The sequence below is a fragment of the Methanoculleus taiwanensis genome (genome assembly GCF_004102725.1).
Taxonomy (GTDB): domain Archaea; phylum Halobacteriota; class Methanomicrobia; order Methanomicrobiales; family Methanoculleaceae; genus Methanoculleus_A; species Methanoculleus_A taiwanensis.
The window spans coordinates 57,672-165,205 of the sequence record NZ_LHQS01000004.1; the positions used below are offsets into that span (position 1 = coordinate 57,672).

The 107,534-nt window shown below is 58.7% G+C and carries 118 protein-coding genes, 8 tRNA genes and 1 rRNA gene (1 of these 127 only partly in view); 75 read left to right on the forward strand and 52 right to left on the reverse strand.

Annotated features, from left to right (window positions below; genetic code table 11):
• Both ABH15_RS12860 and ABH15_RS12865 read right to left on the reverse strand, forming a co-directional pair.
• Nucleotides 1–70: the 5' end (the start) of a hypothetical protein gene (locus ABH15_RS12860; RefSeq protein WP_128694958.1), read on the reverse strand. 251 nt of this gene lie to the left of the window's left edge; only the first 70 of its 321 coding nucleotides appear in the window; the start codon lies at nucleotides 68–70; its stop codon lies off the left edge, out of view.
• Nucleotides 71–143: 73 nt separating this feature from the next.
• A complete protein-coding gene (locus ABH15_RS12865) occupies nucleotides 144–1,313 on the reverse strand; it encodes a redox-regulated ATPase YchF (protein WP_128695116.1) in 1,170 nt (389 codons plus the stop codon).
• Nucleotides 1,314–1,633: 320 nt separating this feature from the next.
• Between ABH15_RS12865 and ABH15_RS12870 the strand changes: the two genes are divergently transcribed.
• On the forward strand, nucleotides 1,634–2,224 hold the full coding sequence (locus tag ABH15_RS12870) for a pyruvate kinase alpha/beta domain-containing protein (RefSeq protein WP_128694962.1): 591 nt from the start codon (nucleotides 1,634–1,636) through the stop codon (nucleotides 2,222–2,224).
• A gap of 6 nt (nucleotides 2,225–2,230) precedes the next feature.
• Nucleotides 2,231–3,064 (forward strand): DUF7847 domain-containing protein, encoded by an 834-nt coding sequence (locus ABH15_RS12875; RefSeq protein ID WP_128694965.1) that lies wholly within the window; start codon nucleotides 2,231–2,233, stop codon nucleotides 3,062–3,064.
• A 21-nt stretch (nucleotides 3,065–3,085) separates the two neighbouring features.
• Here ABH15_RS12875 and ABH15_RS12880 read toward each other — a convergent pair whose 3' ends face one another.
• Nucleotides 3,086–4,282: a TIGR00297 family protein gene (locus tag ABH15_RS12880; RefSeq protein ID WP_128694968.1), complete on the reverse strand. Its 1,197-nt coding sequence runs from the start codon at nucleotides 4,280–4,282 to the stop codon at nucleotides 3,086–3,088.
• A gap of 188 nt (nucleotides 4,283–4,470) precedes the next feature.
• Between ABH15_RS12880 and ABH15_RS12885 the strand changes: the two genes are divergently transcribed.
• Nucleotides 4,471–7,062, forward strand: a complete 2,592-nt coding sequence (locus ABH15_RS12885) for a valine--tRNA ligase (RefSeq protein WP_128694970.1) — start codon at nucleotides 4,471–4,473, stop codon at nucleotides 7,060–7,062.
• On the opposite strand, the gene tmk is transcribed toward ABH15_RS12885, so the two are convergent.
• Both tmk and ABH15_RS12895 read right to left on the reverse strand, forming a co-directional pair.
• Nucleotides 7,022–7,636, reverse strand: coding sequence for a dTMP kinase (tmk, locus tag ABH15_RS12890; RefSeq protein ID WP_128694972.1), 615 nt, complete (start codon nucleotides 7,634–7,636; stop codon nucleotides 7,022–7,024). The two genes, ABH15_RS12885 and tmk, sit on opposite strands and share 41 nt — an antisense overlap.
• A complete protein-coding gene (locus ABH15_RS12895; RefSeq protein ID WP_128694975.1) occupies nucleotides 7,630–8,310 on the reverse strand; it encodes a HisA/HisF-related TIM barrel protein in 681 nt (226 codons plus the stop codon). The genes tmk and ABH15_RS12895 overlap by 7 nt, the downstream gene beginning before the upstream one ends.
• A 44-nt stretch (nucleotides 8,311–8,354) precedes the next feature.
• On the opposite strand from ABH15_RS12895, the gene ABH15_RS12900 reads away from it, so the two are divergent.
• The 6 genes from ABH15_RS12900 (at nucleotide 8,355) to ABH15_RS12925 (ending at nucleotide 13,650) form a co-directional block, all read left to right on the forward strand.
• Nucleotides 8,355–9,044 (forward strand): (5-formylfuran-3-yl)methyl phosphate synthase, encoded by a 690-nt coding sequence (locus ABH15_RS12900; RefSeq protein WP_128694977.1) that lies wholly within the window; start codon nucleotides 8,355–8,357, stop codon nucleotides 9,042–9,044.
• Nucleotides 9,045–9,047: 3 nt separating this feature from the next.
• Entirely contained in the window at nucleotides 9,048–10,514 is a 1,467-nt protein-coding gene (gene guaB / locus ABH15_RS12905; RefSeq protein ID WP_128694980.1) for an IMP dehydrogenase, read from the forward strand.
• Between the two features lie 133 nt (nucleotides 10,515–10,647).
• Entirely contained in the window at nucleotides 10,648–11,175 is a 528-nt protein-coding gene (locus ABH15_RS12910; RefSeq protein WP_241648122.1) for a MarR family transcriptional regulator, read from the forward strand.
• On the forward strand, nucleotides 11,165–11,578 hold the full coding sequence (locus tag ABH15_RS12915; protein ID WP_164913763.1) for a hypothetical protein: 414 nt from the start codon (nucleotides 11,165–11,167) through the stop codon (nucleotides 11,576–11,578). The genes ABH15_RS12910 and ABH15_RS12915 overlap by 11 nt, the downstream gene beginning before the upstream one ends.
• A gap of 222 nt (nucleotides 11,579–11,800) precedes the next feature.
• The gene (locus ABH15_RS12920; protein ID WP_164913764.1) at nucleotides 11,801–12,730 is read left to right on the forward strand and encodes a radical SAM protein; all 930 of its coding nucleotides are present in this window, start codon (nucleotides 11,801–11,803) and stop codon (nucleotides 12,728–12,730) included.
• Between the two features lie 200 nt (nucleotides 12,731–12,930).
• Complete coding sequence (locus tag ABH15_RS12925) at nucleotides 12,931–13,650, forward strand: PP2C family protein-serine/threonine phosphatase (protein WP_128694989.1); 720 nt, start codon at nucleotides 12,931–12,933, stop codon at nucleotides 13,648–13,650.
• Nucleotides 13,651–13,659: 9 nt separating this feature from the next.
• On the opposite strand, the gene ABH15_RS12930 is transcribed toward ABH15_RS12925, so the two are convergent.
• From ABH15_RS12930 to ABH15_RS12945, 5 genes are all read right to left on the reverse strand, one after another.
• Nucleotides 13,660–14,283, reverse strand: coding sequence for a HEAT repeat domain-containing protein (locus tag ABH15_RS12930; protein ID WP_128694991.1), 624 nt, complete (start codon nucleotides 14,281–14,283; stop codon nucleotides 13,660–13,662).
• Nucleotides 14,284–14,482: 199 nt separating this feature from the next.
• On the reverse strand, nucleotides 14,483–14,617 hold the full coding sequence (locus tag ABH15_RS14095; protein ID WP_277749836.1) for a hypothetical protein: 135 nt from the start codon (nucleotides 14,615–14,617) through the stop codon (nucleotides 14,483–14,485).
• Nucleotides 14,618–14,905: 288 nt separating this feature from the next.
• A tRNA-Asp gene (locus tag ABH15_RS12935) sits at nucleotides 14,906–14,978 on the reverse strand.
• Between the two features lie 100 nt (nucleotides 14,979–15,078).
• Nucleotides 15,079–15,151: transfer RNA gene (locus tag ABH15_RS12940), tRNA-Asp, on the reverse strand.
• Nucleotides 15,152–15,165: 14 nt separating this feature from the next.
• Nucleotides 15,166–15,272: transfer RNA gene (locus ABH15_RS12945), tRNA-Tyr, on the reverse strand.
• Nucleotides 15,273–15,423: 151 nt separating this feature from the next.
• On the opposite strand from ABH15_RS12945, the gene ABH15_RS12950 reads away from it, so the two are divergent.
• On the forward strand, nucleotides 15,424–16,953 hold the full coding sequence (locus tag ABH15_RS12950) for a 2-isopropylmalate synthase (RefSeq protein WP_128694994.1): 1,530 nt from the start codon (nucleotides 15,424–15,426) through the stop codon (nucleotides 16,951–16,953).
• 69 nt (nucleotides 16,954–17,022) lie between these two features.
• Here the strand turns inward: ABH15_RS12950 and ABH15_RS12955 are convergent, their stop codons facing one another.
• From ABH15_RS12955 to ABH15_RS13015, 13 genes are all read right to left on the reverse strand, one after another.
• Entirely contained in the window at nucleotides 17,023–17,382 is a 360-nt protein-coding gene (locus ABH15_RS12955; RefSeq protein WP_128694997.1) for a prefoldin subunit beta, read from the reverse strand.
• A gap of 150 nt (nucleotides 17,383–17,532) precedes the next feature.
• Nucleotides 17,533–18,306 (reverse strand): hypothetical protein, encoded by a 774-nt coding sequence (locus ABH15_RS12960; protein WP_128695000.1) that lies wholly within the window; start codon nucleotides 18,304–18,306, stop codon nucleotides 17,533–17,535.
• Nucleotides 18,307–18,390: 84 nt separating this feature from the next.
• Nucleotides 18,391–18,639: a KEOPS complex subunit Pcc1 gene (locus ABH15_RS12965; protein ID WP_128695002.1), complete on the reverse strand. Its 249-nt coding sequence runs from the start codon at nucleotides 18,637–18,639 to the stop codon at nucleotides 18,391–18,393.
• Nucleotides 18,636–19,040 carry a hypothetical protein gene (locus ABH15_RS12970; RefSeq protein ID WP_128695004.1) on the reverse strand — a complete coding sequence of 135 codons (405 nt, stop codon included), beginning with the start codon at nucleotides 19,038–19,040 and terminating at the stop codon, nucleotides 18,636–18,638. The genes ABH15_RS12965 and ABH15_RS12970 overlap by 4 nt, the downstream gene beginning before the upstream one ends.
• Nucleotides 19,037–19,168, reverse strand: a complete 132-nt coding sequence (locus ABH15_RS12975) for a DNA-directed RNA polymerase subunit P (RefSeq protein ID WP_128695006.1) — start codon at nucleotides 19,166–19,168, stop codon at nucleotides 19,037–19,039. The genes ABH15_RS12970 and ABH15_RS12975 overlap by 4 nt, the downstream gene beginning before the upstream one ends.
• A gap of 5 nt (nucleotides 19,169–19,173) precedes the next feature.
• The gene (locus tag ABH15_RS12980) at nucleotides 19,174–19,464 is read right to left on the reverse strand and encodes a 50S ribosomal protein L37ae (protein WP_128695007.1); all 291 of its coding nucleotides are present in this window, start codon (nucleotides 19,462–19,464) and stop codon (nucleotides 19,174–19,176) included.
• A 62-nt stretch (nucleotides 19,465–19,526) separates the two neighbouring features.
• The gene (locus tag ABH15_RS12985) at nucleotides 19,527–20,225 is read right to left on the reverse strand and encodes a ribosome assembly factor SBDS (protein ID WP_128695009.1); all 699 of its coding nucleotides are present in this window, start codon (nucleotides 20,223–20,225) and stop codon (nucleotides 19,527–19,529) included.
• Between the two features lie 11 nt (nucleotides 20,226–20,236).
• Nucleotides 20,237–20,959, reverse strand: coding sequence for an archaeal proteasome endopeptidase complex subunit alpha (gene psmA, locus ABH15_RS12990; protein WP_128695011.1), 723 nt, complete (start codon nucleotides 20,957–20,959; stop codon nucleotides 20,237–20,239).
• Complete coding sequence (locus ABH15_RS12995) at nucleotides 20,959–21,441, reverse strand: Rpp14/Pop5 family protein (protein WP_128695013.1); 483 nt, start codon at nucleotides 21,439–21,441, stop codon at nucleotides 20,959–20,961. The genes psmA and ABH15_RS12995 overlap by 1 nt, the downstream gene beginning before the upstream one ends.
• Nucleotides 21,438–22,019 carry an RNase P subunit p30 family protein gene (locus ABH15_RS13000; RefSeq protein ID WP_241648124.1) on the reverse strand — a complete coding sequence of 194 codons (582 nt, stop codon included), beginning with the start codon at nucleotides 22,017–22,019 and terminating at the stop codon, nucleotides 21,438–21,440. Before ABH15_RS13000 ends, ABH15_RS12995 begins: the two co-directional genes overlap by 4 nt.
• 85 nt (nucleotides 22,020–22,104) lie before the next feature.
• Nucleotides 22,105–22,695: a 50S ribosomal protein L15e gene (locus ABH15_RS13005; RefSeq protein WP_128695017.1), complete on the reverse strand. Its 591-nt coding sequence runs from the start codon at nucleotides 22,693–22,695 to the stop codon at nucleotides 22,105–22,107.
• A 129-nt stretch (nucleotides 22,696–22,824) separates the two neighbouring features.
• Nucleotides 22,825–23,292 (reverse strand): cyclic pyranopterin monophosphate synthase MoaC, encoded by a 468-nt coding sequence (moaC, locus tag ABH15_RS13010; RefSeq protein WP_128695018.1) that lies wholly within the window; start codon nucleotides 23,290–23,292, stop codon nucleotides 22,825–22,827.
• Nucleotides 23,285–24,688 (reverse strand): NAD(P)H-hydrate dehydratase, encoded by a 1,404-nt coding sequence (locus tag ABH15_RS13015; RefSeq protein ID WP_241648125.1) that lies wholly within the window; start codon nucleotides 24,686–24,688, stop codon nucleotides 23,285–23,287. Before ABH15_RS13015 ends, moaC begins: the two co-directional genes overlap by 8 nt.
• Before the next feature lie 141 nt (nucleotides 24,689–24,829).
• Here ABH15_RS13015 and ABH15_RS13020 point away from each other — a divergent pair, with 141 nt between their 5' ends.
• The 4 genes from ABH15_RS13020 to ABH15_RS13035 are packed head-to-tail and all read left to right on the forward strand — an operon-like array spanning nucleotide 24,830 to nucleotide 27,711.
• A complete protein-coding gene (locus tag ABH15_RS13020; RefSeq protein WP_128695020.1) occupies nucleotides 24,830–26,227 on the forward strand; it encodes a single-stranded-DNA-specific exonuclease RecJ in 1,398 nt (465 codons plus the stop codon).
• On the forward strand, nucleotides 26,172–26,666 hold the full coding sequence (locus ABH15_RS13025; RefSeq protein ID WP_128695022.1) for a PUA domain-containing protein: 495 nt from the start codon (nucleotides 26,172–26,174) through the stop codon (nucleotides 26,664–26,666). The genes ABH15_RS13020 and ABH15_RS13025 overlap by 56 nt, the downstream gene beginning before the upstream one ends.
• The gene (locus ABH15_RS13030; protein WP_128695024.1) at nucleotides 26,651–26,989 is read left to right on the forward strand and encodes a nascent polypeptide-associated complex protein; all 339 of its coding nucleotides are present in this window, start codon (nucleotides 26,651–26,653) and stop codon (nucleotides 26,987–26,989) included. Before ABH15_RS13025 ends, ABH15_RS13030 begins: the two co-directional genes overlap by 16 nt.
• A complete protein-coding gene (locus ABH15_RS13035) occupies nucleotides 26,986–27,711 on the forward strand; it encodes a tRNA (adenine-N1)-methyltransferase (protein ID WP_128695026.1) in 726 nt (241 codons plus the stop codon). Before ABH15_RS13030 ends, ABH15_RS13035 begins: the two co-directional genes overlap by 4 nt.
• A 2-nt stretch (nucleotides 27,712–27,713) precedes the next feature.
• Here the strand turns inward: ABH15_RS13035 and ABH15_RS13040 are convergent, their stop codons facing one another.
• On the reverse strand, nucleotides 27,714–27,917 hold the full coding sequence (locus tag ABH15_RS13040; RefSeq protein ID WP_128695027.1) for a hypothetical protein: 204 nt from the start codon (nucleotides 27,915–27,917) through the stop codon (nucleotides 27,714–27,716).
• 186 nt (nucleotides 27,918–28,103) lie between these two features.
• Between ABH15_RS13040 and pyrB the strand changes: the two genes are divergently transcribed.
• Together pyrB and pyrI are read left to right on the forward strand one after the other, a co-directional pair.
• On the forward strand, nucleotides 28,104–29,003 hold the full coding sequence (gene pyrB / locus ABH15_RS13045; RefSeq protein WP_128695029.1) for an aspartate carbamoyltransferase: 900 nt from the start codon (nucleotides 28,104–28,106) through the stop codon (nucleotides 29,001–29,003).
• Entirely contained in the window at nucleotides 29,000–29,470 is a 471-nt protein-coding gene (gene pyrI, locus ABH15_RS13050; RefSeq protein ID WP_128695031.1) for an aspartate carbamoyltransferase regulatory subunit, read from the forward strand. The genes pyrB and pyrI overlap by 4 nt, the downstream gene beginning before the upstream one ends.
• Here the strand turns inward: pyrI and ABH15_RS13055 are convergent.
• Nucleotides 29,463–29,921: a phosphopantetheine adenylyltransferase gene (locus ABH15_RS13055; protein WP_128695033.1), complete on the reverse strand. Its 459-nt coding sequence runs from the start codon at nucleotides 29,919–29,921 to the stop codon at nucleotides 29,463–29,465. The two genes, pyrI and ABH15_RS13055, sit on opposite strands and share 8 nt — an antisense overlap.
• A gap of 157 nt (nucleotides 29,922–30,078) precedes the next feature.
• On the opposite strand from ABH15_RS13055, the gene ABH15_RS13060 reads away from it, so the two are divergent.
• Genes ABH15_RS13060 through ABH15_RS13075 form a run of 4 tightly spaced genes read left to right on the forward strand, consistent with a single transcriptional unit; the run spans nucleotide 30,079 to nucleotide 33,596 of the window.
• Nucleotides 30,079–30,570, forward strand: a complete 492-nt coding sequence (locus tag ABH15_RS13060; protein WP_128695035.1) for a gamma carbonic anhydrase family protein — start codon at nucleotides 30,079–30,081, stop codon at nucleotides 30,568–30,570.
• Complete coding sequence (locus tag ABH15_RS13065) at nucleotides 30,563–31,837, forward strand: CoB--CoM heterodisulfide reductase iron-sulfur subunit A family protein (protein ID WP_128695037.1); 1,275 nt, start codon at nucleotides 30,563–30,565, stop codon at nucleotides 31,835–31,837. Before ABH15_RS13060 ends, ABH15_RS13065 begins: the two co-directional genes overlap by 8 nt.
• Before the next feature lie 4 nt (nucleotides 31,838–31,841).
• Complete coding sequence (gene mtnA, locus ABH15_RS13070) at nucleotides 31,842–32,888, forward strand: S-methyl-5-thioribose-1-phosphate isomerase (protein ID WP_128695039.1); 1,047 nt, start codon at nucleotides 31,842–31,844, stop codon at nucleotides 32,886–32,888.
• Between the two features lie 6 nt (nucleotides 32,889–32,894).
• Nucleotides 32,895–33,596, forward strand: coding sequence for a DUF116 domain-containing protein (locus ABH15_RS13075; protein WP_128695041.1), 702 nt, complete (start codon nucleotides 32,895–32,897; stop codon nucleotides 33,594–33,596).
• Here the strand turns inward: ABH15_RS13075 and ABH15_RS13080 are convergent.
• The 3 genes from ABH15_RS13080 to ABH15_RS13090 all read right to left on the reverse strand — a co-directional run bounded on the left by ABH15_RS13080 (nucleotide 33,561) and on the right by ABH15_RS13090 (nucleotide 35,145).
• On the reverse strand, nucleotides 33,561–33,971 hold the full coding sequence (locus tag ABH15_RS13080) for a polymer-forming cytoskeletal protein (RefSeq protein ID WP_128695043.1): 411 nt from the start codon (nucleotides 33,969–33,971) through the stop codon (nucleotides 33,561–33,563). The two genes, ABH15_RS13075 and ABH15_RS13080, sit on opposite strands and share 36 nt — an antisense overlap.
• Before the next feature lie 120 nt (nucleotides 33,972–34,091).
• Nucleotides 34,092–34,931 (reverse strand): geranylgeranylglycerol-phosphate geranylgeranyltransferase, encoded by an 840-nt coding sequence (locus ABH15_RS13085; protein WP_128695044.1) that lies wholly within the window; start codon nucleotides 34,929–34,931, stop codon nucleotides 34,092–34,094.
• A gap of 139 nt (nucleotides 34,932–35,070) precedes the next feature.
• Nucleotides 35,071–35,145 (reverse strand) — tRNA-Arg (locus ABH15_RS13090).
• Nucleotides 35,146–35,214: 69 nt separating this feature from the next.
• Here ABH15_RS13090 and ABH15_RS13095 point away from each other — a divergent pair.
• Nucleotides 35,215–36,330, forward strand: a complete 1,116-nt coding sequence (locus tag ABH15_RS13095) for a tRNA (guanine(10)-N(2))-dimethyltransferase (RefSeq protein ID WP_128695046.1) — start codon at nucleotides 35,215–35,217, stop codon at nucleotides 36,328–36,330.
• On the opposite strand, the gene ABH15_RS13100 is transcribed toward ABH15_RS13095, so the two are convergent.
• A complete protein-coding gene (locus ABH15_RS13100; protein WP_128695048.1) occupies nucleotides 36,317–37,429 on the reverse strand; it encodes an OBG GTPase family GTP-binding protein in 1,113 nt (370 codons plus the stop codon). The two genes, ABH15_RS13095 and ABH15_RS13100, sit on opposite strands and share 14 nt — an antisense overlap.
• A gap of 184 nt (nucleotides 37,430–37,613) precedes the next feature.
• Here ABH15_RS13100 and ABH15_RS13105 point away from each other — a divergent pair.
• Nucleotides 37,614–37,688: transfer RNA gene (locus tag ABH15_RS13105), tRNA-Glu, on the forward strand.
• 235 nt (nucleotides 37,689–37,923) lie between these two features.
• On the opposite strand, the gene ABH15_RS13110 is transcribed toward ABH15_RS13105, so the two are convergent.
• Nucleotides 37,924–41,091, reverse strand: a complete 3,168-nt coding sequence (locus ABH15_RS13110; RefSeq protein WP_164913765.1) for an MEMAR_RS02690 family S-layer glycoprotein — start codon at nucleotides 41,089–41,091, stop codon at nucleotides 37,924–37,926.
• 318 nt (nucleotides 41,092–41,409) lie between these two features.
• Between ABH15_RS13110 and ABH15_RS13115 the strand changes: the two genes are divergently transcribed.
• The 5 genes from ABH15_RS13115 to ABH15_RS13135 all read left to right on the forward strand — a co-directional run bounded on the left by ABH15_RS13115 (nucleotide 41,410) and on the right by ABH15_RS13135 (nucleotide 48,549).
• Entirely contained in the window at nucleotides 41,410–42,036 is a 627-nt protein-coding gene (locus tag ABH15_RS13115) for a superoxide dismutase (protein WP_206633458.1), read from the forward strand.
• Between the two features lie 221 nt (nucleotides 42,037–42,257).
• Nucleotides 42,258–44,300: an acetate--CoA ligase family protein gene (locus tag ABH15_RS13120; protein ID WP_128695052.1), complete on the forward strand. Its 2,043-nt coding sequence runs from the start codon at nucleotides 42,258–42,260 to the stop codon at nucleotides 44,298–44,300.
• Between the two features lie 555 nt (nucleotides 44,301–44,855).
• Entirely contained in the window at nucleotides 44,856–45,305 is a 450-nt protein-coding gene (locus ABH15_RS13125) for an FKBP-type peptidyl-prolyl cis-trans isomerase (protein WP_128695120.1), read from the forward strand.
• A 227-nt stretch (nucleotides 45,306–45,532) separates the two neighbouring features.
• A complete protein-coding gene (locus ABH15_RS13130; protein ID WP_164913766.1) occupies nucleotides 45,533–47,899 on the forward strand; it encodes an outer membrane protein assembly factor BamB family protein in 2,367 nt (788 codons plus the stop codon).
• Nucleotides 47,900–47,982: 83 nt separating this feature from the next.
• Nucleotides 47,983–48,549: a hypothetical protein gene (locus ABH15_RS13135; protein ID WP_174719431.1), complete on the forward strand. Its 567-nt coding sequence runs from the start codon at nucleotides 47,983–47,985 to the stop codon at nucleotides 48,547–48,549.
• Between the two features lie 12 nt (nucleotides 48,550–48,561).
• On the opposite strand, the gene ABH15_RS13140 is transcribed toward ABH15_RS13135, so the two are convergent.
• On the reverse strand, nucleotides 48,562–48,837 hold the full coding sequence (locus ABH15_RS13140; RefSeq protein WP_128695055.1) for a hypothetical protein: 276 nt from the start codon (nucleotides 48,835–48,837) through the stop codon (nucleotides 48,562–48,564).
• A gap of 151 nt (nucleotides 48,838–48,988) precedes the next feature.
• Nucleotides 48,989–49,249: a hypothetical protein gene (locus ABH15_RS13145; protein ID WP_128695057.1), complete on the reverse strand. Its 261-nt coding sequence runs from the start codon at nucleotides 49,247–49,249 to the stop codon at nucleotides 48,989–48,991.
• Between the two features lie 190 nt (nucleotides 49,250–49,439).
• Here ABH15_RS13145 and ABH15_RS13150 point away from each other — a divergent pair, with 190 nt between their 5' ends.
• From ABH15_RS13150 to ABH15_RS13170, 5 genes are all read left to right on the forward strand, one after another.
• Nucleotides 49,440–50,261 (forward strand): FHA domain-containing protein, encoded by an 822-nt coding sequence (locus tag ABH15_RS13150; RefSeq protein WP_128695059.1) that lies wholly within the window; start codon nucleotides 49,440–49,442, stop codon nucleotides 50,259–50,261.
• Nucleotides 50,183–51,592 carry a serine/threonine-protein kinase gene (locus ABH15_RS13155; RefSeq protein ID WP_241648127.1) on the forward strand — a complete coding sequence of 470 codons (1,410 nt, stop codon included), beginning with the start codon at nucleotides 50,183–50,185 and terminating at the stop codon, nucleotides 51,590–51,592. The genes ABH15_RS13150 and ABH15_RS13155 overlap by 79 nt, the downstream gene beginning before the upstream one ends.
• A 223-nt stretch (nucleotides 51,593–51,815) precedes the next feature.
• Complete coding sequence (locus tag ABH15_RS13160) at nucleotides 51,816–52,385, forward strand: potassium channel family protein (protein ID WP_241648128.1); 570 nt, start codon at nucleotides 51,816–51,818, stop codon at nucleotides 52,383–52,385.
• Between the two features lie 101 nt (nucleotides 52,386–52,486).
• Nucleotides 52,487–53,230: an SIMPL domain-containing protein gene (locus ABH15_RS13165; RefSeq protein ID WP_128695061.1), complete on the forward strand. Its 744-nt coding sequence runs from the start codon at nucleotides 52,487–52,489 to the stop codon at nucleotides 53,228–53,230.
• Between the two features lie 80 nt (nucleotides 53,231–53,310).
• Nucleotides 53,311–53,976 (forward strand): MBL fold metallo-hydrolase, encoded by a 666-nt coding sequence (locus ABH15_RS13170; RefSeq protein WP_128695062.1) that lies wholly within the window; start codon nucleotides 53,311–53,313, stop codon nucleotides 53,974–53,976.
• A gap of 12 nt (nucleotides 53,977–53,988) precedes the next feature.
• Here ABH15_RS13170 and ABH15_RS13175 read toward each other — a convergent pair whose 3' ends face one another.
• Together ABH15_RS13175 and ABH15_RS13180 are read right to left on the reverse strand one after the other, a co-directional pair.
• Nucleotides 53,989–54,834 (reverse strand): mechanosensitive ion channel family protein, encoded by an 846-nt coding sequence (locus ABH15_RS13175; RefSeq protein WP_338323540.1) that lies wholly within the window; start codon nucleotides 54,832–54,834, stop codon nucleotides 53,989–53,991.
• On the reverse strand, nucleotides 54,831–55,535 hold the full coding sequence (locus ABH15_RS13180) for a DUF432 domain-containing protein (protein WP_128695063.1): 705 nt from the start codon (nucleotides 55,533–55,535) through the stop codon (nucleotides 54,831–54,833). Before ABH15_RS13180 ends, ABH15_RS13175 begins: the two co-directional genes overlap by 4 nt.
• Nucleotides 55,536–56,235: 700 nt before the next feature.
• Between ABH15_RS13180 and ABH15_RS13185 the strand changes: the two genes are divergently transcribed.
• From ABH15_RS13185 to hisE, 3 genes are all read left to right on the forward strand, one after another.
• Nucleotides 56,236–57,711, forward strand: coding sequence for a PAS domain-containing sensor histidine kinase (locus ABH15_RS13185; RefSeq protein WP_241648129.1), 1,476 nt, complete (start codon nucleotides 56,236–56,238; stop codon nucleotides 57,709–57,711).
• A gap of 97 nt (nucleotides 57,712–57,808) precedes the next feature.
• On the forward strand, nucleotides 57,809–58,255 hold the full coding sequence (locus ABH15_RS13190; protein ID WP_128695064.1) for a NusA-like transcription termination signal-binding factor: 447 nt from the start codon (nucleotides 57,809–57,811) through the stop codon (nucleotides 58,253–58,255).
• Entirely contained in the window at nucleotides 58,242–58,535 is a 294-nt protein-coding gene (gene hisE / locus ABH15_RS13195) for a phosphoribosyl-ATP diphosphatase (RefSeq protein ID WP_128695065.1), read from the forward strand. Before ABH15_RS13190 ends, hisE begins: the two co-directional genes overlap by 14 nt.
• A 48-nt stretch (nucleotides 58,536–58,583) precedes the next feature.
• On the opposite strand, the gene ABH15_RS13200 is transcribed toward hisE, so the two are convergent.
• The 7 genes from ABH15_RS13200 to ABH15_RS13235 all read right to left on the reverse strand — a co-directional run bounded on the left by ABH15_RS13200 (nucleotide 58,584) and on the right by ABH15_RS13235 (nucleotide 64,856).
• Nucleotides 58,584–58,994, reverse strand: a complete 411-nt coding sequence (locus ABH15_RS13200) for a bifunctional nuclease family protein (protein WP_241648131.1) — start codon at nucleotides 58,992–58,994, stop codon at nucleotides 58,584–58,586.
• Between the two features lie 82 nt (nucleotides 58,995–59,076).
• On the reverse strand, nucleotides 59,077–60,108 hold the full coding sequence (locus ABH15_RS13205) for a lysylphosphatidylglycerol synthase transmembrane domain-containing protein (RefSeq protein WP_128695067.1): 1,032 nt from the start codon (nucleotides 60,106–60,108) through the stop codon (nucleotides 59,077–59,079).
• A 178-nt stretch (nucleotides 60,109–60,286) separates the two neighbouring features.
• Nucleotides 60,287–60,862 carry a DUF357 domain-containing protein gene (locus tag ABH15_RS13905; RefSeq protein ID WP_206633459.1) on the reverse strand — a complete coding sequence of 192 codons (576 nt, stop codon included), beginning with the start codon at nucleotides 60,860–60,862 and terminating at the stop codon, nucleotides 60,287–60,289.
• Nucleotides 60,859–61,611 (reverse strand): diphthine synthase, encoded by a 753-nt coding sequence (dph5, locus tag ABH15_RS13220; protein ID WP_128695068.1) that lies wholly within the window; start codon nucleotides 61,609–61,611, stop codon nucleotides 60,859–60,861. Before dph5 ends, ABH15_RS13905 begins: the two co-directional genes overlap by 4 nt.
• A 32-nt stretch (nucleotides 61,612–61,643) precedes the next feature.
• Nucleotides 61,644–62,360, reverse strand: a complete 717-nt coding sequence (locus tag ABH15_RS13225) for an RAD55 family ATPase (protein WP_128695069.1) — start codon at nucleotides 62,358–62,360, stop codon at nucleotides 61,644–61,646.
• A 16-nt stretch (nucleotides 62,361–62,376) separates the two neighbouring features.
• Nucleotides 62,377–64,230 (reverse strand): ferrous iron transport protein B, encoded by a 1,854-nt coding sequence (feoB, locus tag ABH15_RS13230; protein WP_128695070.1) that lies wholly within the window; start codon nucleotides 64,228–64,230, stop codon nucleotides 62,377–62,379.
• Nucleotides 64,227–64,856, reverse strand: a complete 630-nt coding sequence (locus ABH15_RS13235; protein ID WP_128695071.1) for a metal-dependent transcriptional regulator — start codon at nucleotides 64,854–64,856, stop codon at nucleotides 64,227–64,229. The genes feoB and ABH15_RS13235 overlap by 4 nt, the downstream gene beginning before the upstream one ends.
• A gap of 114 nt (nucleotides 64,857–64,970) precedes the next feature.
• Between ABH15_RS13235 and polX the strand changes: the two genes are divergently transcribed.
• Both polX and ABH15_RS13245 read left to right on the forward strand, forming a co-directional pair.
• Nucleotides 64,971–66,671 carry a DNA polymerase/3'-5' exonuclease PolX gene (gene polX, locus ABH15_RS13240; RefSeq protein ID WP_128695072.1) on the forward strand — a complete coding sequence of 567 codons (1,701 nt, stop codon included), beginning with the start codon at nucleotides 64,971–64,973 and terminating at the stop codon, nucleotides 66,669–66,671.
• 3 nt (nucleotides 66,672–66,674) lie between these two features.
• Nucleotides 66,675–67,265: an undecaprenyl diphosphate synthase family protein gene (locus ABH15_RS13245; RefSeq protein ID WP_128695073.1), complete on the forward strand. Its 591-nt coding sequence runs from the start codon at nucleotides 66,675–66,677 to the stop codon at nucleotides 67,263–67,265.
• Between the two features lie 18 nt (nucleotides 67,266–67,283).
• On the opposite strand, the gene uppS is transcribed toward ABH15_RS13245, so the two are convergent.
• On the reverse strand, nucleotides 67,284–68,054 hold the full coding sequence (gene uppS / locus ABH15_RS13250) for a polyprenyl diphosphate synthase (RefSeq protein ID WP_128695074.1): 771 nt from the start codon (nucleotides 68,052–68,054) through the stop codon (nucleotides 67,284–67,286).
• Nucleotides 68,055–68,068: 14 nt separating this feature from the next.
• A complete protein-coding gene (locus tag ABH15_RS13255) occupies nucleotides 68,069–69,091 on the reverse strand; it encodes a radical SAM protein (RefSeq protein ID WP_241648132.1) in 1,023 nt (340 codons plus the stop codon).
• A 171-nt stretch (nucleotides 69,092–69,262) separates the two neighbouring features.
• Here ABH15_RS13255 and ABH15_RS13260 point away from each other — a divergent pair, with 171 nt between their 5' ends.
• The 7 genes from ABH15_RS13260 (at nucleotide 69,263) to ABH15_RS13285 (ending at nucleotide 76,324) form a co-directional block, all read left to right on the forward strand.
• Complete coding sequence (locus ABH15_RS13260; RefSeq protein ID WP_128695075.1) at nucleotides 69,263–70,189, forward strand: DUF7289 family protein; 927 nt, start codon at nucleotides 69,263–69,265, stop codon at nucleotides 70,187–70,189.
• 42 nt (nucleotides 70,190–70,231) lie between these two features.
• Entirely contained in the window at nucleotides 70,232–71,281 is a 1,050-nt protein-coding gene (locus ABH15_RS13265) for a type IV pilin N-terminal domain-containing protein (protein ID WP_164913767.1), read from the forward strand.
• A gap of 51 nt (nucleotides 71,282–71,332) precedes the next feature.
• Nucleotides 71,333–72,427, forward strand: a complete 1,095-nt coding sequence (locus ABH15_RS13270; RefSeq protein ID WP_128695077.1) for a type IV pilin — start codon at nucleotides 71,333–71,335, stop codon at nucleotides 72,425–72,427.
• A gap of 31 nt (nucleotides 72,428–72,458) precedes the next feature.
• Nucleotides 72,459–72,947, forward strand: coding sequence for a type IV pilin (locus ABH15_RS13275; RefSeq protein ID WP_128695078.1), 489 nt, complete (start codon nucleotides 72,459–72,461; stop codon nucleotides 72,945–72,947).
• Nucleotides 72,948–72,956: 9 nt separating this feature from the next.
• Nucleotides 72,957–74,237, forward strand: coding sequence for a PKD domain-containing protein (locus ABH15_RS13280; protein ID WP_128695079.1), 1,281 nt, complete (start codon nucleotides 72,957–72,959; stop codon nucleotides 74,235–74,237).
• A 964-nt stretch (nucleotides 74,238–75,201) separates the two neighbouring features.
• A complete protein-coding gene (locus tag ABH15_RS14165; protein ID WP_394342504.1) occupies nucleotides 75,202–75,378 on the forward strand; it encodes a hypothetical protein in 177 nt (58 codons plus the stop codon).
• Nucleotides 75,368–76,324, forward strand: a complete 957-nt coding sequence (locus tag ABH15_RS13285; RefSeq protein WP_128695080.1) for a hypothetical protein — start codon at nucleotides 75,368–75,370, stop codon at nucleotides 76,322–76,324. Before ABH15_RS14165 ends, ABH15_RS13285 begins: the two co-directional genes overlap by 11 nt.
• Before the next feature lie 152 nt (nucleotides 76,325–76,476).
• On the opposite strand, the gene ABH15_RS13290 is transcribed toward ABH15_RS13285, so the two are convergent.
• The 4 genes from ABH15_RS13290 to ABH15_RS13305 all read right to left on the reverse strand — a co-directional run bounded on the left by ABH15_RS13290 (nucleotide 76,477) and on the right by ABH15_RS13305 (nucleotide 79,252).
• On the reverse strand, nucleotides 76,477–77,580 hold the full coding sequence (locus ABH15_RS13290) for a KamA family radical SAM protein (protein ID WP_128695081.1): 1,104 nt from the start codon (nucleotides 77,578–77,580) through the stop codon (nucleotides 76,477–76,479).
• 277 nt (nucleotides 77,581–77,857) lie between these two features.
• The gene (locus tag ABH15_RS13295; RefSeq protein ID WP_128695082.1) at nucleotides 77,858–78,235 is read right to left on the reverse strand and encodes a Zn-ribbon domain-containing protein; all 378 of its coding nucleotides are present in this window, start codon (nucleotides 78,233–78,235) and stop codon (nucleotides 77,858–77,860) included.
• Nucleotides 78,236–78,242: 7 nt separating this feature from the next.
• Entirely contained in the window at nucleotides 78,243–78,605 is a 363-nt protein-coding gene (locus ABH15_RS13300) for a DUF2073 domain-containing protein (RefSeq protein WP_128695126.1), read from the reverse strand.
• 5 nt (nucleotides 78,606–78,610) lie between these two features.
• Nucleotides 78,611–79,252, reverse strand: coding sequence for an Era-like GTP-binding protein (locus tag ABH15_RS13305; protein ID WP_128695083.1), 642 nt, complete (start codon nucleotides 79,250–79,252; stop codon nucleotides 78,611–78,613).
• 211 nt (nucleotides 79,253–79,463) lie between these two features.
• Between ABH15_RS13305 and ABH15_RS13310 the strand changes: the two genes are divergently transcribed.
• From ABH15_RS13310 to ABH15_RS13435, 26 genes are all read left to right on the forward strand, one after another.
• Nucleotides 79,464–80,027 carry a CBS domain-containing protein gene (locus ABH15_RS13310; RefSeq protein ID WP_128695084.1) on the forward strand — a complete coding sequence of 188 codons (564 nt, stop codon included), beginning with the start codon at nucleotides 79,464–79,466 and terminating at the stop codon, nucleotides 80,025–80,027.
• Nucleotides 80,024–80,776 (forward strand): CBS domain-containing protein, encoded by a 753-nt coding sequence (locus ABH15_RS13315; protein ID WP_128695085.1) that lies wholly within the window; start codon nucleotides 80,024–80,026, stop codon nucleotides 80,774–80,776. Before ABH15_RS13310 ends, ABH15_RS13315 begins: the two co-directional genes overlap by 4 nt.
• Before the next feature lie 17 nt (nucleotides 80,777–80,793).
• Nucleotides 80,794–81,735: a CBS domain-containing protein gene (locus ABH15_RS13320; RefSeq protein WP_128695086.1), complete on the forward strand. Its 942-nt coding sequence runs from the start codon at nucleotides 80,794–80,796 to the stop codon at nucleotides 81,733–81,735.
• A 5-nt stretch (nucleotides 81,736–81,740) separates the two neighbouring features.
• Nucleotides 81,741–82,580, forward strand: a complete 840-nt coding sequence (locus ABH15_RS13325; RefSeq protein ID WP_128695087.1) for a CBS domain-containing protein — start codon at nucleotides 81,741–81,743, stop codon at nucleotides 82,578–82,580.
• Complete coding sequence (locus tag ABH15_RS13330; protein WP_128695088.1) at nucleotides 82,577–83,359, forward strand: CBS domain-containing protein; 783 nt, start codon at nucleotides 82,577–82,579, stop codon at nucleotides 83,357–83,359. Before ABH15_RS13325 ends, ABH15_RS13330 begins: the two co-directional genes overlap by 4 nt.
• Before the next feature lie 153 nt (nucleotides 83,360–83,512).
• Nucleotides 83,513–84,478, forward strand: coding sequence for a deoxyhypusine synthase (locus ABH15_RS13335; RefSeq protein ID WP_128695089.1), 966 nt, complete (start codon nucleotides 83,513–83,515; stop codon nucleotides 84,476–84,478).
• A 114-nt stretch (nucleotides 84,479–84,592) separates the two neighbouring features.
• Nucleotides 84,593–84,677 (forward strand) — tRNA-Ser (locus ABH15_RS13340).
• Between the two features lie 48 nt (nucleotides 84,678–84,725).
• Complete coding sequence (locus ABH15_RS13345) at nucleotides 84,726–85,175, forward strand: 30S ribosomal protein S13 (RefSeq protein ID WP_128695090.1); 450 nt, start codon at nucleotides 84,726–84,728, stop codon at nucleotides 85,173–85,175.
• Between the two features lie 14 nt (nucleotides 85,176–85,189).
• Nucleotides 85,190–85,741: a 30S ribosomal protein S4 gene (locus ABH15_RS13350; protein ID WP_128695091.1), complete on the forward strand. Its 552-nt coding sequence runs from the start codon at nucleotides 85,190–85,192 to the stop codon at nucleotides 85,739–85,741.
• 2 nt (nucleotides 85,742–85,743) lie between these two features.
• A complete protein-coding gene (locus tag ABH15_RS13355) occupies nucleotides 85,744–86,139 on the forward strand; it encodes a 30S ribosomal protein S11 (RefSeq protein ID WP_128695092.1) in 396 nt (131 codons plus the stop codon).
• Complete coding sequence (locus ABH15_RS13360; RefSeq protein ID WP_128695093.1) at nucleotides 86,139–86,981, forward strand: DNA-directed RNA polymerase subunit D; 843 nt, start codon at nucleotides 86,139–86,141, stop codon at nucleotides 86,979–86,981. The genes ABH15_RS13355 and ABH15_RS13360 overlap by 1 nt, the downstream gene beginning before the upstream one ends.
• Nucleotides 86,965–87,330, forward strand: coding sequence for a 50S ribosomal protein L18e (locus ABH15_RS13365; protein ID WP_128695094.1), 366 nt, complete (start codon nucleotides 86,965–86,967; stop codon nucleotides 87,328–87,330). Before ABH15_RS13360 ends, ABH15_RS13365 begins: the two co-directional genes overlap by 17 nt.
• Nucleotides 87,331–87,335: 5 nt before the next feature.
• On the forward strand, nucleotides 87,336–87,758 hold the full coding sequence (locus tag ABH15_RS13370; RefSeq protein ID WP_128695095.1) for a 50S ribosomal protein L13: 423 nt from the start codon (nucleotides 87,336–87,338) through the stop codon (nucleotides 87,756–87,758).
• Nucleotides 87,759–87,775: 17 nt separating this feature from the next.
• Nucleotides 87,776–88,177: a 30S ribosomal protein S9 gene (locus ABH15_RS13375; protein WP_128695096.1), complete on the forward strand. Its 402-nt coding sequence runs from the start codon at nucleotides 87,776–87,778 to the stop codon at nucleotides 88,175–88,177.
• 35 nt (nucleotides 88,178–88,212) lie between these two features.
• Nucleotides 88,213–88,401: a DNA-directed RNA polymerase subunit N gene (locus tag ABH15_RS13380; RefSeq protein WP_128695097.1), complete on the forward strand. Its 189-nt coding sequence runs from the start codon at nucleotides 88,213–88,215 to the stop codon at nucleotides 88,399–88,401.
• Nucleotides 88,402–88,475: transfer RNA gene (locus tag ABH15_RS13385), tRNA-Pro, on the forward strand. It abuts the gene before it with no gap.
• 32 nt (nucleotides 88,476–88,507) lie between these two features.
• Nucleotides 88,508–88,675, forward strand: a complete 168-nt coding sequence (locus ABH15_RS13390; protein ID WP_128695127.1) for a DNA-directed RNA polymerase subunit K — start codon at nucleotides 88,508–88,510, stop codon at nucleotides 88,673–88,675.
• A 7-nt stretch (nucleotides 88,676–88,682) separates the two neighbouring features.
• Complete coding sequence (eno, locus tag ABH15_RS13395) at nucleotides 88,683–89,870, forward strand: phosphopyruvate hydratase (protein WP_128695098.1); 1,188 nt, start codon at nucleotides 88,683–88,685, stop codon at nucleotides 89,868–89,870.
• The gene (gene rpsB / locus ABH15_RS13400) at nucleotides 89,870–90,478 is read left to right on the forward strand and encodes a 30S ribosomal protein S2 (protein ID WP_128695099.1); all 609 of its coding nucleotides are present in this window, start codon (nucleotides 89,870–89,872) and stop codon (nucleotides 90,476–90,478) included. Before eno ends, rpsB begins: the two co-directional genes overlap by 1 nt.
• A 27-nt stretch (nucleotides 90,479–90,505) precedes the next feature.
• Nucleotides 90,506–91,294, forward strand: a complete 789-nt coding sequence (amrB, locus tag ABH15_RS13405; RefSeq protein ID WP_128695128.1) for an AmmeMemoRadiSam system protein B — start codon at nucleotides 90,506–90,508, stop codon at nucleotides 91,292–91,294.
• A 1-nt stretch (nucleotide 91,295) separates the two neighbouring features.
• Entirely contained in the window at nucleotides 91,296–92,165 is an 870-nt protein-coding gene (mvk, locus tag ABH15_RS13410; protein ID WP_128695100.1) for a mevalonate kinase, read from the forward strand.
• A complete protein-coding gene (locus ABH15_RS13415; protein ID WP_128695101.1) occupies nucleotides 92,158–92,916 on the forward strand; it encodes an isopentenyl phosphate kinase in 759 nt (252 codons plus the stop codon). Before mvk ends, ABH15_RS13415 begins: the two co-directional genes overlap by 8 nt.
• Nucleotide 92,917: 1 nt before the next feature.
• Nucleotides 92,918–93,970, forward strand: a complete 1,053-nt coding sequence (gene fni, locus ABH15_RS13420) for a type 2 isopentenyl-diphosphate Delta-isomerase (RefSeq protein ID WP_128695102.1) — start codon at nucleotides 92,918–92,920, stop codon at nucleotides 93,968–93,970.
• An 18-nt stretch (nucleotides 93,971–93,988) separates the two neighbouring features.
• A complete protein-coding gene (locus tag ABH15_RS13425; RefSeq protein WP_128695103.1) occupies nucleotides 93,989–95,326 on the forward strand; it encodes an RNase J family beta-CASP ribonuclease in 1,338 nt (445 codons plus the stop codon).
• 11 nt (nucleotides 95,327–95,337) lie between these two features.
• A complete protein-coding gene (locus ABH15_RS13430) occupies nucleotides 95,338–96,300 on the forward strand; it encodes a polyprenyl synthetase family protein (protein WP_128695104.1) in 963 nt (320 codons plus the stop codon).
• A gap of 1 nt (nucleotide 96,301) precedes the next feature.
• Nucleotides 96,302–97,987: a glutamate--tRNA ligase gene (locus ABH15_RS13435; RefSeq protein ID WP_128695105.1), complete on the forward strand. Its 1,686-nt coding sequence runs from the start codon at nucleotides 96,302–96,304 to the stop codon at nucleotides 97,985–97,987.
• Nucleotides 97,988–98,131: 144 nt separating this feature from the next.
• Here the strand turns inward: ABH15_RS13435 and ABH15_RS13440 are convergent, their stop codons facing one another.
• Nucleotides 98,132–98,776: a tetratricopeptide repeat protein gene (locus ABH15_RS13440; RefSeq protein WP_164913768.1), complete on the reverse strand. Its 645-nt coding sequence runs from the start codon at nucleotides 98,774–98,776 to the stop codon at nucleotides 98,132–98,134.
• Between the two features lie 137 nt (nucleotides 98,777–98,913).
• Between ABH15_RS13440 and ABH15_RS13445 the strand changes: the two genes are divergently transcribed.
• Nucleotides 98,914–99,414, forward strand: coding sequence for a flavodoxin domain-containing protein (locus ABH15_RS13445; protein ID WP_128695107.1), 501 nt, complete (start codon nucleotides 98,914–98,916; stop codon nucleotides 99,412–99,414).
• A gap of 630 nt (nucleotides 99,415–100,044) precedes the next feature.
• On the forward strand, nucleotides 100,045–101,550 hold the full coding sequence (locus ABH15_RS13450) for an MBL fold metallo-hydrolase (RefSeq protein ID WP_241648133.1): 1,506 nt from the start codon (nucleotides 100,045–100,047) through the stop codon (nucleotides 101,548–101,550).
• Between the two features lie 182 nt (nucleotides 101,551–101,732).
• On the opposite strand, the gene ABH15_RS13455 is transcribed toward ABH15_RS13450, so the two are convergent.
• Nucleotides 101,733–102,605 (reverse strand): phosphate ABC transporter substrate-binding protein, encoded by an 873-nt coding sequence (locus ABH15_RS13455; protein ID WP_241648134.1) that lies wholly within the window; start codon nucleotides 102,603–102,605, stop codon nucleotides 101,733–101,735.
• A 103-nt stretch (nucleotides 102,606–102,708) separates the two neighbouring features.
• Nucleotides 102,709–104,013 carry an APC family permease gene (locus ABH15_RS13460; protein WP_128695109.1) on the reverse strand — a complete coding sequence of 435 codons (1,305 nt, stop codon included), beginning with the start codon at nucleotides 104,011–104,013 and terminating at the stop codon, nucleotides 102,709–102,711.
• A gap of 239 nt (nucleotides 104,014–104,252) precedes the next feature.
• Between ABH15_RS13460 and ABH15_RS13465 the strand changes: the two genes are divergently transcribed.
• The 3 genes from ABH15_RS13465 (at nucleotide 104,253) to ABH15_RS13475 (ending at nucleotide 107,069) form a co-directional block, all read left to right on the forward strand.
• Entirely contained in the window at nucleotides 104,253–106,052 is a 1,800-nt protein-coding gene (locus ABH15_RS13465) for a formylmethanofuran dehydrogenase subunit B (protein WP_128695110.1), read from the forward strand.
• Nucleotides 106,053–106,137: 85 nt separating this feature from the next.
• Nucleotides 106,138–106,410 (forward strand): hemerythrin domain-containing protein, encoded by a 273-nt coding sequence (locus tag ABH15_RS13470; RefSeq protein ID WP_128695111.1) that lies wholly within the window; start codon nucleotides 106,138–106,140, stop codon nucleotides 106,408–106,410.
• A gap of 224 nt (nucleotides 106,411–106,634) precedes the next feature.
• Nucleotides 106,635–107,069 carry a hemerythrin domain-containing protein gene (locus ABH15_RS13475; RefSeq protein ID WP_164913770.1) on the forward strand — a complete coding sequence of 145 codons (435 nt, stop codon included), beginning with the start codon at nucleotides 106,635–106,637 and terminating at the stop codon, nucleotides 107,067–107,069.
• A gap of 171 nt (nucleotides 107,070–107,240) precedes the next feature.
• On the opposite strand, the gene rrf is transcribed toward ABH15_RS13475, so the two are convergent.
• Together rrf and ABH15_RS13485 are read right to left on the reverse strand one after the other, a co-directional pair.
• A 5S ribosomal RNA gene (rrf, locus tag ABH15_RS13480) occupies nucleotides 107,241–107,362 on the reverse strand.
• A gap of 5 nt (nucleotides 107,363–107,367) precedes the next feature.
• A tRNA-Cys gene (locus ABH15_RS13485) sits at nucleotides 107,368–107,439 on the reverse strand.
• Nucleotides 107,440–107,534: the final 95 nt, after the last annotated feature.

Consider the following 107,534-nt stretch of genomic DNA (forward strand, 5'->3'; position numbering starts at 1 on the left):
TTCTATCCTGGCCGGTAATCGTCTCGAAGAAGTTCCGGATCACCTGTGCCTGGAAGACCTCGCCGCTCATGCTGATCGATTATTCTCTCAATCAGGTATAAATATCTGCTGATACGCGCCGATCCTGTCTGACAGAACTCCCTTCATTTCCGGACACTGACGATCTTGATGATATCGCCGTGCTGCAGCTCGTGGGTCTCCTTTATCCGCATATTCTTCCGCGCATCGATAGCATAGAGAAACCCGTCGCCGATATCGGTATGCACCTGGTACGCGAGATCATGAGGCGTCGAACCGCGCTTCATCAGGAACGCATCAGGGAGTACCCGTCCCTGTCCGTCGGTGAGCTTGTGTTCGTCTTCGACCGGGTAGACGACGATCATATCCAGAAGATCAAATACCGCTCTATCGAGCGCCTGCTGGACACCGGTGCCCCCGAACTGTTTCATGAAATCGGCGATCTTCATAATCCCCGCCCGCTGCGCCGCGGTGAACGGTGCATCGGAGTTTATCGTAAACTCGGTATCCCCGGGGAGATAGTGCAGATACTTCCCCTCTGCAGCCATGCGAAGTGCAAGCTCTCCGGCGGCGCTCGAGAAGATCACGCCGTACTGCTTCAGGTTTTCAAGAAACTCCGCCGGCGCCAGATCAGCCTTGTTCGCGACAATCTCCATCGGTTTACTGGCGGCGACAAGATGCCCGCAGAACGTAATCAACGCTTCTTCGCTCGCCTGCCGGAGATCCGTATCGATCGCAGCCTCTGCCGCCTTCACGTCCTCGAGGGTCACCCCAAGTCCTGCAAAGACGTCCACGATAGCGAGCAGGAGTGAGAAGTCACGCTGCTGCGCCTGCCGCTGCAGCTTCGGCCAGTGCTTTCCGAGAATACCGTAGACCCACATCGTCATCTCATAGCGGAGGAATGCGATATCTCCTTCCGGGTTGTGAGAGCCGACGTCCACCGGGTTTCCTTCCGCATCCGTACCGCCGCTCGCATCCACGACATGAAGAATGGCGTCCGCCTGCCGGAGGTTATCGAGGAACTGGTTGCCAAGCCCCCGCCCTTTGTGAGCCTCGGGTACGAGACCGGCAACATCGATAAGGCCGATCGGAATAAACCTGACACCGTTCCTGCAATGGGGGCACGCAACCTCGAGCTCGCGGCAGGGGCAGGTTGCCCGCACATATGCAACCCCGTGATTCGCATCGATCGTCGTGAACGGATAGTTGGCAATCTCTACATGTGCCAGTGTCGCTGCCTTGAAAAAGGTCGATTTTCCGCAGTTCGGTTTTCCCGCAATCGCCAGTGTGATCATCATTAGGCTCCCCGCGGCCGCACCTGCAGGCGAGAACGGTAGAATGTTCATCCCGCAGTGCCGCGTATCGTATATACTGTTTGGCGATACCCCATTTATTTTGCGAGGGTGTCCAGAGCAGTTCACCTCCGTCTTATACCATGCTTCCCGGTGTCGGTATGACTCATGCGAAAGGGGAACGGTGAAGAGAAGATTCCGAATCAAAACCGGCGGGGCACGCTCGCTCCGGGCCTCCGGAGCAGTGGAACTAAAACCACCGGGCGGCCTGGCGTTCATGAAAAGAGGGAGATTCTAGTAGTAGTGCGGACAAATCTGATACCATGGGCTTTACAACGAAAAATATCCATTATTTCGATAGCCCGGGCGAGCAGAACACTGAAGATGCAGCCCGGTTCGCCGTGGAGCGAGCCCTGGAACTTGGCCTGTCGAGGATTGTCGTCGCCAGTGCCTCGGGAAGGACGGCGCAGGTCTTTCACAAAGCGATCGAAGGCACCGATCTTGAACTGATCGTCGTCACCCACGTTGTCGGATTCTCCAGGCCGGGTGAATGGGAGTTCTCATCCGATGCGGCAGAAGACCTTCTCGCAGGCGGCGCGACCATCGTCACCGGCACCCACGCGCTGTCGGGTCTCGAGCGGGCGATCTCGCGCTCCCCGAAACTCGGGGGCAGTTCCCGAACCGAAGCGATCGCAGAGACGCTCCGGCGCACGGTCGCCGTCGGGCTGAAGGTCGCCGTCGAATGCGTGCTCATCGCGGCCGACCAGGGAAAGGTTCGGATCGACGAGGAAGTCGTCGCCGTCGGGGGCACCATGAGCGGAGCTGATACCGTCTGTGTCATCCGTCCTGCACATACCGCCTCGTTCTTCGACCTGCAGGTTCGTGAGATCGTCGCCATGCCGAGAGATCGCTGATCCGCCATGGTTCTCGAGTCACTCACCGAGGCTGCCGGGCTTCTGCGCCGGCAGCCGATCCTCTGGTCTATCGGCCTCGTGATGGGAGCGTTCGCTCTTCTCGACATTGTCCTTCCGGTTTACGGCGGCAGTTTCTATGCAGAACCCCTGGCACTCTTCCAGGTCGTCACCCTTCCGTTCCTCGCTGGAGGGGTGTACGGTGCGATCAAGACGGGAGACTACACCCCCGGATCGTTCCTCACCGCGGCAAAGACCTACTACTTCCGGATACTCCTTCCGGCGCTGGTCGTCCTCTTTGCAGCACTCTTCACCGCGCTGCTGCTGGCGGTTCCCATCGCCCTCATCGGTCTTTCCGCAGAGAGCGAACTCGCCGCCTTCATGATCCTCGGGGTCTTCGTGCCGTTCGTCTTCTTCACATTTTTCTACGATACGGCAGCAGTCTTTGAAGATCGGAAGGTGCTCGACTCTATCCGGAGGAGTGTTGAGTTCGTCATTGGTTCATCAGGCAGCGTGGTTCTCTTCTACATCATCAACATAGGGATCCTGCTTCTCCTCGGATTCCTCGGCCTCTTTGTCTGGACGCTCCTTCTCGCTCCGGAGCTCGAACCGCTGACGCAGCTCAACACCACCGAGATTCAGGCACTGATGCCGCAGGACATCCTCTCCATGATCGGGACGGGCGGCATCTGGATCTCGGCATTCGTCTACGCCCTGGTGATCACGCTTGCGACAAGCATCCTCTACACGTACAAAGCGTGCCTCTTCCACCGGCGTGCGGCAGGGGTCGTGACTGTAGAACAGGGCGAGTACGACGAGAAAGGACGCTGGTACAAATATTAACATCTATTTTTCGCTTTAGAATCAGAAAAGGAGATACAGACCCATCGCCGCAACACCGCCTGAGAACGTGGCGGTGAGATTCGTCCCCGAGTTCCCGAACGTCCCCCGGTTCTCGAGCGTGGCGCCGACGAGGCTGTCGACGTTCGTTCCGATAAAGCCGGCGATGACCGTGACGATTACGAGCGGGGTATCGGCGACTCCCATGGCATATGCAGCCGCCGCGACGACTGCGGCCGCCGCAACAGAGACAACCTCTCCTCGAACCGTCACCCCGCCGTTCGTCCCCCGGGGAACCGGTTTGAGCGTTGTGATCAGGTAAGGCACCCTGCCGGTCATGCCGATCTCGCTTGCAGCCGTATCGGCCGCTGCCGATGCGACGCTCCCGAGGAAGAGAGCGACGAATGCAGGTTCTCCCGTGATGCCGTAGAGGATCGCGGCGCCGGTTGCAACAAGGCCGTTTGCGAAGACATTGAAGTATCCCCGGACGCCTCCGTGAGATTCGGCAACGCCAATCGATGCCTTATAGTCGTATTTGTAGCGCGTTGCCGCCGCCCCGACGATGAAGAACGTGAGCATGATCAGGAACCAGCGGACGTCGGCGAAGACGATAAGGATGATGCCGATCAGAGCACCGGAGAAGAGGCCGCTGATGTCGGCGACACGGAGACGGTAGGAGACGTAGCCGAAACCGAACGCGATGATAACCGCAACCAGAAGAAGCGTAATATCGACCTGAAAACCGATCTCCGCAAAAAGCGACATCGTCATCGCGACGCCGAGCGCCTCGATCATCAATGCGTCGTCGCGCTCCCGGAGGGCGGATCGAAGGAGCGCCGCGACGACGACGCCCATCAGGACGATTAGCGGCGTGAGATGGTCGAGATAGAACATGATCGGCAGCGACACCGCCGACGCCGCCACGATATGGTACAGATACGACCGTTTACTCTCACCGCCTGCCCGGAACGCGAGCTCGCCGAAGACGACGATCGCAAGAGTAGTTGCAAACACGAAGAGAGAGAGCCACCCGAGCCCGTAGAGAACTGCAAGGGCAATGATCGAGATCGAGGCGTATTTCGTCTCGCGAATCAGGAAAAGAACGAACGAGAATGGGATGATAAGCATGGAGAGCAGCCAGTTAGGCTGGAGCAGTGGAGCGAGTGCAATAAATGCGAATGTGAGCACCGATGCCAGCACAAGCCCCAGCAGCTTTGTCATTCATGTACGTTTGGTGCTTGTACGAAAAAGCCTTTAGCCTCGGCGACTTCCGGACGCCGCGTCTTCACCGGAAAATGTACATTCGCTACGCTCGTTTCCGCACCGAATCTGAGAAGACGGCCGTTCCCGAAAGGGCGAGCTTCGATCACTATATTTCGTTGCAGGAGAGAGAAATAGGAGAGCTGAATATGTCGCCGTCAGATCAAATACCCAAACAGTACGAATATGGTGAGGTGGAGACCCGCTGGCAGAGCATCTGGCGGGACGAGGAGAATTATTTCAATCCGGACTCCTTAAAGCCGCGCTTCATCATCGATACGCCCCCGCCTTACCCTACCGGCAATTTCCACATAGGGAACGCACTCAACTGGTGTTATATCGACTTTATCGCCCGGTACAAGCGGATGCAGGGGTTCAACGTCATGTTCCCCCAGGGCTGGGACTGCCACGGCCTGCCGACGGAGGTGAAGGTGGAGGAGACCTTCGGCATCACCAAAAACGACGTTCCCCGGGAAGAGTTCCGCACCATGTGCCGCGACCTGACGCTCGGCAACATCGCAAAGATGCGCACCACCATGCGCCGGCTCGGGTTCTCCATCGACTGGAGCCACGAATATATCACTATGATGCCGGAGTACTTCGGCAAAACGCAGCGCTCTTTTCTCCAGATGCTCAAGGCCGGCGATATCTACCAGAGTGAACACCCGGTAAACTTCTGCACGCGCTGCGAGACGGCCATCGCCTTTGCAGAGGTCTCGTACGAACCGCGCAGGACGAAACTCAACTACTTCAACCTCGACGGGATCGAGATCGCAACCACCCGTCCGGAACTGCTCGCCGCATGCGTGGCGGTGGCGGTTCACCCCGAGGATGAGCGGTACCGCGGGCTGAAGGGAAAGCAGCTGAACGTGCCCTTCTTCGGGCATGCCGTTCCGATCATCGAAGACGTCGCCGTCGACCCCGGATTCGGGAGCGGGGCTGTGATGATCTGCACCTTCGGCGATAAGACAGACGTGTACTGGTGGAAACAGCACAATCTCGACCTCCGGAAGGCCATCGACCGCCAGGGGATCATGACCGATGCCGCCGGACCGTATGCAGGCTTAAACGCCGCCGAGTGCAGAGAGCGGATCCTTGCCGACATGAGAGAGTCGGGCATTCTGATCCGGCAGGAAGATCTCGAACAGCGGGTCGGTACCTGCTGGCGGTGCAAGACACCGATAGAGATCCTCTCCGAACGGCAGTGGTTCGTGAAGATCCACCAGGACGAGATCCTCGAGTCCGCACGGAAGATCAGCTGGACACCCGAGCATATGTTCACCAGGATGGAAAACTGGGCCGAGCAGATGGAGTGGGACTGGTGCATCTCCCGGCAACGGATCTTCGCAACGCCCATCCCGGTCTGGTTCTGCCGCTCCTGCGGCGAGATGATCCTCCCGTCCGAAGAGGAACTGCCGATCGATCCCACCGTCGACAGACCCGCCGGGCCCTGCCCGCAATGCGGCGGGACGGAATTTGAAGGTGAAGAGGATGTCCTCGACACCTGGATGGACTCCTCGATCTCGGTGCTGAACATCACCGGGTGGGACGGAACCGGCGTTCCCGCCCTCTTCCCCGCCCAGATCCGGCCTCAGGGTCACGACATCATCAGGACGTGGGCGTTCTATACGATCCTGCGCGCAAAAGCGCTCGTCGGCAGCCACCCCTGGAACGAGATCCTCGTCAACGGCATGGTGCTCGGCGAGGACGGGTTCAAGATGAGCAAGAGCAGGAACAATATCATCGCCCCTGAGGAGATCGTAAGCCAGTACGGCGCCGATGCTCTCCGCCAGTGGGGGGCCGGCGGTGCGGCGACCGGTTCCGATATCATGTTCAACTGGAACGACGTCGTTGCCGCGTCTCGTTTCCAGACGAAACTCTGGAATATCTTCCGGTTTGTCCTCGGACATATCGCCGGAGAGGAGGGAGAGGCGGGACCGGTCACCGAACTCGCCGACCGCTGGCTGCTCGTTCGCCTCTCGGAGACCATTGCCGAGGTTACTGCGGCGATGGACGGGTACCAGTTCGACCGGGCGCTTCGGGCAATCCGCGAGTTCGCCTGGAACACCGTTGCCGACGATTATATCGAACTCGTCAAAGGACGGCTCTATGCGGACGATGCCGGCAGAGCAAGCGCCGTCTCCGCACTCAGAACGACGATGGACGCCGTCTGCCGCATGCTCGCTCCGATAATCCCGCACTTTGCGGAGGAGTGCTACTCCCATCTTGCCGGGACGAGCGTGCACGGCGCCGCCTGGCCTCTGGTTACCTACTCAGACGACGCAGCCCGAAGAGAGGGCGACCTCGTTGTAGGGATGGTTGCGGAACTCCGCCGGTACAAGCACGATGCAGGGATGGCGCTGAATGCACCGCTCGGGCATGTGACAATCTATACCGCAGAGCCGATCGACGACGGCGGAGATGCGGGACGGGCACTGAACGCCGACCTGCACTGGAGCACCGAGACACCGGATCTCGAAGAGGTCGTCAGCGACGTCGAGTTCAATATGGCGGTCATCGGCCCGGCACTCAGAAAACAGGCAAAAGCATTCATGGACGCGGTGCGGGCACTGCCGCCGGAAGAACTCGTCAACCCTCCGGCGACCATCCCCATCGCCGGAGAGGAGATATCCGTGCCCCCGAACGCGTTCACCCCGAAGGTGACCTACCGGGTAGCAGGAGAAGATGTGGAAGTCCTGACTATCGGGGACGTGATTGTGACGATCGGGCGCACTGCCTGATCTCGTCACTCACAAACCGACAGATCTCTTCTTTTTCGAGCAGTGCATCCACCAGCACAAACCGCGCTGGATCGGCAGCAGCAAGACTCAGATAGTTCTTCTGCACCTCTTCGAGGATCCGCGCATCTTCGAAGTATTCGCGCGCCTTTTCCGTCCCGACCCTTGCGAGCGCTTCATTCACCGGCAGCACGAAGAGAAACGTTCTATCGGGACGGATCGACCACCCGTCGTGAATCTGCCGAAGCCAGCCGAGCGGATCCGGCAGAGCGTCCGCGAGAACGGCCGGCTGGTAGGCGAACCGGCTGTCGGAGTAGCGATCCGAGACGACGAGACGCCCCGCCGCGAGTGCCGGTTTTACGACGGTATCGAGGTGTGCCGCGTGGTCGGCCACGAAGAGCAGCGCTTCTGCAATCGGATCCATCCGCTCCGCCACCGCACGCCGCACCGCGTCGCCGATCCAGGTGGCACCCGGCTCGCGGGTGAAGATCGGCTCGATGTCGGCAAGCGACTCCCGGAGTGCGGCGGCAAGCGTGCTCTTCCCGCTGCCGTCTATTCCCTCGAGGGTGATCAGCACGGCTTCCCGCTCCTGATCCAGGCAAGGGGAATCGAGCCCCGGTGAACAGCAGTCGCGACGATGGCGCCGTCGAACCCGAGATCGGCGAGTAGATAGATGTCCTCGGGCCCCGCGACGCCGCCGCCGTAGAAGAGGCGGCCGGGGTAGCAGGATCGCATCTCTTCGAGATCTGCTTCGGCAAGCCCCCCCTCCGTCCCGACAGCACCGATATTGAGGAGGATGCAACCCTCAAACGGCATCGCACGCACTTCCTTAAGAAAAGCGGCAGGTTCGATCCCCCACGGGATGACGCGGCCGTCCCGGATGTCCGCGCTCAGAAACCCTCCCGGATATACGGCCAGCCCCTCGATGGTGCGAGCAGCCGTCTCGGTGCCAATGACCGACGTCACACCGCCGGGCTCGGTGCACTCGCGGGGTGACCGACACCCCCGGTCGAGGTAACAGCGTTCCACGAGCGGTGCAATCTTCCCGACCAGATCGTCGTGCGGCCTTCCGCCCCGGATACGGTCGAGATCCGCGATATAGAGGAATTTCGGGCGGATATGTGATACGTACGCCACCGGCTCTGCCGAAGGGGCAAGCCCCCAGGTCAGCGGGCGGTAGCTCTCCCGCTCCCCTTTCTTTCCGTGTACGACCTGGCCGCCGGCAAGATCGACTGCGAGAATCAGTTCCATGTCCTCAACGTAATCACTATTAGGATGCAGGATCATTAATTTATATGCAATTACTCGTCAGTCCTAGCAGTATTGAGGAGGCACAGAGTTCCCTTTCCGCTGATATAATTGACGTTAAGAAACCGTCAGAAGGATCGCTGGGTGCAAACTTCCCCTGGGTCATCAGGGAGATCAAGCGGATAGCAGAGAACAAGCCGGTCAGTGCTGCGATCGGGGACAATGAGTACAAACCAGGGACCGCGGCTCTTTCGGCCTACGGAGCCGCGTGTGCGGGTGCTGATTTTATCAAAGTTGGCCTGATGTTCGACGGACTCGATCGTGCCCGCGAGGTCATCGATGCGGTAACCAAAGCAGTGAAAGGTGATTTTCCCGAAAAGTATGTCGTTATTGCTGCGTACTCGGACTACGAGCGCATGGGAACCATTTCGCCGTTCGCAATCAGTTCGCTTGTAGCGGATGCCGGCGCGGATATCGCCATGGTCGACACCGGGATAAAGGATGGAAAGAGCACTTTTTCGTTTATGGACGAAGAGGCCCTCTCCCGATTTACCCTGCAGAACCGTGACCTCGGACTGAAGACGGCTCTCGCCGGTTCGCTGAAGTTTGAAGATATCGATGCCTTAAACCGCATAGACCCGGATATCATCGGTGTCCGGGGAATGGTCTGCGGTGGAGACCGCTCCGATTCCATCAGGGCGGATCTCGTCGATAAGGCGATGAGAATGATCGGGTGAACTATGTACCTTAAAAAATTGAATCTCGAAACAACATTTACTTTCGACGATGTGCTCCTCGAGCCTGCAGCGTCGTATATCGAGCCAGACGAGGCAGACGTCCGCTCCAGGTTCTCGCGGAACATTCCTCTCAACATCCCGCTCGTAAGTGCCGCAATGGATACGGTGACCGAAGCGCGAATGGCGATCACCATGGCACGCGAAGGCGGCATCGGGGTCATCCACCGGAACATGCCTCCGGAGCGGGAGGTCGAAGAAGTCAGGATCGTCAAGCAGGCGGAAGACCTGATCGAGCGCGAGGTGCTCACGGTAGGGCCGAACGCAACAGTCGCCGATGTCGAGCTGCTGATGCGGCAGTACGGGATCGGCGGTGTCCCGGTGCTCGAGGAAGGACGGATCATCGGTATCGTGAGCCGTCGTGACATCAGGGCTATTCTGCCGCGCAGCGCTGCTGCGAAGGTTACCGATTTCATGACGAAGAGCCCGATAACGGCGACCGAAACGATTACGATGGAGTCGGCACTCGAGATCATGTACGCGAACAAGGTCGAACGGCTTCCGATCGTCAATGACGACGGGAACCTGCTCGGGATCATCACCATGCGGGACGTCCTCGAGAAACGCCAGTTCCCCCGCGCGAACCGTGATGCGAACGGCAGGCTCCGGGTCGCGGCAGCGGTCGGGCCCCACGACTTCAATCGCGCCATGCTGCTCGCAGAGAGCGGTGTCGACGCCCTCGTCGTCGACTGTGCGCACGGTCACAACATGAAGGTCGTCGAGGCAGTCAAGAATATCAAGGGAAGTGTCGCAACCGATGTGGTCGCCGGCAACATTGCGACGAGGACAGCCGCAGAAGCCCTTGCGGATACGGTCGACGGCCTGAAGGTCGGTATCGGACCCGGCTCGATCTGCACCACCCGGATCGTTGCCGGGGTCGGTGTTCCCCAGGTCACGGCGATAGCAAACGTCGCCGAGATCGCGCACCCGGCGGATGTGCCGGTGATAGCCGACGGAGGGATCAGGTTCAGCGGCGATATCGCAAAGGCGATCGCGGCCGGCGCCGACAGCATCATGGCAGGAAGTCTCTTTGCCGGCACGGATGAAGCTCCCGGGAGAGTTACCACGATCAAGGGGCGGCGGTATAAGCAGTACCGCGGCATGGGATCGCTCGGCGTGATGAGCGGTGGCGAATCGAGCGACAGGTACTTCCAGAAGAAGGAGATTGGCCGGACGAAGTTCGTTCCCGAGGGTGTCGAGGGTGTTACACCGTATGTCGGCCGGGTTTCCGACGTCATCTACCAGCTGGTCGGGGGGCTGAAGTCCGCAATGGGTTACACCGGATCGGCGACGGTGGCGGATCTGAAGCGGAACGGCAGGTTCATCCGGATCACCGCAGCAGGCTACGGAGAGAGCCACCCGCACAACATCATGATCACCGATGAGGCGCCGAACTACCGCCTCTTTGAATGATCTCTTTTTATATTTTTATCACTTACATTAAGTAAAGATGCTTGATGGCAGCGAGGTTTCCCGTCTCCTGGACATCCTCGGGAACCGGAATAGAAGACGAATAATAGAATTATTGCGTCAGAAACCGTGTTTTGTGACTGAAATATCTGAAAGGCTCGTACTCAGTCCGAAAGCGGTAATCGAGCACCTGCAGATGATGGAGCGGGAGCAACTGCTCATCTCCTGCCAGGACGAACGCAGGCGAAAGTATTACTATCTCTCGCATAACATCAATGTCATCATAGACCTGCAGAAGCAGGACGGGGTGACGCTCTCCCTATCAGACGGGGACAAAACGGCAAAGTTCGTCGGATCCCTCCTCCTCTTCAGGCGGCTGATACGGGCACGCGATGATCTCCTCAGCAGTCTCGAAGACCTGGAGCGGGACATCGGGGCGAAGGTCAACGAGATCATGCGAACCGGGAGTGACATCCTCACGAGTGAAAAAGAACTCGATATAATCCTCGCGCTCTCCCACTACAACCTTACCCTGGAGGACCTTGAGGAACTGAGCGGCCTGTCCATGGATGAGCTATCAAGAATACTACGAAGCCTCATCGAGAAGGGGCTTGTTGAGCGAACCGATACAGAGTACATGATACGTGGTGCCCATGGCAAGTAATCCATACGACGAAATGTTCCGCAATATTGCACGACTGATGGAGCGACTCTTAAACGATCTCCCGACGGGAGATCCACGGGTGATCGGGTTTACCATCATCGCAGGGCCCGGCGGTATGCCGGAACCCTTCGATATCGACGACGCGGACGGAGAAGAGACAGATGTAGAGGTGATCGAAGGAGAGGACTGCATCTACATCACCGCCGAGGTGGATACTCACGCCTCAGGCAAACCGTACGTGACGTTCCAGAGCGACTCGGTGACGCTCTGCACGGGAAGCGATGAAGAAACGGTGATCGAACTCGACTGCGAGATCGACGCTTCCCATAGCTTCTATAATGTGCAGAACGGCGTCATCGACGCAGTCTGCCAGAAGAGCAGACACATCTCCGCAACCTCGTGAAGACCCGCACAGGCAGACGAGATACCCTCCCGCACAGGGAGGGGTACCCGACCTTTTTTCCTACCATCCCAATGACACGGCACGTTATCGGCCGCGAGCGCGGTGCCTGCCTCGACAGGTGCCTTCTCTATCAGCGATACCATCTCCGACGGTTGGGAAAGGGCAGCTGCAGAGTGAAGCAAACCTTCATCTTCTCCCGTTCCCCATGCGAAAATCGGGGCCATGGAGAGGAACGTTCTACCCGGATATCTCACCCTGCACGAGAGCGGCGAACTTGCGGAGCGGGCAGAGGCAGCCTGCGAGCTCCTCGGCGACTGCACCGTATGCCCCCAGCACTGCCACGTCGATCGGATAGGCGGCGAACACGGCTTCTGCCGCACCGGTTCCCGGGCGATGGCCGCAAGTTACGGCCCCCATTTCGGTGAAGAGCCGCCGCTTGTCGGGAGGAGCGGCTCCGGAACCATATTCTTCGCGGGTTGCAACATGCGATGCGAGTTCTGCCAGAATTTTGAGATTAGCCAGTGCCGTGCGGGATACGAGATCTCATCCGAGGAACTTGCCGGGGCGATGATGCGCCTGCAAGAGCGGGGCTGCCACAACATCAACTTCGTCTCCCCGTCACACGTCGTCCCGCAGATCATCACTGCAGTCGATAGGGCGGCCTCGCTCGGTCTCGCGGTACCACTCGTCTACAACAGCGGCGGCTACGATGAGGTGGACACCCTGCGCCTTCTGGACAGCGTCATCGACATCTACATGCCGGACGCGAAGTACGGCCGGGACGATGTGGCGCTGGATCTCTCGCACGCCCCGGGCTACACCGGATATATGCAGGCGGCCTTGAAGGAGATGCACCGCCAGGTCGGCGACCTCGTCGTCGACGAAGACACTATCGCTATAAGGGGAATGATCATCCGGCACCTGGTGCTCCCGGAGAATCTGGCAAACAGCGAGATAGTGATGAGGTTCATCGCGGAGGAGATATCGCGGGACTCCTACGTCAACATCATGGCACAGTACCGCCCGGCGGGGCGAGTAACAGAAGAGGAAAGGAGCCCGATGCTCACGGCACTGCAACGCCCGATCACCGGCGAGGAGTACCGGTATGCAGTCCGCTGCGCAAGAGAGAACAGGCTGCATCGGGGATTCTGAAAGGAGCGGCATCTGAAGCAGACCGCATGTGGACATAGCCATTCATCAGCCTTTCCTGGCATCTCCCGCCCTTCCCTTCACAACCATGGGAGCATCCCGGGCGGGCGTCGGGAGGCGCCGGACAGAAATCACCTGAACGATACCGACCGCAAAACCGATACTCCCATCAGGGATTGTGATAGATAGCCATGATACAGGTGATGCCGCTGTCCAAAGGAACCGTCACGTCTGTCAGCGACCAGGGGAAAAGAGCGAGAAACGAGGATGCACTCTTTACCGGCGAGGTAGGCCGATACCTGATCTGTGCCGTTGCAGACGGGCTCGGCGGCCACGCGGCAGGCGACGTAGCGAGCACGACGGCGATCCGGATTCTCACCGAGACCCTGAAGGAGTCCCTCCCGCACCCCGACCCCGCCGCCCTGCTGACGATAGGATTTCGGCGGGCGAATGCCGGGATTTGCCGGTACAACCAGGAGAATGGGCTGAATGCAGGGACAACGCTGACCGCCGCGCTCATCGACGAGGAGAGACTGTGCCGGATCGCCACGGTCGGCGACAGCAGAGCATATATCGCCACCGGGGATGCTATCTGGCACACGAAGGATCACAGTTACGTTCAGGAACTCGTAGATGCAGGAGTGATCAACGCGAGGGAGGCAATCGGCCACCCCAAGAAGAACATCCTGACACAGGCCCTCGGCCTCGCCGAGACCGTTTCGGTCGATACATACGAAAAAGACCTCCGAAACGCCACGCTCCTGCTCAGTACGGACGGGCTGCACGACTATATCCCGGAAGAGCGGATACGGAAGATACTGCTCTCCGGCGACCCGCGCGAGGCATGCAGGCAGCTTGTTGCAGCAGCAATAGCGGGGACAAGCAGTGATAACATCACTGCCATCATCGCCCGGTTCTGTTAGAGAGGCACGCTATACGGACCCGGAACCTATCTCCAGGAGGGCGGCCGCGATCGCATCCCGCACCCCCTCACAGGGCTCCATGTCGAGAGCACCGGAGAGTGCCCGCGCTGCCTGCTCACCGCCGATCGCGCCGAGCGATACGGCGACACTCCGCCGGACATACTCGTTCTCGTCGCTCTGCAGGGCGATCAGAAAGGGGACGGCACGCAGATCACGTAGTTTCCCAAGGCCTTTCGCTGCCATATACCTGACATGATCCTTCTCGTCGCCAAGAGCGGCTACGAGCGGGTCGAATCCCGCAGGATCGGCGATCAGCCCGAGCGCTTCCAGAGCACGATAGCGCACTCTCCAGTCCTCGTCACGGAGTGCCGGAGAGAGCGCTTCCATGGACGGAGCGCCGATCGCGACCAGCGACCGCACTGCCTGAGCCCGCACCCCCTTCTCCGGGTCGCGGAGCCCCGCAACCAGAGAGGCCACCGCTTCGCGGCAGGGGAGGCCTCCAAGGAATATCGAGGCCATCCTCCGGATCCTTTCGTCCTCGTCTGTGGTCATCGCCTCCTGCAAAGCCTGTATACCCTCCTTCTCAACCGTAAAGTCCCTGTCCGAGCGATATGGTTCCGTGCCTCTCTCCATGTGGTATCACATCCTTTGTACTTCTGTGCTGTTTCTTCATACTGTACCGGCGATAGGTAATGAACCTCCCGCATTCGTACTCAGGAGCAGGCTTCGGGCAGGGAGCGGGAAGAGATGAACGATCCTCATCAGAAGATACAGGACTCAGTGGCGCAGTTCAAAAGTAGTTAAATCCTCCGGAAATGCCCGGAGGAGGAACTCAGATCAGTTCAGACAACGATACGGCCATAAATACGGCCAGACTCCCAAAAGCAATGATTGCAAGGGCGATGATGATATACCCCATGCTGTTCAGGAGGGCATCCCCGGTGTGCAGGTGTACGAGACCGCGCATAGGAGTCCATACTCCACATACACGTATTTATACCTTTGCCCGGCGGCGGAGGTTTCGCACAACCTCCCGGAATAAATGGCGTCAGCACGGCAGCCAGGAGCGATGCAGGCCCCGTCTCAGAAACCAGGACAATTCCTGGAGATCATCGCCGCAGTGTACGGACGCCGGAACAGAAAAGGAGCCTGACGGCACGTGCTGTTCGGCAGGCGCGTACCCCGACGAACACAGGAGCAGACCTGCTCTTTAGGAGGGTGGAACGATACAGAAAATGCAGTGAAAAACAGAAAACGCCCAGGACGGAATTCGAATCCGTGTCGACGGCGTGACAGGCCGTCATGATAGGCCACTACACTACCTGGGCTCCAATGATTGAGATCCCGCTTCCGGATGCAGACCAGAGACCTCGCGGGAGCAGGCCTGGTTCTTAGGAACGATACATGAAGTGCAGTGAAAATGGAAAACGCCCAGGACGGAATTCGAATCCGTGTCGACGGCGTGACAGGCCGTCATGATAGGCCACTACACTACCTGGGCTCCAATAATTGAGATCCCGCCTCCCGGATTCGAACCGGGGACATCGCGGTAGCCGCGCAGTTCGCCGGAGCGGCGATTCTATACTACAGCCGCGCACTCTACCAGTCTGAGTTAAGGCGGGACACTGCGCTACTAATGTATGAAGGCGTTGTTATTAAACATATCGATTATGCTTCCCCCATCTGCGCCGGAACTGCCATCGCCATTTATATATGAGAGGATTCAATGGTTATGAATGAAACGCATGAACGCCGACGCAGACGCGTACGCTGATGCGTACTGTCTTCTTCGTCGCTAGCCAGGCGCACAAGAACATTACTGTTTTCGACACCACCCTCAGGGATGGTGAACAGACACCGGGCATCTCGTTCACACGGGAGCAGAAACTCGGTATTGCACAGCAGATCTCGGACATTGGAGTCCACATCATCGAAGCGGGATTCCCGGCCTCTTCCGGAGCCGAAAAGGAGATCGTCAAAGCCATCCGCGAGCTGCCGCTCTCCGCGAACGTCTGCGGACTTGCACGGTCTATCACGGCCGATGTGGACACCTGCCTCGACTGCGATGTCGACATGGTTCACGTCTTCATCCCGACATCCGACATCCAGCGCGAACATACCATCCGGAAGAGCCGCGAAGAGGTGCTCGAGATCACACGCTCGATAGTCGGCTACGTCCGCGACCACCTCGGTCAGTGCATGTTCTCGGCGATGGATGCCACGAGGACGGACTGGGACTATCTTATAGAGGTCTACCATGCAGCCGTCGAAGGCGGCGCAACCGTCATCAACGTCCCCGATACGGTCGGCGTCATTACACCGACCGCGATGAGGGAACTTGTGACCCGCATCGCCGGAGAGATCCACTGCCCCATCGACGTCCACTGTCACAACGACTTCGGCCTCGCAGTGGCGAACACCATCGCTGCGGTAGAGGGCGGCGCCTCACAGGTGCAGGTGACGGTCAACGGCATCGGTGAACGGGCAGGGAATGCGGATCTCGCGCAGACGGTGATGACGCTTGAGTCCATCTACGGTATCGGTACCGGTATCGCCACCACGAGCCTCGTCGAGACCTCCCGCCTGGTCTCACGCTATGCCGGCATCCAGATACCGCCCACCCAGCCGATCGTCGGGGAGAATGCCTTCGCCCACGAGAGCGGCATCCACTCACACGGCGTCATCACCCGCTCGGATACCTTCGAACCCGGGATCATGACACCCGAGATGGTCGGCCACCGGAGGAGGCTGAAACTAGGAAAACATGCAGGCCGCCACGCCGTGCGGCAGATGCTCGCCGAGGTGCACCTCGAACCGGAAGATGCTCAGCTCGACGAGATCGTGCACCGAGTGAAGATTATAGCGAGTAAAGGGAAACGAGTCACCGACGCAGACCTCTACGAGATCGCCGAGAGCGTCATGAAGATCCGGGCCGATGCGAAGGTCATCGAGCTGCAGGATATCGCCATCATGACCGGGAATCACCTCATCCCGACTGCAAGCATACGAGCGACCGTGAGCGGCGTGGAGCATAGTTTCTCGAGCATAGGTAACGGCCCCGTCGACGCCGCGGTCAGGGCGATCCTCGGCATCATTCCCGCACCCATCCACCTCAAGGAGTTCCATATCGACGCGATATCAGGCGGGACGGACGCCCTCGGCCACGTCACTATCGCCGTAGAGGATGCACGAGGCAGAGTCTTTGAGGCCAGCGGCTCGAGTGACGACATCGTCCTCGCATCGGTCGAGGCGATGGTCAACGCTATCAACCTCGTCTGCCGGGTATCGGATACCAGAGAATGAAAGACACCAGGCGAGCGGCCGGCACCCGGCCACCTCGCCCTTCAGGGCGATTCAAAAAAAGTGAGCGATTTAACTGGCGCTTTGAGGCTTTCCTTCAAGCGCACCCTTGATCTGGGTCGAGAGCTGCTCAAACCGGCTCTGAAGCATCTTCTCCTGTTTCTCAAGGGATTTGATGCGGAGGTCGAGCGTTTCGATCTTCTCGTTTAACGAGGATATGACCTTATCCCTGCTCTGCTGCATCATGACGTTGCCGACGCTCATGTAGACGTTCGCATCCTCCGGCACGTCACCGAGGTCCTCGACCGCTCTTCTAGCCTCACGTACAGTCATCTCATACTGTGCCTTCTGCGATACGATCGTCTGCAACTGCTGCTGCATCTGCTGCAGCATGGCAAGCTGGTTCTGGACTTTTGGCGGAATATTATCCATGTTCACCGATCTCCTCTATTATACAATAGTATTTCTTCGTGCGTGCGATAGGAACGGAGAGGGATCTACGCTGAATGCGCACCCCACCCTTTGCCTACATGATAAGAATCTCCATACATTAAAAGATGAGGATTGATCACCGCTCTCCGGCTATAGAATCTCATAGCGCCCGACGCCGGTCGTCATCGACCCCTCCGCCGGCTGCCACCCACGGCTCTCTCCCGTGAGCGTGAGCACGGCACGGTCGCGGAACTCATTGCCCGACCAGCCGAAGACGAACCACGAATTCGATCCGGTCAGACTGACGGAAACGGTCACCTCGGTATCAGGAGCCGCCCCGTACTCAGCGAAAAACGACGTCTCGTAGTCGTAACAGGCAGGCGGTTCCTGCAGCTCATGTGGAAAATCGCAGCGACCCTCTGTCAGATTAACCTTCGGCAGAAGAACCGTGCTGTTCCCGACAGGGCAGCGGGTATCGATGAGCTCGTCCGCCTCCGCCTCAACGATGAGCCTGACAGGCACAGGGACGGGCAAAACCCCGGCAGCAGGCGTCGGGCCCTCCTCCGGATCTGCGGGAACGGGAGCAGGCCGATACCCCGGTTCAATCCGTCCGGCAGTAATCTTCAGAAAAGTCGCTTTCCCGGTGCCGTACACCCCGGTCTGCCAGCCATTCGGAAGGCCGTAGACATCCCCCCTCCCGAGATCTGTGACGACCGGCGAACGCCCGCCGTTGTCGGGCAGCGGAAGAAACAGCGTCACGTTCGAGAGCGAGGCGTCGGTCTCAACGGTGACCTCGTATGTATATGTGCTTGAAAGCGTTCGCTCGTACATGACCCCTGCGTAGCCAAAGAGTCCGATGAACCCTCCGGCCAGTACGAGGGCGATACCGAGTATCAGGATGAGATTCTGAAGTGCCCGATCCATGCCATCACCAGAGAAGAACGCTCGCCGGGAACGTATCAGTCAATGTTGGACGGAGAAGCGAAAAAATGAACGATCCGATACAGTTCAGGACTTTTCGCCCTGCACGAGATCCAAGACCTCGTCCGCAACATTGATGAGCCGGAGCCAGCTGTTCAGGGCGGCTCGCAGCGCGGCCGTATCCGCGGCGGTGATCAGAAGCACGAGAGTCGTATCGTCTTCGAGCCATACCCGGGCAGTCGAACGGCCGGCGACATCCCCCTGCTCCTGGCATATCGAACGGTAGAGTGAATCCGCGCCGGTGCCGGTAAACCTGAAGGTTGCCGAAGAGCTCATGGCTCCGTCAGAGTGAGGATATAGTGTTTCCGCTGCGTCCCATCAAACTCTATCGTATGCTCCGGGAGGTCTTCGGCGTGGGAGACCGCGATGTGATCCTTCAGGTCATCGAAGACCGGGCGGTCGGCCACGTACAGACCTCGCCGGATCGTCCCCTCGCGGTATTCGACGGAGAACCCACTCAAGGAGACAGTGGCAACAGGCGTATCGTCACCGTATACCTGTAAAAGAAAGATGCGGCCTTGCTTGGAGATGACGAGCGCCGTCCGATCCTCTGCGAGGAGCTCGCTCATCCCCATCTTGCCGCGGGTAAAATACCTTCCCCCGAGGGCAAAAGCCATATCCCGCGCTAACGACCGCACTTCGGGGAGCGGTTTGCGTGAAGTGGTGACGACCGTCATCTGGCCTTTAAATCTTTAATTCCGGCTCCATGCTCTTTAAAGAGGATACGATGCCCACAGTAGGGACAACGGATATTTATATCGATATCCACTTTCTGCTTGCACCGTGCGCATTTGTAGGCTGCCAAACCGATTATGCCTCCTTCTGCATCGCACGTTCAATGCTCCGGGTGGCGACACGCATCGTCGGGGTCTCCGGCACATAGGTGCCACCTGCGAACTTAAACCCGCACTTGCGGCATTCCCAGATACCGGTTCCCTGCCGGCGCACAGCGACCTGATCGCAGCGCGGACAGCCGTGAAGGGCACGCGAGACCTTCTCGATCTCGTTGACTCTCTTCCGGATGAATCTCCCATACCGCGGTCCGAAACGACCCGAACTTCCGACAACCCTTCCTTTTGCTCTCTGTTTGCGTTTTGCCATTCCGCACACCTCTGATATGTCCTTTTATATTTGTGTTTTCGATTAATATAGTTAATCACGATTCAACGATCCAGAAGTTTGACCTCGGCATCCCCCTTCGATAAGCGGTTTGCCAGGTCGAAGAACTCCTCCTGGATCCCGGCAGGGATTCTGACGACGCAGATCCACGACCCGTCCTTCTGCCATTCGTTCTGCTCGATAGTAGCAGCCGACTGAATCTCCCCGAACGCACGTGCCGCATAGTCCGGCGGAAACCTCACCGCGATGCGGATCTCCTCGAACCGTATCGGGAGGATAGGCCTGAGTGCCTTAACCGTCTCCTTGACAAGCTCGTCGAGGTGCTTGAACGGGTCGATGTTGACCTTTACCTGTTCCATCGCAAGTTCGATCCGCTGCGGGGGGTGGGGGAGATTAGTCTGGGGATTTATTGCATTCCGCGCGATGAACGTGACGACCTGACGGCGCTTCTCGACGATCATCTGACGCCGCTGTTCGGCGGTGAGGTGGATATCACCTTTCTGGATAATCCGGCGGGCGATCGGCTCGAAATCCGTCGTGGCGAATACCTTCAAAAGCGCCTCGGCGGAGGCCTTCTCCGCATGAGCGGCGTTTGAGAAGACGTAGTCCGCGGCGACCACGTCCTCAAGGTCGACCGGCTCGCCGTGTCTGACCGGCACCGCCATATCGGGGTCGACGAGCACCTCGAACCGCTCTCCGTGGCTCTCAAGCCGTGCCACAACTGCCTTGTCGAGGGGGATCATACAGGACCGACTCACTGCTCGTACTTGTCGACGAACGCTTTTACCTCATCGCGCTCGAGCTTCCGGAAGGATTTCTCCTCCAGGGAGACGATGCCGATCTCGACGGTGTTAACATCGAACTTCCCCTCGGTCGCGGCATGGAGAGCCTTGAGGCCGAGCTGAACGGCATCCTCGGTGGTCAGATCTTCCCGGTACTCGTCTTCAAAGACCTTCATGACCGCAGGGCGGCCGGTTCCGATCCCCGTCGCTTTATACTCAAGCAGCGTACCGCTCGGGTCGGTCTCGAAGAGACGCGCTTCGTCTTCACTGATACCGGCGATGAGAAGAGCGGTACCGTAGGGACGGGCGCCCCCGAACTGCGTGTAGACCTGCATGTGATCGCAGAGCTTCTTTGCGAGAACCTCAACATCGATCGGCTCGTCGAAGGAGACCCGGTTGATCTGAGCCTCGACACGCGCCCTGTCCACGAGAGAACGTGCATCTCCGACGAGGCCGGAGGATGCCACACCGATATGTGCATCGATCTTGAAGATCTTCTCGATGGAAACCGGCTCGAGGAGGCGGGAACTTACCCTCTTGTCGACGATCAGCACGACACCGTTACTGCACTTGATACCGACAGCGGTGGTGCCGCGTTTAACTGCCTCCCGTGCATACTCGACCTGGTAAAGCCGTCCGTCCGGGCTGAATACGGTGATTGCCCGGTCATACCCCATTTGATATTGTGGCTGCATTATCTCTCCTCCAAATCCGTTTCGGTGAAAAACAATAACTTCTGGTCTTTAATACTTTTTTCAACCAAATCAACCTTTTGACGGGGATAGCGGTACACGGTAAAATATTTTTCCCCGATTGTGCACTCCCCCGTCTCCGATACCGGACGGACGAGCCTGATCTGCCGCTTCAGTGCATGGACGGTGCCGGAGACGGCAACCGCCCTCATAACGGCGGGGCGATCCCCGACAGAAATGACCGTGGCGAGGGCGGTGATGATCTCGTGCTCCGAACCCCGGCGGCACCGGACGATCACGAACTGATCGTCACAGTAGATGATCGCCGGCTGCGCAAGCCCCGTCACTACGTCACCGAGGAGTGCGGTTGCCGCGTCGATCATGGACAGGTAGATCTGTTTCTGATCCCGGCAGACTCCAACGGGAGCGATCCGGACGAGAATGTATCGCCGCTTCTGTCGCATCACCGGCGGCCGCGGCCTCATTCAATCACCTTCACCGGGCGTTCCGGTTCGAGGAGCCGCGAGACGGATCCAAGAGCGGCGCGCACCTCCTCATCGGTCATGCCGAAGAGCGAGCAGAGCAGGTGCATCTCCCGGACAGAGCGCTGATCGAGGATCGACCGTGCGTTACTCGAGAGAGTCAGCGGAAAGCCATAGCGGCGGTGCAGCATCAGGAGGTCGGCATACCGGTGGAGCACCTTCTGCCTTCCGACGCCCCGGTAGTGGACGATCGGGTACAGATTGATGTCGACCGCCACACCCTTCTCCGCCGCGGACCGTGCCGTCACATGGTCGAAGGAGTTCTTAGGCGTTTTGTAGATGTTCCGGAGCACCGAAACCTCCCTGACAGTGACGACCGCCCGGTTAAAGGCGAGGTCGCCCGCGTTGACGAAGACAAGATCGGCCGCCTCCCCTGCCCGTTTTGTCTGCCTGAGCACCTCTTTGACGGACGATGCACTGATGATGCTGCCGCGCAGAACCGAAAGGGCATCCGAGTCGGCATAGTTCCCGTCGATGGAGACGAGACTGTCAAACCCGAGTTCTGCCGCTTCAATCGCCATGCGCCGGATCGAAGAATCACCGGCAGGATAGGGGCATACACTTGCGTCAGTGGCGTTCATCGGATCTGTTCGAAAAAAAGGGTAATTATTTACCGCGGTTTGCATTGGAGCGGATGCTCGGGCGCGTCTTCTCCGTGCCCCTGCCCCGTGTGCTCATGCCGCGTCCTTTCATACCTGCGGAGGTCTTTCCACGCTCCGCACGGCCGCGGTGAACGGGATCTGTAATCCAGGAGAGCCTTCTGTCGCTCCGGATCGAGGGGTGGCTGCCGTCGACGAGGATAACCTCGTACCACTTCTGCCGTCCGTCCTGACCAACCCAGTAGGAGTTTAAGACCTCCATATTCGGGAACTTACGGGATGCACGCTCTTCGGCAATCCGCTGCAGGCTCTTGCCCGGCGTGATCCGGCGCATACCCATGCGGGCGGTTCTGCGTCCGCGGACGTACCGGGACTTCCTCCGACCTCCACGGCGGACTTTGACTCGTGCAACGACGATTCCCTGTTTTGCCTTGTATCCGAGCGTTCGTGCACGGTCGATACGGGTGGGACGCTCAACGCGTACGATGCTTCCTTCGCGCCGCCAGACCTGCATCCGCTCCCAGAGGAGGCCGCCGACCTCGGACTCATCGGGGCGTTTCCATGCCTCACGTACGTAGGCATACATTGATTTTGCCATTGTTTCTTCACCTCAGGTTCAGCGTTTCCGCCACATTCCTTTCCCGGGACGAATCCCGTGGTTCCTAACAGGTCGACAGGAGACGATATAAATGCTCGTATCTATTCGAACAGGGAGAGGAGGGGCGCCCTACTGCCCCTTTCTCTTCTCAACCACGCGGATCTCTTCGATCCTCGTGACCGGATACTGCCCGTCTTCATCCTTCTCGGCGGACTTGACCATGTCCCAGATCGTCAGGAGGGCGACGGAGACCCCGGTGAGCGCTTCCATCTCGACACCGGTCTTCCCGTATGATTTTACTCCGGCAATCGCCTCGATGTACCCGTCCCCCTCCTCAAAATCAACAGTGATACTCCCGAGGAAGATCGGGTGGCACATAGGAATGATCCGTGACGTATCTTTCACCGCAAGGGTGGCGGCCACCTGTGCCGTCGCGAGCACGTTTCCTTTCAGAGCCTTCCCTTCACGGATAGCCGTAAGCGTCTCCGGCCGGAGGTAGATCTTGCCCTTCGCGATGGCCTCCCTCGTTACATCCGCCTTTCCGGTGATATCGACCATATGAGCGCGGTCACCCCTGATATGCGTAAACTCAACCATAGTTCTTCCTTACGAATAATTCGCCGGGGATATATTCAACAAGATCGGTCGCGAGCATACCATTGCCCCGGTGCCCGGCAGCCGCCGTTCCGGCGCGCCCGTTGACGTATGCCGCAAGAGAAGCAGCCTCGAATGCCGGAAGCGTGCAGAAGAGCGCACCCGCCAGACCTGCAAGGACGTCACCCGTCCCGCCGACGGTCATTGCCGGCGTCCCGGTGCGATTGAACCGCACCCGGGTGCCGTCGGATATGATGTCGACAGCACCTTTGAGGAGAATGGTGCCATTTGCTGCGGCTGAACGCACCGTGCGGGCACGGGAAGCGAGATCTCCGGGGATATCGCCCCCCGTCATCCGTGCAAACTCCCCGGCATGCGGCGTGTAGATAGTCTCGTCCGCCACCGGCAGAGGGTGCCGGAGGGCGTCCGCATCAAAGACCGCCCGTGCGGCATTTTCGGCGATCACCTGGACGACGGCGTGACTCTCCGTGCCAAGACCCATCCCGCAGACGACCACATCGGCACGATCGACGAGCCTCATGATGGTCTCGAGGTGATCTTCCGTGATATGCGTCCCTTCGAGCCGCTCGTAGATGAGATCGGGCATCGGGATGAAGGCGGGAGAGGCGACCCGCACGATATCGGCTCCACCCCGGAGAGCGGCGAGAGCGGCGAGGTACGGCGCCCCCTGGTACGGCCCGCCGCCCACAACCAGCACCTCGCCTCCGGCACCCTTGTGAGCCGACGATGCACGTTCCGGGAGAAGCGTCAGGTCACCGGGTCCGACATAGCACTCCGCCTCGAGCGGAATGCCGATATCCACAATCTCCGCCCCTTCCTGCTTCGGCCGGTGGAAGGAGCAGATCCGCGTCGCCCGGATACCGGGCGTGGGGAGATCCGCGGCAACGATCGGTACACCGCTCCCGTTTGCGAGTTCGACGCAGGCACCGAGCGGTTCACGAAGCGTGCCACCGGCCCCTGTGCCGAGGAGTGCATCGACGATGATATCCGCTCTCTCGAAGAGGCGACGGAGTGCCAGGACGTCCGGCGTGCACCGGATCGGGTGCAGGGTAACGGCGCTATGCCGGAGCAGCAGGAGTTCTGCAGCAGTCTCGGGCGCCATCTCCCCGGATTCCAGGTAGATAACGTGCACCTCGGCGACCGACCGGAGATACCGGGCGGCGACCATCCCGTCGCCCCCGTTCTTCCCTTTTCCACAGAGGATCAGGACATTATCCGGCCGGTATGCAAGCACTGCCCCGGCAAGCGCCCGTCCCGCGCTCTCCATCATCCGGGAGGAGGAGAGACCGAACGCCATGGCATTCTCCTCTATCGCCCGCATCCGGGACGCACCGACCACACCGCCCTCGCAAAACTCACGCAGATCTTCAGATTTCACGTTTCGACCACACCCCGGCAGCTATAGAGGGTGCTATGAGCGGCATGCCATAGAAACCTTGTGAATCCGAAATACACCGTCTTGCCAACCCACGGGGTGATACCAGAATTTATTGGCAGACAGGACCCATACTCTAAGGAGATGGGACTCGGCGACGATATCAGGAGAGGCGCAGCGACCATACGCGATGCGGATGAGGTGACGATAATCTCCCATATCGACGCCGACGGTATCAGTACCGAATCGATTCTTGCACAGGCGATCTCACGGGAGGGTATCCCCGTCAGATCCGTCTTCGTCCGCCAGCTCGAGCCGATGGCGATGCGGCACGTTCCGAAGGATGCGTCGCTCAAGTTATTCACCGATCTCGGAGCAGGTCAGCAGAACCTCCTCGAAGCGCACGGCCTTACTGCCGAAGAGGTGCTGATCGTCGACCACCACGTCAGCCAGCCCTGCGAGACGGAGTATACGCAGGTCAACTGCCTCGACCACGGGTACCAGAAGATGAGCGCCGCCGGGCTTGCATACATGCTCGCCAGGGAACTCGACAACGGCAACATCGACCTTGCCAAACTCGCCGTGGTGGGAAATGTCGGGGATATGATGGCCAGGGAGGGGTGCGGCCTCGTCGGACCCGCACGCGAGATCGCGCTCGACGGGGCGGCCTATGGCAACGTCGTTATCCGGAGACATGATCTCAACTGTTACGGCACCTCGACCCGTCCCGTCCACGTCTGTCTCGGCTACAGCGACGACCCCTACATCGCCGGGATCAGCGGCAGCACCAACGCCGCCCTTCGCTTTCTCCAGAAGCTGAACGTAACGCTAAAGGCGGACGAAGGGCGCTGGCTCGTCTGGGAGGAACTCTCCTTCGAGGACAAGAAGACGATCATCAGTGCGCTGACCCAGCAGCTCGTTGCCCACGGGAAAGAGACCGGTCGGCTCATCGGAGAGATCTACCTCTTCCCCGACGAACCGGAGCGGACGCCGCTGCGGAACGCCTCCGAGTATGCCACCCTCTTAAATGCCTGCGGCCGCTGGACGCAGCCACGGATCGGCAGCAGCGTCTGCCGGGGAGACCGCGGCACCGCCTACCAGGACGCAGAGAGGATGCTCACCAATCACCGTGCCATCATACGGGAACTTCTCCAGTACATCCTCGATACGGGCGTTACGGAACTCACGCACCTTCAGTATGTCCATACCGGCGATCGGTTCCCCGACACGATCGTCGGGATAGGAGCGGGCATGGCCCTCTCGAAACTCGACTGGCATAAGCCCATCCTGATCATGAGCGTCATGATCGACGATCCCGAAGTGACCAAAGTATCCGCACGGACGAACGAGTGGGCGCTCTCCCGGGGCGTCGACCTCCAGGATGCGATGGTGCGGGCGTCGGAGGAGGTCGGCGGTGCCGGCGGAGGGCACCGGATAGCGGCAGGTGCGTATATACCAAAAGAGAAGGAACAGGAGTTTATCAATCGTGTCAATCGAGTGCTCGAAGAACAGTTTACTTCGCAGAGTTCGCACCATTGCTGATTTTCAGTTCGGCAACGGTGCAGGTGCAGCCGTCTTTCCCGACGAGTGTGAGTTTCAGCTCTCCACCACAGGGAGGATCCGCCAGATACTCCTCGGCAAAACCCGCCTTGCTACCGTCCGTGCACAGGACGGAAGGCTGACCCTCGGGTATGCCGGAGCATCGCGCCTCATGCCCGCATGCCGGGCACCTGCATACCGCGTGACGATCCGGGAGGATGTAACGCCTTTTGTCGCGGCAGGAAAGAACGCGATGGCAAAGCACATCGTCGGGGCAGATCCCGGCATCCGGGCGGGAGATGAAGTACTCGTCGTCGGAGACGGCGATACGCTCGTTGCCACCGGTGTCGCCCTCCTCGGCGGGGCGGAGATGCTGGCATTTAATTATGGTGTAGCGGTAAAAGTACGACAGGGAAGGGATTTCGAATGTTTCCAAACATAAATCCAAAGAAAATGAAGCAGATGATGAAGCAGATGGGCATGGAGATGGAGCAGATAGAGGACGTCGAGAAGGTCGTCATCTATACTCCAAACGGCAACTACGTCTTCGACAACGCCGAAGTGGTGGCGACGAAGATGCAGGGTGTGACCACCTATCAGCTCACCGGCGACGCACGGTTCGAAGAGGCCGCGCCGGAGATTCCTGCCGAAGACGTAGCTCTCGTCGCCTCCCAGACGGGCGTCACCGAGGAGGCTGCACGCGCCGCGCTCACCGAGACCAGGGGCGATATCGCCGAAGCCATTCTGAAACTTGCGCAGCAATGATCGAGGAAGGCGAACGCCTCCTCCTTGTCGGGGAGAAGCGGGAGTATTATGTAAAGGCAGGGGCTGGAGAACTCGGCACGGACCTCGGGACGCTGGATCTCTCGACACTCGTCGGTGCGTCACCCGGCGACGTCATCAGAACGCACAAGGATGTGGCATTTACCATCCTCCGCCCGCGGCCGACGGACTTTTTCACCCATGCCAGGAGGAGCGGTGCGCCGATGCTCCCGAAAGATATCGGCATGGTGATCGCCTATACCGGCATGAACCGCCGGGACGAGGTGCTCGATGCAGGAACAGGGAGCGGCATTGCAGCCATATACTTCGGGAACATCGCCCGCAAGGTGGTCACCTGCGAAGTGCGGCCTGAGTTCGCAGCGCTTGCAAGAAAGAACGTCGAAAGCGCCGGTCTTGAAAACGTCGAGGTGCGCGCCTGCGACGTCTTAGAGGCAGGCGGCCAGTACGATGTCGTCCATCTCGATATGGGTCTTTCGGCGGCGCACGTCGAGCACGCGTACACCCTGCTCAAACCGGGCGGCTACCTCGCGAGTTACACGCCGTTCCTCGAACATACGTTCATCGTCCTCGATGCGGCACAGTCCCTCTTCCGGGACGTGCACGCCTACGAGTGCATGGAGCGGGAACTCGTCCGCTCAGGGCGGGGGACGCGGCCGTCCACCAGGGTCGGCCACAGCGGATACATCACAGTCGCCCGAAAATAGTTTCAGCACCGTCTCCCTTTTTCTTCGCGCAGGGGATGCTCCCATCCGGTATAGCCGCAGTAGATGCAGCAGTCTCCCCCGCAGTGCGAGCATTTCCGTGACGGTTGCAATACCATGACAACGCCCTTTTTATTGCAGTAGAGGCACCCGAGCCCCTCGCAGTGGCAACAGGTCTCGGGTGCGTACTCGCCTTCGATCTCCGGCATTTCACATATCTCCGTTCAGGTAGGTTGTTTCGGTATCTGACAAAGGTTGCGATCGGAGTGTGTGGATGTGCCATCACTCTATTATGGGGGAGGGCGATACGTTATAGAGGACATATTCCGTGAGAGAGAATGGAAGAAAACGCCGATCCTCTCACCTGCTGCCCACGACTCCCCGGAAGATAAGGCATGACGAACCATATCATCTCGATCAGAGATTATACACGGAGGGATATCGACTATCTGCTTGAGAGGGCAGGCGAGTTCGATACCCGCACATACGACCGGCACGCTCTCGAAGAGAAGCTGCTCGCCCTCCTTTTCTTTGAGCCCAGTACGCGTACCAGGATGTCGTTCGAGACGGCCATGGCACGGCTCGGCGGCAAGTCGATCAGCGTCGACAGTGTCGAAGCAAGTTCCATCGTGAAGGGAGAGACACTTGCCGATACCATTCGGGTGGTGAGCGGCTATGCCGACGCCATCGTCCTCCGGCACCCGAAAGAGGGAGCGGCCAGGCTCGCGAGCGAGTTTGCAACCGTTCCGGTCATCAACGCCGGCGATGGTGCAGGCCAGCACCCGTCCCAGACCCTCCTCGACCTCTACACGATACGCCAGTCGATGCCGATCGACGGGATAAACGTCGGGATGCTCGGCGACCTCCGCTACGGCAGGACGGCGCACTCACTCGCCTACGCCCTCTCCCTCTACGGGGCGACCATACATACCATCGCGCCGGGAGGACTCGAACTCCCGGCGAATATCCTCCACGAACTGCGCGAGCGGGGGATGGAGGTCATCCAACACGACGATGTCAGCGATATCGTCGCAGAACTCGACGTTCTCTACGTCACCCGCATCCAGCGGGAGCGCTTCCCCGATTCAGCATCGTACTACAACGTTGCATCGAGTTACCGGATCACGCCGGATCTCCTTGAGGACGTGCAGGAGCATCTGATGGTACTGCATCCGCTGCCGCGGGCGGGCGAGATCGATTCCGGGGTGGACGGCCTTCCATATGCACGTTACTTCGAACAGTCACGAAACGGGGTGCCGGTCAGAATGGCACTCCTCCACGAGGTGATGAAATGAACGACGAAGCGAGTCCCGTGAAAGGCCTGCTCATCAGCCCCATCCGGAGCGGCACCGTGATCGACCATATCACTGCAGGCGAGGCGCTCAATGTGCTGAAGATCCTCGGGATCACGGGGTCGACGACGGAGTCGCTGAGCGTCGCGACCAACGTGGCAAGCCACCGGATGGAGAAGAAAGATATCGTCAAAATCGAGAACCGCGAGCTTCGTAAAGAGGAGGTCGACCGGATCGCTCTGATCGCTCCGCAGGCGAAGATCAACATCATCCGGGAGTATCTGGTCGTCGAGAAGAAAGGCGTCGAGATCCCGAAGATCCTCCGGGGTGTCGTCCGCTGCCCGAACCCCGGTTGTATCACCAACACGAACGAGCCGGTGGAGAGCACTTTTGAGGTGCTCGAAAAAGGCCTGCACTGCCTCTACTGCGACTGGTGGATCAAGACCGATATCGCAGGCCACATCATCTGACGAGCTGACCGCACGAGTCGATCTCGCCCCGGTAGATCCGCGTGCTCGAGATCCTTCTACCGTCTTCGGCGAGCACGCAGCTGATCTCGTGAATATCCACCTTTTTTCGCCCCCGGTTCCTACGGAGTTCGTTTATCTCGACGGCGACGGGGAACGTCTCCTCCGAGACGACGAGAGCGTCGAAATCCGCCTCGAGTGCAGAGCCGTAGCGGTCGGAGAGCGGCTCGATCATCCATCCGGCCGCAAAATCGTTCTCCCGGATGAACTCCTCGACGTCACGTCTCCGTTCCTCGAACGGCCGGACGGGATGGATCTTGCTTCCTGCAAACTCGTCGGTCGTTATACCGATCGTCACAAGGCCGTCCTGCCCTGCAACCTGGAATGAACGGGTGAGCAGCTTACGGTGCCCGGCGTGCAGGGGATCGAACGTCCCTCCGACCATCACTCTCATGATGCAGAATGGTTGTCCTTGGTGAGCCTTATGGGTAGTGATCCGGAAAGGCTCGTCGGCCACCCCGGGCGGCGGACACCACGGAGAACTGCATCCGGCCTTCCACCCTCCGGAATGGAGAGCATTTTGTATGACCGCATCGAATAGTAGACGTACTATGGAGAGCGGCATTGTTGCAGGTTCACGGGTCTTCATCGCCGAGAATGCAACGGTCATCGGAGACGTCACGCTCGGCGACGATGCGAACGTCTGGTTCGGTGCAGTCGTCCGTGCCGATAAAGACCGTATCGCCATCGGGGCGGAGTCGAATATTCAGGATAACGCCGTCGTCCACACGACGACCGGATACCCGGTCACCATCGGCTCGCAGGTCTCGGTCGGCCACGGCGCCATCCTGCACGGCTGCACGATCCGGGATCGCGTCCTCGTCGGGATGGGGGCGATTGTGCTGAACGGTGCGCTTGTCGGTGAAGGCTCCGTCATCGGCGCCGGGGCGGTCATCACCGAGGGCAAGGAGATCCCCCCCGGATCCCTCGTCCTCGGCGTCCCGGGTAAAGTGGTGAAGGAGACGACCGACGAGCAGCGGCAGGGCATCGTCGCGAATGCGCGATCGTATGTCGACCTTGCAGGGAGGTACCGGCATGGCTGAGATAGCGGTTATCGGGGCGGGCGTCGCAGGCATCCAGGCGGCTCTCGACCTTGCGGATCACAATATCCGTGTCCACCTGATCGAGCGCGAACCGACGATCGGCGGCCACATGGCTCAGCTCGACAAGACCTTTCCGACGAACGACTGCTCAATGTGCATCCTCTCGCCAAAGATGGTGGACGTTGCACGCCACCCGAATATCACCATTCACACCTGTGCCGAAGTCGAATCGGTCGTGGGAGAAGTGGGGCGGTTCACGGTCACGATCCGCAAGCACCCCCGCTACGTCGACGAGGCGGAGTGCAACGGCTGCGGAGATTGCGTCCGGGTCTGCCCCGTGGAGGTCTACAACCGGTTCGATGCAGGGATAGGCGTCCGGAAAGCCATCTATAAGCCCCACCCCCAGGCAGTCCCCGACATCGTCATCAAGGATAACGAGCACTGCATCGAATGCGGACTCTGTTACGATGTCTGCGGGCGAGAAGCGGTGCTCCGCGAGGATACGGAGAAGACGATCGAGATCGGCGTCGCCTCGATAGTAGTAGCGACGGGATATGCAACCTTCGACGCCCGGAAGAAAGAGCAACTGCGCTACCTCTCAGGCCCGGACGTCATCACGAGCCTTGAGTTCGAGCGGATGATCAATGCAAGCGGCCCGACGGGAGGAAAACTCAAGAAACTCTCCGACGGGACGGCGCCCGGAAGCATCGCATTCGTGCAGTGCGTCGGGTCACGCGACATCTCGGTCGACCGCCCGTACTGCTCGGGCGTCTGCTGCATGTATGCCATGAAGAACGCAATGCTCGTCAAAGAGAAGCATCCTGCAATGGATGTCCGGATATTCTACAACGATATCCGCGCATATGGAAAGGGGTACGAGGAGTACTACAACCGTGCGCAGCAGATGGGCATCCTGTTCGTCCGCGGATTCCCGGGGGAGGTGGTCGTGGGCGACGGAAACATGCTCCTCCAGGCCGAGAATACCGAGACCGGCGAGGTTGAGCGGTTCTCCCCCGATCTCGTCGTGCTCTCGGTTGGCATCGAACCCGCTGCCGGTGCGGACGAGATCGCGGAGAAACTCGGCATATCCCGGGCAGAAACCGGATTTTTCGCCGCTGAAGACGAGAAGACCGCTCCCGTCAGAACCATCAGGCCGGGCATCTACATCGCCGGGACGGCTGCGGCACCCCGCGACATTCCCGACTCCGTGGCGATGGGCGGTGCGGCGGCGATGCGGGCATACCTCGACGCGCTCCGGGCGGACTGAGACTATGAGCGAGACGGTATATACGGTCGCGTGGGACAGGGAGACAAACAGCATCCTCTATATCGACCAGACGGCGCTCCCCGGCCGTTACGAGGTCGTCCGATGCACGACCGTCGACCTGCTCGCCGATGCCATCAGGCGGCTTGCGATCAGGGGGGCGCCGGCACTCGGTGTTGCCGGTGCCATGGGTGTCGCCGTCGCGGCGGCACAGAGCAGGGAGACCGATTTCAACCGGTTCAGGGACGAGGTCGAGGAGGCTGCCGAAATGCTCCGGAGCACCCGGCCGACGGCGGTGAACCTCGCCTGGGGGATCGACAGGGTGCTTGCAGAGATCCGAAACGCCGCCTCCGTCGGGGAGGCGCGAAGTCGTGCCGTTGCCGAGGCGCTGGCCGTCGCCGACGAGGACGAGGCGACCTGCAGAACCCTCGGCAGATTCGGGGCGGAACTGATTCCCGACGGAGCGACGGTGCTCACACACTGCAATGCAGGTGCTCTCGCATGCCGGGCATGGGGAACCGCGCTCGGCGTGATCCGGTCGGCCGTCGCCGCAGGAAAGTCGGTGCGGGTGATCGCCTGCGAGACAAGGCCGCTCAACCAGGGCTCCCGCCTGACCTGCTGGGAGCTCGCGCACGAGGGGTTCGACGTCACCCTGATCACCGATTCGTCCGCGGCATACCTGATGCAGACGGGGGCGATCGACCTCGTCATCGTCGGGGCGGACCGGATCACCCGCGATGCGGTCTTCAACAAGATCGGCACCTATATGCATGCCGTCTCCGCCCGCCACCACGGCATTCCCTTCTACGTAGCAGCACCGCTCTCAACTTTCGATCTCATTCACGAGGCAAAAGATATAATAATAGAAGAACGAAGCCGTGACGAACTCGCATACTGCGGAGAGCAGCAGCTCGTCCCTGCGAACGTTAAGGTATTGAATTACGCATTCGACGCCACGCCCCTCGAGCTCGTCACTGCCGTCGTCACCGAGATCGGGGTTCTGCGACCGCCCTATACCGATTCGTTTGCCTCTCTCCAGGCGAGGAGGTATTAAGAAGATATGATCGTTAATTCCGACGTATGGACATCGCTGATGGCCGTCATCGGCGAGGTCACGATCCTGATCCTCGTGGGTCTGCTCCTCACCGGTTTAGGGCTTGCCATCATCGCATTCTCCTCAATTACAAACGGGAAATTCTACTTTCCGCGGATCCTGAAACCCGGCATGGTGCTCATGGAGGGGCTGGTTCGAGCGATCTGCAAACTCCTCGGGATCGACGACAAAGATCTGCTGACGTTCTTTGTCAAACTCCATAACGCAATGAATACCAAAGCTTTCGCTGCAGTTCCTCTCGACAAGAGGGCAGTCTTCCTCCCGCAGTGCCTGCGGTCGAGCCGGTGCCCGGCGAACCTGACGCCGGAGGGGCTGCGGTGCATGCGATGCGGAAGATGCGGCATCGGCGAACTGAACCGGCGCCTCGAGGAGGCGGGATACCAGGTCTTCATCGTTCCCGGGTCGACCTTCATCAAGCGGATGGTCAAAAAGTACCACCCGGAGGGTATCATCGGCGTCGGATGCCTGATGGAGATAAAAGAGGGGCTTGAGATGTGCGATCGGATGGGGATTCCGGCTCTCGGCGTCGTTAATTTAAAGGACGGGTGCGTGGAGACACTGGTAAACTGGAACGAGGTCTTCGAGGCGGCAATGCTCGGCCTCGACCTGCCGTCAGGTTCCGTACACCTTTACAGCTCTGCCGACTAGGCGTTCACTCGCTATCTTTCCGTAGACATAGATCGTCTCGTCGCTGCTGACGTCACCAACGACGATCCCGGGGCGGAGGATGATATTACCCCCGGCACGTATGGCGGAAAGCCGTGCGTTGTCGCAGACGGTCGCATCCTCCGCCACGACGACGGCTCCTTTTATCTTCGTATCGTGGCCGATAACAACCCTTTTGCTCTCCACCCGCCCTCCGACCGTCGAGAGGGGCCCGAGCTCGAGACTGCCCGTAACAATAAGGTTGCCCCAGAAGTGGGTCTCCGGGGGAACGATGAAGTTGCCGTCGATCCTGACATTGCCGTCGAAGAACGAGCCCTTCGGTGCGATGTATGTATCCCCGTGCCGGTAAATTTTCATGAAAATCTCCTAGTAACCTCATCCCGGGAACATAATAAATTTTCATTCCCGGGCTTTGGAGGAAAAATGCATTCGCGACCACGACTCCATAGGCCTTGCATCCGGATCATGCGCCCGTCATCAGGTCAGTGCGGCGATGGTGAAGACCAGCAGGGCGGAGAACATGCCAATGCGGAGGAGCGACGTCGCCTTTGAGCTCCGGACGCAGGCAGGGGTCCTGCAAAGCAACCCCTTCCCCGCGCCGGCGAGAATGATGAGGTCCACAACGCCGATACCGATCAGGTACAGAAAACCCCACCAGTTCCCGACCGGAAGGTAGCTTGCTATCACTGCCCCGCACGCACAGGCGAATGCTACAATTGCCGTCTTCCGGACGCCGACGATCATGGGGAGGGTACGAGCTCCGCCCGCCGCATCGCCGTCCACATCCTCGGCATCTTTTAAGAGTTCGCGGGCAACGGTAGCAAGGAACGTAATCGCCGCCAGCGGGAGGTTCTGGACGATTCCGTCGATACCGGCGAAAGCGCCGCCGAAGAGGAAGACACTCGCAGCGAGGTACGCGACGGCGATGTTCCCGAAGAGCGGGGTTTTTTTGAGCCGGACTGCATAGGCGATGAGGATGAGGGTGTTGACGACCGCGAACCCGAGGCAGAGCAGATTGGTGAAGAACGAAGTGGTGACCCCCACCAGAAAGAGAACAACGGCGAATAGCCGCGCGCCGCCGAGGGTCATCGCACCGGACGGAATCGGCCGGTCAGGCCGGTTAATCCGGTCAATATCTATATCAAAGACGTCATTGAGGACGTTGCCGCCGGCGGTAATGCATGCAACGATCACTACCAGCAGGAGGACCCCGGGAACGAGGCTCCCGGTGGCGATCAGGTAGCCGAGGGCGGCGGCGAGGCCGGCAACGACGGCGTTATGAGGGCGCGTAATGCGGAAATGTGCAGACAGGCTCATTATTCGATAGAGAGGGTTCTACGGCGGGGGATAAATACGTGGGGGGTTTGCACCCGATGCTACAGACCGATTCCAGGAGGCGACGAGCGGGAAAGGTGCCGGCTCAGGTTATGTTAATGCAAAAGCAGCGAAGAAAGAGCGGGCTTGGGGGGATTTGAACCCCCGGCATTCAGCTTAGGAGGCTGACGCCATGTCCTGGCTAGGCCACAAGCCCAGGGATGCGAGTATAATAGTTTCTCACAAAAAGGTATAAGCGTATCGAACATCCACATGTGTTGACCATATGGATTTTGTTGAGGTAACGGAGGGGAGTACACGGTTTCTTGTGCCCAGGCAGGATCCTCACCATACATTCCCACCCGGCAGCGGACCGGTCTTTTTTAATTCCCGGATGGAACTGAACCGGGACGCGACGGTGCTGTTCCTTTCTGATATGCAGCCCTCGGACTATCTGGACGCCATGGGCGCCTCGGGAGCGCGGGGTCTTCGCGTCTCCAGCGAGTGCGGCATTCCGGTGACGATCAACGACCGTGATGCACGGGCGGTCGAACTCATCCGCCTGAACGCCTCAAAACATGCTGGATCGATCGAGGTCACCCACCGAGATATCAACGCGCTCATGAGCGAGAGGAGTTTCGACGCCGTCGATCTCGATCCGTTCGGGACACCGGCACCCTTCATCGATGCAGCGGCAAGGAGCGCACGGCGGTACCTCTTCGTCACCGCAACCGATACCGCGCCCCTCTGCGGGGCACACCTGAAAGCCGGCATGCGGCGCTACTTCGCCCGCCCCATGAATACGGAGTACCACGGCGAGGTCGCTCTCCGGGTACTCCTCGGGTTCGCCGTCAGGGAGGTGATCAAGTACGACAGGGGGGTTGAACCGATCTTCTGCTTCTCCCGGGAGCACTTTATCCGCCTCCACCTCCGGCTCCTGCGCGGAGCAGGTGCGGCGGACCGGACCCTTGCGAGAATAGGATACGTCATGCAGTGTCCCAACTGCTTCGAGCGGACGGAGCGGGCAGGACTTCTCCCGGAACCGGAAGAGTGCAGCTGCTGCTCCGCGAAGATGATACCGATAGGCCCGCTCTGGCTCGGACGGATCAACGACCCCGCCACCCTCGCCGCGCTCCGGGAGAGACTTTCAGGCATGGCACTCGGATCGGCAGCCCCGCTCGGACGGCTCATCGACCTCTGCATCTCCGAGCTCGATACCTCGAGCCACTACGATTACCACGTGATCGCAAAAGCAGCGAAGATATCGCCGACCGGGATCGAGACGGTCGTCGAGCGACTCTCTGCACTTGGCTACCGGGCAAGCAGGGCGCACTATGCGGGGACGGCGCTGAAGACGGATGCGCCGCTCCCGGTGATTAAAAGCGTTATCAGCAGCGAGTGACGACCGTCAGGACGTCGCCATCGTTCAGCGTATGAGCAAGGCCGACCCGCTGCGCGTCGTGCTTGACCGAACTTCCCCAGACTTTTGCGTACCTGAACTTGTCTACGAAGTCACGATGGAGCCGGTTACAGACATCCTCCACCGTTGCCGGGCTCCGGATGATGAGCGGCTCCTCCATATCGGCAGGCCCGCCGACGGGTTTTAAGAAGACCCGCATGAACCCGAGGTTGTCGTAGATCGCATCCTTGAGTTCCTCGATATGGTAACCGCTGTACGCCGAGAGCATAATCGGAGGCTGCCCGAAACGGTTCTCCATATCCTCTTCGATCTCCTTTCGGGACTCTTGGTCGACGAGATCGACTTTGTTGACCGCGATGAACGCAGGAACGTAGACACGGTTCCCGAACATGGCATCAATGAAGTCGTCCTGCGACACTTCGCCGCGGATTAGGACATCCGCATTGACGATCTTACTCTCCGCGAGGATGGACCGAATATCCTCGATATCGAGCTCCGCCGTACCGACGGTGTTCAACCGGATACCGCCGCACCCCGCCTTCTTGATGGTGATGTCGGGCTTCGGATGGTTGATCCGTATCCCGGCGTCGTAGAGCTCGCGGAGCAGCACGTCCACGTGCTTTTCATTGAAGACATCCACCAGAACCAGGATGAGATCCGCGCCCCTCACGACGGCGATGACCTCCTTCCCACGGCCCTTGCCTATCGCCGCGCCGGCAATAAGCCCGGGAATGTCGAGGATCTGGATCCTCGCACCTTTGTGTTCGAGGGCGCCCGGGATAACCGTCAGGGTCGTGAAGGCGTACGATGCCGTCTCGCTCTTCGTTCCGGTGAGTGTATTGAGCAGCGTACTCTTTCCGACCGACGGGAATCCGACCAGGACGACCGTCGCGTCTCCTGATTTTTTAACCGAATAGCCCTCGCCGCCGCCGCTCGATGCCATGGCGCGGGCTACGGCTTCATCGCGAATCCTGGCGAGTTTTGCCTTCAGCCTCCCGATATGCTTCGAGGTTGCTTTGTTGTACGGGGTCTTCTTCAGTTCGTCTTCAATTTCCCGTATCTGCTCTTCAACACTGCTCATTGTAGGTTCATATACGTATGATCGGGAGCTACTTATTGGTGACTGTGGTAGGGTACAGGCGAGCCAAGGCCGTTCCGGCGCTGCTTCTCTTCCGAACGCCGTATTCCCGCCGAGATTGCATATCGCACCAAAATGAATAGATTTAAGTACTCGAGTGCCCAACAATATAGAGCACAACACTTGTGCTGCTATAGTGTAGTCCGGCCAATCATGAGGGACTCTCACTCCCTCGACTGGGGTTCGAATCCCCATAGCAGCATTCCGTTTTTCTGCAGTTTTCAAAGTCCCGGAACGACAGTTCTCCATCATCGCACTCTTCGACTGCTGCTATCCAGCTATACTATCGATTACCGGGTTTCTCCCCGCTCTGCTGCCATTCTCCCGCCGGTAGAGAGCATGACGATGACGTTTGGATACAGAGACCGGCAGAGCAGGCAGCCAGACCGAAAAGAGAGGGCAGGATGGAAAAAGCATCCATACCGGCAGCAGGGCGTCTATAAACTCATACCCGCGAGCTCCCCGCTCCCGGTCACGTAGAGCCAGTACCCCCGGCAGGGCTGCAGGGTGCGGGAATCGGCGAAGATGCCGCTGCCGCCGTTGATGACGGCGGTGTCGTACTGCTGCACCGATGCGTTCCAGCCGATGAGGTTCGTCCAGGCGTTCTGCACCGAGGAGAATGCGTCCCGCGCCGAAGCCGGAACCGTGCAGGGATGGCCGACTGCGTTCCAGCCCTGCGAGAGGCCCTTGACCGCCGGGGCGGAGACGCTGCCTGAAGCATAGTAGAGCGGAACCGTCATGGAAACATTCGCATAGATCCAGATGCCGTCGAGCGGCCGGATCACCGAACCGCTCTGCAGTGTGTGCCACCGGCGTTCGCTGGCGTTGTAGAGGAATATCGACCGACCGCCGGTATCCACCCCTGCAAAGATCGCCGCGGTGTCGTTCCCGGCAGAGAGAGCCCTTGGAACCGAGACGAAGTTCCAGCCGGGTGTCAGGTTGATCGTGCCGTCGGAAACGGGGGTCGGCGGCGGGGCGGGAACGAACTCCCGGAAGATCGTGAAGGTTGCATTCTCCACGGGTGCGTGACCGGCGTCAAGGATCCGCGTGCGGAACAGTGTTCTGTTCTCGCTCGCCCCTACGCCGGGAACCGTCCCATGCAGGCGGATGGTGAGATCGATGGGGCGGGAGTAAGATAGTTCGAATGCGGTGATCTCAATCCGGTTTCCTCCGCGGGTCTGCGAGGATACCAGGATATCGTCACGGTAGAGATAGAAATTCCAGCAGGGCTCCGTAAGATCGGTATACACCTCAAACGAAGCGCTTTCATTGAATTTCTGCATGAACCCCACCCTGACGGTGGCCGTGACATCATCCCCGGCGAACATACGGGCATCCGGCGGACTGACCGCCGCAGAACGTATCGCATACCCGGTGCTGTCGGGGTAAACCGGGTCCGGCGTGGGGATAGGGTAAGGGCCGTCCCCGAGCGTAAAGGCCGTGCTCTCCCATACGCCGGTCTCTACGCTCTCGACAAAGACGTTATACCTGTCGGAGAGGAATTGGGAGGCATCGACGTCGAACGACCAGGTATTATTAGGTACGCCCTGCCGGACGGCTATCGTGCCGGAGGCACCGCTATACCCATAATATTGAGTCGTCTCGGAAGGCTTGAAGGATGCGCTGGTCACGCCGATCAGGAGTTCGTCGCCGGGAGCCAGGTTCGTGGTGCCGGTAATGGAAAAAGTGCTGCCGAGACTCTGGTGGCCTATGGCGTCTATCCGGATCCAGGGCTCCTCCACAAAAAAGGTCAATGTGGCGTAGGTGTCGTCCACGTAACGCGAACTCAAAGCATTCACGAGGACTATCGCCGCATCAGACGCCGGGAGGTTCGCGATGTTTACGGAAGGTGTATCGGGGCCGGTGATATTCGTCGTAGTTCCCGGAGCGATTCGGACATCCTGCTCTCCGTCCGTCATCGGGTGCTGGACGACGACGAAGTACTGGCCGGCGCGGAGGTTTTCGGTTTCGCCGTTCTCGAGGTTGTACTCGAACGAATCGTCGGATGCAACGTTCACGGGCGTGCCGAGCAGGTGGTAGTTCTTGCCGAAGATCCAGATATAGACATTGTCCGGGTTACCGGTCGCAGTTCCGGAAACCGTCAGATCGTCGCCCTTGGCGAGGGTGTGTGAACTCGCAATTGTCATGACCGAGGGACTCTTCAGGACGAAGGATGCGGTGGCGTACTGCACCCCGGAGAGGTGAGCCTTATCGCGCGGTGCGGAAACGGCGTAGATAGTGTAGTATCCCGAGTCTATGACCCCGCCAACAGCCGATGTATCCCACCGGTACTCCCAGGTATCATCGGTTCTGACACCGATCCGGGTGAAGGTGGCGGGTGCACCATCCATGGTGGCAATGGTCCAGTTATCAGGTTTGACCCCGTTGATAGCGAGATTCGGGCCGCACAGGAAGAGATAGGTGGTCATGGAGTCGGTGTTGGTGCCGGAGAGCACAAGCTCCTCGCCGATGTAATAGACACCGGTGCCGGATGCTGTCAGGCTAACCGATCCCGGCGTAACCGCTACCGTAACCCTTTCGGAGGTGGCGAGGTTTATCGGGTCGACGACCCTGATCGTGAAGCCCTGGTTCGCCGTGGCAGCGGTCGTATTGAACTGGACAGTCCGGGTACCGGCGGCGTTGGTGATCACGGCTGCCTTGGTGTAGGTATAATCAGAAAGGTCGGTGACGCCAGGCATGTTGACGCCGGGCGTGACAGAGGGCTGTCCGGGTGCGATTAGAGGGTACTGGTTGCCAGCGAGTCCCGCGTCCCTGACGTAGAGCCAGTAGGTCTTCTTCGACTCGCCGGAAATGGTCACGGCGAAGTTGTGGTTGCGGATAACGCTCTCCTTGTCGACCGCCAGAGAGAGAGCCGGGACGACAACCTCGAAGCAGATGGTGTTTGAGTCGTAGCCCTTCTCCGCAAGACCTGTCTGATCGTTCCACCGTGCCTGAGCGGTGTAAGTGCCCGCCTCGGTATCCTCGAGGGTTATACCGCCGACGTAGACTTTTGATCTATTGATCGGGATATGTGCGGTGCTGATGCCGCCGAACTGGGTCACCCTCCCGCCGACGGGGGTCGTGACCTCGATATCCATCAGGGCGGCCGCCGGCGTGGCATACAGCCCGCCGAGATTGTTCTGGAGCTCGAATGCGAGCGGCGTGCCGCGGGAGACGGATTTGCCGTTCACCGAGTCGGTCCGGGAATCGTTCAGGACGACATCGAGGGTCGCAACCGGAATTTTGACGATAACGAACGGGTTACCGGCGATCAGGCCGGCGTTGTCCCACGCATAGTAAGTGCCGGTGGTCCCGCCGACAGACTCCGCAGAGAGGTCAAAATCATTCGCGTTCGCCACATCAATGATGCTGTCGGCGGAACCGGCAGTAAAGTCACTATAGTGGACGAGACGGGTGATGCCGGGAGCGACGCCGGTGAGATCCAGATCGTCCTCGCCTACATAGATCGCATCGCCTACGGAGACTCCTTTGAGTCCGTCCCGGGCTGCGGCCGGGGAGGCCAGGAGCGCGATCGCGAGCAGGCCGATAAGGAGCAGGGCAGATTGTTGTTCATGGTTTCGCATAGTATCACGTACGCATAGCATAGCGGCGCACACCGCATCCCAGACGGCAATGGTATCGATTGCAGCCACCTGAAGGCTCAGAACAGTGCAGATGTCCGGTATCGGAGATTTACAGAAGCGAATACTTAACATTTGTGAAAAGTGCAGGCAATATCATTGTACAGATCCAGGGAAGCTGTACAAATCCAGCGGTATTGAATCTCTTTCACGCTCCGGGTACCGCCAGAGACCCCGCAGACCTTTACCTCCCGCATTGTCACCCGGATCTTCCGTCGCACCGATACGCTAATAGTTCCGAAGCACTCTCTCCACACTATCGAACCATGAGGTGATACAAAAATGGCACAGGAACAGATACAGATGCAGAAGAAGTACGAACTGCCGCCGCTCCCCTATGAGGCAAACGCCCTCGAACCGTATATATCGCAGGAGCAGCTCTCCCTGCACCACGACAAACACCACCAGGCCTACGTGAAAGGTGCCAATGCGGATCTCGAGAAGATCGAGCAGGCACGGCGGGATAACGCCAGTATCGATGAGAAGGCGATTCTCAAAGAACTCTCGTTCAACATCGGCGGGCATATCCTCCACTCGCTCTTCTGGCCAACGATGGCGCCGGCAGGCAAAGGAGGCGGAACGCCGGGCGGGGCTCTCGCAGACGCGCTCGACCGGGAGTTCGGCAGCTTCGAACGATTTAAATCAGAGTTTTCGCAGGCAGCATCCAGCGTCGAAGGCTCGGGATGGGCAGCACTCGCGATCGACGAGATAACCGGTCGGCCGATGGTCATGCAGATCGAAAAACACAGCAACAACGTCTACCCCTCAGCCCCGATCATCATGGTGCTGGACATGTGGGAGCATGCCTACTACGTCGACTACCGGAACAGCCGGGCAGACTTTATCGATGCATTCTGGAACGTCGTCAACTGGGACGAAGTGAACCGCCGCATCGAGCAGCGGGTATAGCCGGATCGGCCCCTCACCGGGAGGCGGGTCAGGGAAGCCCACCCTCTTTTTTCAGAATACGAAAGTGCCTCTCACGTATAGGTGTCGCCCGAAATCCAGAACGTTTAATGCGCTTCCCGTCGCATATGTATGATTCATTCAGAGGCTTGATATTGTTCTTTTCTGAATGGAACGGGCAGTAATGCCGGAAACTGACACGCTCATACTCCGAGGTACATACCATGTCACACTACATGTTGAGTGAATACGAATCATACGATCTACTGCAGCAGTACGGAATTCCGGTACCGGGTTACAGCATTGTTGAGTCAGCCGCAGAGGCAGGCCAGGCGGCGGAGAAGATCGGCTACCCCGTCGTTATGAAGATCTACTCGCCGGAAATTATTCATAAGAGCGATGCCGGCGGCGTGATCATCGGTATAGGTTCGAAGGCGGCAGCCTGCAGCGCATTCGATCAGATCATCGCAAACGCAAGGGAATACAACCCCGATGCCGAGATCAAAGGAGTCATCGTCGAGCAGCAGGCCGCGCCCGGGCTCGAGCTGATCATCGGCGGGAAGACCGACCCGGCCTTCGGGAAAGTATTGACGTTCGGAATGGGCGGAACGCTCGTCGAACTGATGAAAGACGTCACGCTGCGGATCCTCCCCATCGATGAGGCCTCGATCCGTCAGATGATCCGGGAGATCAACGGCTACCCCATCATCAAAGGATACCGGGGGATGAAACCAAAGGACGAGGAGACCCTCGTGCAGATCATCTCCGCGGTTCACCGGTTCTTTGCGGAGAATACCCATATCGTGGAGTTCGACATCAACCCGCTTCGCCTCTACGAGTCCGGCGCCTGCATCGTCGATGCCCGGATATTCGTCGACGACGAGGCCGAGGAACGGAAGGCAAAGGAGCGACCCCTGGTTCCGCTCGAGTACTTCTCCCCCCGGTCAATCGCCGTCGTCGGCGCCTCCTCGGATTCGAAGAAGATGGGGTATGCCGTGCTGCACAACCTCCTTCACTTCCCGGGACAGCTCTACCCCGTGAACAACAAACGCGCGGAGATCCAGGGTCTGAAAGCCTACCCTTCCGTCGCTGCCATTCCAAATCCGGTCGATATGGCGGTCATCACCGTTCCTGCAAACCACGTCCCCGCGGTGATCGAGGAGTGCGGGCAGAAAGGGGTCGCCATCGCCGTCATCATTACGGCCGGGTTCAAAGAGATGGGCGAGACCGGAAAAGCGCTCGAGGATCGTATTGTCCAGATAGCAGAACGGTACGGCACCCGGATCGTCGGGCCGAACTGTCTTGGCCTGATCATCCCCCCGCGGGGGATCGATACGACTTACGTGCACGAATCTCCGAAACCCGGCAATATTGCCTTCATCTCCCAGAGCGGTGCGATCATCAACACGGTTGTGGACTGGAGCATCGCCCACGACATCGGCTTTTCGGCGGTCGTCTCGGTAGGCAACCAGGCCGACCTCAACTTCATAGACTACCTCCGGTTCGTGGAGCGCGACCCGAAGACAAAGGGGATCATCCTCTACATCGAGGAGATCCAGGACGGCAAGACCTTCACGAAGGTGGTCAGCGAAGTCTCGAAGAGCAAACCGGTCGTTGCAATCAAGTCGGGCTCCTCGCAGAAGGGACAGGCGGCCGCCTCCTCGCATACGGGTTCGCTCTCCGGATCGTATGAGGTCTACATGGAAGCATTCCGGAATGCGGGCGTCATCCCGGTTCACACCCTGACCGGTGCTTTCCAGGTCGCCGAGATGCTGGCGTCCCCGAAGGGGTATCCACGCGGCAAGCGGGCGGTTGTCGTGACGAACGCAGGCGGATTCTCGGTTCTCTCCTCCGACTATGCTGAGCGGTACGGTATCGACCTCATCGATCTCTCACCCGAGATCCTCGAAGAGCTCAACGAGTTCCTACCCGAGTTCTGGAATAAAGGAAACCCGCTCGATCTCCTCGGGGATGCCGGTGAGAAGCGGTTCGAGAAGGTCTTCGATGCACTGATCCGCCACCAGGATGCATGGGATATTGCATTTGTCATCGGGTTCCCGAACCTGGTGATGAAGTCCGACCAGCTGGCAAACCAGATCGTTCAGTTTGCAGGGAAGACCGAGAACATGGTCGTCGGAGCACTCCTCGGCGGAGACTCGATGCAGCGCGGCCGTGACATCCTGAAAGAGAACGGCATCCCGAGTTTCGAGGAACTGGACTTCACCTTCCGGGTGATGGGGAGAATCCTCTGGCAGCGGTTCCGTTGAGACCAACCCGGGCAGTTACAGAAGATAAGCGACAAAGGCAGGGAGAGAAAGAGATCTCCTGCCACCGTTTTTTGGGTAGAAAGCAGCGGTATCCACTACAGGGAGACCGATAACCCCGATCATGCACCGGACTTCCAATCACCCCCACGACAAGAAACGCGTCTGTCGGTTCACCCGCCTCCTTATCGCAGGGACAGGCCTTCTCTGCATCCGCAGCAGTCTTGTAGCCCCGGGGATCTTGAGAAGGGGGAGACACTCCTGCACCGGTAAGCCACCCGGGCAGGTACGGTGTCGGGTCGAGCGAGCGATGAAAAGGGTAGAAGATACGATACGACCGGCATAATCAACCCGGATCTCCCAATAGGGGTTCCTTAACCGATGTCACCCTGCCCATCCCGGCCGGACGCCCCGGCATCCTCCACACCCGGGTGGCCGGTTAGAGCCTTTTGGTGTGGGATCCGGCAGGAAAACCCCGATTTTAAGGGATAATTACTTTAAACGCGCCATCAAAATTTATTTATAATTTGGTCCCCCCTCGGGGGGGCGGTGAGTAACATGGCTCAGGCAAAAGAAGGAGACACCGTAAAGGTGCATTACACGGGAAAACTGCAGGATGGAACGGTTTTTGACAGCTCAGACGAAAGAGCGCCGATTGAATTCACAATCGGCGAAGGTCAGGTTATATCCGGCTTCGAGCAGGCAGTCGTCGGAATGGAGCCCGGAGAGACAAAGACCACCACCGTCCCGGCGGAAGAGGCATACGGCCCTCACCGTGACGAGATGCTGCTTGAAGTAGATCGCGAACAGTTTCCGGAGGATGTCCAGCCGGAGACCGGTCAGCAACTGCAGATCAGCCAGCCCGACGGCAGAACCTTCTTCGTCACCGTTAGCGATATCTCGGAATCGAGTGTGGTGCTGGATGCCAATCACCCGCTTGCAGGCAAAGATCTGACGTTCGAGATCCGGCTCGTCGAAGTGAACCCACCCGAGAGCATCACGGCATAACTGCATCCCGGATCCGGTGTATTCCAGGGTTTGTGTCCCGCCGGTGCAGATCCGATTCACATCTTTTTTACAGGCACCCACTCCTCGCAACAAAGCATTCACCGACCTGCGAGTGAATGCCGGCCATTTCACCCCCTTCAGGTCCCGGGCACGGGCAGACGACACCCGTGCCACACCGATCGGTAAGGCACAATGCTTATATTCCGTGCCAACGCCCATTCGGCAACATGTATAAAAATGCACAGATACTAATTTTCATCGCCTTAATGGCGATGATCGTCCCGCTGGGCGCTTCCGCTCAGGAAAACGAAACAACGAACGCCACCGGGAGCATTCCTCCTGAGGTTCTCGAGTACGGAGGGGACTGGCCGCTGCCGAATTATGACTATGCCAACACGCGAGCGACAACAAACGCATCGATAGATGCCGGTAACGTCAACGATCTCGGGGTCGCCTGGGCGTTCGCCATTCCGGCCACGGGGGCGTTTGGTGCTGCCTCAAGTAACCCGATCGTGATGGGCGACACCGTCTACTTCCAGGATCTCAACGCCAGTGTCTTTGCCCTCGACCTTGAGAATGGGTCGGAGATCTGGGCGCAGCGGTACGACAACGCATCGGTTCTCGGCCCGAACGGCCCTGCTGTCGGGTGGGGGAAGGTCTTCGTCGCAAAGGATCCGTTCAATATGGCAGCCCTGAACGCAACGACCGGTGAAGAGATCTGGGCGACCAGAATCGTATTCAAGGTCAACGAGACCGGCACGCTCATCGGCGAAGGGATCGATATCCAGCCGTCCGTCTACGGCGGTCAGGTGCTCACCTCGACGGTGCCCGGAACCGGCGATGTCTTCTACCAGCCGGGAAGTATCGGCGTCATCTACGCCCTCGACCAGGAAACCGGCGAGGTTGCCTGGAACTTCAGCACCGTCGACTCGCCTGACCTCTGGGGCAATCCCGACGTGAACAGCGGCGGCGGTGCCTGGTACTCGCCCGCCGTCGATACCGAACGGAACGTAACCTACTGGGGCGTCGGCAACCCGGCACCGTGGCCGGGCACAGAAGAGTGGCCGAACGGAACGAGCAGACCAGGGCCGAACCTCTACACCAACAGCATCGTAGCCCTCGGCACCGATAACGGAAGCCTGGAGTGGTACGCTCAAGCCCTTCCGCATGACCTCTTCGATTACGATCTCCAGATCCCGCCGATCCTCGCGACCGCGAACATCACCGGCGAAGAGCAGGATATCGTCATCGGCGCCGGAAAGATGGGACGCGTCTATGCCTTCAACCGCGACAGCGGAGAACGGCTCTGGGTCGCCGTGGTCGGCGAGCACCAGAACGACCAGCTCGCGGGCATTCCGCCGAACGAGACGGTGACCGTCTACCCCGGATACTTCGGCGGGGTCGAGACGCCCATGGCCTATGCCGACGGGAGCGCCTATGTACCGAGCCTCGACCTCTCCTCAAACTACACCTCCACCCAGGCAACCGGCCAGGAATCGTTCAACGAATCCGTCGGCAGGCTAACCGCTCTCGAGGTGGATACGGGTAAGGTGCTCTGGGATAAGGAGTTCGACTCCCCGAACTTCGGCGGTGCTACGATCGTCAACGATCTCGTATTCACGGCGACGTACGACGGCGTCATCTACGCCTTCGACCGGATGAGCGGTGAGGAGGTCTGGAACTGGACGGCACCCGCAGGCATCAACGCCTGGCCCGCCGTCGTGAACGACACTATCGTCTGGCCGGCAGGTTCCGGTGAACAGCCCGTGCTCGTCGCGCTTCGGCTGGGGGCGGAAGGTGGCAACGTTACGATGCCGGGGAACATAACCGGTAGCCAGACCGGAAACATGACCGCTGGCAATCAGACGATGGATAACGTAACCGGGAACCAGACTACGAACAACATGACCGGGGTGCCGAACGTGACCATCACCATGCCGGAGAACGGATCAACCGTCTCCGCCGGCAATGTGACGGTTGACGTCAACATCACGAACTTCAGCCTAGTCGACAACCTCGGAGGGGCACCCGTCGCCGGTGAAGGACACATCCACTATTACCTCGACGTCGCCCCGCCGACCGAGCAGGGCAAACCCGCCGTCCCGGAGAACGGCTCCTACGCCGTGAGCACGAACACCTCCTACACCTGGGAGAACGTCACGCCAGGGATGCACAACCTCTCCGTCCAGCTCGTCAACAACGATCATACGCCGCTCGATCCACCGGTCACGGCCATGGTCAACGTGACTGCCGAAGGAGAGGCAGGGAATGCCACACCCACAGAGACAGCGGCGCCGGAGCAGCCGGAGACCGCGACAGTCGATCTGGTGGCTGAAAACATTGCCTTCGATATGAATACCATCACCGTACCCGCCGGTGCGAACGTGACGGTAAACTTCACAAACCTCGACACCGCTCCGCATAATCTGGCGGTATATACCACTTCAGCCGCAGACGACCCGCTCTTCGTCGGCGAGATCATCAACCAGGGGAACATAACCTACACATTCACCGCGCCGGAGGAACCGGGAACCTACTTCTTCCGCTGCGATGTACACCCCGTCGCCATGACCGGCGATTTCATCGTGCAGTGACACCGATATCGATAAGAGACCCCATTTTTTTTATTCCGCCGGAGAAAGTACATAAGGAAACTTGTATAAGACGAACACACGCCATGAAAGAACGCAACCGCCGGTCGATCGTCGGGATTACTCTCTCCCGCATCATCGGCCTCATCATATTCCTGATCGTCCTCGGCATCCTGAACATCGTTGCTGAATCGCTTCAGGCTCCCATCTACCAACAGATCGTTCTCTTCCTGAACGCCAGTCTCGGACTGATCGTTATTATAACGGTGTTCTTCCTCATCGGGGAGATCTTCGGAGCGCTGCGGTTTCCTGCAAATCTTCCCGCACCGCTCTTCAACGCCATCGGCGCCGTCTTTCTGGCAGTGTTTCTGATCCGCCTCTTCGGGCTGGTCGCCGCAATCTCGGGCGTCGGCGTATTCCTCCTCTTCGAGGAGTTTGCTTTCCTGATCTATCCGGCAGTATTTCTCATCGTCCTGATCGGAGGGTTCATCGGAATCTTCACATCAGCCGGCGATACCGGTGATGGAGAGGGAAAAAACGACGAAAAGAAGTCAGACGGCACGGACAGGACATGGGATGATATAGGCGATGATATCCGGAGGATAGGTGAAGATATAATCCGGAAGATCCGCGAAGAGTTCAGGAAGGGGTAGCCGTCGCAGAGACTATCGGGGGAACGCCTCCGTCTCCGGGTCACCGGACGCAAAGACCCTCGCTTCGGTTACGGCCTGCGTCTCCGGATCCGTCCTGACCAGAACGACGAGTTCGTACTCGCGGCTCTCCCATCGCGCAGATCCGGGCAGATCCTCCACAGCGCGGAAACTAAAATTGTGCAGTTCTTCACGAAGGCCGGGATAGGTCGGCGTGTCGCGGATCGCTGCCTCGACGAACTCCTTCGTCCCCTGCTGCCGACCTCGCTCAATACGGTCTATCCGGGTCATGACCCCCTATCAAGCATCAGTCTGCATAAAAATGATCCGGCAGGCAGCGGCATCTCCGTCACACAGCCCGGTGCGGCCTTGCATAGTCGGTTCAGGAACCGGATAAGGAGTGTTGCGAGGTGATGAGCGGCAGCCCGGGCTCGTAACGCACTCAACGCCTGATCGGCGCTACTTCATCAAACGATGCGACGCGATACCCCGAATATCCCCCGCCGAGGTTTATTCGGAGGAAGACAAGGATCTGGAGATCCGGCTGAACCCAGACGGCATACTCCGGCCTGTCGGTCTGCGGAATGAAATTGAGCGATTCAAGTTCAGATTTCACGCCAGTATAATCGGGATTCGACTGGATCATCTCCTCGATCTGTGCCATTACCTGCCTCTGCTGCAGGGATGCCATACCGTTCATCATACTCCCCCGAAGAGACCATCGATCGTAATAAGCATGATCCCGAGCGAACGGGTCACAGCGGAGAAGCCGGAACCCGGGGATCGAAGAGACTCGCGGACGGATCGGGGAGAATGCTCCCGTCATTGCAGGTTTAACTGATGAGCCGGATAGTTTCGCAATCTTATTGGGAACGACCCGCCCATAGGAGTACATGGGCGGGAGGCCTCTAGGCGGAGACGAGGAAGGAGCAACAATAGTTCTCCTGGAAGATACGGATTCACTGCAGGAACTCTCCGAATATCTCGACGTCCTCTCAAGCACGACCCGGCTTAAGATCCTCAAGCTCATCGAGCAGAAACCAAAAGATATCCGCCGGATCGCATCGGAGATCCAGTCGAGTTACGAAAACACCAAAAAGCACATGGATAAACTCCTCAGCATCGGTGTCGTCCGCAAGGAGGCGGGACTTTCGCGGGAAACCTCGAGGGGCATTCACCCGGTCTGGAAGTACTCGCTCGTGCCCGGAACGATGGAGGCGATCGTGAGGAACCTCGGCCTCTTCTCCAACATGAAACTTACCGTCACCGATGCCGATCTCACCGTCAGGCTCGCCGCCGTACGCGGCAAGGTCTCGGAGGAACTCACAAACCCCTCACCGACCATCACGCTCCTCGGCGGGCCTGACGACGGAATGTCCTTCCTCCTTGAAGGCAGCCGGATGCCGGTCGGCAGGGGCGAGAGGGGCGCACCGACGGCATACGTTCCCGGCTCCGCCATCACGCTCTCCGAGGAGTACGGTGCCGTGACCCGCATCTCAAAACCGCATGCCGTCTTCATTCTGCGGGACAGAATCTGGCACCTCGAGGACTGCGGGAGTACCGGCGGTACATTTATCAACGGTACCGCACTCGTTCCTCACCGCAGATACATACTCAAAGACGGCGATCTCATAGAGTGTGCAAAAGGCGTCCACGGAGCATCCTTCGTCTTCGTCGGCGGAACCGAATCGGGACAGGGGGAGGAGAGAACCTGACCCGCAGCGGCGGCAACCCGGCACGCACCCAGGCATGCCGGTGCGTCCTTGCGCTTCTCCTTCTCCTGGCGCTCCTTGCCGCGCCCTGCACCGCCGATGCGCCGGGCACGGACGCAGAGTCACTCCGTACTGCCGACGACGATACCGTTCAGGTCGAGGAGAGCGCGACCCCGGCAAAGGGCAACTCCAAACTGAAGGATACACCCGGTAGCAACGGGGCAGGGAATGGAAAGGGAGTAACTCCGGATAGCCCGGCATCCAGGCAGTCCGAGACCCCCACACCGGGCAGCCCGACGGTGCAGCCTGCAGGCGGTACCGTGTCGGTTTTTGCAGCAGAACAGAACCGGGGTACACCGGAGCGGGGAAGCGCGGTCGATGCACCCCTCCTCCTGCTTGCAGGCATAGCTCTCCTCGCGGCCCTTGCCGTCTTCGTATGGTATTCCCGACAGGAACAGAACAGGGAGCTGCCGGAAACGGGCACCGCGGCCACCATACTGGCCGAACCCGGGGTGCCGGAGACTCCGGCCGGGCTGCAGAACAGATACAGCCGTATGGAATCTGTCGGGAGAGGCGGCCTCGGCAGGGTCTTTCGGGCAGAGCGGAAAAGCGACGGTGCGATCGTCGCCGTGAAGATACCCATCGCCTTTGACGAGGCCACGGGGAGATCGTTCCTGAAAGAGATGCGATTCTGGGAAGAGCTCACCCACCCGAATATCGTCGAGGTCTATTCGGTCAACATCCTTCCCGTTCCGTACGTCGAGATGGAGTACGTCGCAGGAACCCTTGAAGCGCTGAGAAAACCAATCTCCCCGGAAGCATGCCGATCTATAGCCATGGGGATTGCAGAAGGGCTTTCATACGCTCACGGCAGGGGGGTCATCCACCGGGATATCAAGCCTCATAACATTCTGATCGGAGACGACGGGGCGGCGAAGATCACCGACTGGGGGATGGGAACCGCCCTTGCCGGGAGCCGTGCCACGAGCAGCCCCGGGTTCTCTCTCGTCTATGCCGCCCCGGAACAGATCGCTCCGGGGCGTTTTGGCAGAACCGACGAGCGGACGGACATCTATCAGCTCGGGGTCGTCCTGTACGAACTCCTGACCGGCACGGTTCCCTTCCCGGGAGAGGATATCGCCGCGTTCAGCACTGCCCTTCTCGAGACCGAACCGGTGCCGCCGTCGGTGATCCGTCCCGGTATCGAGCCCTTCGATCCAATCATCCGGCGATGCCTCGCAAAAAACCCCGACCACAGGTATCAGACCGCCGCCGATCTGGCAGCCGATCTTGCCGCCCTCCCTCTCGGGGAGCAGGGCGAGGAGAGAGCATAACCCGGCGGGGCGGGCGGCAAGAGTTTTGTAGTGGGAGGAACGAGGTTGTCACCGGGAGGGGGCGACGACGGACAGTACGACCAATACGCTGCGGGCGAGGCTGAGCACGATCCGCCGCGAAGGCGTCCGCCGCAAATTTCTCGTCCTTCTGGCATCGCTCATCCTGCTGCTGGTACTCTACCCCTACGTAGGCCCGGAAAGCGGCGGGGAAATCTTCTTTAAGGTGCTTACCTCCATCGTGCTCATCGCCGGAGTCCATGCCGTCAGCGACAGCAGAAGGGCACTTATCGTGGCCGCCCTCTTTGCGTCGGCGGCGCTGCTCTCCGGGTGGCTGTACGTCGTTACCGACATCCCCGCTCTCAACGTCGCTGAAAACGCCATTTCTCTCATCTTCTACACACATACCACCATCATAATCCTTACCGTCGTCCTGCGGTCGCGGGCGATCACCACCGATACCATCTACGGAGCGATCTGCGTCTACCTCCTCATCGGGCTGACCTATGCCAACGGATACACCTTCATCGAGACCATGAACCCCGGTTCATTCTATGCCAGTGCCGTACACGAACCGGGCGGCAGGTTAGCGTTCCCGGATCTCCTCTACTACAGTTTCGTTACTATGACGACGCTCGGGTACGGCGACATCACGCCGATCACCAACCAGGCCCGGTCGCTCGCCATGCTCGAAGCGGTGAGCGGAGTCCTCTACGTCGCCGTCCTCATCTCACGGCTCATCGGGTCGCTCGGCAGGTCATCGGGCTCTGATGGCGACGAAGAGCAAAAAAAGTGAAATGACGGATATTTTTGAAAACAAACGAAGAATAACTCCGAATATTCTCGAAGTTAAAGGAAGATATTTATTTTTCCGAAAGCAACATCTGATCGATACCTATGCGGGTAAAACTTGCGCTACTGGCAACAGCTCTTCTGGTGCTCTCCGCTGCAGTCATCGGCAATGTTGCAGCACAGCCCGAAGATCCAAACGAGAAGTACATCTACACATCAGGCACCGGGAAAGTGACCACGACCCCGAACCAGGCGACCGTCTCCCTCGCTGTCGAGACCGAGAACGCCGACGTCGCGACGGCACAGCAGGAGAACGCACGACAGATGGACGCAGTCATCGCCGCCCTGAAGGCAGCAGGCATTCCGGCCGAGAAGATCAAGACGACCGGGTATACCATCACCCCGGTGACCGAGGATACCACGAGCGCCACCTGGATGAGTTCGAAGGTCAAGTTCTATCGGGTGACGAACACGGTGCGGGTAACACTGGATGAGGTGAACCGGGTAGGGGAGATCATCGATATCGCCATCGCGAACGGTGCGAACCGGGTTAACCATATCGAGTTCACCGTCAGTGACGACCGGCAGCAGGAGCTCCGCTCCCAGGCGCTGACCGCCGCCGTGCAGCAGGCACGGGGCGATGCCGACGCCGTTGCGGCAGCACTCGGCAAGACGATCATCGATGTGAAAGAGGTCAACGTCGGCGGCAGTTACATTCCCGTCATGTATGACGCAGCCAGATCGTACTACAGCGGTGCCGCCGAGAAGGCAATGGGCGTGCCCACCCCGATCGAGGTCGGCGAGATGGATGTGACGGCAACGGTCTCGGTCACCTATATCATCGTCTGATATCCACCCCCTCCTTTTTCTTTCCTCTCCCGGAGACGCCGGAGCAACTATTTATCGCTGTCGGGATGAAACCAGAACGCATGGTTACTATTGTCGAGGTCTACAACAACATCGGCTATGATCCGGGCCTTGTTACAGCCAAAGGGTTCTCCTGCTATCTGCAGGAGGCGGGCCTACTCTTTGATACCGGAGGCCAGGGGGACGTGCTGCTCGAGAATATGCAGCGCCTCGGGATCGATCCCGGATCCGTCAGGCGACTGGTTCTCTCGCACGATCACTGGGATCACACCGGTGGGGCGGCTGCCGTCCTCCGTGCAAACCCGGAGATAGAAGTCTTTGTACCTGCAGGATTCTCGAATAAGACTCTCGATCTGATCGAAGCCCGGACACCGCCACGGATCGTCGAAGAGTGGAGTCCCCTTGCAGAAGGGATCTTCTCGACAGGCCCTCTCGGCGGCGAGATTCCGGAACAGGCGCTCGCCATCGAAGGAACCGACGGATATCTCATCGTCACGGGGTGTGCCCACCCACATATCGCGAGGATCATTCATAAGGTTGCAGAAAGGGGGGCGGTATGGGGAGTTATCGGCGGGCTTCACACCGTATCAGAGGAAGATACGGATGCCCTCGAAGCAGTTTCCTACCTCTCCGCCTCGCACTGCACCGACCGCATAGGGGAGCTGGAGGCGCGATATCCGGATGCTTTCTCTCCCGGCGGAGCAGGATTCGTACACCGGTACCACTAAAGAAGGCGGAGCTTAGCTCCCGCCGTCCCTCCCCGATACATCCCCTTTCAGATCGTTCGCAAACCAGAGCGTCCTCTGCGGGAACGGGATCTCGATGCCGTTCTGTTCGAGTTCGATCTTTATCTTCCAGAGAAGATCCGTCTTGACGTCCCACCACTCCCGCGACGGCGCCCAGATCTTGACACTGATATTGACGCTGTTGTCACCGAGCGAGTCGACGTAGACCGACGGTGCAGGGCTTTTCAGGGCAAAGGGGTGGTTCCAGATGACCTCTTTTATGATCCTGACCGCCCTGTCGGCATCGTCCTGGTAGCGGATCCCCACCGTATACTCAAACCGCCGGGCAACATTCTGCACGTAGTTCGTGATATTCGAAGTGAAGACCTTCTCGTTCGGGATCCGGACATAAATCCCGTCATAGGTCTTGACGACGGTCGAGAGGATCCGAATGTCCTCGATGTTGCCCGATATCCCCTCGACACCGATATTATCTCCTATTTTTATCGGACGTTCTACCATCAGGAACAGACCGGAGATAAGATTCGAGACAACGCTCTGACTCGCAAAACCGATCACGAGACCCGCGATACCCCCGGCGACGAGAAGGCCGGAGAGATCGATACTGAGGTAGGGCAGCGCGATGATAACCGCCCAGGCGACAATGACGTAGTAGATGATCTTTGTGAGGATCTCAAGATCGTTCTTCGGGACTCTCTCATGGAGCGCCCTCCTGACGTTCATCGCCACTATCTTTGCGATCACTATCCCGACGATGAGGATAATGATGACCGAGAGGATGCTTCCGACCGTCAGAGTGCCGTAGCCGACCGGAGTCTCCAGGACCGATGTTACGTTCACGCCAATCCCCACTCCATGAGAAATCCTTTCTTTATCGACGGGATACCGCGGGCGGTATAGAGTTCGATCGACTTCTTCATCCCGGGTTTGAGCGGCGTGTCGAGAAAATCTGTTTCAGCCTGGTTTTTAGTGATGATCCGCATCTGGGCGGTCATCGAGACGATATCGTTGTAGTAGAGCTTCATATCGTAACTCTCAAAGACCGCCTGCGATACCGTAACCCATTCACGATAGGTGTTCCGGATGGTGAGTTCCATTACCCCCTCCATCAGAGGATGAACCTCCGGGATATCCGGGTAGATCTTGCTCTTGTACCATCGGGCGATGACACCGCCACTCGCCGGCCCGTAGAGGGTGTACTTCTGGTGGTCGAGGCCAATGATATCAAGCACCTCGATATCACGCTTCGATTCGACGAAGACCCCGATCTCAACCGGAAACGTCAGGTAGAACCGGTTGACCGATCCCGGTTCGACGAGTACCGGATCGAATTCGATCAACAGGAAGTTCGTGATCTCTTTCGGGAGGTTGACCGGTTCGACCGGGTTGACGATAATCCCACCCGACTCGGACGCCAGAAGCCTTTCGAACCTTTTTTCGCCACACGTCCTCCGATAGCAATAGAGGCCGTCTCTCCGCTCAATTCCGGCTTTAATGCCCCCGTCGTCGATCTGAAACGTATAGTCGTACCGCCCGAACATTACTAGAGTACTGATGATGCTCCATATTAAAGTTCCCGCCTGGAAAGATACCGCAATTACAGGATTTTAGCGGATTCAAAGGCAATATAACGCTTCTGCCTCCACCGGGAAGCCTGCAGGTTCACGGATGCGCCCGGTACGGGACGAACCTCGCCTCGGCCCTTCCGGAGGGGACGCGATACCCCGTACATCGGCCGATGCAGCTGGATCGGCACCGGTTCACATCTCCACACCCGACTGCCCCCGCCACCCCTGGCCTCTCCCGCTCGCGTTCCGCCGGAGATCTCATCGCCGGATATGTCTTCGGCTAAATCAGCCGGAGGAGGGATTACTCAGGAGAAAAGATATTCACGTTCCTCTCTGCCGAGAGTATGAATGAAAAAGGATAAGTAGGGCATACGATCCCTGATATATTTCAAGACAGATAAATAGATACAGTTTTAACCGTCGCTTAACGACATTTGATTGCACAATTACCGCGCAGAACACGCCGGAAGCAATTGGACATATGCACAAATAGGGGGTTTGGCATCATTCCCGGGGAGCAGGCAGCCGGATGCGCCGCCATCCGCTCCACCCCGGCACTCAGGTACCCCGAACCGATACACTAATCATACCCTGCCAGGTACACCGGAACATCACCGCCAACGGAAGTCAGGTTACAGGCAGTGAAGAGAGCATCTCATGGGGTGAGGAGAGCGTGAGAACGAATCAACAGAGAAGCAGGGAGATTATGACGAACGACAGCAGGGATATGGATATCATCAACCAGATCCCCCAAGCGGCATTCGCGCTTGATACAGCCGGAACGATTCGTGTCTGGAACCACAACATGGAGGAACTCACCGGCATCAGGGCCGAGGAGATCGTCGGCAGAGGAGGGTTCGAGCACAGCCGGATCCTCTTCGGCGAGCGGCGCCCGACGCTCATAAACGACATACTCGGCCAGGGAAATCCGGGCGACGGGCTGTATCGAAACCTCATCAGAAACAAAGACCAGATCTATGCCGAATCATGTGTTCCCTTAACGAACGGGAAGCAAGTTGCGTGCACCGCAGCTCCGCTCTACAACACCGCCGGAATACGCATCGGGGCGATCGAGGCGCTCTACGACATAACCGAGAAACGAGCGGCAGAAAACTCCCTCCAGCGGTCGGAGGAACAGATCCGGACGCTGACGCATGCTCTCCCCGACATGTTCTTCACGATAGACCATAACGGAATCTTTCTGGAGTTTTCGTGGAACGAGGCGCAGAAGTACGGCATCGACCCCGGCAGTCTTGTCGGAAGAGGCCCGGACGCCCTGTTTCCAGAGGAGGAGGCCGGGTTCATTGCAGCCACTGCGAGAGCGGTGATCGATACCGGACAGAACACCTCACAGGAGAGGAGATTTATGTGGCACGGCGAGGAGCGGGCATTCCGGACAGACCTCCATCCGCTCCACGATACCTCAGGAAGGATCGTCGCGGCAAGCGGTATCAGCCGCGACATCTCAAACAGGATCCGCTCTGAAAGGACGGTACAGGAGACTACCCGGGTCACCGATCTGTACCTCGACCTCTTAAGCAACGACATCTACAACACGAGCATGGTTGCCGCCACCATCATCGAGATGCTCCGGGAACGGCTCGAAGGCGAGGAGGAAGAACTTGCACAGCGTGTCAAGGCCACCATCGAGCAGAACATCAACATCATCAAGAACGTCGAGCTGCTCAATACCCTCAGCCAGCACCGGACGACGCTTGGCCCTGTCGATCTCGATGCGCTCGTCCGGGAACAGATCAGACGCTACAGCGGAATCCGCATACGCTACAGCGGTTGCCACTGCACCGTCTGGGCAAACCCCCTCCTCGAGCATATCATCTCAAACCTCATCAGCAACAGCATCAAGTACGGCGGAATGAGGGTCGAGATCGATATCTCCGCTCTCGAGACCGAGGAGGTCGTAACCCTCACCGTTGCGGACAACGGCATAGGGATTCCCGATCCCCTGAAACCAAATATCTTCGACCGGTTCACGCGCGGAGGAAAGAAGATGCCGGGAAGCCGCGGCCTCGGCCTGCATATCGTCAAGACACTGGTCAACCAGTACGGCGGCAGGGTCTGGGCTGCAGATCGCGTTCCCGGGAAGCCGGGAGAAGGGGCGGCGATCAAGATCATCCTTCAGAAATGCTGAAGGAGGTCTTCCCGGCCAGAATTTTATATCGTACTTACTCTATATATCATCCCAGCGACCATATGATATCACATCATGCCCATTGGGGATTAATTCAATGAATCGAACGATATGCTTTAAAGAAAGACGATATATCGAAGAGCTCCGGATTCTCACAAAAGCTACGGCTGTTGATTGTATCATCGACGAACGCTTCGACCGCATCATCTACGTCATCAGGGAAGGTGACATGGGACTTGCGATCGGCAGAAAGGGCGCAAATATCAAGAAGATGCAGAAAGTTCTCGGCCGCCGCGTTGAGATGGTAGAGTTCGCCCAGGAACCCACAGCATTCGTACAAAACATATTCAAACCGGCTGATATTCTGGAGGTGCAATCCGCCGCCGAGGGACGCACCGACGTATTTGTCAGGAAGAGCGATCTCGGCATCGCCATCGGAAAAGGGGGATGCATGATAGAGAAGGCACGGCTCCTCATAGCACGGTTCCTTGGGCGGGAGCTCGGCGAGATACAGGTAAGGGAGGAGGAGAATGCAGACGCATGATGTGCTCGACGAGCTCTGGGCAGTTATCTGCGAGCGTGCAGAGAACCCATCCGAAAACTCGTATGTCAGCAGTATTCTGACGCACCGCAAGGGCGTCGATAAGGCGCTTGAAAAAGTAGGCGAAGAGGCGGTGGAGTTCATCCTCGCCGCGAAGAATCAGGTCAGGGAGCGCACCGTATCCGAAGGCGCCGACCTCTTATTCCATTTCCTCGTTGCCCTGCGGGCATCGGATATCGATATCGACGAAGTCCTCTCGGAGCTTGCCGGGCGGCGCAGATAATCATCCACTTTTTCAGGCACCGAAACCTGCCTTTTGGAGTAGCGCGGATCAGAGATACTCCTTCAGATCGACCATCTTCGGAAGTTCCTCCTTCTTCACCGACGCCGTCTGGATGACATCCGGATCGATCAGAATGGGAGCGCCGTATCGAAGGGCAATGGCTATCCCGTCGCTCGGCCGGCAGTCCATCACCTCGGTCCGGCTCTCCTGCTTCAGAACGAGCTTTGCATAGAAGACCCCTTCCTCGAGCGAGTCGATGTGAAGGGCATCAAGCGAGATTCCGAAACGTCTGAGCATCTCGATGATGAGGTCGTGCGTGATGGGACGGGGCAGCATCTCCATATTCAGCGCGTTGCTGATGGAGATAGCCTCCCAGAGCCCGACGTAGATCGGGATGGTGCCTTTCCCGTCAGCATCGAGCACAACCGTCGGGGCGGCCCCCATCTCACTGACGGACATGAAAACCCCCTGTACGTGGCAACTCTGAGAAGACATGTGATCACCTGACATGCTCCTTATCGGCTTTAATACTTGGGGTGAACTATCGTGTCTTCTCGGTTCTCACGACAATCTCACGCCGGACGATCGAGAGGCTTGCAAGAAGGCCGATAGCGATATTGAAGTAGTACAGGATAAGCCTCCAGAGGAGGACGAAGACCCCGACGATGGACGAGTTCACGAAGAGCCCGTACAGCGACGTGGCGCTGAGTTCTGCGATCCCCGAACCGCCCGGCGTGAGCGGGAGCATCATGATAATCGCAATAATGAGCTGCACGACGAACGACTCGATGAAGAACGGGGGTTGGCCGAGTCCGATGAGGAGCAGGGATGCGATGAAGAACTCCGAAAACCAGAAGAGGCAGGTGAAGAAGAAACCCCAGAGGAGACCGACCTTACCGTGGTTGACGAAGCGCACGAGGCTTTCGTGGAAGTTATCGACCTCCCGGTCGACCGTCGCGAGGATACTCTCGATCCGCTTCATCTTCCACTTCTTCCCGATCCATGCGGAGATCCGCCGCAAAAACCGCTTGAGGTGGTCGGGGTTCTTTACGGAGAAGACGAAGACGAGAACGAAGAGCGTGATGAAGACCCAGGCCGCGTACATGATAATACTGACACCTGCGGCAAGGCTGCTCCAGTAACTCCCGAGAAAGAGCATCGCGAATGCACCGGCCGCGCCGAGGACGATACCGTCGAGCACGCGTTCCATGATAACGACGGCGGTTGCATCACCGAGTTTCACATCGGCACGGTACAGTTCGTGAATCCGCACCGGCTCGCCGCCCGCCTGCGACGGGGTGATCGACGCAACCAGCATATTGGCAAAGACCAGGTTGAGGCAATGCCTGAACCGGACGCGATAGCCGAGCGAACCGGTCATCTTCTGGATGCGGAGCGCCCAGAAACCAAGGGCGACGACGTGCAGCAGCAGCGCGAGGACGAGGTAGTAGGGGTTGATCTGCTGCAGGTACTCAATGGTCGTTTCGTCGATGGTAAAGTAGAGGACCGCAATCAGTACGAGCGTGCTGAAACTGACCGAGACTAAAAGCCACTTCCACTGAGATTTTTTCATGCATTACGCTCCAGAACACCGCCGGCCGAAGTCTGACTCCCGGGATCGGGATCAGGGAACCGCTTGCGCCGGGTGATACAACCAAAAATATCAGAGGCTGAACTATTATCGTATCTTCCGGATACTATATAACGCTGTTTTCACGACCTTCCCCCGGGACAGGCCGCTTCATCTTCTCCTATACCGTGAAGAGATCCCGCCGCCCCGTGACCCGGAGCAGGCCGGCACGAACGCCGGCGTCAAGCCAGCCATACCCGTAACTGAAGAGGGAAAGCGCGGCCGCGTACTCCTGATTCCGGAGATGCAGACTTCCGTCCAGATGCCCCCGCCTCGCTTCGGCGACAACCATCTCCGCCGCTTCGGAGAGCAGGCTTGCCCGGTCAGGCCCGGTCTCGACGGCAGTGATCGCTTCCGAGAGCATCCGTTCGTAGCGGGTCGTCTTCTCGTGGAGGCGGTCAGCCAGCGCCTCCGGGATCGGATCGGCGATGGCGGCGGGATGCAGTCGTTCGCCACCGGCAGTCCGGACGAGCCCGAGAACGCATCCGGCATCGAGCCACCCGAGCCCGTAGGTGAAACTTGCCAGCGCATTCACCCGGTCACCGGTGCGAAGGAACGTGCACCCGTCGCTCCGGTAAGCGGCAGCCATCTCGAGAACCTCCCCGGCTATCCTTCCGAGCACGCTCGCTTCAGGAGGGATCGGGCGCGCCGCCTCCACCCGGCTGCCGTACACCTCCCCGAACGTCGATAGTCTCATAGTCCCGCGAACGTCCGGAGGTACTCGTGCTCCACCGGGTGGAGATCGGCCGGCACGACCAGGATGTGGAGCGGCGGCCCGAAGTCTACCGATTTGAGCAGTTCGCCCGTTCCCGCGGCCACATGCGGGTGCTCGGAGCCCGCCCGTGCGATCCCGACGTACAGCGACGGAGCAGGTGTTTCCAGGATCTCCGCCATCCGCTCGATGATCGCTATCGCTTCTCCGACCCGCATATACCGGTCAGGCTGAATATCGAGGTAGACCAGCGTATGCAGGTTGAGAGCGAGGTTCTGGCGGATCGTCTCGAGCGGGGTCGTCGGAAACCAGCTCTTCGCCGGGAACGGGACAGAACAGGATTTCCCGAACCGGTAATTCTGCAGTCCGGCAAGCCCACAGACAGCGCTTGCAATGGACGAGGCGTGGATGATCGACGTCGCGACACCCATCCCGGCAGCGCGGATCCTGAGATCCGCGTGGGTCGTCGAGACCATCGGATCGCCGCCGGTGAGGAAGACCACGTCGCCGTCCCGCGCACGCCGGATCACCTCATCCGGGTGCTGCTCAACATCCTCCCGCCCGAGAAGGACGATCTCTTTTCCAAAGACCGCTTCCATCTCCGAAACACTCGAACCCATCATCCGGGAGGTGTACGATTCAAGGTAGACATACTCCGCTCTCCGAACGGCATCGAGTCCCTTTACGGATATGTCCTTAAGATCAAAGAGTCCAAGGCCTACAAACGTCAGCATCTATTCACCTTCATGTATTCTCGCAGGGATCGCTATACAACGATGAGCTGCCCGTCGACGATGTGGTACTGAATCCACTGCGTGGTCGTCCCGTTGATCCCGATGATCCTGAAGTACCACTGGTGTGTCATCCCGACATCGACGGCCTTCACCTCAAGGATCAGGGTCATCAGCTGCTTGATGGTGGAGAGCGTCTTGTCGTCGAAGGACTCGTTATTCAGGAGATATATCCCGAGCCCCTCGAGTTTTTTCACGCGGTTTGTAATGACGTGCAGAAACCGGTAGGCCACATCAAGCCTGGAGTACATGAGGAGGGTCGAGACCGAGTTGATGCAGAACCGGATCGGCGGGGGAAGAGGGCCCGGAGGCTCCATGGTCACGCTCTCTTTCCACATATCCTCGGCCATCCTGGAGAACTTTATCCCCATCCCGGTGAGATCCATGGGGCTTGTGACGAACTTCACCCGGGCGGATTCTGAGATGGTCGGAACCGAGCACTTCGTGATGGCATCGATGACACCGATCCGGTTTTTATCCGCTCCCTGCCGCTTTAACGCCGTGACGACATCGCTTGCCCGCTCATCGGTCGACATCACGATCGTCCATTCTCCTTCCGCCGGGCATGCAAGCCGGTAGGCTATCTGCTCGGCATAGGAGAGCGGAGGAGCCAGAATGAGGATGTTGCCGGTTGCCTTGAGTCCCCGGAAGTGGTCGTCCACCACCGGGATGCCCGTCGTATAGCGGTACATTGATACTGTACTGATCTTACGTGAGGACCAGATTTATAAGTGCGCCGATGACAAGCCCGAGCGAGACCGTGTACAGGCTCACGGCAAGGGTTATCCTCGACCCGACCTCCCGGTTGAGGACGGTGATCGTGGAGAGGCAGGGGACGAAGAGCACCGTAACGATGGCAAAGACGTAGAGCTGCAGGGCAGAGAGCACCGCGCCGAGGTCGGCAGTCCCGGCAAGGATCGCCAGGGTCTCGAATGCCATCTCCTTTCGGAGGATGCCGAAGATGAGTGCCGTCGCGGTATACCCGGGAAGGCCGAGGAGTCCCTCCATAACAGGGGCGGCAAACGCCGCGAAAGCGTTCATCAGACCGAAGAACTCGAACAGGCCGAGGAAGACGCTCCCGAGGAGCAAGAGCGGCATGGCGATGAAGAGAAACTCGGAGAGGCGCGACCAGGACTTCTTCAGCACCAGGTTCGGGTCGGGTCGGCGGAGCGGAGCCATCTCCATGATCATCCCGAACCGCTCACCCGGCGTCACCCGGGAAAGCATCAGGCCGGTCGCAAGAATAAGCGCAAATACGATGATGTAGATGCTGAGTGCGGCCGCTATCCCGATGAAACTCGAGACGATTCCGGCAATAATGACCGTTCGTGCCGAGCAGGGCACCATGGTGACGAGAAACGCCGCGATCATCCGCTCACGCCTGCTCCGGAGCGTCCGTATACCCATGATGGCGGGCACGGTGCACCCGAAAGCGAGCGTCATCGGGATGATCGCTCCTCCGTGCATCCCGACCCGATGCATCGCTTTATCGGCGAGGAACGCCGCCCGGGTCATGTACCCGGAGTCCTCGAGGATCGAGATGAATATGTAGAAGAGGAGGATATACGGGAACGCTATCCCGAGCCCTGCCTGGAGTGCGAGCAGGATTGAGATCCCGATCGTCTCGATGAGCGGCGGGAGGCCAAGGCTCATGAAGGGAGCTATCGCCCAGGTATCAAAGAGGGTGACAATAAACTCTTCAATCCAGCTGCCGACGATGAAGACCGTGACGAGCATGGTGAGCAGAACCCCGATCAGTACGGGGATGCCCGGGATGACCCGGGTGAAGATTCGATCGAGGTCGAAGGGCGGTGCGGGCTCTTCGATCCGGACGGTGATGGCGTCGGCGATCTGCCGGGCGAAGTTATGCCGGTTGGCCGCGATGATCTGGGAGATAGTCATCCGGTGGCGGCTCTCGATCTCATCAGCAATCGTCTTTGCCGCCTCCAGAAGATCAGGGTCGTCACCGATCCCTTCGAGCGCCTGCATGCTCTCGACCCGCTCCGCGCCGAGCATCTTGTCCAGACTCCGGACGGCCGCTTCTATATGGTGGTCGTAGGGAACCTCCACAGTCGAAGGCCGTGCGTCGGCGAGCGCCAAGGGGATGATCCGGTCGATGTTCTTTCCCTCGAGAGCGGACGTGAGCAGCACCTCGACCCCGAGGATATCCCGAAGTGCCGCTGCGTCGACCTCAAAACCACGGTCAGCCGCCTCGTCGATCATATTCAGGACGACGATCATCGGCAGGCCGTACTCGGCAACCTGCAGGAGCAGGTACAGATTTCTCTCAAGCCTGGTGACGTTCAGCACGGCGATGAGCGCGTCGGCTCCCTGCTGGCCGAGGAACCGCTGCACCAGGAGTTCTTCGTCGGAGGTGCCGTCGAGCGAGTATACTCCCGGGAGGTCGACGAGTTCGACGATCTCGCGCCGGTAGCAGGTATTGCCCCGCTGGAGTTCCACGGTCGTTCCCGGGTAGTTGCTCACCTCTACGCCGAGCCCCGTCAGCTGGTTGAAGATCAGGGATTTCCCCACGCCCGGGTTTCCTATCAGGGCAGTCTTCATCGGGACGGCTCCACGAAGATCGATTCGGCGATCTCGGGGCTGATCGCGATATCGCACCCCTTTACCCGTACCATAACCGACCGATTCGGGAGCTTTCTCCGGAGCTCGACCACCTCACCGGGAAGGATGCCAAGATCCATAAGCCGCCGGTTGCACCCGGGTCGTTTGAGCATGGTAACCCGGAGAGTATCCCCTTCGTCGAAGTCGAGAAGCGATGCCGCCGCCCGCCCGCACCGCCGCCGGGGTGCATGACCCGGTTTTCGGCAATCGAGATACGATGAGAGGCGATCGATCGTCTCGTCGGAGATCTCGTGCTCGAGCGTACACGCTTCGCGTGAGGCGGCATCGGTATCGATCCCGAGCATCTCGGTCAGGAAACATTGCAGGACGCTGTGTTTCCGGACCACCTTCGCTGCACGCTCTCTGCCCTTCTCGGTCAGCAGGACACTGCCGTCCCCGTGCAGGGTCAGGTATCCTTCCTGTGCGAGTGCCGGAACCGTTGCCTCGACGGCTGCCGGATCGACCCCGAGCGCCTCCGCTATCTCGGCGAACGTAACCGGGCGCTGGTTCCCCGGAACAGTATTGTGAATCGCCTCAAGGTAGTCTTCGCAGGTCGAAGGATGCATTCTCTCTTTTTTCGTCGTCAACGATGTTATGGATTTTGATGCAGGCAGATGTTCCAGAGGCGCACCCCGTCTCCGCCGTGAACTACTATATACACCCTCGGATGATTGTTATGCATGGAGCGCTCTGATCCGCAGCAGGTCACGAACAGGCAGGTCGCCGGAGTGCTCACCTTCATGGGTCAGCTCCTCGAGATCTCCGGGGACGACCCGTTCAAGATCAGGCCGTATTACCGGGCGGCGCAGGAGGTCGAGCGGCAGAGCGAACCCGTGGCAGGCAGAGGCGAAGAAGAACTCGTCGCGCTCCGGGGTATCGGCCGCCAGATCGCCCGGAAGATAGGCGAGATCGAAGAGACCGGAACGTTTCGCGAACTCGACGAACTCCGGGCGGAGATACCGGATTCCCTCATCGAGCTCCTGGCGCTCGACAGCGTCGGCCCGAAGACCATCAATCTCCTCTGGAAGAAACTCGGGATTCTGAGCGTCGGCGACCTGGATAAAGCGGCCAGGAACCACCGGATTCGGGCGGTGAAGGGGTTCGGAGCGAAGAAAGAGGAGAATATACTCCGGGCGATCGACCGTTTCCAGCAGAAGAACGGCCGCATGACCAGAGCGGAGGCCGACGCGATCGTCAACGCCGCGACAGGCGTCCTTCTCCCGGGCACCTTCACCGTCGCCGGGAGTTATCGCCGCGGCCTTTCCACCGTCGGCGATATCGACATCGTGACGCTTGAAGAACGGGATGCCGTCAGACCCCGGCTTACGGCCGTCGCCGACGAGGTGATCGACGACGGCAGCAGAAAGACATCACTTCGCATCGGAGGCAGACGGGTGGATATCCGGTATGCCACTCCTGAGATATACGGGGCGATGCTCATGTACCTGACCGGATCCAAGGCTTTCAATATCAGGATACGGGCGGTTGCCAATTCGGGCGGATATACCCTGAACGAGTACGGTCTTGAGGAGAGGAGTTCGGGAAGACTGCAGACCTTCGCAGATGAAGAAGGACTCTTCCGGGAACTCAAGATGGATTACGTCCCCCCCGAGCTCCGCGAGGATAGAGGCGAGGTCGAGCTGGCTCTCGCAGGAGCACTTCCCTCCCTCGTCGATCTCCCGGATGTGCGGGGCGATCTGCACTCCCATACGAGATGGAGCGACGGGCGCCAGACGCTCGAGGAGATCGCGGTGCGGGGCGATGAACTCGGCTACGAGTATATCCTCATCACCGATCACTCGTCGAGCCTCGGCGTCGCCCGAGGGCTCGATACCGATGCCCTGCAACGGCAGCAGAGCGAGATCGAGCATACCAACCGGAGGCACACCTGCACACTCCTCTCCGGCGTCGAGGTCGATATCAAAAGCGACGGAGCCCTCGGCCTTCCCGGCAAGATGCTCGCCGATCTCGATCTCGTGATAGCCTCCGTCCACTCGGGTTTCCAGCAGGAGGAGGATCAGATCACCCGGCGTATCCTCTCGGCGGTCGAGAACGAGCATGTCGATATCGTCGGTCACCCGACCGGCAGGCTCCTTGGCCGACGGCCGCCTTACGCGGTCGACCTTGCGCGGGTGATCGAACGGGCGGCGGAGGTGGGGACGGCACTCGAGATAAACGCCTCCCCGCACCGGCTCGATCTGGATGATATTTATATCAGACAGGCCAAGGAAAAAGGAGTGAAACTGACAATAGGGACAGACAGCCACAGAACGTCAGAGTTTTCCAATATGCGCTACGGCATCACACTCGCACGGCGCGGATGGTGCACGGCTCCCGACATTCTCAATACCTCTACGCTTGCCGGGCTGCTGGAGTGGTGACTCGTGATCTACTGGCTGTATGAGAAGATCCTTCAGAGGAACCTCTCCTCCCTCCCCGGACGGGTCTGCTTCATGATTACCGAAGAGGATCTTGTCGGGGCGCCGGAGAACCTGTATACGATAACCGAATGGTGCATCGAACTCGGTATCGAACATGTCATGTTCCATATCAGCACGGAGAACCCGGAACGGCTCATCGGGCACCTCCCCGGGATTCGTTCTATCGGTGGGATAGCCCGCCTGACCATACACTACGGCGAACAGGAGGAGGTTACCGGCAGCGGAATCGATGTGACGGTGGCGATCGGAAAGAGCGGCCGGGAGGAGATCACGAACTGCATCCGGAAGATGGCGGAGAGCGGGGTGAATCCCGAGGATGTCGACGAGGAACTGATCGAGTCGTGCCTCACCTTTCCGTACGAGCCCGATCTCGTTATCAAGACCGGCGGCGACCACCTGACCGATTTTCTCATCTGGCAGTCGGTCTACTCGGAACTCTTCTTCCTCGACGTCAACTGGGCGCTGCTTCGAAAAGTCGACTTTTTGCGGGCGTTGCGCGACTATCAGTCACGAGCCCGCCGTTTCGGAACGTAACCGGCGCCGGAAAAGAGATTATTCGGCGTTCCGGTTCTGTAACCGTTCCTTTAGCCGCATCCTCTGGTCGTAGACCCGCATCGCCCGCAGGAGATCGATCTTCCTAAACGACGGCCAGTAGGGTGCGCAGAAGTAGACCGCGGACTCGTGCCCGTTCGCGAGCCACGGCAGGAAGTTCGAGGTCCGGCAGTCGTTCCCGGTCCGGACGATCAGGTCGACGGGAGGGATGTGCATTCCGCGGTTGAGATGCCCTTCCACGAGATCCGCGTCGATATCCCCCGCCGTCAGGAGGCCGTCCTTCACCTCCCGGAGGATCGAGCGGGCGGCGTGGACGATCTCGTTCCTGCCGCCGTACGCAAGGGCAATATTTACATAGTAGCCGGTATACTCCCGGGTGGTCTCCTCGGCCTCTTTTACCGTCTGCAGGAGATCGGCCGGGAGGAGGGAGCGGTCGCCGATCATCTGCACCCGGATCTTGTTCCGGTGAACCCGCTCGTCGGCCATGACGGCACGGAACTTCTCCTTGAAGAGCGAGAAGAGGGCGTCGAGTTCGTCCGTCTCACGCCGGAAGTTCTCGGTCGAGAAGGCGTAGAGCGTGATGTACTTGATCCCGAGCTCCGACGCCCAGTCGAGGACCTTCTCGGTGGTGTCGGCACCGAGCTTGTGCCCTTCGGCGTTCTGCATACCGTGGGTCTTCGCGAACCGGCGGTTCCCGTCCTGGATCACCGCGATGTGCCGGGGCACGTACCTGATCTGCAGCCGCAGGAGACGCTCGTACAGCGCCTCCATGCCCTTGCGCGCCTTCAGACCGGGGTCACCTCCACAATCATTCCTCCGTTCGGGTAGCGTTCGACGATCTCCTTCTTTCCGGGAAGATCGGCCGCGTGTTCGACGAGCAGCCACCATGCCGTCTCGATCCGGTCGCCGAGACGCTCGTAGCCTTCCTCCTCGAGAAGCGGGAGGAAGTCGCCCGGTAGCTGGGCGGATTCCAGCACGCCGTAGACGATCGTCCCGTCGTCGGTGATCTCGTCGAACGGTCGGGCAGTATTGCCAGCAATACGTTTTAATCGTTCCCGTAGCTGCACCGAGTCCTTAAACGACGAGGAGCACCAGTGCACCTTCAGATTCTTCGCGAGCGTCTCCGACCAGGAGCGGCAGCCCGAGACTGCGTTGTGGAGGCCGTCCTCGGTTTCATACCCCCGCTCGCGCATCGCGGCGGCGCAGGTATCCCCCCACTCGAGTTCGTTGATGTTCAGGAAGTCAAGGAGCGGCAGGATTGCTTCGAGGTGCTCGAGCCCGGGGAGCGCCGGCACCTCGATCCCGATCTCAAAGCCCAGCTCCCGCGCCTTCCGTGCGGATGCCGCCCACTCGCTCTCGGTGATCGTCGGCCAGTCCTCCTGCGGCGGGTGGAGGCGGATCTCGTCGACAAGCCCGCTGAGCCGCCGGAGCGTCTCTTCATCGGGCGCTATCCCGGTGTACATGTGGATCTGGTGCTCCGGCCCATAGGTCTGTTTCAGGAGCCGGCAGTACTCGATCACCCTGTCGAGGACGAGCAGCGGTTCTCCACCCGTAACCCCGGTGCCGAGCGCGCTCATGATCTCCGCCTCGGCGAGGATATCCTCCGGGCTCTCGATGCGCCGGTCGTTCGCATAGGCGGCGTCTTTGCCCTTCCGCTCGCGGGAGAGCGGACAGTACCAGCAGGTGCGGCGGCAGCGTCCCGTCACGAAGAGCACCAGTTTCGCACCCTCGTGGCAGAGGACGCATCCGCTCGAAAGCATCACCCCGTCCACCTCGCGGGCAAGCCGCGGAACCTCTCCCATAGGCATCCATAACTGTTGCACGCCTGATATCAAAAAGCCTTGGAGCGGCTCTGAGGTGGGCATTTCGATCGAAAATAAGGGATTTATGGAAATGGATTTTATAAAACGTCCAGGGAAACGTCGCGGATCTTTCCAGAAGAGTTATATAGCCCCCCGCTGAAAATTCACGTATCTCTTATGCCGCCCGCCCACCGTGACGACGGTCTCTCGGAAGTTGTCGGATTCGTGCTGATACTGGGAGTCATTGTCCTTGCTCTCTCACTCTACCAGCTCTACGGCGTGCCGGCGATCGGGCGCGAGAACGAGATCCTCCATATGAACGCGGTGAAAGACCGGTTCATCGATTATAAGATCGCCCTCGATTCGCTCTGGACGAATAACCAGACCGGCGTGACTCTCAGCACCTCCTTCGACCTTTCCACCGAGGGTGGCTATACCCAGGGCGGCGGGATGATCTTCCCGGTGCTCGCACCGATTCCATCTTCGGGCGCTATTAACGTGAACCGTCGTGGAACAGAGAATATTACAATAGAATATGACGGCACGACGGTCGCCGGTTTCCCAAAAGAGATGGGAGCCGTTCAGTTTGCGTCTGCCAATAACTACTGGATAGAGCAGACCTATTACTACCAGCTGGGCGCCCTCTTCCTCGCCCAGGACGGAGGGGCGACAGTCCGGCTCTCGCCGCCAATTTCCTGCTATAAAACCACCAATGACGACATAACCGTCGAAATTGTGGCTCTTCAGATGTACGGCTACCAGGAGACTGCCGGTAAAGGAGTCGCCCGGCTCGACACCCGGCTAAAGAACGGCCTGCAGACCGTCACACCCACCACAGGGAATGCGCATAACGTCACCATCAAGGTCTCCGCAGATGACGCGACTGCCAGAGAGGTCTGGGACAGACAGGGGACAGCAGAGCTTTGGGAGCACGCCTTTTCCGATGCTGCGGCCCGCGGCTATCTCCCCAGCACCAATTACACCATCTCAAGTGACGATGATTGGGCAAGCATTGCGATTCTAAACCCAACAACGCGGTACGTGAACCTCAAGGTGACCACCGCATCATACAGCGCCATTCTACAGGAGATTACAACAGCATAGCGTGAGGACTCTGAAAACCAGACGGAGATGAGAAATATGTGTATGAAATTTAAGAACGACCATGGGATCTCCGGGAATATCGGTGTTATGCTGATCGTCACCGTCGCGGTGATAGGCATCGCCGTCGTCGGAGTGACGGTAACATCCCAGGATACACCTGATGAGATACCGAACGTCGACATCATCATCGGGTGCGACCAGTGCAATGCCACGCACTACAACATCACCCTGTTTCACAACGGCGGGGACACAATTTCTGCAGGCGAATTCGAGATCCAGGCTTTCAATGCAGACGGGGAAGAGATAACTGTGACCAGTTGTTCGGGATCGTCCGACGACGTCTGGTCGATCGGCGATACGACCACCTTCGTTGCCGACGACGAACCGGCCTCCATCAAGATCATGTACACCACAGGATCGGCAGCCGCCATGCTCAAGTCCCTTGACCTCGGCATGCCCGGTGACGAGGAGGAACTCCCGTCACCGGATGTGTTCGTGGATGAAACCGGTACATCCACACCGACGCCGACGCCGACACCGCCAGCAGGTCAGGATGAAATGTTGATTCTCTATGCCTGCGAGAAGTCGGCCGGATCGGTTAGCGGATCATTTATGTTTACTGTTAGTGGTTCTGGCTGGCTGAAAACACACGGCGGCGGATCGCCATATAGCGGCGCACTGAATGAAGGCGAGGAGATAACAGTCAGAACGAGCGGCAATGCACAGGTGAATGTTGTCGGGACAGCTGATCAGCTCACAGTGTTCAGCGTATCGGGCAGCCAACTCTATGTCGATGTGGATGGTGTGCAGCGGGGCGGTCATCTTTCAAGCCTTCTAATCGACGGATACAGGGACTTTTCATCGGCACTTACTTTAAGTTCACAGGGTCATGGAAACTCCTACACAATGATGTATGTCGGCGGAGACCAGGTACTAGCCTGTTCAAACGATCCGCCTGTGATCCTCACCAATATCAGACCGGCAGATAGCGGCTTATTTTTCATTGACACCCACCAGGGGAACGGACAAGAGGCCGTATTCATGGGTACAGCAGAGAAATACTCCATAGACGGAGACGAAACAATCCTATAATCATTTTCACCGGATCATCGAGGAACCAGTTTTGGGTGGTAAAAGTTTAACATGGCTCAAAAATTCCGTGACAATGCAGTCTCAGAACTCATCGCCGTCGTCCTCCTGCTCGGCGTGCTGGTTGTCGGTGTCGGCATCATTATGGTCACGATAACCTCACAGCCGCTGCCCGACGAGGTGCCGAATATCAACGTCCTCATCGGAAATACCTCCTCGACCGTCCTGATCAAGCATAACGGCGGCGACCCGTTGCAAGAGGGGGACTTTTCAGTCGTCGTCGACGGCATCACTCTACCCAATAGCGCTGCGACGATCACCGGCGGCGACGGAGCGTGGCCGTGTGTTGTCGGGGAGACGCTGCAATATCCAGTGGCGACCGTTCCACATCGGGTCGCCATCATGTATACCGGCGGAGGCGGATCGGTGCTCCTGAAGTCGGCGTCACTGACCGGTGAGATCCGGACGGGAGGCCCTGATACCCCTGCAGGCCCGGGAGTGACGCCGCCGACGGGGAATATCACCCTGAGCTTTGACGACCAGGACGAACTCGACGCCTGGGTGGTAGACCAGTTCGTCGAGCAGCTTGAGAGCAACTCGATCTACCTGTATCAGAACGTCCTGAGCCAGAGCGACGTCTGGGGAAACAACGGTTTCTTCAACTTTACTATCTCGAAAGCGAATTCTTACCTGGAGCTGACCGTGAATAATATAGGGGAAACTCCGGACAGGATATCCTTCAGCATCGGCGATACGGTGAGCATCAAACTTGCCAACTCAGAGATGCGCTTCTTTGCCATCGGAAACGGAGGGTGGCATACCTTCGCGACCGACGTTTCAATCTATAAGAATAACGTCAGAATGGCAAATAGCAAAGGAAAGGTATACAGTTACATCGTCGGAGGGAGACTCTACGGGTTCAACGAGTTCGATTCATCCGTAGACATTACGACAAAGTCTGGGCCAAGCAATCCGCTCCATACCGAGCTCTACATCAACAACACGCCCCTGATAAACAGTACATGGACGAAGCCAATCACCCTCACCAACGTGCAGCCAGCAAAACCGACACTGCTGATACTGGATATCTCGAAGAACGATCCAAACTACATCGTCGGCATCGCAGACACGATAACGGGCATCACGTAGAAAATAGTTAGCAAAAGGAGGATGAGTAAGTATGCTCGATGCGATACAGGCAAGATTGTCCGAAGATGAAAATGCGGTATCAGAGCTGATAGGCACCATACTGCTCATCTCCATCATGACCCTCGCCGTATCCATCGTTGCACTTGCGATCATCCCCATCCTGTCTTCAGATACAAGTCTCCCCAGCGTGCAGGTGACGGCATTCAACGACACTGACATCCTGTATATCCGGCATATGGGTGGAGATTCAATACACGAAAATAATCTCCGCATCCTGATCGACGGCATTGATCACGACGATCTCGACCTGACCACCAATCAGATCCAGGGATGGGCTCAGTCCGATGGCGACGGATTATGGGAACCCGGGGAGACACTCTCCTATGACTTCCCGGATCTAACCACCCCTGCCACAATCATCATCGTCTATGACGGCGACGGAGGATCATACGTCCTCTACTCAGTCACTCAGGATGGAACAGGCATCCCCCCGCCGGGCGTTACCGAAGCGACACCATAGAGCCGCTCCATGCACAGATCACCGCTTACCACCCGCGCCGTCTCCGAACCCCTCGGCGCCGTCATCCTCATCGGCATCATCGCCCTCGGAGTAGCGCTCCTCGCTCTTGCCATGCTCTCGCAGCCGCCGCCGATGATCATCCCGCGGCTTGACGCGGCCATCACCAATGAGAGCACGGCGCTCTTTATCAGGCATGACGGCGGCGACCCGCTCCAGTGGGGGACGTTTATGGTCAGGGTTGACGGCGTCGATCGGACCGGATTCTGTTCGATCGTCGGCGGCGATGATGGCGGGGTCTGGCATATCGGAGAGGTCCTCTTCGACCCCGGCACCGGGGAGACCGTCCCGCCCGATCTCGTCCAGATCATCTACACCGGTGGACGGTCACCGGTACTGCTGGTCTCCCAGGAGCTCGACCCTGACCGGCAGTCGCCCATACCCACCTTCCCGACCGTACCCACAACGGTACCGACCACCGCTGCTCCGACCACGGCAACACCGACGCCGACGCCCGGCATACCCCCGGCGGCAGCCTTCACCGCAGATACAGCGGGCGGAACAGCACCGCTCACCGTCCGGTTCACCGACCGTTCGACAGGCAGTCCAACGTCGTGGCTCTGGAACTTCGGCGACGCATCCGGCGGCTCCGTGCAGAACCCGGTGCACACCTATACCGCCGCCGGCACCTATACCGTCTCGCTCACCGCCGCGAACGGCTACGGAAACGATACCGTAACAAAGGACGGTTATGTTATCGTTACACCACCGAAGGGCTACGCCGAGATCTCCCTCCAAAAGCAGTCCGGGAAGTGGCATATTGCAGACGGGACTTACCTCCAGTTCCGGGTCACCGACGCCTGGGGGTCGATCATCGTCGACGGGAGGCGCTACAGCCCCTGGCCGGGTGAAACCGTCAGGATGGCGATCGTGGGCGACCAGCAGGGCTGGATCACTATCTCCCCGACGGCGATCGAGACCTTCGAGTTCGACGACGTCGCCCTCTCCATAGCAGGAGAACAGGTCGCCGAAGGGCGCATCCGGTGGACGGGGGCCGATATCATCGGCTATACGGATGTCGAGTCCACGCTCACCCTCGTCGTCGACGGGAAGAGTGCAGAGACCCTGCTCAACGTCGACGGCAGGACGATCATCGACGGGGTCAACCGATCGGCGATCACCGTCAAGGGTCTGATCCCCGGCGGCTCCGGAATGCTACAGCTAAACCCGGACAGCCGCCCAACAGGGAGCGTTGAGCTGATCGGCGGAGCGGCATCCTGGGAGCTCCGGTAAGGGGAGCGCCGTCCGTGCTCCTGCATCCTCCCCATCCCACCCGAAAAAACCACCCCCACAGAAGCCCTCATACGGCCGATCTCGGAGCCAGCCATGGGAAAACACCCTCAAAAATTACCGTCGCTCATATCGCAGATATGGCCTCGCGATCCTGGCACATTTCGGGATTCAGAGCGACGTGCTTCGCCCGATTTTAATTCCGGGATTCTGCCTCAGGAAATGCCACTAAAATCGAAAAATGAGCCAGATTTGCCCGTTTTTCACCAGATGAGAGGGCGACCCCCGCGTCCTCCTTCGCGTCCCACTTCCGCACACGCTGTGCATACCACCCCCCGCAGACAGTCATCCGCACCTCGCGGGAGCGGCAAGCGGCGGACCGGTATCACAGATGTCGCACCGGCCGGCCCGCTCGAATCTCCGGTGATCGGGCAGCGGCCGGATGCCGGTTGCAACCCTGTTGTACATGGTGTTGCAAAGGGGGTTGCAAACATGGTTGCAAACACTTCCCGCATGCAAAAACCCCGTTAATTCGGGGAATTTTCGATTTACCGATGCATTGCTATTTTCGATATTTTTGTTTGCAACCGAGCCGAAAACACACAGCATCACGGGTTCATGCACTCGGCCAGGGTGCTCTTCCGATGGAGCCGGATCGGGCGAACTGTGTGATCCAGAAATTGTTGCAAACGACCTCATAGTGTCATGTTCGATCTCTTTCGGTATACCTTATTTTTCGAATTCCCCCTTGATTGTCGAGAAAACCCGCCCTCGATCTCTTTGCAACCACTATTGCAACCCCCTTTGCAACCGGGTTGCAAATGTTGCAAACCGTCTCCGGTGGCAGCCGGGGACTGTCGGATGACAATCAGGGAGGGCGATGTCTTTTCAGGATACCCGGGACTTCCTCGGCGCATGAGATCGTATATCCTCCTATCTCCCGGATGTCGTTGGTGTCCTCGCAAAGATCGAGGAATTCGCCGCGGGCCTGACCTACGGCAAGTTTTGCCGCGACGATAAGAGTGCCGTGACCAGGAGATTCACGATCATCGGTGAAGCAGCAAGACGAACGGCGATGCACTCCCCCACCACATACGATACGGTTATATCGCAATCCATCCGAGACGTGACCAATGGTTCTTGAAGAAGAATTGATCTTCTCCGATAAAGCAGATGCGGAGGAGTTCATAAAACACGTTCGCGCTGCAGGCTGCAGCGGAAAGGTCAGGACGGAGCATGCGATCATCCCCGAGACGATGTTTCACGGCAGAATACAGGATCTTCTCAAACTGCTGGATCGGGAGATTGACCGCCACAAAGACGACCCCGAGATGGCAGATCTCGTTGCACTCTCCGTCACCATGAAGGCGGGGATTGAGCGGAGGCGGGAGAACCTCCGGCAGTTCTTTGACGAGCACCCGGTCGGCGCGATCATCCCCGAACGGTCACTCATGCAGGACTTCGCCACCATCATCGGGAAGATGGCAACCGGTGAAGAGGCCGGAGAGCCTGACCCGGAAGAGGCCGACGCCATCATCACCGCGATCGGGATCAATGCTCTGCTCGAGGAGAACGGGCTCGTCGAAGAGACCGATGAGGGGCTCCGCCTCGTCGGAACCATAGAGCCCGAGGAGGCGTACACCTACTGCCCCGAGCATCCCTTCGTCGAGGTCGAGCCCGGAACGCTTCGCGAATACGGGATTGACGTAAAGATCACGGTCATCGCGGAGGAGCGCTACATCGCCTCGCTCGGACCGGAGATTATGTTGATCGACGACCCCGAACCGCTCTGGGATGCTCTCGACGGCATGGACGTCGATGAAGACGACGTCGACATCCTCCGGACGACCATCGCCTTCAAGCAGTTCATCATCGAACGCATCATGACCGTTCTTGAAGAACGGGGACGCGCGAGCAGGGAGGAACTCCTGGAAGAGTCGCTTTCCTTCGATGCCGTCCTGAACAAGGAACAGGACTCAGCATCGTTCATCCTGACCGAGGAGTATGTGAACGGGGTCCTGAACGATCTGAAGAAGGTAGGGCTGATAACCGGCAAAGACTCTAAGATCAAGCCGGTTAGCGCGAAATAGAGCCCGGAAGCCGTCAAAAGTCAGAAAAAACCCGGGACGAAAAGAAGGGTGGCCTGACCGCTTGCCGCCTGCACCGAAGGCGGGTCGTCTCACCTCGCACGACCCGCCTCTGCAGAAGGCAGAGAAATGGGATATACAGTTACAGAATCCCACTACTCAAGGATCTGCCCTTCGTCGACGAGCTCTGTATAGTCGTCGAACCAGTATGCCTCCGGATTGCTCTTGTAGACCATAAACCGCCCGATGTTCGCAGGATCGGCCGCCTGGTTATACTTGAAGAACGTATACTCCGGTGTCCTGCCCACCACCTCGATCTTGCCGGTCGCATGGGATATCACGAACCGGGCACGCTTCGCGAGGCCCGAGCAGCTGCCACGTGCCTGCTCGAAGATCTGGTACGACTCCTCGACCGGCACGGCGTAAGTCTTGTTGCCGACGGTCGGGCGGCACTGGAAGACGTAGTAGGGGGCGACGCCGATGAACGAGAGCTCCTTGAAGAGCAGGGCGAGCACCTCCGGATCGTCGTTGATCCCGCGGATCAGGGGCGTCTGGTTCATGATAACGGCGCCGGCATCCTGCAGAAGCCCGATCGCCTGCCGGGCGATCTCGGAGAGCTCCCGCGGGTGGTTGAACTGCGCCATGATGTAGATCCTCTTTTCCTCGGTGCTGTACTCGCGGATGAGATCGAGGAGGGAGGGATCGTCGACGATCCGATAGGGATCAAACGCCGGCATCTTCGACCCTATCCTGATGATCCGGACATGGTCGATCCGCCGCAGCTCGCCGATGATCCCGCGAAGCTGCCCGGTCGGCAGGATGAGCGGGTCGCCGCCGGTGAGGAGGACGTTCGTGATCTCCGGATGCTCCCGGATATAGGCAAGCCCGGCCGAGACATCCTTCTTCACCTCGCGTCCGTCTTTGATGAAGAGGCGTTTGCGGAAACAGTAGCGGCAGAGCCCGCCGCAGAGATCGCTCACGAGCAGGAGAGCGGTCTCCCGGTATTTATGCTGCAGTCCGGGCGAAACGGTATACGACCCTTCGGACGAGGGATCGAGCCTCCCCCACGCTTCGAGCTCCTCCGGACAGGGGATGATAAGGCGGCGGATCGGATCGGCCGTATCCTGCCAGTTGATAAGCGAGAGGTAGTATTCGTTCGCCCGAAAAGCAAACGTATCGGTAATTTTTGAGAGATCGCCGGGCGCATGGACGCCAAATCCGTCGATCTGATCGAGTGATGAGATGTATCGTGGCTTCATCTGTTTCCTCCGTGTGACTCTCCGTGCACACACCATTGTAAGAGGCATATAGGTCAAAAACCGGCTGGCAATCGTTGAAGAGTGAAAGGTGCTTGCCCGCAAGCGAACACAGGAGAAGCATGGCGCCCCTGCGGCTCTGCCGGTGACCGTGCCCTGGCCTCACGTAGTGGAGTCTTCTGCACGATATATCGTCGTCAGGAGATTTATACCTTCGGAGTGGAAATCCGGAAGAAAAGAGAGTAGAATATCTTCAGATTTGATGCGGCTCCTGGTTCCGCTATTCTTTCTTCTTCTTTGCCATTGAGAGGATATCCACCATATATTTCCCCTCACGGTCGAGACGGACGACGACCTCGTCGCTCTGCGCCATCTTCTCGATATTCAGTTCGTACGAACCGGGACCGAGAATGCGGATACTCTCGACGCGGTCGTAGACCTCAACCTGCCGCGAGGCTCCGGAGGGTTTCACCTCAAGGACATCCGCCCCGGTATCCTCCGCGATCTCCTCGATGGTCTTCTCCTCGAGCACATCATCGTGCCGGTGCGCCTCGCGGATGTAGAGGAACTTCTTCCCGCCGCAACTCGGACATCCCTTCAGGATCTTCGTCGACCCGTCTTCAAACTCCCTGCCGCATTGCGTACACTTGTGAGGCATCCCGGACTCACCTTGAGGAGATCCACGCGCTGATGAGATCCTTCTCCTTCTTCAGCATCTTCAGCTGATTTGCCGGCCCGATGACAGTCAGGCGACTATCGTTCTTCTTCCCGCCGAGAAGCCGGCCGAAAAATCCACCTGCATCCTTGAGAGGATACGTCTCCATCTCGATCCCGGAGAACCCGTCCGGGGTGATCTCCCGCATCGTCACCTCGATGAGTTTACTCTGCTCGTCGGGGGCGAGACCCCGCTCGAGGACGACGATATTGCCCTCCATGACATCGTCAAGGATCAGTCGGATCTTCTCCATCGCCGTCAACCGGTCGAGACGTTCTGCAGAGATCAGGTCAATCTGTACACCCTGTATCATATCCATCACCCAAAGTAGCCCGCCATCTTCTCGTACAGCTCTTCCACATTGTTCCCTTCGAGACCCGATATCGAGATGACGGGGTGCTGGGGGAACGCACTCTTGATCCGGGCTGCCGACGCATCGGGAAGGTCGTTTTTGTTGGCGACGATGAGGACGGGAAGTTTCCTGCTCTCGATGATGCCGACCATCATGATGTTCACCTGCATGAACGGATCCTGCGTCGAGTCGAGCATATAGATCACGCCGTCGATATCTTCCCGAAGCCAGTGCATCGCTTCGGCAACCCCTTCGGTCGCCTCCCGTGCCCGCTTGACCGCGTCGTCTTTCTCGAGGCCGTACTCGAGGAACTCGTTATAATCGATCTTCGTCGTGACCCCGGGCGTATCGACGATATCGATCGTGACGGAGTTACCGTTGTTGCCGGTGATGGTAATATTCTCCTTCCTGCGGACGCGGCGTGTCTCGTGCGGAACTTCACTGACCGGCCCGACAGCATCTCCGGTCCAGTCCCGCACGATTCTGTTGGCAAGCGTCGTCTTGCCGGCATTGGGGGGACCGTAAATACCAATGCGGGAAGATCGCTTCCTGAAGAACGTCTTCAGAAACTGCGAAATCTTCTGCTTTGTACGTACCAAGAACGTCATTTTGCACCCTCATCTCCTCTAGTTTTTACACTACTTAGTAACACTATGCCACTCGTAAATAAATATAATTATATGTAATTGCAGGTGATTTAATCCGATTCGAGGACGAAAGTCCCTTCGCTTGCCACGAGAATTCTTTTATACTGCTGAATCCTAGATACAGGTGAACCTGAAGGATCAGCTAAAAGAGCGACCATATAGGGTGAATTTCATGGCGAACCACAACGACTCAATCCGCTTCGAGATACGCGTTCCTATCCGCGAGGTGATGCGAAGCCACCCAACGACAATCGACGTAGGAGAAACGGTCGCAGATGCAGCCCGGGCAATGTGCCGCGACGAAGTCGGCAGCTGCATCGTCCTGAAAGATAACCTCCCGATAGGGATCATCACCGAAGAAGATATCAACTGCAAGGTTGTTGCACAGGACAAAAAGCCGAGCAGTGCACACATCAGCGAGATAATGAGCACCCCCCTCATCACCATAGGTGCCGACAAACTGGTTGCCGACGCCGCATACATCATGGTGAAGCACCGGGTTCGGAGGCTGCCCGTGGTCGAGAACCAGACCGTCATCGGCATGGTGACCGTCCGGGACATCCTCACGGTAGCAAACGAGATGAACGAACTCATGGCCGATCTCATCGAGATCAACCGCGAGGAGGAGTATGCAATGGGAGTCTGCGACCGGTGCGGGAATATGTCGGACGACCTTCTGCGCATCGACGCCCTGATGCTCTGCCCGGTCTGCAGGGAGGAGGATCGAATCATATGAAAGTCGCTGCAAATCTGATGGTGAACATACCGAAACTCCGCTACGATGAGTTTGCGACGAAAGCACGCAGTATCCTGCGGGAAGATGTCTTTCGCGAACTCTATGTCACTGACGACCGCGGACACCTGCTCGGATACGTGGATATCTCCGATGTCCTCCGGGTAACCGGGACGAAGTCGAACGTCACCGTCGAGGGGTTCGTCAAGGAAGCAGCCAGAGTCAGTCCCGAGACGCCTCTTGAAGAGGTCGCTCGCGCAATCAGAAGCACTATCACCAACAGCGCAGCAGTCGCCGATGCTGACGGAAAGGTTCTCGGCGGAGTGCTTCTCTCGGATCTCTTCCCGGTACTCGCCTCGCGGAGTGAGATCCGCGGCCGGGTAGCAGATATCATGTCACGCGACGTCGTCACCTGCGCGCCGCACGACCCGATAGCCGGGGTCTACAGCCTCATCACGGCAAGCGGTTTCTCGGCCTTCCCGGTCGTTGCGAAGAAAGAACTGATCGGGATCGTCTCACGAAGAGATCTTCTGCGTGCGGGAGGCGTCAGAACCGCAGTGAAGAACGGGGCGGACTACACCGTCGAGCGGATCATGACGACACCGGTCGTCACCGTCTCCCCGGACGACCAGGCCAGGGCCGCCGCCGACCTGATGGTCAAACATAATATCAGCAGGCTTCCGGTCGTGGACGGGACGCACCTCGTCGGCATCATCGACCGGCACGATGTGCTGAAAGCATTCTCAACGTAAAGGAGGTTAGGATCACTATGCACCAGAATGACCAGAAGAAGAAACAGGCCGATAAACTACTGAAGATGCCAGGAAAACTCCATCGCGGCCCGGTCAACTTCAAATCCCGGATCGCTGAGCAGGACGGCGAAATCATGGCTTACGCGACCAGGGACGTCATCACCGTTCCCCAGACGACCCCGATCATCCAGGCCGTCGAGGTCATGACCCGTGAAGGATTCCGCCGCCTCCCGATCGCCGATGCGGGAAGCGGTAAACTTCGTGGAATCGTCACGAACAGCGATATCATCAACTTCATGGGCGGTGGCGACAAGTACAACCTGGTCTCCGTCAAGCACAAAGGGAACTTCCTTGCGGCGATCAACGAGAGCCTCCGGGAGATCATGACCCCGTACCTGATCACCCTCAGCGACGGCGCCCACATCGCCGATGCCGTCGACATCATCTTAAACAGGAACGTCAGTGGTGTTCCCATCGTCGATACCGACGGAAACCTCAAAGGCATCGTCACAGAGCGGGATGTCATGAAGGTTCTCGCGACGGAGCACTCGACCCAGACCGTGGAGGAGATTATGAACACATCGGTGCGGGTCGCCCGGCCCGACAGCCCCGTCAGCGAGGTCAGCAGCAAGATGGTGAGACACCAGTTCCGGCGACTCCCGGTCGTCAGCGACGACGTCCTCTGCGGCATCATCACCGCCACCGATATCATGAACTACCTCGGGAAGGGCCAGGTCTTTGAGAAACTGGTCACCGGGGACGCCGGCGACGTCATGGGACTCCCTATCCGCGCCCTCATGTCCGGGGACCTCCACACCACAACACCGGAGAAGAACATCCACGATACGGCCGTCGAGATGCTCCGGCAGCGTATCGGTGCAATGCCGGTCATCGAAGACTCGCATCTTGTCGGTCTCGTGACCGAGTACGATCTTGTGAAGGCATTCTTAGAGGAGTGAAAGAGATGCACGCAGTTGACGTAATGACGTCCCCGGTCTATGTCGTGGCACCGGCAGAGAGCATCGGGCACGCCCGCAACCTCATGCTCAGGCACCGGGTCTCCCGTCTGCCGGTCATGGAGGGCACCGCCCTCTCAGGGATTCTGACCAAGAAGGATATCGCCTACGGCCTGCGGCAGACCGAACCGATCTGGCGGCGGAGACCCATCGACCGAATCCCGGTCAGTATCCTGATGGCGCCGGAACCGATCACCGTCTCCCCCGAGACGAACACCCGGGAGATTGCACGAACGATGCTCGAGCGGGACATAAGCGGACTGCCGGTCATCGAAGAAGGGAGCGTTACCGGAATCGTAACGAAGTCCGATCTCATGCGTTCCGCGCACATCCGCGGCCTGACCGGCCATGTCGATGCCGTCATGGAGGAACCCGTCACCGTCAACCGCTATCATTCACTGGATCACATTATCGATACGCTAAAAGGGAACAGTGATAAACTCATCGTCGTTAATGATAATGGAAGCCTGGCAGGTATTATCACGGAGAGCAACCTCGCCTTCTTCGAATACCTGGACGAGAAGAGGAACCTGCCGGCCAAAGATGTCACACATCTTCGGAAAGCCGAGCCTGCAGGGAGAAAACGCTTCAGATACGTCACAGAAGTGTCTGCAGTCGCGGAGGATATCATGAGCCGCCCGGTGATCACCACCGGTTCGGAGACATCACTCGGCGAAGCAGTCGCCACCATGCTCCAGCATCACATCAACAGCCTCGTCGTCGTCGACGGCGAAGAGGTCAAGGGAATTATCAAGCGAGATGATATCATCAAGGAAGTGGCAAAATGAGCGAGAGATTTCAGATACTGGTCAAAGACGTAATGTCACGCCCCATCACCATTGCAAAATCCGCAGTCGTCAGCGAAGCCCTCAAGAAGATGCTCGATGAAGGAAACGATCCGCTCATCGTCACCAACAACGGCACCGTTGTCGGTACGACATCCCGTGCGGCTATCGCCGAGAGTCTCGGAAGCAGGAAGAACTCCACGATCTCGCCGACATCCATTCACGTCGCCAACACCGTCGAAGAGGACTTCACCTCCGCCTATCCCGACCAGAACCTCGGTGTCCTGGTACCCCTGCTCCAGCGCTACAAACTTGTCGTGGTGCTGGACAGCGAACACCGGCTCATCGGTCAGGTCGGAGCGGGAGACATCCTCCGCGTACTGCGCCCGTCCGGAACGCTTGCAGACGTAATGGAACCTGTATACACCATCCAGGCAGAAGAGCGTGCCGTGCACCTCCGCCGCAGGATGCTCGACGACAACATCGACCGGTTCATCGTCAACGACAACGACACGACGCTCGGCATCGTAACCGAGACCGACGTCGCGAAGGCGATGTACTCCTTCAGAGAGGTTGTCGAGGACAAGTACCAGGACCACCGGATCAGAAACCTCCTCGTCCGGGACATCATGAGCTCGCCGCTCGTCTCCGTCACGTCGGATACGGGCGTCTCGGAGGTCATCGACCTGATGCTCAAGAAGAACATCGGCTCGATGCCGATCACGAAGAACGGAAAAGTGATCGGGGTCGTCACCCGAAACTCGCTGATCCAGGCGTTGTAAAACCTTCCAGAATCATCACTTTTTTCTTCCGGGTTCTGCGCGAAGATGGCAGATACCTGTGCCCTTTGGACGGTTTCCCCCATTGCGGCAGAAACAGGGAATTGTGCCAATCATTAATAGCACGGAATGGCAAACCCCATAGCGGAGTTTGCCATGAAACCAACGCAGCCAGTCGAACCGAACGTCAACGTCACGGCTCTCCTTCAGTCGATGAGTAAAACGGGTTTTCAGGGACGAAAACTCGGAGAATCTCTCGGTATCTGGACGGATATGGTTCGAGACGAGGAGTGCACCATCCTTATGGGGCTCTCCGGCGCAATGATCCCCGCAGGCATGCAGAACTGCCTGATCGAGCTCGTCAGGAACCGTCTCGTCGACGTTATCGTCTCGACAGGCGCGAACATATTCCACGACACATGCGAACACCTCGGCGTACGCCACTACCTCGGGCACCACCACGCCGACGACTCCGCGCTCTTCGAGCAGGGGATCGATAGGATCTACGACGTCTTTGCATACGAGGGACAGTTCCGGGAGATCGATGCAGAGATCGCGCGGTTCGCCGGAGAACTCGCGCCGTTCAAAGGCTCGTCGCGGGAGTTCATCGAGCGGCTCGGCCGGTGGCTCATGGAGCAGCGGCCGGAGGGCCGATCGCTCGTCGCTACCTGCGCGGAGCATGGCGTCCCGATCTTCATCCCCGCCCTCTGCGACTCCTCGATCGGCATCGGACTCGTCATGGCACGGCGCCAGGGGATCTCCATTGATGTCGATCAGATCGCCGATACCGACGAGATCACGAAGATCGTGGAGGATGCAGAGAAGACCGGCGTCATCTACGTCGGCGGCGGCGTCCCGAAGAACTTCATCCAGCAGACCCAGGTGATCGCGTCGATCCACGATCAGAATCTCGGCGGGCACGCCTATGCAATACAGTATACCACCGACGCGCCGCACTGGGGCGGCCTTTCCGGGTGTACGTTCGAGGAGGCGATCAGCTGGGGCAAGGAGGCACCGCAGTCTCCCCGCGTCCAGTGCTTCTGCGATGCAACCATCGCACTCCCCATCATTACCTCAGGCCTGCTCGGAAGCGGAGTGAAGCGGGCGAGAACCAAACCCTAACACCACAACAATTATTACTGAATCCCGCACACGATATAAAGCACAAGTCATAGAAAGCTGTGTCTGGAGCAACACCAAGCGGTGTTGCGAGTGTCGAGTGATGCGAAATTCTATGTTGAGGTAGCCAAGCCTGGTATGGCGCAGGTTTGCTAAACCTGTGTCCCCCTGGGACTCGAGGGTTCAAATCCCTCCCTCAGCGCTTCCAAACGATTGCAACCACTGACACCATCTGTCAAGAGGCGATTTCATGGATGAAGAAGAAATAAAATACTTTGTTCGGATCAGGAATACCGATCTCGATGGAACCAAGGCAGTGCAGATTGCACTGACCGGGATCAAGGGAATCGGACCCCACACGTCACGGACGATCTCCCGGCTCGCTGCAGTCGATGCGCGTGCCATTATGGGAAAGCTTGACGACGACTCTGTCGCACGGATTGCAGATGCCGTCGAGGCATACACCGCCACGGTTCCACCCTGGATGGTTAACCGCCCGAAGGATATCTACACCGGCGAGTCCAAACACCTCCTCGGCAACGACCTTGTCATGATGCAGGAAGAGGACATCAACCGCATGCGCAAGATCCGCTGCTACCGCGGCATCAGGCACGAGACGGGTCAGAAGGTCAGAGGTCAGCGCACCAAGTCCACGGGTAGAACTGGCACGACTGTCGGTGTGAAGAGGAAGAAAGCATAACGCTGGTGTAAAGCATGGGATATCCAGGAAAGAACCACAAACAGTACGCCACACCGAAGAGGCGCTTTGAGAAGACGCGGATCGAAGACGAGAAGCGTCTGGTCATCGAATACGGCCTGCGCAACAAGCGTGAGATCTGGAAGGCTCAGAGCGTCATCAGAAAGTACCGTAAAGCGGCACGTGAACTCGTGGCCTTACGGTCTGCCGGAGCGACGCACCAGGACGAGTACGAGAAGAAGCGCGACCAGCTCATGAACCACCTGCGCCGCTACGGCCTCGTGGGAGAGAGCGCCGACATCGACAACGTGCTCGCACTCAAAGTCGAGCAGCAGCTCGACCGCCGCCTCCAGACCATGGTCTGCAGGAAAGGGCTTGCACGCTCCTCGAAGCAGGCACGCCAGTTCATCACCCACGGCCACATCGCCATCAACGGCCGCAGGGTAACCATCCCGAGCTACCGCGTCTCCAGAAGCGAAGAAAGCGAACTCGGATATTACGGCCCCTCCCCGCTCACGAACGAGGTTCACCCCGAACGTGACCGGATTGCACGTGCAGGAGTGAGATAAGAATGGCAGCGGATAAAGAGAAGTGGGGCATCGCACACATCTTCGCCTCCTTCAACAACACCATCATCACCGTCACCGATCTCTCCGGCGCAGAGACCGTCACCAAGAGCAGCGGCGGTATGGTGGTAAAGCAGGACAGAAACGAGAGCTCCCCGTATGCAGCAATGCAGATGGCGACGCAGGTCGCACAGAACGCCAGGGACAAGGGTATCACCGGCGTCCATGTCAAGGTTCGTGCACCCGGTCGCGGGAAGCAGCGCAGCCCCGGCCCCGGAGCTCAGGCAGCCATCCGTGCCCTCGCTCGTGCAGGCATGAGGATCGGTCGTATCGAAGACGTCACTCCGGTGCCGCACGACGGAATCCGCGGTAAGGGCGGACGGAGAGGCAGGAGAGTTTAATGGATATTGCGTTTGCTCAGCTTGATGAGAGAGTCGCGAAGTTCGTGCTGAGCGGAGCAAGCCCCGCGTTTGCCAATACGTTCAGACGGGCGATGATCAGCGAGGTTCCGACGCTCGCCATCGAGGATGTGCGGATCTACGACAATACAAGCGTCCTCTTTGACGAGATGCTGACGCACCGCCTCGGCCTCATCCCCCTCAGGACGGACCTCAAGAGGTACGCGAGGAAGGACGAGTGCACCTGCGACGAACTCGGGTGTCCGGTCTGTACGGCAACCTATACGCTCAGCGTCGAGGGGCCGCGGACGGTCTATTCACGGGATCTGATCCCCCAGGACCCCGAAGCCGCACCGGCAGAGGACGAGATCCCGATCATCAAACTGGCCAGTGACCAGAAGATCGTACTCGAGGCGCATGCCGTCGTCAGTACCGGCAAAGAGCATGCAAAATGGCAACCGACCATTGTCTGCGGCTTTAAGAACTATCCGGTCATCGTCATCGACGAGAACTGCGACGGATGCGGCATGTGCATCGAAGAGTGCCCCCGGGACGTGCTTGAGGCAGTACAGAGCGGCGTGAAGGTCGCAGAAGGACGCCTCGAGCTCTGCTCCATGTGCAAACTCTGCGAAAAAGCTTGCCTTGCCGGCGGGATCGGCGATACGTCTGCCATCCATATCCGGGCTGATGAAAGCAGGTTTATCTTCGTCGTCGAAGGCGACGGTTCCCTGCCGGTCCGCGAGATCATCGAGAGAGCGCTGCAATATATCCAGAATAAATCAGACGACTTGGTAGAAGTGTTGACGGAGATTACGGGAGAGGGTGCAGATGAAGAAGTCAGTTAACAAGACAAACCCACGCCTCACCAGCCTTATCGTGATGCTCAAAGATGCATCACGCACCCACGAGGCGAAGATCTGGCGTGAGATTGCAAAGAGGCTGGATTCCCCCCGCCAGAACTACGCTGAAGTAAACATCAGCAAGATCAGGCGATATGCAAATGAGGGAGAAACGATCCTGGTGCCCGGCAAAGTGCTCGGCAGCGGCTTATTAGACCTTCCGGTGAAGGTTGCCGCGCTGAACTTTTCCGAGTCTGCGGTGAGCAAGATCACCGGAGCGGACGGTACCTGCATGACCATCGAGGAACTCGTCCGGGACAACCCGACGGGGAGCCGCGTGCGGATTCTCAGGTGAACGACATGGTTACAATCATCGACGCCAGCGGACTGCTGCTTGGAAGAATGGCAAGCACCGTTGCCAAACGGTCACTCGAGGGAGAAGAGATTGCCATTGTAAATGCTGAGAAGACCATCATATCCGGTACCCGCGCGCACGTCATCGGGCACTACGACGAGAAGAGGAAGCGCGGCTCGCGTGAAGGCGGTCCGTTCTTCCCGCGCAGGCCCGATCACATCGTGAAGCGTACCATCCGCGGTATGCTCCCCTACAAGCGGGAGCGGGGAATCGCCGCATTCCAGAAGATCAAGGTATACGTCGGTGTGCCGCCGGAGTTTGAGGGGCAGGAAATGGAGTCCCTTCCAAAGGCGCACATCGACCGGCTGAGCAGCTCGGCGTACGTGACTCTCGATGCGGTCAGCACCTACCTCGGAGCCAAATACTAACCGGTGATATTATGGCAATGGCAAAAATCATAAATACGAGCGGAAAGAGAAAGACAGCAGTCGCCAGGGCGACCCTGAAGAGCGGGAACGGCAGGATTCGCATCAACTCCGTACCCCTCGAGATCTACGGGACCGAGCTCATCCGCATGAAGATCTCTGAGCCCCTGCTGCTCATACCGACGGCGTTCGACGGGATCGACGCAAACATCGACGTCCACGGCGGCGGCGTGATGGGACAGGCAGAAGCAGTCCGCACGGCGATTGCGCGCGGTATCGTTGACTGGCACAACGACCCCCAGATCAAGGACGTTTTCCTGACCTACGATCGCACGCTGCTCGTCAATGACTCACGTCAGAAAGAGACGAAGAAGCCGCACGGTCGCGGTGCCCGTAAGAAGTTCCAGAAGTCGTACCGTTAAATCGTAAAGGCTATAAAGGAATCAGGTACAATAATATGATACCAGTACGATGTTTTACCTGTGGTAAAGTCATATCCACCAGGTGGAAAGAGTTCGAGGAGCGGCGTAACGCCGGCGAGGATCCTAAACAGATCCTCGACGATCTCGGCCTTGAACGCTACTGCTGCAGGCGGATGTTACTGACACACAAGGAAATTGTGGAGGATCTGAATCCATACCAGTGAGGGGTCGTGGGGTAGCCTGGCCATCCTATGGCGTTCGGGATGCTGTGACCTGAGTTCAAATCTCAGCGACCCCATTTTCATTATTAACGAATTTTGAGGACGTATGATGGAATCGTATACTCGATATGAACGAGCGCGGATCATTGGTGCCCGGGCTCTACAGATATCGATGGGTGCGCCGCTCCTTATCAACACCGCCAAAAATGAACCGCTTGAGATTGCGCTTGAGGAGTTTGAGTGCGGCGTAATCCCTATCACCGTAAAGAGAAAGTAGTGATCTGATGACGTCCATAGAACAGATTACCGTAAGAACAATCCTGGATAGCCGCGGGAACGCTACCGTCGAAGCCGACATCTATACTGCATGCGGGTTTGGACGGGCAGCAGCGCCGAGCGGCGCCAGTACCGGAACCTATGAGGCAAAAGTCCGGCCGGCCCGGGATGCGGTAGAGAACGCACAGGAGCACCTGATTCCATCACTCATCGGCGAGGACACTCGCGATCAGATCACATTCGACGCACTGCTCAGGGAGCTCGACGGTACTGCTGATTTCAGTTCTATCGGTGCAAACGTAGCAGTAGCACTCTCACTTGCCTGCGCAAAGGCGGCCGCATCCTCTCTCGACCTCGAACTGTTCAGGTACCTCGGCGGAGCATTCGCCGGCAGAACACCTCTGCCCCTTGGAAATGTCATCGGCGGCGGAGCGCATGCCACCGATGCCACCGAGATCCAGGAGTTTCTCGTCGTCCCTACGGGCGCTGCAGATGCACAGGAAGCAGTCTTTGCAAACGCAGCCGTCCACAGGACGGTCAAGGACCTTCTGAAGAAGCGGGGCAAAGGCTGCGGAAAGGGCGACGAGGGTGCATGGGCGCCCCGGATAGCGGACGCAGAAGCATTTGAGATCATCACCGAAGCCGTCGGTACCGTATCCGACGACATGAACGTCGAGATTAACATGGGCATCGATGTTGCCGCAAGCGAGCTCTTCGACGGTGAGCAGTACCGTTACCGTGACGGTGCAAAGAGCCCCGAAGAGCAGGTTGCCTACATGGCCGACCTCGTCGACCGGTACGATCTCGTGTATGTCGAAGACCCGCTGGCCGAAGAAGACTTCGACGGGTTTGCAGACCTGACCGATATGGTCGGTGACCGCTGCCTCATATGCGGAGACGACCTCTTCGTAACGAACGTCGACCGGATCATGCGTGGTCTCGAGAAGCATGCGGCAAACTGCGTGCTGATAAAACCAAACCAGATCGGAACGCTCAGCGATACGTTCGAGGCCATTCACCTCGCACAGTCAAACGGTATGGAGACCGTCATGAGCCACCGATCGGGCGAAACGACCGATAACACCATCGCTCACCTTGCCACCGCGTTTGAATGCATTTTCTTAAAGACCGGTGCCGTAGGCGGAGAGCGAATTAGCAAACTGAACGAATTGATACGTATTGAGGAGCTGATCTAATGAGCGGAAGCGAGATGGAAATCGAGTTAAAAGAGCCACTCATCCCAGTCGAAGAGTATCTGGCAGCGGGTGTGCACATTGGTACCCAGCAGAAGAGCAAGGATATGATGAAGTTCATCTACCGGGTACGCGGAGACGGACTGTATATCTTAGACATTCAGGCTACCGACGAGAGGATCAAGACCGCCGCAACATTCCTCTCCCAGTTCGACCCGACGAAGATCCTGGTCGTCACCTCCCGGCAGTACGGTCAGTACCCGGCACGGAAGTTTGCGGAGACCATCGGCGGCATGGCCGTCGTCGGCAGGTTCATCCCCGGTATGCTGACAAACCAGCGCCTGAACAAATACATCGAGCCCGATGTCATCGTCGTGACCGACCCCATCGGCGACCACCAGGCCATCACCGAAGCGGTTCAGACCGGGATCCCGATCGTCGCACTCTGCGACACCAACAACATGACCAAGTTCGTCGACATCGTCATTCCCACCAATAACAAAGGCAGAAAGGCGCTCAGTATGATCTACTACCTCCTCACCAAGGAGATGCTGCGCTCCCGGGGGATCTCGACCTCCCTCACTCAGGAAGACTTTGAGACAGAGTTATAAGATAGCAGGCATAGAGACACAAGCTTGATCAGTATGCGCCCATGCAGTGTAGCAGGTACGTTTTATCCTGCGGAGCCCCGCCACCTCGAGCAGCTGCTTGAGAAGTTCTTCAAAACCAGGGCAGCGGGTCTCGATGCACGGGGCATCGTCTCCCCCCATGCCGGATACGTGTATTCGGGTGAGACATCAGCCTGTGCCTTTTCCGCCATACCGCCTGAATTCGACGGTACATTCGTTCTTATTGGTCCCAGTCACCGGGGGTACATGACAGGTACCTCCGCCATACCATGGGCGACACCCCTCGGCCTTGTCGACACCGATACGGCGTTCATCGAAGCACTCGAGATCGACGTCGACGAGGCATCGCAGCAGAACGAGCATTCGCTCGAAGTGCAGATGCCCTTCATCAAATATCGGTTCCCCCGCGCGAGGATCGCACCGATTATGATGGGCGATCAGAGTTACGAGGGAGCGGTCGCCCTTGCCGGGCATATCGTGCAGGCAACCGGCCGGACCGGGCGTGATGTCAGGATTGTTGCATCAAGTGACTTTTCACACTACGTCCCGGACGCCACAGCCCGGAAACACGACCTCTATGCGATCGAGGCGCTTGAAGCGCTCGATATCCCGGAGTTTTACCGGCGCCTGGCCGAAGTGGGAGCAAGTGCGTGTGGATACGGCCCTATTGCGGCAATGTGCATCGCCTCCCGGACGCTCGGGGCAACGAAGGGTCAGCTTCTGCGTTATACAACCAGCGGCGACGTGACAGGAGACTATGATCAGGTGGTGGGGTACGCAGCGATAGCGGTGATCTAGAGTGGCAACGTGGAGCGCGCCGGGGAAGGTATTCCTCTTCGGCGAGCATGCTGTCGTTTACGGCAAGCCGGGAGTAGCGATGGCTATCAAACCGCGCGTGTTTGTCACCGTACGCAAATCGAAAAACCCCACACACGCAAAGTCTCCGTATATCGACGAGTGTTTCAAAGCGATGGGCGTGCGCGGGAGCGTGTATGTCCATTCCCAGTTGCAGAGCTCAAGTGGGCTCGGGTCATCCGCGGCCGTGACCGTGGCGACACTCTGTGCGATCAACGACGAGTACAATCTCGGTCACTCGCGGGATGCTATCGCAGATATTGCCTTCAACATCGAAAAAAAGGTTCAGAGAGGGCGGGCAAGCCCTACGGACACCTATGTCTCCGCAACCGGGGGCCTCGTGCTGATCACCGGTTCGTCGAAACGGAGGCTTCCTCCGCAGAACCTGCAACTCGTCGTCGGGAACACGCTTGTCTCGCACAGCACGTCGAAGATGGTCGAGATGGTCGGGGCTCAGCGCAAACGGCATCCCGATATTATCAATCCTATCCTCGACGCCATCGGAGCGGTCACCATGACTGCTCTCCATAACATTTCAAACCCCAAAGAGCTCGGCCGGTGCATGGACATCAATCACGCACTTCTTGAAGCGCTGGGCGTCGGTCATCCGGCAAGCAGCCGCCTCATTCTCGCCGCACGGACAACCGGTGCATACGGCGCAAAGATTACCGGTGCCGGCGGCGGAGGCAGCATCATCGCACTCTGCCCGCGGCGCGCAAAGAGCAGGGTAGCAGGTGCGATAGAGTCCTGCGAGGGCAGAGCCATCATCACCTCCATCGATACGGAAGGCGCCAGAAGAGAGAAGAATGACTGACACCGTGGTATTGAAGCTGGGTGGCAGCGTGGTCACCGACAAGTCGGGAGACTGCGCAATAGATCACGCTCGCATCACGGCGATCGCATCGGAGATCGCCGCACGCCGAGCGGATGGGATCGTCCTGATCCACGGTGCAGGCTCCTGCGGCCATCCGGAGGCGCGCCGCTACCGGCTCGGGGAGGGTCTCACACTCGGGAACACACCCGGGATCTACCATACCCATGCCGCCGTCTGCAGGCTCAATACCGCAATCGTCGAAACGCTGCGCACTGCAGGGCTCGAAGCTCTCGGCCTTCATCCGCTTGATATGGGACTCGCTGAGAACGGACGGCTCGTCGCGTTCGAGACCGGGCATATCGAGGAGATGATCAACCACGGTATCGTACCGGTGCTCCACGGCGATGTTGTCATGGATAGAAACCGGGGCGCCTGTATCGTCTCCGGAGACCAACTCGTTCTGTATCTGGCACGCCGGCTGAAGAACAGCCGTGTCGGGCTCGCGACCGATGTTCCGGGCGTCCTGAAAGAAGGAGCCGTCATTCCGGCGATCGACCGTGCCGGCATCGGGGCGATAGCCATCGGCGGGTCGGGCAACACCGACGTGACCGGCGGGATGCAGGGAAAGATCGCCGAACTGCTGACCCTTGCAGACGACGGCATAGAGTCGAATATCTTCCACGTCTCGAAGGTCGGCGCATTCCTGGACGGAGTCGACCACGGCGGGACGATTGTAGGGAGGAGCAGGTAGCATGGAGCATACCACGCCGACGTCCTCACGAAAGAAAGAGCACCTGAGGATCTGCTGCGAGAGAGCCATCGAAGCAGGCGATGCCGGTTTCGGAGACGTGCGCCTGGCACACAACGCTCTTCCGGAGTGCGATATGGAGCAGATCGATATCGGCACCCGCTTTCTCAACACACCCCTTGGCTCACCGTTATTCATTGCAGCGATGACCGGAGGACACCCCGATACCATGGAGGTCAACCAGCTCCTGGCACGTGCCGCGGAGCATTTCAACCTTGGTATGGGCGTAGGTTCTCAGCGAGCGGCATTGGAAAACCCGGATCTTGCAGACAGCTTCTCCGTGGTTCGCGAGGAAGCGCCGAGTGCATTCCTCTGTGCGAACCTCGGAATCATCCAGCTGCGCGATCACGGTATAGAATGGGCAGAGCGGGCCGTCGAGATGATCGATGCACAGGCCATCGCCATTCATTTAAATCCACTCCAGGAGGCAATCCAGCCCGAGGGGGATCACGATACGGGAGGATGCCTCGAAGCACTCCGGAACCTCTGCAGGGAGTTTAAGCGCCCGGTTATCGTGAAGGAGACCGGCTCTGGAATATCGGCAGCGACCGCCCGGGATCTCTACGGTGCCGGAGCGGCTGCCATAGATATCGGAGGATGGGGAGGAACGAACTGGGCGGCCGTCGAGTGCCTTCGCGCATCCGACGTCGGACTTGCCCGGCTCGGCGAGGATTTCCTCGGATGGGGAATCCCGACCGTCGTGAGCCTCCGTGAAGTCTGCAGCACCGGCGGCTCCGTCATTGCAACCGGAGGCCTTCGCAGCGGGATTGATATTGCAAAGTCAGTCGCCCTCGGGGCATGCCTCGGAGGCATGGCACTCCCGCTGCTCAAACCGGCGATGCAGGGTGAAGACGAACTCTTTGCAGCCATCGATACGATCCACCGGCAACTCCGGGTAACAATGTTCCTGACGGGTTCGAGAACCGTACAGGATCTCCGGAGAACGCACGTGTACATAACCGGAATAACCCGGCAGATGATTGAAAACAGTTATTGAAACGAAACAGGAGGATACATGGATATAGAGATTTTGGCAGTGGGCGGTTATAACGAAGTCGGCAGAAATATGACTGCCGTCCGCTGCGGAAAAGAGATCGTCGTCTTTGACATGGGTCTCCGGCTGGATCAGGTCATGATCCACGAGGATGCAGATATCGAAAATATGCATTCTCTCGACCTGATCGAGATGAAGGCGATCCCCGACGACACAATAATGAACACGGTGGAGGGAACCGTCAAGGCGATCGTCTGTTCGCACGGACACCTCGATCATATCGGCGCGATACCGAAACTCGCCCACCGCTACAACGCACCGATCATCAGCACGCCCTATACCACGGAACTTATCCGCCAGCAGATCGCCGGTGAGCAGAAGTTCGGCGTCAACAACAAACTCTTTGCCCTCAAAGCCGGGCAACGCTATACCATCTCGCCGACGCTTACGCTCGAGTTCGTCAAGACCCAGCACAGTATCATCGATACCGTCATGTGCGTGCTCCACACGCCCCGCGGTGCGGTGATCTACGCGAATGACTTCAAGCTCGACCGGACGCCCGTGCTCGGCGACCCGCCGGACTTCGCACGCCTCCGGCAGATCGGCAAAGAGGGCGTGCTCGCACTCATCGTCGAGAGTGTCAACGTGGACGATCGAGGCCGGTGCCCGAGCGAGAAGATTGCACGCGACCTTGTCCGCGATACGATCACGAGCTACGAGGACGACAAGAACGCACTCTTCGTCTCGACCTTCTCATCGCACATCGCCCGTGTCAAAACCATCGCCGAATGCGCCCACGAGATCGGCAGGAAGCCCGTTCTCCTCGGCCGGTCGATGGAGCGCTACAGCTCTGCGGCGGAGCAGATGAAACTCGTCGCGTTTCCGGAGACGCTCTCGATGTTCGGAAACCGCCGGACGGTCGACCGGACGCTGCGGCGGATTATGAAGTCGGGGAAAGAGAAGTTCCTCCCGATCGTCACCGGACACCAGGGGGAGACGGGAGCAATCCTCACCCGTATCGTGATGGGTGATACGCCCTACAAGATGGAGAAGGGCGATAAGATCCTCTTCTCGGCAAAGGTGATCCCAAACCCGATGAACTACGGGCAGCGGTACCTCGTCGAGGCACGTGCCAAAATGTCCGGCGTGCGGATCTTCGATGAACTGCACGTCTCCGGCCACTCGTACCGCGAGGATCACTACGAGCTTCTGCATATCTTAAACCCGCAGCACGTCGTCCCCTCTCACGGGGATATCGGCATGACCGGAGGGTATGCACGGTTCGGTGAGGAGATCGGGTACACGCTCGGAAACGATATGCACATTCTCCGGAACGGAAAGAGTGTACTGATTAAGTAAGAGGTTTGTCCATGGAGCTGACGCAGTATCTTGATGTGACCGCAGACCGTGTCGATAAAGTGATCTACCGCTACTTCGGAGACGTCTTTGGCGATCTCTTCCAGGCCAGCGCCCACCTGCTGCTTGCAGGCGGGAAACGCCTCCGGCCGGCCGTCGTTCTCTTATCGGCCGACGCCGTGAAGAAAGGAAGTTCCGACGACGTGATGCTCGCCGCAGTAGCGCTCGAACTGACGCACACCTTCACGCTCATCCACGACGATATCATGGACGGCGATACCTCCCGGCGGGGAGTGGCGACGGTGCATACGGTCTGGGATGAACCGACCGCGATCCTCGCGGGGGATGTCCTGTATGCGAAGGCCTTTGAGTTCCTCTCAGTAGCAGAAGCAAGCGACCGTGCCAAGGTGCATGCACTCCGGATGCTCGGCAAGACCTGCGCCGAGATCTGTGAAGGCCAGAGCCTCGATATGTCGTTTGAGAGGCGCGACGACGTGACCGAGGCAGAGTACCTCGAGATGGTGCAGAAGAAGACGGGTGTTCTCTACGGAGCATCCGCCGCCATCGGCGGGGTTCTCGTCGGTGCTTCCCCCGTGGAGATCGACGCACTCTACCAGTGGGGCATCAACAGCGGTATTGCCTTCCAGATCCAGGACGACCTCATCGACCTTCTGGCAAGCGCCGAAGCGACCGGGAAAGACCGCGCGTCGGATATCCGCGAGGGGAAACAGACCCTGCTCGCGATCCGTGCGCGGGAGAAGGGACTCGACCTTACGCCGTACAGGCGGGAACTCTCCGCCTCCGATATCGATGAGATCATCGGACGTCTCAATGAGGCGGGGGTCATCGACGAGGTCAGAGCCGTCGCCCTCGAGCGGGCGAACGTGGCAAAACAGGCGCTCGGCATCCTCCCCGACTCCGAAGAGAAACAGCTCCTGACCGATATTACCGATTACTTCATCAACCGAGGGTTCTGATATGGACACCGAGCTCCGCCGGCTTCTCTTCGTCTACGCGCTCCAGAACGCCGTTAAGCACACCGGCACTCCAAAGAGCGGGACGGTCATCGGAACCGTCCTCGGAAAGCACCCGGAATACCGGAGCCGTGCACGCGATCTCGGCCCCATCGCCACGGAGATCATAGCCGAAGTCGGTGGCATGACCGCAGACGAGCGCCGGGCAGCGCTCGAATCACTGGCTCCGGAGCTCATCGCAGAGCTGACCGAGACCCACGAACGGGTGCGGGAACTCCCTGCGCTCGAAGGCGGCGAGAACGGTGTCGTGATGCGGTTCGCGCCGAACCCGAGCGGGCCGCTCCACCTCGGGCACGCACGGGCAGCGATTCTGAACGACTACTATGTACGCCGGTACGGCGGGAAATACATCCTCAGAATCGAGGATACCGATCCCCGCAGGGTCGACCCCGAGGCCTACCGGATGGTGCAGGAGGATATCGACTGGCTCGGTCTTTCGATCACCGATATCGTCTACCAGAGCGACCGGCTCGATATCTACTACGAGTACTGCGAGAAGCTGATAGCGCTCGGCGGTGCGTATGTCTGCGTCTGCGATCAGGAGATCTTCAGAAACCTGAAACTCGCGAAGAAGGCGTGCCCCTGCAGAGCCCTGAGTATCGAGGAGAACCTCGAGCTCTGGCAGAAGATGCTCGACGGCGAGTTCTACGAGGGTGCAGTGACGGTCAGGGTCAAGACCGAACTCGAGCATCCCGACCCCGCCATGCGGGACTACTCCATCTTCCGGATCGTCGGCTCACCAATCCACCCGCGGATCGATGCGACCGTCTACCCCCTGATGAACTTCTCGGTGGCCGTGGACGATCATCTCCTCGGCATAACGCACGTCATCCGCGGAAAAGACCATATCGCCAACACCCGCAGGCAGCGGTACATCTTCGACTACTTCGGGTGGAAGCCTCCGGTGTACCGGCACTACGGCCGGATGTCCATATCGGGAGTCGTCCTCTCCACCTCGGGGATGCGGGAAGGGATCGCAGCCGGGATGTATACCGGGTGGGACGATATTCACCTCGGAACGCTGCGGGCGATCGCGAGGCGCGGGATCCAGGCGGAGGCCGTGCGGGACGCCATGGTCGATATCGGAACCGGCGAGACCGACATATCGTTCTCGTGGGAGAATCTCTACGCCCAGAATAAGGCGCTCGTCGATCCGAAAGCAAGCAGGTTCTTCTTTGTCCCGGATCCGGTTGCGGTATCGGTTGCAGGCGCTCCGTTCCAGACGGCGCAGGCACCGCTGCACCCGAACGATCCGGCCCGCGGCTACCGGACGCTCGCCTGTGACGGGAGGGTGCTCCTACCGCGTGGCGATATCGAGGGGAAGACCATGGTGCGCTTAAAAGACCTCTACAATATCAGCATCGACTGGTCGACAGGCATCCCTGCGGTGACCTACGCCGGCGATTCCCTCGAGGAGGCACGCCGGGCAAAAGCGCCGATCATCCAGTGGCTGCCTGTGGATGCCCGGGTGCCGTGCACCCTCCACACACAGGACGGCGATCTTGCAGGGTTCTGCGAGGAGCTTGTGGGGAACGAGGCCGGAAACGTCGTTCAGTTCGAGCGCATCGGGTTTGCACGTATCGATACGGCGACGAAGAGCGGTATCGAGGCCTTCTTCGCGCACCGGTGAACAAGTACTGTTCCGGCCATGGTGCCGGCGCCCATTTCTTTTCTCTGCTCACGGGTGTCACCCGCAATCGTTCGTAACTCGGCCAGAAACTCGCGTACGGACGTCCAGAGCCATGAGGAAATAGGCGTGGCGGCTGAACCGGGGTTACTTCATACGAGGGGCAGACTCCGGCTTTCTGTCGACGAGCAGTCTGGAGAGTACTTTACAGGCCCGGTCGATGCCGCTATAGTCACGGGTTCCCAGAACCTCGTAAATGAACGGAGGGATCGCGACGACCTTTTCCGCCTCACTGACATCGGCAGCGAGCTTCCGAAACGCCTTATGGGCAAGGATCGCCTCCCGGTTCCGCCGGGCGAAGTCCCGGTCGGGATCGATCTCGAGAATCCTGTCGTAGCACTGTACGGCCTCGTCGTATCGCCGTTCCACGACGAGCACCCACCCCCTGGTGTGGAGGGCGGTAACGGACGAGGGGTTGATCCGAAGGGAGCGGTCGGAGCAGGCCAGCGCTTCGTCGAACCGGTGCATCTTTGCGCAGAGGAAACCTTTCCGCTGCCAGGACGCCGCATCCTCGGGTGCGAGCGCGAGAACCCTGTCGTAACAGGCTGCGCTCTCGTCGTACCGGTGCAATTTGAGGAGAGCAAAACCCCGGCGTTTCCAGGCGCGGAGGTCTTCCGGATTCTGCTCGAGTGCCCGGCCGAAACAGTAGGCAGCCCGGTCGTAATCGCCTGCATCGCTGAAGTACCTGCCCCGGTTGTACCACATATTGGCTTCCTGAGAGTTCCCTGCCATCGTCCCTGACATGGATCTTGCGGGTAATAACATTAACCGAGATCGGCCACGGCAGGGCTGCTCCCGGTTCCGATACCGCGGATAACACAGCCGTGCAGGTATGCATATATACCTACGGGGTAGAAATGAGAACCAGTATGGACGATACAATTCTGGTTGCGTATGCGACCCGATACGGTTCCACAAAGGAGATCGCCGGTGCCATTGCCGATACGCTCCGCTCCGGGGGAGAGACCGTCGATCTGCTGCCGATGGGAGAAGTCACCGATATCGGCCGGTACCGGGCAGCAGTCGTCGGGAGTCCGATATATATGGGCAAGTGGCTCTCCGACGCACAGATCTTCATCGAACGGCAGCAGAAAGAACTCCGCCGGATGCCGGTTGCCTTCTTCTCCGTCGGGATGACGGTTGTCGATAAAACCGAAGACGGCTACCGCCGGGCGGAGGCCGCGATGGATCAGGTCAGGCTTCTGGTGCAGCCGGTTGAGATCGGGCTCTTCGCAGGAAAACTGGAACCATCCAATCTCTCGCTCCCCGACCGGGCGATCGTCGCACTCGTCCGGGCTCCGAGCGGCGACTACCGGAACTGGGACGAGATCCGCACCTGGGCATCGGGACTCATCGAGAAGATCAGATAGAAGCGGCTGTCAAAACTCACGAGAGTATCTCTAATACAATAAATATATTTTGAAAGAACATCCCCCCTCCCGGCTGCGGGATCACCTGCAGGCTCCTGCACCGGCACGGGGCAACGATGCGGGACTCCCATATCCGTGCTGCTTTACGGTGCCCGACCGGGCGAACAACCGCCATTTCTCCAGGTATCGGCCTGCACAAACAGGCAGGAAATATAATAATAAACGAATATTCCTATCTCCCCTGCCGCATAATATTGATATACCAGAAACAGGCATCTCCTCGCATGATACGAATAACCGTTTTAAACAGGCAGATCAAAAGAAGCGAGCCCGGAACAGGGGTGATATCTCTCTTCCTCCGGGATGCAGCCGTCCGTCTCTGCATCATACTGATCGTGGCTCTCGCAACCGGACTTCGGGCACTCCCCAGAACAAAACCGGCCGTCCGGCAGGTTCAGTCGCAGGTTCACAGACACGTTCCGTCAGAGTAATAGCATAACCACCTGCCTCTGCCGGCTCCGGCGTCCATATCCAACCCGCGAAAAAGGGCATAAATAGAACAACCGCAAACGTACCTGTCACGAATTTCGAGGGAGAGACAGGTTGAAGAGATTTTCATTCATAGCTCGCATGCCTGACAAAACGGGTGCTCTCCATAAAGCAGCCGAGATCGTCAAGCAGTACGGCGGCAATATCAACCGGGTTCATTACGACCGCAGAATCGATGCGGCCACAGTTTTCTTTGAAGTAACGACAACAGAGGATATATACCGGCTCATGAGGGACGACCTGCACGCCATAGGATATCTGCAGGAGTCCCTGCAGACACCCGGTGTTCTCACGTTTTATGTCTACCTGCCGCACAGGTCCGGCGCTCTCTATGATTTTCTTGAGTATATCACGGAAAGCCGCGCGAACATCGCATACATCGACTTTGACGATCGCGGAAAACATCCTGACCGGCTGAAGGTGAGCCTGAACGTCGAGGAGACCGGCGTCGTCGATCATCTCCTCAATCAGCTCAAATCCCGATACCGCCTCGAGATCATAGAGTACGATACGACCGGAAAGCACCTCGACGATACGGTCTTCTACGTCAAGTTCGCCCAGGAACTCCGCGAACTAATCGGAGAGGCGGAGGACGAGTTCCTCCTGCAGCTCCTCCACGACATCAATCACATCGCCCAGGAACTCCAGAACCGCGGAACGGATCCGCGTGAGGTCTTCAGGACCATTCTTCTCACCGGAAGGACACTGCAGAGCACCTGCGGCGAGGGGTTCTACGCCGATCTGCAGCGGATACCCGTTACCGGGGATATCGATCTCTTCTGCTTCCAGCTTCCCTGCGGAGGGAACGTTTACCTTCTCCGGACGCCCGGCGAGGCGGTAATGATAGACACGGGATACGGTATCTACCACCGGGAGATTGCAGCGATGTTCAGGCACTACGGCCTCTGCGATAACGAGGCGCCCGGGAGAGTCCTTATTACCCACGCAGACGCCGACCACTGCGGCGGGGGAGGATACCTGCAGGTCCCCTCGTTGCTGCACCCGGGGTCTGTCGGGGTCATCAGAGAGGCAAACCGGGCGTACGGTTCGCGGAGCGAGAGTTCTATCCTCGAAGAGGTCTATACCACCGTCATCAACCTCTTCTCCGAGTTCCGGCCACCCGAAAACCTGGCACTCTTTCCGACGGAGTCGCAGGAGAAGCGATCGATCTTCCCGATCATCGACCGGATCGCTATCGGCGATCTGGAGTTAGAGGTTCTGGAGAGTCTCGGTGGGCACCTCCACGGCCTGTTCTATCTCTACTGTCCTGACCACGGCCTGCTCTTCACGAGCGATACCCTGATCAACTTCGCGAGCCTCGACGAGAGGCGGAGCAGCTATAATGCACTTGCGGACTTTCTGGTGACGTCCGTCAACGTCGACAGCGACCGCGCCCGCATGGAGCGAAAAGCCCTGCTCGAACTCATCGCCAGCCGGAATGCATCGTGCAGTCCATCAGAAAGGCCGTGCCTCGTCTGCTGCGGCCACGGCGCGGTATCCGTCCTCGACGGCACGCGCCTTGCGACCTACGGCGAGGTCGAGCAGTACCGGGCCCGCGGCGAGACCCGGATGCCGCCGGCACCGTAGGTGTTCCCGGAAGAACAGATCTCCGGTGCGAATCGACGGTTACCGTTCGTGGACGAGGAGGCCAGACATCCGCCCCGGCGGTTTGGTTCTCCTACGGCCTCTGCGACCGGCGGGACAAAACAAGGGGGGGGAGAAGAGAGAGTTGTTGAAAGGGGGAGAGAGGAGATCAGGATTCTGCCGCTTTAGTCGATCCGGACAAATCCTTCTTCTTCAACGATTGCCTGCCCGTCACTGCTGAGGATGAAGTCGATGTAGTCCTTAGCTAGACCGGTCGGTTCACCCACCGTGATCATTGAGAGAGACCGGGCAACCGGGTACTCCTTGCTCTTGACGGCCTCGAGCGTCGGTGCCACGGTCTTGCCGTTCACCACGAGCGGGACACCCGTCACGGTTCCGTCAAGGTATCCGATACCGACATACCCGATGGCGCCCGGAGTCTGGGCGACGGTCTGCTTCACCGCACCGTTCGAGTTCTTCTCAAGCTGGACTTTGGTGAAGTCTTCCTTCTGCATGACCGATTCGTGGAAGTATTCCCGGGTGCCGGAGGCGCTGTCACGGCCGACGACGACGATCTCACCTGCGGAACCGCCGACTGCGTTCCAGCTGGTGATGCTGCCGTTGTAGATGCCTCTCACCTGGTCGAGCGTCAGGCTCGCGACCTGATTACCCGGGTGAACGATCACGGCGATGCCGTCGATGGCAACGACGTGTTCCACAAGGGCGGGGTACTTCTCTTTCTCGGCGGCCTTCAGATCGCGGGAGGCCATACCGATCTCGGCGGTGCCTTCACCAACGGCCTGAACGCCGACACTGGATCCGCCGCCGCTGACCTGAATATCGGCCAGGGAATCCATGTTCATGTAGGCGTCCGCTGCAGCCTGGGCGACGGGAAGCACGGTCGTTGATCCCGTAACCGAGATCGTCTGCGGTTCTGCAGTCTGTTGCTGTTCGGTGCCGGTTCCGGTACACCCGGCAAAGAGCGTTGCAGCGATCACGAGAATAGCGAGCGCGACCAGAGCCGCACCTGCGTTACGAAAGGGAGATGCCATTTTCATGCACAAGAGCATGGGCAGGAGAGAGATATATCAGTTCCCGAATGAGAATATATCAAGACATAGTCCAACAATATACCTATAGAGAGACAATAGAGTTTCACGGTCACGGCTCGCGACCGAGTTCGACCACCGAAAGCAGTATCCCGAACACGGTCAGTGCACCGCCGATGAGCAGGACGACAGGTTCGAGCTGCGTGAGTAATGCGAAGCTGGTGATGATACCAAGCACGGGAAGAACCGGCACCCTGCCGACGGTTCCCGGAGTCCTGAAGGGGCGGGTCAGCCCGGGAGCCCGCAGGCGCAGCAGGATGACGGCCGCGTTGATGACGATGAATGTCAGAAAGAGCATGAAGTTGGTGACATTCGCGACAAAGGAGATCTCCCCGGCGAAGATAAAAGCGATGGAGGCGAGCATGATGGCGAGGATCGCTACCCAGGGAGTGCGAGTCTTCCGGCTGACGCGTGCCAGGAGCGTCGGCAGGGAGTATGACTCTGCCATTCCGTAGGTTATCCTCGACGCGGCGACCATCATCAGAAGAGCGGTATTGGCAGTGGCAAAGAGAGCGATGATGGAGATGATCGTAAAGGCGGGACTCCCGAGCGCGACGTACGCCACGTCGGCAAAGGGAGCGCGGGAAGCTGCGAGCTGCTCCCACCCGACGACGGAGACCGCCGCGAGCGAGACGAGAATGTAGAGGAAGATCGTTATCCCGAGAGCCAGGACGAGGGCAAGCGGGATGGTGCGCTCCGGGTCGCGCACTTCCTCGGAGAGTTTGACCATCTCCTCAAATCCCATATACGCGAAGAAGACGAGCGCTGATGCCTGAAAGATGCCGGAGAAGCCGAGCGGCATCTCCAGGTAATCGACGCTGCCGAGATACGGCAGGCCGATAAGAATGATCATCACGATGCCGCCGGCCTCGATGAGCGTCAGGATGATGGCGACGAGAGCCGTCTCGCGGATGCCGTACAGGAGAATCGCCGAGAGTACCAGGACGAGAGCGACGGCCGATGCGAGGAAAGGAGCGCCCGTGAGATCGGAGAAGTATCCCCCGAATCCGAGTGAGACGGTTGCGACGCCGAAGATGCCGGAGAGGATGATCAGCCACCCGATGACGAAGGCGACTCTCCTGCCGATTGCATTCGAGACGTACTCGTATTCAGCGCTTGCCCGCGGATACATCGAGGAGAGTTCGGCATAGCTGAGAGCGGTGAAACCGGCTATCAGCGCCGAGATCGCAAACGTCATCCAGACGGCGTTCCCGGCAAGCGCGGTCGCCTCCCCGAGGAGCGCATAGATCCCGGCCCCGAGGATGATCCCGACTCCGGAGAGGGTGACCGCGACAAGACCGAGCTCCCGCCGGAGCGGAACCTTCGTGCGAATGAGCTCCGGTTTCTTCCCCTGCATAGCAACAGAATAGGCACAGCCTCCATTTATGCGTATCAGTCCGCACACAACAGATCGGGAAGCAGGTGCACACGAGATACCTGATGGTAAAGTACGGCCTCTGCTCTGCTCGTGCAGGAAGGGGAAGGAGATTCGGATGATACCTCCCGTGCAGGCGGTACATGAAAAGTCATTTACATAAGGTATCAGTCAAGTTGAAATGGAAACCTTAATGTATTGCGAGACCGGAGCGTACCTCAATGAAGGCTCTGATAACGAGCGGGAGGACGATTCGGCAGGGCGAGCAACTCTATTACAAGGATTTGCCGGCGTACTCCCGGGAAACACGACGTTGTTTTATAAATCCTGTCGATCTTCTCGAGCTCTATGCCGATGACGGCGAGAGCCTTCTGATATCCACGAAAACAGGTGACGAGGTGTTCGCCGCCACATCTTCAGAGGACGTCGTTCCCGGAACGATCTTCATTCCCTGCGGCCCGCATGCAAATGCTATCCTGCATGCCGATACGCACGGGACCGGGGCTCCGGATTACAAGTGGCTTATCGGCACGGTGACGCGAACTGAAGAGAAACCACGGTCAGGGTGGGACATTCTCGCTGAAGCAGGCGGCATTGCATGCCCCGAAGTACCGTCATCGCCCGATGGACGGGGGTGCGCCGATACTGCAGTCAGGACAGCGCGGGATGTCCTCTGCCCGCTCTGCGGATGCCTCTGTGACGATATTGCCGTGCAGATTCTGGATAATGCAATTATATCGGTCGATAATGCATGCTCACTGGGCTCGGGGAAGTTTCTCTCCCGGAGCCGCATCTATAGGCCTATCGTCAGAGACGGCGAAGCCTGGAAGTATACCGGCTTTGATGATGCAATCAGACAGGCTTCCGACATCCTTCGTAACGCCGAACGTCCGCTCCTCTTCGGGTGGAGCGGGACATCTGCAGAAGCGCAGTGTCTCGGCATCCACATAGCCGAAGAGATCAGGGGCGTGATCGACAACTGCTCGTCTATCTGCCACGGCCCGTCGATCCTCGGCATCCAGGAGAGCGGTCATCCCGGTTCGACCCTCGGTCTGATCAAAAACCGGGCAGATCTGGTGATATACTGGGGATCTAACCCGATTGAATCGCATCCACGCCATATGAGCAGGTATACGACATACTGTACCGGAAAATTCCGTGATAACGGACGCCAGGAGAGAACGCTGGTCGTCGTGGACATCAGAAAGACGGATACCGCAAAGATCGCCGATGAGTTCATACGGATCAAACCGGGTGGTGATTACGCTGTATTTTCAGCCCTGCGTTCGATCATCAGGGGGCATGACGAGATCATCCCTCCATACGTTTCGGGCATTCCCCGGGAAAAGTTGCTGTGGCTGGCCGATCTCTGTAAAAATGCCCGCTTCGGCGCTTTATTTACCGGAATCGGGCTGACGCAGTCTCCGGGGAAGTACAAGAACGTGCGGAATGCCATTCAGCTCGTCGACGAGCTCAACCGTCATACGAAGTTCACGCTGACTCCCATGCGCGGACACTGGAATGTCAACGGCACAAACCAGACATTCTCGTATCTCACCGGTTTCCCGTATGGGGTTGATTTCTCCCGCGGCATACCCTACTATAATCCCGGTGAGACCACTGCAGTGGATCTGCTGAGCAGGGAGGAAGTCGATGCATGCCTCATCATCGGTGCCGACCCCGGTGCCCACCTGCCACGGAAGTGCACCGAGCACCTGGCAGCGATCCCCACTATCGTCATCGATCCGTATATCTCGCTCAGTACCGCACTTGCCGACATTCACATCCCGGTCGCATGCGTCGGTATCGAAACGGAAGGCATCGGATACAGGATGGACTCAGTTCCTCTCCGGATGAGAAAGATCCTCGCTTCCCCGCTCCCGAACGACGAGTATGTACTGTCAACGATGCTCTCTCACATTCGGGACGCCGAAGTACAGGAGAGCGTCAGGCAGATAAAGCGGTGCATTACCACGGCGTCTCAGTACGCTCCGGAAATTCCCGGCCGAACCGATGCATAGCCGGTCCAACACCCCGGAACCCCAAAGACTTTTCCCTTTTCTGCCGGAGAGGGCACCCGGTGAGGAACGATGACGACGCTGCATATTGTTGCGATCATCAGGCAGGATCAATGCTCTCATTCTGCAACTGCTGGATACCCTTGTGCAGACGGCCGACCGGCGCGAAACCGATTACGCGACAGTGAAGCATGAACTGCAGGGCCACATGCACGTCGAAGAGGCGACGCTCTACCGGCGGATGGAACGGAGTATGCATAAGCGGATCGCCGCGTCGATCGAAGAGCATAATTCGTTTCGGAAGAACTTCGGCAGGCTCGACAGAACACACCCAGAGAGGAGACGTGGCTCACCGGTGTAATGGAACTGAGGCAGGCCGTGCACCGCCATATCGACGGTGAAGAGGTGGTACTCGAGGGAGCGCTTGATGGGAGATCACTTCGAGCGGGCAAAGCGGGCGATGATCCGGATGGCTTCCGGGCAGTACGGGTAACCCCGCCAGGCCGGGCAGCATTCCGGTGCCGTCGGCGAAATCCTTACATACCTGGAGATTCTCTTCTGCCCACGATACCGGTGGAGAGAATCATGGCAGACATTATTGAAATGATACGGGAAGATCACTCGCTCATCCGGAGACTGCTTGACGATCTGGAGAGGCATCCTGATGTCCGGGACATTCGGTACATAACGTTGAAGCGGGAGCTCCAGATGCATATGCACGCGGAAGAGGCAACCATCTACCAGCGTCTTCTTATAGATATCCCGGACGCTATCGGGCGTTCGATCGAAGAGCACAACCGGATACGTCTCCTACTCGGGAAGCTGGATACGACGCCGCTCGGGAATGAGGTGTGGACGCAGCACCTCGGCGAACTGCGAAGCAGTATCGAAGATCATTTCGACGGCGAGGAGGATCTGCTCCTGAAGCGGGCGGCGGACATCCTCTCACAGGTGGATCGCTACGAGATGTATGAGCAGTTCCAGATGGAGAAAGGGGTTATGGCACAGTATACGCGATAAGAGACGGTGTCTCCCGGGAATATATCCGTAGAGGCGTATGTATACAGAAGAGAACCAAGTTTACCATTTTTTCATGCCCGGTGCGGGCGTAACGGTGTGCGAAGAAGAAAGCCGGTCGCTGCCGGGTGTCATAGTGTGAGAAGAAGCAGTTCGTTTCAGTGTAAAGGAAGGTAATAGCAGCGTATCCAGGTTCCCGAGGACTCGCGTACCTCAGTACAACGGGTTACGTGAGTGGGCTTCACTGCTGGGTTCGGAATGGGTCCAGGTGTTTCCCCACTGCTATGGCCGCTATTACCAAAGCCAAGGCCCGGACTTGAACCGGGGTGTAGTTGATCTGCAGTCAACCGCGTAGCCGCTCCGCCACCTTGGCAAGCCGTGTGTATAGGTTAGTGCGTTCATCGGGTATAAACCCTATGTTTGCAGAACCGTTTGGTGTGCACTCTAGATTTCGTCTGAGTTCGGCGG

What these genes read in the sequence shown, in the direction of transcription:
- ABH15_RS13330 (WP_128695088.1), top strand. Translation starts at nt 82,577, where the DNA reads ATGAGCGAGAGATTTCAGATACTGGTCAAAGACGTAATGTCACGCCCC.
- ABH15_RS13285 (WP_128695080.1), top strand. Translation starts at nt 75,368, where the DNA reads ATGGTTCTTGAAGAAGAATTGATCTTCTCCGATAAAGCAGATGCGGAG.
- ABH15_RS13080 (WP_128695043.1), bottom strand. Translation starts at nt 33,971, where the DNA reads ATGAAAATTTACCGGCACGGGGATACATACATCGCACCGAAGGGCTCG.
- ABH15_RS12895 (WP_128694975.1), bottom strand. Translation starts at nt 8,310, where the DNA reads ATGGAACTGATTCTCGCAGTCGATCTTGCCGGCGGCCAGGTCGTACAC.
- ABH15_RS12980 (WP_128695007.1), bottom strand. Translation starts at nt 19,464, where the DNA reads ATGGCAAAACGCAAACAGAGAGCAAAAGGAAGGGTTGTCGGAAGTTCG.
- ABH15_RS13475 (WP_164913770.1), top strand. Translation starts at nt 106,635, where the DNA reads ATGGCAGACATTATTGAAATGATACGGGAAGATCACTCGCTCATCCGG.
- ABH15_RS13315 (WP_128695085.1), top strand. Translation starts at nt 80,024, where the DNA reads ATGAAAGTCGCTGCAAATCTGATGGTGAACATACCGAAACTCCGCTAC.
- pyrB (WP_128695029.1), top strand. Translation starts at nt 28,104, where the DNA reads ATGACGAACCATATCATCTCGATCAGAGATTATACACGGAGGGATATC.
- ABH15_RS13095 (WP_128695046.1), top strand. Translation starts at nt 35,215, where the DNA reads ATGGATTTTGTTGAGGTAACGGAGGGGAGTACACGGTTTCTTGTGCCC.
- ABH15_RS13295 (WP_128695082.1), bottom strand. Translation starts at nt 78,235, where the DNA reads ATGCCTCACAAGTGTACGCAATGCGGCAGGGAGTTTGAAGACGGGTCG.
- ABH15_RS13290 (WP_128695081.1), bottom strand. Translation starts at nt 77,580, where the DNA reads ATGAAGCCACGATACATCTCATCACTCGATCAGATCGACGGATTTGGC.
- ABH15_RS13205 (WP_128695067.1), bottom strand. Translation starts at nt 60,108, where the DNA reads ATGAAAAAATCTCAGTGGAAGTGGCTTTTAGTCTCGGTCAGTTTCAGC.
- ABH15_RS13445 (WP_128695107.1), top strand. Translation starts at nt 98,914, where the DNA reads ATGGACGATACAATTCTGGTTGCGTATGCGACCCGATACGGTTCCACA.
- ABH15_RS12875 (WP_128694965.1), top strand. Translation starts at nt 2,231, where the DNA reads ATGGTTCTCGAGTCACTCACCGAGGCTGCCGGGCTTCTGCGCCGGCAG.
- pyrI (WP_128695031.1), top strand. Translation starts at nt 29,000, where the DNA reads ATGAACGACGAAGCGAGTCCCGTGAAAGGCCTGCTCATCAGCCCCATC.
- ABH15_RS13040 (WP_128695027.1), bottom strand. Translation starts at nt 27,917, where the DNA reads ATGCCGGAGATCGAAGGCGAGTACGCACCCGAGACCTGTTGCCACTGC.
- ABH15_RS13455 (WP_241648134.1), bottom strand. Translation starts at nt 102,605, where the DNA reads ATGAAAATGGCATCTCCCTTTCGTAACGCAGGTGCGGCTCTGGTCGCG.
- feoB (WP_128695070.1), bottom strand. Translation starts at nt 64,230, where the DNA reads ATGAAGACTGCCCTGATAGGAAACCCGGGCGTGGGGAAATCCCTGATC.
- ABH15_RS13005 (WP_128695017.1), bottom strand. Translation starts at nt 22,695, where the DNA reads ATGGCAAAATCAATGTATGCCTACGTACGTGAGGCATGGAAACGCCCC.
- ABH15_RS13430 (WP_128695104.1), top strand. Translation starts at nt 95,338, where the DNA reads ATGGAGCTGACGCAGTATCTTGATGTGACCGCAGACCGTGTCGATAAA.
- ABH15_RS13325 (WP_128695087.1), top strand. Translation starts at nt 81,741, where the DNA reads ATGCACGCAGTTGACGTAATGACGTCCCCGGTCTATGTCGTGGCACCG.
- ABH15_RS12965 (WP_128695002.1), bottom strand. Translation starts at nt 18,639, where the DNA reads ATGAGCTCTTCGGCAACCTTCAGGTTTACCGGCACCGGCGCGGATTCA.
- ABH15_RS13115 (WP_206633458.1), top strand. Translation starts at nt 41,410, where the DNA reads ATGGCACAGGAACAGATACAGATGCAGAAGAAGTACGAACTGCCGCCG.
- ABH15_RS12930 (WP_128694991.1), bottom strand. Translation starts at nt 14,283, where the DNA reads ATGGAGAGAGGCACGGAACCATATCGCTCGGACAGGGACTTTACGGTT.
- fni (WP_128695102.1), top strand. Translation starts at nt 92,918, where the DNA reads ATGGAGCATACCACGCCGACGTCCTCACGAAAGAAAGAGCACCTGAGG.
- ABH15_RS13200 (WP_241648131.1), bottom strand. Translation starts at nt 58,994, where the DNA reads ATGTCCGTCAGTGAGATGGGGGCCGCCCCGACGGTTGTGCTCGATGCT.
- ABH15_RS13375 (WP_128695096.1), top strand. Translation starts at nt 87,776, where the DNA reads ATGGCAAAAATCATAAATACGAGCGGAAAGAGAAAGACAGCAGTCGCC.
- ABH15_RS13265 (WP_164913767.1), top strand. Translation starts at nt 70,232, where the DNA reads ATGAAATTTAAGAACGACCATGGGATCTCCGGGAATATCGGTGTTATG.
- ABH15_RS13365 (WP_128695094.1), top strand. Translation starts at nt 86,965, where the DNA reads ATGAAGAAGTCAGTTAACAAGACAAACCCACGCCTCACCAGCCTTATC.
- ABH15_RS13345 (WP_128695090.1), top strand. Translation starts at nt 84,726, where the DNA reads ATGGATGAAGAAGAAATAAAATACTTTGTTCGGATCAGGAATACCGAT.
- ABH15_RS13440 (WP_164913768.1), bottom strand. Translation starts at nt 98,776, where the DNA reads ATGGCAGGGAACTCTCAGGAAGCCAATATGTGGTACAACCGGGGCAGG.
- polX (WP_128695072.1), top strand. Translation starts at nt 64,971, where the DNA reads ATGGAGCGCTCTGATCCGCAGCAGGTCACGAACAGGCAGGTCGCCGGA.
- ABH15_RS12925 (WP_128694989.1), top strand. Translation starts at nt 12,931, where the DNA reads ATGCCGCTGTCCAAAGGAACCGTCACGTCTGTCAGCGACCAGGGGAAA.
- ABH15_RS13360 (WP_128695093.1), top strand. Translation starts at nt 86,139, where the DNA reads ATGGATATTGCGTTTGCTCAGCTTGATGAGAGAGTCGCGAAGTTCGTG.
- ABH15_RS13130 (WP_164913766.1), top strand. Translation starts at nt 45,533, where the DNA reads ATGTATAAAAATGCACAGATACTAATTTTCATCGCCTTAATGGCGATG.
- ABH15_RS13320 (WP_128695086.1), top strand. Translation starts at nt 80,794, where the DNA reads ATGCACCAGAATGACCAGAAGAAGAAACAGGCCGATAAACTACTGAAG.
- ABH15_RS13065 (WP_128695037.1), top strand. Translation starts at nt 30,563, where the DNA reads ATGGCTGAGATAGCGGTTATCGGGGCGGGCGTCGCAGGCATCCAGGCG.
- ABH15_RS13020 (WP_128695020.1), top strand. Translation starts at nt 24,830, where the DNA reads ATGGGACTCGGCGACGATATCAGGAGAGGCGCAGCGACCATACGCGAT.
- ABH15_RS13460 (WP_128695109.1), bottom strand. Translation starts at nt 104,013, where the DNA reads ATGCAGGGGAAGAAACCGGAGCTCATTCGCACGAAGGTTCCGCTCCGG.
- mtnA (WP_128695039.1), top strand. Translation starts at nt 31,842, where the DNA reads ATGAGCGAGACGGTATATACGGTCGCGTGGGACAGGGAGACAAACAGC.
- ABH15_RS12915 (WP_164913763.1), top strand. Translation starts at nt 11,165, where the DNA reads ATGGCAAGTAATCCATACGACGAAATGTTCCGCAATATTGCACGACTG.
- ABH15_RS13110 (WP_164913765.1), bottom strand. Translation starts at nt 41,091, where the DNA reads ATGCTATGCGTACGTGATACTATGCGAAACCATGAACAACAATCTGCC.
- ABH15_RS13450 (WP_241648133.1), top strand. Translation starts at nt 100,045, where the DNA reads ATGCCTGACAAAACGGGTGCTCTCCATAAAGCAGCCGAGATCGTCAAG.
- ABH15_RS13000 (WP_241648124.1), bottom strand. Translation starts at nt 22,019, where the DNA reads ATGGCGATTGAAGCGGCAGAACTCGGGTTTGACAGTCTCGTCTCCATC.
- ABH15_RS13905 (WP_206633459.1), bottom strand. Translation starts at nt 60,862, where the DNA reads ATGAGACTATCGACGTTCGGGGAGGTGTACGGCAGCCGGGTGGAGGCG.
- ABH15_RS12970 (WP_128695004.1), bottom strand. Translation starts at nt 19,040, where the DNA reads ATGACGGTCGTCACCACTTCACGCAAACCGCTCCCCGAAGTGCGGTCG.
- ABH15_RS13310 (WP_128695084.1), top strand. Translation starts at nt 79,464, where the DNA reads ATGGCGAACCACAACGACTCAATCCGCTTCGAGATACGCGTTCCTATC.
- ABH15_RS13275 (WP_128695078.1), top strand. Translation starts at nt 72,459, where the DNA reads ATGCTCGATGCGATACAGGCAAGATTGTCCGAAGATGAAAATGCGGTA.
- ABH15_RS13465 (WP_128695110.1), top strand. Translation starts at nt 104,253, where the DNA reads ATGAAGGCTCTGATAACGAGCGGGAGGACGATTCGGCAGGGCGAGCAA.
- ABH15_RS13180 (WP_128695063.1), bottom strand. Translation starts at nt 55,535, where the DNA reads ATGTTCGGGCGGTACGACTATACGTTTCAGATCGACGACGGGGGCATT.
- ABH15_RS13120 (WP_128695052.1), top strand. Translation starts at nt 42,258, where the DNA reads ATGTCACACTACATGTTGAGTGAATACGAATCATACGATCTACTGCAG.
- ABH15_RS13135 (WP_174719431.1), top strand. Translation starts at nt 47,983, where the DNA reads ATGAAAGAACGCAACCGCCGGTCGATCGTCGGGATTACTCTCTCCCGC.
- ABH15_RS13235 (WP_128695071.1), bottom strand. Translation starts at nt 64,856, where the DNA reads ATGCATCCTTCGACCTGCGAAGACTACCTTGAGGCGATTCACAATACT.
- ABH15_RS13145 (WP_128695057.1), bottom strand. Translation starts at nt 49,249, where the DNA reads ATGATGAACGGTATGGCATCCCTGCAGCAGAGGCAGGTAATGGCACAG.
- ABH15_RS13085 (WP_128695044.1), bottom strand. Translation starts at nt 34,931, where the DNA reads ATGAGCCTGTCTGCACATTTCCGCATTACGCGCCCTCATAACGCCGTC.
- ABH15_RS12880 (WP_128694968.1), bottom strand. Translation starts at nt 4,282, where the DNA reads ATGACAAAGCTGCTGGGGCTTGTGCTGGCATCGGTGCTCACATTCGCA.
- ABH15_RS12950 (WP_128694994.1), top strand. Translation starts at nt 15,424, where the DNA reads ATGCGTACTGTCTTCTTCGTCGCTAGCCAGGCGCACAAGAACATTACT.
- ABH15_RS12885 (WP_128694970.1), top strand. Translation starts at nt 4,471, where the DNA reads ATGTCGCCGTCAGATCAAATACCCAAACAGTACGAATATGGTGAGGTG.
- guaB (WP_128694980.1), top strand. Translation starts at nt 9,048, where the DNA reads ATGTACCTTAAAAAATTGAATCTCGAAACAACATTTACTTTCGACGAT.
- ABH15_RS13350 (WP_128695091.1), top strand. Translation starts at nt 85,190, where the DNA reads ATGGGATATCCAGGAAAGAACCACAAACAGTACGCCACACCGAAGAGG.
- ABH15_RS12865 (WP_128695116.1), bottom strand. Translation starts at nt 1,313, where the DNA reads ATGATCACACTGGCGATTGCGGGAAAACCGAACTGCGGAAAATCGACC.
- ABH15_RS13035 (WP_128695026.1), top strand. Translation starts at nt 26,986, where the DNA reads ATGATCGAGGAAGGCGAACGCCTCCTCCTTGTCGGGGAGAAGCGGGAG.
- ABH15_RS13030 (WP_128695024.1), top strand. Translation starts at nt 26,651, where the DNA reads ATGTTTCCAAACATAAATCCAAAGAAAATGAAGCAGATGATGAAGCAG.
- moaC (WP_128695018.1), bottom strand. Translation starts at nt 23,292, where the DNA reads ATGGTTGAGTTTACGCATATCAGGGGTGACCGCGCTCATATGGTCGAT.
- ABH15_RS13255 (WP_241648132.1), bottom strand. Translation starts at nt 69,091, where the DNA reads ATGCCTATGGGAGAGGTTCCGCGGCTTGCCCGCGAGGTGGACGGGGTG.
- eno (WP_128695098.1), top strand. Translation starts at nt 88,683, where the DNA reads ATGACGTCCATAGAACAGATTACCGTAAGAACAATCCTGGATAGCCGC.
- ABH15_RS13270 (WP_128695077.1), top strand. Translation starts at nt 71,333, where the DNA reads ATGGCTCAAAAATTCCGTGACAATGCAGTCTCAGAACTCATCGCCGTC.
- ABH15_RS12995 (WP_128695013.1), bottom strand. Translation starts at nt 21,441, where the DNA reads ATGAGGCCGCGGCCGCCGGTGATGCGACAGAAGCGGCGATACATTCTC.
- psmA (WP_128695011.1), bottom strand. Translation starts at nt 20,959, where the DNA reads ATGCAGCCACAATATCAAATGGGGTATGACCGGGCAATCACCGTATTC.
- uppS (WP_128695074.1), bottom strand. Translation starts at nt 68,054, where the DNA reads ATGGAGGCGCTGTACGAGCGTCTCCTGCGGCTGCAGATCAGGTACGTG.
- ABH15_RS13125 (WP_128695120.1), top strand. Translation starts at nt 44,856, where the DNA reads ATGGCTCAGGCAAAAGAAGGAGACACCGTAAAGGTGCATTACACGGGA.
- ABH15_RS13390 (WP_128695127.1), top strand. Translation starts at nt 88,508, where the DNA reads ATGGAATCGTATACTCGATATGAACGAGCGCGGATCATTGGTGCCCGG.
- ABH15_RS13140 (WP_128695055.1), bottom strand. Translation starts at nt 48,837, where the DNA reads ATGACCCGGATAGACCGTATTGAGCGAGGTCGGCAGCAGGGGACGAAG.
- ABH15_RS13305 (WP_128695083.1), bottom strand. Translation starts at nt 79,252, where the DNA reads ATGACGTTCTTGGTACGTACAAAGCAGAAGATTTCGCAGTTTCTGAAG.
- ABH15_RS12955 (WP_128694997.1), bottom strand. Translation starts at nt 17,382, where the DNA reads ATGGATAATATTCCGCCAAAAGTCCAGAACCAGCTTGCCATGCTGCAG.
- ABH15_RS13100 (WP_128695048.1), bottom strand. Translation starts at nt 37,429, where the DNA reads ATGAGCAGTGTTGAAGAGCAGATACGGGAAATTGAAGACGAACTGAAG.
- ABH15_RS13380 (WP_128695097.1), top strand. Translation starts at nt 88,213, where the DNA reads ATGATACCAGTACGATGTTTTACCTGTGGTAAAGTCATATCCACCAGG.
- ABH15_RS13060 (WP_128695035.1), top strand. Translation starts at nt 30,079, where the DNA reads ATGGAGAGCGGCATTGTTGCAGGTTCACGGGTCTTCATCGCCGAGAAT.
- ABH15_RS13170 (WP_128695062.1), top strand. Translation starts at nt 53,311, where the DNA reads ATGGTTACTATTGTCGAGGTCTACAACAACATCGGCTATGATCCGGGC.
- ABH15_RS12870 (WP_128694962.1), top strand. Translation starts at nt 1,634, where the DNA reads ATGGGCTTTACAACGAAAAATATCCATTATTTCGATAGCCCGGGCGAG.
- ABH15_RS13150 (WP_128695059.1), top strand. Translation starts at nt 49,440, where the DNA reads ATGGGCGGGAGGCCTCTAGGCGGAGACGAGGAAGGAGCAACAATAGTT.
- ABH15_RS13355 (WP_128695092.1), top strand. Translation starts at nt 85,744, where the DNA reads ATGGCAGCGGATAAAGAGAAGTGGGGCATCGCACACATCTTCGCCTCC.
- ABH15_RS13370 (WP_128695095.1), top strand. Translation starts at nt 87,336, where the DNA reads ATGGTTACAATCATCGACGCCAGCGGACTGCTGCTTGGAAGAATGGCA.
- ABH15_RS12920 (WP_164913764.1), top strand. Translation starts at nt 11,801, where the DNA reads ATGGAGAGGAACGTTCTACCCGGATATCTCACCCTGCACGAGAGCGGC.
- hisE (WP_128695065.1), top strand. Translation starts at nt 58,242, where the DNA reads ATGCAGACGCATGATGTGCTCGACGAGCTCTGGGCAGTTATCTGCGAG.
- ABH15_RS13075 (WP_128695041.1), top strand. Translation starts at nt 32,895, where the DNA reads ATGATCGTTAATTCCGACGTATGGACATCGCTGATGGCCGTCATCGGC.
- dph5 (WP_128695068.1), bottom strand. Translation starts at nt 61,611, where the DNA reads ATGCTGACGTTTGTAGGCCTTGGACTCTTTGATCTTAAGGACATATCC.
- ABH15_RS14095 (WP_277749836.1), bottom strand. Translation starts at nt 14,617, where the DNA reads ATGCGCGGTCTCGTACACCTGCACACCGGGGATGCCCTCCTGAACAGC.
- ABH15_RS13165 (WP_128695061.1), top strand. Translation starts at nt 52,487, where the DNA reads ATGCGGGTAAAACTTGCGCTACTGGCAACAGCTCTTCTGGTGCTCTCC.
- ABH15_RS13225 (WP_128695069.1), bottom strand. Translation starts at nt 62,360, where the DNA reads ATGTACCGCTATACGACGGGCATCCCGGTGGTGGACGACCACTTCCGG.
- ABH15_RS13260 (WP_128695075.1), top strand. Translation starts at nt 69,263, where the DNA reads ATGCCGCCCGCCCACCGTGACGACGGTCTCTCGGAAGTTGTCGGATTC.
- ABH15_RS13190 (WP_128695064.1), top strand. Translation starts at nt 57,809, where the DNA reads ATGAATCGAACGATATGCTTTAAAGAAAGACGATATATCGAAGAGCTC.
- ABH15_RS13435 (WP_128695105.1), top strand. Translation starts at nt 96,302, where the DNA reads ATGGACACCGAGCTCCGCCGGCTTCTCTTCGTCTACGCGCTCCAGAAC.
- ABH15_RS13335 (WP_128695089.1), top strand. Translation starts at nt 83,513, where the DNA reads ATGAAACCAACGCAGCCAGTCGAACCGAACGTCAACGTCACGGCTCTC.
- ABH15_RS13055 (WP_128695033.1), bottom strand. Translation starts at nt 29,921, where the DNA reads ATGAGAGTGATGGTCGGAGGGACGTTCGATCCCCTGCACGCCGGGCAC.
- ABH15_RS13300 (WP_128695126.1), bottom strand. Translation starts at nt 78,605, where the DNA reads ATGATACAGGGTGTACAGATTGACCTGATCTCTGCAGAACGTCTCGAC.
- ABH15_RS12985 (WP_128695009.1), bottom strand. Translation starts at nt 20,225, where the DNA reads ATGATCCCCCTCGACAAGGCAGTTGTGGCACGGCTTGAGAGCCACGGA.
- ABH15_RS13425 (WP_128695103.1), top strand. Translation starts at nt 93,989, where the DNA reads ATGGATATAGAGATTTTGGCAGTGGGCGGTTATAACGAAGTCGGCAGA.
- rpsB (WP_128695099.1), top strand. Translation starts at nt 89,870, where the DNA reads ATGAGCGGAAGCGAGATGGAAATCGAGTTAAAAGAGCCACTCATCCCA.
- ABH15_RS13415 (WP_128695101.1), top strand. Translation starts at nt 92,158, where the DNA reads ATGACTGACACCGTGGTATTGAAGCTGGGTGGCAGCGTGGTCACCGAC.
- ABH15_RS13280 (WP_128695079.1), top strand. Translation starts at nt 72,957, where the DNA reads ATGCACAGATCACCGCTTACCACCCGCGCCGTCTCCGAACCCCTCGGC.
- ABH15_RS12960 (WP_128695000.1), bottom strand. Translation starts at nt 18,306, where the DNA reads ATGGATCGGGCACTTCAGAATCTCATCCTGATACTCGGTATCGCCCTC.
- ABH15_RS12900 (WP_128694977.1), top strand. Translation starts at nt 8,355, where the DNA reads ATGCAATTACTCGTCAGTCCTAGCAGTATTGAGGAGGCACAGAGTTCC.